Genomic DNA, 115,343 nt, shown 5'->3' with positions numbered 1-115,343 from the left:
CGAATTAAGCATTGAACCGATTCGTGCCGATTATGTCACGTTTCTACAGTTAAAGGGACGCATTCTCCACCTGGAATTTCAAACCAAACTAGAATCCACACCACCGCTACCCCTGCGGATGCTCGATTATTGGGTACGCTTGTACCGTTTGTATCGCCTACCCATAACGCAAGTTGTCGTATTATTACTTCCCCCTGCACCAGAAACAATAATTGAAACTGCCTTCAGCGTGGAAACCACCCGTCACGAATATCGTGTAATTTGCATGTGGGAGGAAAATCCCGAACTATTTCTTAATGACCCAGCGTTGTTACCCTTAGCACCACTAACAGCAACCACCCAACCCCAAACCTTGTTACAACAAGTTGTGGAACGAGTCAATCAACTTCAGCCAGAACAACAACCCGAAATTTCCGCTTACACCCAAATCTTAGCGGGATTAAAATACAAAAAGGACTTGATTCGACAATTATTTCGGGAGGGTATGATGCGCGAGTCAGTAATTTATCAAGAAATTCTCGAAGAAGGGGAACAACGAGGAGAACAACGGGGAGAACAGCGAGAGCGATCGCTCATTCTCCGTCAACTTACTCGGCGGGTGGGAGAATTACCTCAACAACTGCTAGAACGTATTGAAACTCTTTCCTTAGAACAATTAGAAAACCTTGGAGAAGCTTTGCTAGATTTTCAGGCTCAAGCAGATTTAGAAGCCTGGTTTAGTGCATTACACTAGCACAAAGATCATCATTAACACTCCATTGATATGAAAAGAATAGAAATTGAACAAAGAACTATTTTCATTGGTTTGGCAGGTAGCCACGGCTATGGTTTAAATCGTCCAGATTCCGACTTGGATTATCGCGGAGTGTTTATCGCACCGAAAAGGTACTATTTGGGATTCGATCGCATAGAACAAAAAGATGCTGGTTGGGACGAGCCAGGAATATTTTCATTTATAGATAACAACAAAGATACAGTTATATATGAATTAAAAAAAATCCTCCAGTTATTATCGGGAGCTAACCCCAATGTTTTAGAATTACTCTGGTTAAATAACTATCCTTTTCTAACCCCAGTAGGACAGCATTTAATTAGCCATAAACAATTATTTTTGAGCAAAAAGGTAAAGCATACTTACACTGGTTATGCCTTTGCTCAAATCAAAAAAATGGAAAGTCATCGCAAGTGGTTATTAAAGCCACCGCAAAAAAAGCCAATCCCATCTGACTTTGGCATAGAAGAGGAAGCAACACTAACCAAAGATGAACTAAATGCTTTTTTGGAATATCTTTATAACTTAATTAGAGGAAGAATTGAGTTTTTGGAAGAAGCTGAGCAGCTATACAAATTACTGACAGCAGATATTGATTTTAAAGGAGTGTTAAAACAATATACTTTACCCGATGAGACTTTAGAATATACTCAAAAGTTAACTAATAGCCGTAAAGATTTTATCCGCCTGCTTCAGAAAAGTCAAAGTTATCAAACAGCCCTAAGAGAATGGAAAGCTTACTTATCTTGGCAGGAAAATAGAAATCCGGCTAGAGCAGAAATGGAACTCAAGTCAGGTTTTGACCTCAAACATGGGATGCACTGCATTAGATTGTTACGCAGTGGACTAGAAATATTGCGTCAAGGAGAAGTGATTGTAGATAGGAGAATAGCGGGTGATGCTGATGATTTAAAAGCTATCCTCAAGGGTGATTATTCCTATGAACAGGTGATGAAAATGGCAGAAGATTTAGTTGCCGAAATGGAAATCGTTTACGAACAATCTGCCCTACCTCACAAACCCGATTTAGAGCAAATTAATGATTTGTGTATAGAATTAGTGGAAATGCAAAATTGGTAAGTCATTAGTCATTTGCAAAGGACAAAGGACAACTGACAAATGACTAATTAGAGAGTGTGCATTAAATCAGCAAAGCCATAAAGGCTAATAATTAGTAATAGTAATGCTGTGACTTGGGTAATTCGTGTTTGGGGTGAGGGGGCGATCGCTTCTCGCACTAAAATCGAAATAGATGCCCCAACTACTAAGCTCAAGCCTAAAATTAAATATGGTCTGTCGGGTAAAATAGTCGCTGTTGCTAGCATGGCGATCGCTAAAAACAGCATCAATAATTCTACAAACCGGGGCGGGTTGTATTGGCTAGATAAAATAAAGCTGTTGAACCAAAAATACCAAAATCTCATAGTCAGTATTGAGTGCTGAGTGCCCAGTGCTGAGTTAGGAGTAGACGCGATGAATCGCGTCTGTACAAGAGTTAAGAGTTAAGAGTTAAAAGTTATTCTCCCCATCTCCCCATCTCCCACTCCTAACTTCTAACTCCTAACTTTTGACCTGTGCCATTTTTTTGTGCAGTATCATCCTCTAGGAGTTCGACACCAAAGACGCGGCTAAAAGCTTTGGCGACTTTGTAGCCAGAATCAATTGATTCTAACGGGTCTTTCCGCAGTCTATGACGCAAACATAGCGTAATCACGCGGCGGATATCGTCAACTGTAACTTCAGTGCGTCCTTCAAATGCTGTTAAAGCTTTGGCGGCGCGGTTACTGACAATATCACCCCGTAAACCATCTACATCCAGTTCAGAGCAGACTTCAGAAATTTTCACCCGCAAATCATAGTCAATTTTTACTTCTGGTAACAGTTGCTGGGCATTGACAATTGTCTCTTGTAATGCTTCTTGCTCAGGTTTGTATTTATCGAGAAATACTGGAGGATTTTGGTCAAATTCCGCCCGTTGTTCGACGATTTGTACTCGTAAGGCTGGTTCTTTGACTGTATGAATTTCTGCGTGCATCCCAAAGCGATCGAGTAGTTGGGGGCGCAGTTCGCCTTCTTCTGGGTTTCCAGAACCCACAAGAACAAAACGTGCTGGGTGGCGAATTGAAATGCCTTCCCGTTCTACAGTGTTCCAACCACTGGCGGCGGAATCGAGTAGCACGTCTACAAGGTGGTCATCTAGTAAGTTGACTTCATCCACATAAAGAATGCCCCGGTTTGCCTTTGCCAGGAGTCCTGGTTCAAAAGCTTTGACACCCTCAGATAAAGCTTTTTCGATGTCGATGGTGCCGCAAACCCTGTCTTCTGTAGCTCCTAACGGCAGGTCTACCATTTGGACTTTTTTGTGAGCTACGGGAATTTCTGCCCCTTGTTCTAACAGTTGGCGGACTTCATCGCTCATCAAGTCAGGGTCGCTAGGATCGCTACTAAAAGGGTCATTGGCAACCACAGAGATTTCTGGCAGCAGATCCGCCAGCGCCCGGATAGTTGTGGATTTACCGGTACCGCGATCGCCCATAATCATGACACCACCAATTTTGGGGTCAATCACGTTCAACAGCAGCGCCAGTTTCATCTCTTCCTGGCCGACAATTGCCGTAAAAGGAAACACCACGCGACGCGCACTTGCCGTAGATTGAGCAGTTGGACTCACTAAATTACCTAACAATATTTTTCTGATTACAGTTCTTTATTGTGACACAGGTGGGGACTGGGGAATAGGGAGTGGGGACTGGGGATTGGGGACTGGGGCAATACAACATTTCAGATAAATCTAAAACCCTCATGTAGAGACGCGATTTATCGCGTCTTCTCCCAATACCCAATGCTCAATCCCCAATCCTCAGTACCCAGGCACTAATGACTACTAGCTACGTCAACTTTCTTAATGTGCGTAAGTTTGATTTAGTTTTTCTGGTGCAAAAGTTCCATACACAGGGAACAAACAACTACCAATCGGTCAATTTCTTAGTGAGTATAAATGCTTGTACACTATATGACTAGTAGATTGAATCACAAAAGCAAGCAATGGCGTGTGTGGGTAGCTAATGCATCATTCAAACCTATGAAATCAACTTTTTTTGTTCGAGGTTGGCGACGAAAACTTAAATATATTTTCCCGCTACTGATTTTAATATCCTTTATCACGGTATTGTTGGTAGATAGCTTCACCCCTGCTGTTGCCCAGCTACCCCGTCAGGAAATTCGCGGGGTTTGGATGACGAACAATGATTTTGACACCCTGAAGAATCGCGCCAAAGTGCAAGATGCCATGAATCATCTGCGACGGCTGAACTTCAATACAATCTATCCTGTGGTTTGGAATTCTGGCTATGTGATGTATCCTAGCACCACGGCACAACGCGCAGGCATTCAACCTTTTGTCCATAGAGGTTCAGATGGACATGATATTCTCGCTGACCTCATTAACCAAGCCCATCGCAAGGGACTCTTAGCAATTCCCTGGTTTGAGTTTGGATTTATGGCGCCCCCAACGTCGGAACTTGCACTGAATTATCCAGATTGGTTCACACAAAAGCGCGATGGTAGCCAAACTTCCATCAGCGCGGCTGGTGAGGTGATGTGGCTCAATCCCTTCCATCCACAAGTGCAACAATTCATCACCAATCTCGTGTTGGAAATTGTCACTCAATATGATGCCGATGGTATTCAGTTTGACGATCACATGAGTTTGCCCCGCGAATTTGGCTACGATCCATATACAGTTGCCTTGTACAGCAAAGAAACAAAGAACAATCCCCCGACGAATGCTGAAGATCCGGAATGGGTAAAGTGGCGGGCAGATAAAATTACCGCCTTCATGGTCAAACTTAACCAAGCAGTGAAGCAGAGAAAACCCCAGGCGATTTTCTCGGTTGCTCCTAATTACTATGACTTTGCTTACAAGTTCCACCTCCAAGATTGGCTTAGTTGGATGCGGCAAGATATTGTAGACGAGTTAATTGTGCAAATTTATCGTCCGGATTTGCAAAGCTTTATCGCAAATATTTCTCGTCCAGAAATTCAAGAAGCGCAACAAACCATTCCCACTGGAGTTGGGATTATGACAGGCTTACGAAATAATCCAGTCCCAATGCAACAAATTAAGTCTCAGGTGCGGGCTGCCCAAGAACGGGGTCTAGGTGTAACATTCTTTTATTATGAAAGTCTTTGGAACTATGCTCCAGAACCCTTAAATGAGCGTCAAGCAGCATTTGAAAACCTTTTTCCATCTCCTGCACTCCGCGCCAGAGTTGAATAACTTTTTTTGCTGAGGTGCTTAGTAAATCTCATCATTAATATTGCTTGGAAATACTAACTGTAGGTGAGTTTGATAGATTCTGAAAAATCCCTCTCCCCGAAGCAGGGAGAGGTTTAAAAACACTATTCTTTCGTACTAAAGCAGTTTTCAATTGAATGGAATAGTGAAAAAATCCGCGAAGCGAAAGAGAAAAAGCTTAAAAAATTAGATTTAAGTAATGATGACAAGGAAAAATTAACAAAGATTCCTGCTCAGGTGTTTGAACTAGAATGGTTGGAGGTTTTGAATTTAAGCGGCAATAAATTAACGAAGCTGCCAGAAGCGATCGCCTCCATGAGCTTATCAGTAATCTGACAAGAGAGGGTGTTATTTCTTTAACTTCCTATGACATTATTATTGAAGCTCTTTTCTATGCAGCTTGAATGTAAATTGATATTCGTGTCTGAACATTAAATTTTCTGAAAATTTATTGACTACTAAAAATAAATAGCTTTATAGTTATAAAATGAATTAATGCAGTGATTTAAAAGGTAAATATTGCAAAATGAGAAATTTTTACCAGCAATTTAATTGGTAAGTTTTTGCATATTTATTTTATCTCACATCAATTAGCAAATATTTATCCATAAATCTTTCTCGGTTGGGAATTTTGTAAAAGCAAAGCTGTTGCAAGCGGAATATTTTCAATTTTTGAGTCCTCTGGTAAGAATTAGGAGGTAGATTATGCGGATTTTGATGATTCAACCCAATTATCATTCTGGTGGTGCAGAAATCGCTGGAAATTGGCCACCAAGTTGGGTTCCCTATGTTGGCGGAGCACTGAAGACAGCTGGCTTTAGCGATATTTGCTTTATTGATGCCATGACCGATTATATTGCTGATGATGCTTTAGCAAAGATGATTGCCAAGCATCAGCCGGATGTGGTGTTGGCAACAGCAATCACGCCGATGATTTATCAATCTGAAAAAACCCTGAAGATAGTTAAAGAAGTTTGTCCCCAAGCCAAGACAATTATGGGTGGGGTTCATCCTACCTATATGTATAATGAAGTTCTTAATGAAGCTCCTTGGGTAGATTATATTATTCGGGGAGAAGGGGAAGAGATTACAGTTAATTTGATGAATGCGATCGCTAATGGTACTGTAGAGAGCGATCGCCGCAATATCTTAGGGATTGCTTTCCTAGAAGATGGGCAAGTCATCGCTACACCAGCCCATCCGCCCATTGCTGATTTAGATACCCTAACCCCAGATTGGGATCTATTAGATTGGAAAAAATATATTTATACCCCTCTCAACGTGCGGGTAGCGGTTCCCAACTATGCAAGAGGATGTCCATTCACCTGTCGTTTTTGTTCCCAGTGGAAATTCTGGCGCAAATATCGTTCTGGAAGCCCCAAGAAATTTGTCGATCAAATTGAAATCTTGGTGAAAAAACACAAAGTTGGTTTTTTCATTCTTGCTGATGAGGAACCAACCATCAACAAACCGAAATTTATCGACCTGTGCAATGAATTGATTGAACGCAATTTGGGTGTTTACTGGGGAATCAATACACGGGTGACAGATATATTGCGGGATGAAAAAGAATTACCGCTTTACCGCAAAGCCGGACTAGTTCATGTTTCCTTGGGTACAGAAGCAGCAGCACAGTTAAAGTTGAATTTGTTCCGTAAAGAAACGACTATCGAACAAAACAAGCGGGCGATTCAGCTGTTAAAGCAAAATGGCATGGTTGCTGAGGCACAATTTATTATGGGTTTGGAAAACGAAACTCCAGAAACAATTGAGCAAACTTATCAGATGGCTTTGGATTGGAAAACAGACATGGCTAACTGGAATATGTTTACACCTTGGCCATTTTCCGAGTTATTTGAAGATTTAGGCGATCGCGTAGAAGTTCGCGATTACTCTCAATATAACTTTGTGACGCCAATCATGAAACCAGACGCAATGGAACGGGAGGATGTTCTCAAAGGAGTACTGCGAAACTATGCTCGTTTTTACCTCCGCAAAACTATTGAGTACTGGTTTGTGAAAGATCCCTTTAAGCGCAAGTATCTTTTAGGTTGCTTGAAAGCTTTTGTGAAAACTACTCTTAACAAACGTTTTTACAACCTCAAGCGAGTTAAGTACAAAGGTTTACACACCGAAATCGAGCTTGGTTTTGATGAATCGAAGATTCTCACCCGCGAACAAATCACCCAGCGCCAGCAGGAACATCCAGAACTGATGGCGGATGTAAATTTTACAGGTAATATTTCTGCCTGTGGCGCACCCAATGAACTGCCAGAATTTGTTGAGGAAGAACAAGTTTCCAAAAAGTAGCCGCGTTGAATATGGCAGGGAATAGGCCAATACAGTTCAAATAAGACCAAAACACTTGTAGAGACGGCGATTTATCGCGTCTGGTAAAACCCACAATTTTGTACAGCCTTCAACCCAAGCGTATTGGGTTAAAGCGTTGACTGTTCACAGTTAACAGTTAACAGTCAACAGTCAACAATCTTCTATGGAATATTTTTTTACTTGGAAGTCCCTTACAGTTGCCGCACTACTGGCTGACCATCTTTGACTTCACCAATTAAAACTAAATCGACGCAGTTAACGAAGATCCCATTTTCCAAAACACCAGGAATATTATTCAATGTCTTTTCTAAATTGGCTGGATCTTCAATAGAGTCAAATCTGACATCTAAAACAAAATTTCCTTGGTCTGTGATTACTGGGCCGGCTTTTTTGACACCCATACGGAGTTCTGGTTTACCACCAAGTTTTTTAATGGCATTGGTTACAGGAGTAATTGCCATTGGAATCACTTCCACGGGTACAGCGAAACTAGAACCCAAGCGGTCTACTAACTTACCAGCATCCACGACGACGATAAACTGTTCTGCTAGGTAATCTACGACCTTTTCGCGGGTATGTGCTGCACCACCGCCTTTAATCAGATTCTTCTGGGGATCGACTTCATCTGCCCCATCAATGGCAATATCGATGTGGTCAATAGCGTCCAAGGTGGCAAGAGGAACACCATACTCCTTTGCCAGCACTTCTGACTGAAACGAGGTGGGTATGCCAATGATATCCTTAAGTTCGCCAGACTTGAGGCGATCGCCCAAATACTGAATTGTGTATGCTGTAGTTGACCCCGTACCCAACCCCACAATTGAACCTGATTTTACTAAAGCGGCGGCGGCTTTGCCAACTTCTTGCTTCATCAACTTTACGGGATCTGCTGCTGCGCTCATTCCCAAAACTCCTGAAAAACTGACTATAGTCCATAGTAGTGGTCAGATAACACCAAAAGATGAAAGCTAAAAAACAACTTTTTGCTGATTCCTACTTCCTGGATGACCCAAACAAGCTGCCACAGCTAGCAAACACCGCATGTAGCTACGCAACATTGATGAATCTAAATTCGTCACTAGGTGAGTTACTGGTTATTAGAAACACCAAAATTTGCCTCAATCTCAGTAACGTAGTTTTTTAAAGCTAAAAGTGGTTATTATGATGCGTCACCTTTCAATTACTTTATCTTTAGTAGCACTACTACAAAACTTGCCAGCAATTGCTCAGGCTCAAGTGCCAGAAGCAACTTCGGGAATACCATCTGATTCTATTCAACAGGTAGTTGCTGTTAAATGGATGACAAATTTTTCCGATGGTAATTTTTATCCAGAAAGGTTAGTTAGTAGAGCAGAATTAGCATCGATTATGGTGAAAGCATTTCGCTTAGATAAAAGACAAGATGTTAACAAAGAAAATTTAGCGATTCCAGATGTTCCTCGGTCTCATTGGGCATTTAATGATATACAAACGGTGTTAAAAACTGACATCATGAAAGGTTATCGAGGAAATCAATTTTTTCCTAACCAAAAGGTAACCAGGGCAGAAGCTCTGGCAATTTTCGCCCAGGCTTATGGTGTGTTTCAGTTTCCCGATGATGCTGTTGATGAAATTCTGGCTGCACATCCAGATGAAAAGTCTATCCCATCTTGGGCAAGAAAAGCGATCGCTACTGTAGTTACTGAGGGATTTCTAAATACAGACGCTCAAAACAATATTTCCCCATTACGACCCGTAACCCGTGGGGATATGGCTTATGTTTTGAGTAAATATTTGCAACGCCAAAAGCAACAACCTGAAACACCAGAGGTTCCGATTATTCCAAATAGCCAACCATCTCCTTAGCTGAATTCAGAAGTCAGAATTCAGAAGTAAAATACCCGTTAAGCTATTACGCTTTTAAATCATCCAGTCACTCATGAGGTTCATTGACTGCTAACAATCAACAGTCAACAATATCACCTTTGATTCTGACCTCTACGTTTTTCTAGAATATCTAGGAGATATGAGGCAGTAGAATTTGGTCGTGTCGTTGGCTGCTGCGAGCCATAATTGCCATAAGTAGATTGTGGTACTTGCGTTGGCTGCTGCAAGCCATAATTGCCATAAGTAGACTGTGGTACTTGCGTCGGTTGCTGCAAGCCATAATTGCCGTAAGTAGACTGTGGTACTTGCGTCGGTTGCTGCAAGCCATAATTCCCATATGCCGCAGGATTTGTGGGTGCAACAACACTTTGATTCGGACTCTGGCTAGAGTAAGGTGCAACAGAGTTGACTGAAGGCGCTACTAGTGGTTGACTACCATTTAAACTACTGTAGGGATTTGGCTGCAAGTTTGTACCCGTTGAGGTGTAGCCTGTCCCAGAATTTAACCCAGTAGTTGGTATTTGGCTGGATAAGCTGTTTAACGGTAGTATCGGCGTTGTTCCTTTATCAGAGACTCGCCCTAAGGCATCTGATTGAGTAGCATTAGTCTCATTCAAGCCAGACAACTTCTGGTTTGTCGATTCGTTGAGTGCTGCTTGCAAAGGGCTAATGGAAACAGAATTTTGATTCTTGTTAGTTTGATTAGTTAATCTAACCCCGAAACTAGAAGATGTTTGTTCGCCTTCTGTTTCAGACATTCCACTAAAGGACTTGAGACCGAGAAACTGGCTATTGCTATCAACAGTCCCAGTACGCAATAAATTTTCTGTTTGTGCAATAAAGGGATTTTTTATAGCTGGGGCCGGTTCGGAATTAACAGGTTTTAATTTGCTATCACTAAGAGACTTTTGTTTATTAATTAAATCGTCTAATAAGCCTTTGCTCTTTTTTTTATCAGTGTTTTCCTTGGGGGTATTTGTTGTTAGTGAAAGAGCTGCTTCATCAAAGTCATTAAACAAGGCTGGCAAGTTATCAATATCCGCTGCAATAGCTTTGTTTTCTTGTGACAGGGAGGAGTCATCAGGCTTTTGTGAAGCGACTTGTTTTTTTTGCTTATAAACGAAAATATCTGGGTTTGACCAGTATTCCCAGGTTACTAGTCCGACTACAGATAAAAAAATTGCAGTTACCCAAAAGCCAGGTCGCCCTAGATTCCATAACCTGGCTCTGAGATAGCGTAAGTAGGCGGGAGGATAATGACGCTTTGGCATGGGATTAGTAGTTGATATTTACTCGAAATGGTTAAAAATTGACGGAAGCACTGTTGCTGTTTGATGTTTTTGCTTTCTTGGTCAGCAAATATCTCAACTGAAGTTGGATGCTCTATTTCATCCTAACTTCTCAAGAACTTATTGGTCATTAGCAATTGACATCTAGTAGTCAAAAATTTACGTTTTAACTCTGTGTTCTCTGTGTCCACACAATTTTGTTCATTCTTGATGTTGGCGTAGCCATTAGCACGCGGTTTGTGCAGCGTATGGAAAAAGGGAGTAGGGATTGGAGGCTGGGTTTTCATTTGTAAAGGACTATTACAAAATTTGTCTAGCAGTATTTAGTGAAAAGCTTGTTCTGGTTGTATTTCTCAACATCTATCGTTTGCCAGAGGAAGCAAGAATTGTGATTTTCTATGCTTTTGGTGATTTAGTATTGCTGACCTGTTTCTTTTTTTCGCAACAGTTTTTATAGAAAAAATTGCTTTAAATCAAGAGGAATATATGCAAGGTTTTCGCTTAGGTTCTATTTTCGGGTTTGAAATCCGAGTAGATTTGTCCTGGCTGTTGATTGTCTTCCTGGTTCTATGGACATTAAGCTCAGGTTTATTTCCAAGCAACTATCCAGGACTTAGCAATGCAACTTATTTCGGTATGGGTCTAGTAGCAACGCTTCTGTTCTTTGCCTCGCTGCTGGCTCATGAGCTTTCTCACTCGTTTGTTGCTAGGGCTAAAGGAATTCCTGTCGAAGGTATCACTCTGTTTATCTTTGGTGGGGTGTCGCGCACTCGTATGGATGCTGAACGTCCTGATGATGAGTTCCAAATTGCCATTGTGGGGCCTCTTACCAGTTTGGTGCTGGCTGCTGTGTTTGGCTTAATTTGGTATATCGGTAATACTGCGGCATGGAGTGTTGTTGTTACAGGTGTTGCGTCTTACCTGGCCTCTATTAACCTCATCCTCGCCATCTTCAATATGCTGCCTGGATTCCCTCTAGATGGCGGTCGCGTTTTTCGCTCGATTATCTGGAAGTATACTGGCAACAAACAAAAAGCGACTCAAATCGCTTCGATGGGGGGTAAATTGTTAGCATATGTGTTGATTGCCCTTGGTTTCTGGGAGTTGTTTGGTTCAGCCCTGTTGAGTGGACTGTGGTTGATTTTGATTGGTTGGTTCTTATACAACGCCGCAGAAGCTGGCTATGAGGAGCTTTTGATCCGTAGAAGTCTTGAAGGAGTCAAGGCGCAGGAAATCATGACTCCCTATCCAGAAACTGTAAATACTGACCTGACCCTGCAAGATTTAGTGGATAAATATTTGCTTAGCCGCCGCTATCAGTCTTTCCCAGTAGTTGAAGATACCCATCCTGTTGGTATTATTACTTTAAATGAAGTCAAGGATGTGCCGCGCCAAGAATGGGGCGATCGCACTGTTAGAGATACGATGATTCCTATGCATACACGAGTTACTGTTCGTCCAGAAGAACAAATGTCTCAGGTCTTGGAAAAAATGCAAGAATCAGGAATTCGTCGCGTCCTAGTGACTCAAAATGGTTCACTCAAAGGCATTATCACTGCTAATGATGTAGCACATTGGCTACAGCGCCAGCGAGATTTAGGCACGCAGATACGGTGAAGACAGCAAGAGTTGGTAAATCAAATAGTTTGTTTTGATTGCCTGAAAAAATACCGTACAGCTTAGAGAATGTCTGAAAACTTTTTGGTGTTGTATTCGAGACTTATAGCTCCCCCTAAATCGCTCTTAAAAAGGGGGACTTTGATTCTAATTCCTCCCTTTTTAAGGGGGGCTAGGGGGGATCAAGCGAAATATTTAATACTTCTCAAACAACCTCTTAGATAAAATCTGATGTATCAGCTTTATAGGATTTGATTTGATGTTTAATTATGCTGGATTTTAGCATATGGAAAATGTCTGTTAAATTTCCAGTTATATTGTTAGTTTCTTTGCAGAATTATAGATTTATAAAAGTAAACAATATCTGAAATTTAACAGTTAATACTAGGATATTATTTTACTAAATTTCTTCATGTCATGGAAATTTATTTGAGCAAAATTTCTTGTTATTGGGTGAATATTCAGAGCAATTCATTGCTTCCTCAGTGAGAACAATAGAAGGTTTTACCGCACATTTGATATAATTATTGTTTGAATAAAATCGACAGTTTTTACAAGGAACTTTGTGTGAACTATTAATGGGAAAAATCATTTTATAATTTAAAAACGATCTGATTTTTTGCAACATTAGCAAAAAAACTACCCAACCTATGATAAATCCAAGAGGCGATAAAGATATAGCCATATCAGGGATAGTGAATTGATTCGTTGGTGTTTGCTCCTTGTTAACTTCACTCTGGATTACCCGATGTAAATTTCTATTGGATGCTACAGTTCTTTGCAGGATTTGATTATCATACATATTATTTACCTTTTGCTCTCGTCTTTAATGCCTTAATTTTTATAAATTCTGACTTATAAAGTCTTACTTCAAAAATACTCCATGTTCTCTATATTTAAAGATTTACATATTAAGACATTAGGTAAGTAAGTGTGTTAACTGTTAGGTTTTTCCCCTTGTGTTTTAATTAACTGAAAATGATGGCAGAGTTTTAAGTACATCAGATGAAAGCTACAACACAAGATTTACAAGCTTTTAATTATAGGTTTACCAAAATAAAATTTTACCTATATCTGCCAAGAGTTTTGCTTATGATTTAGAGCTATATATCTAAGGGCATAAATTATACAAGAGACAGAAAATGTAAATACTTTTATGCTAAAATTCGGGGAATGATTTTCTAAAACTTTGCTGGATATTACACCTAAGTTAATTTCGGGTAATAAATATTACTGAAGCTGATTTGAGAGTGAAGTTATGGACTCATATAAATAATTCGAGAAGTAATTATGTTTCACATTCTCTTAACTTGGTTAATTACCACTATCAGTTTTTTGATTATTTCTAAATTACCTTTGGGTATAGAAATTGATAGTTTTAAAAAAGCGGCGATCGCTGCGGTAGTTTTCGGAATTTTAAATGCAATTTTGCTACCAATACTCAGTTTATTTACCTTTCCACTGATTATCCTTACTGTTGGCTTATTCTTCTTTATTTTGAATGCAATTATTTTTGCCTTGGCAGCTTATCTAGTAGAAGGTTTTCGTTTGAGGTGGGGTTTTTGGAGCGCATTAAGTGGCTCAATTGCTTTGGCAATTATTAATTCTATTTTATTGAATATTGTAGCTAGAATTACCTAAAACAATTAAGTATTGTTGAATGACAAACAAAATATAGGAATCCGGTTTGATTTCTGAAAAAAATCCGTACACTTCTAATCCCCTTCTTCACTATTGCCTGTTCCCTGCCTCTACGAGTAATTTCAAAAATCAAATACTAGTCCTATATAATAATTTTAATTAATCAGTGCAAAATTGGACTAGTGAACGAAAATGCAAAGGATACAGAGCAAATGAATTTATTTATGGGAATCATTAATTTTGAATTTTGAATTCGGAGCAAAGCGACGTGACTACCTTGTGCAAATCCGAATTGTATATATCTGCTAGTTTTAACAGGACATCTGAATTCTCACCACTAATGCCTCGATCATTTATTGTTGAATCGGCAATCTGCTTTCAAGTTGCATAGTTACGATTGGGAGAAAGACCCAGCGGCGATAAGATGTCGAGATAAAAACAGGTTTTTTGCTCTGTAATTAGGCAGATTATGATATAAGACATATATCTAGATTGATTGGGTTGTAAAGCAACACTCAATCATTAGATTACAAATTACTAATATTTATTTTGAGGCAATAATTTATGATAAAATTTTGGCGAGAAACAATAATTTGTGTTCTCACAACAATTGTGCTGGCAATTCTGCTAAACTCTTACAATCCAGTACCCATAGCTGAAGCACAACCGGCAACAACACCAACAACAACTGATAGATCGCTTCTTTCTGTAGCTTATCCTAATAGGGCGCTGAGCGCTTCTCCGGCACAATTACCACCATTACCTTATGCTTTTGGGGCGCTAGCAAAAGCTATTGATGCTGAAACAATGAAATTGCATCATGACGCGCACCATGCTAGCTACGTCAACAACTTAAATGATGCATTGAAGCAGTATCCAGATTTGCAAAAAAGAAGTGTTGAAAGTTTACTACTAGATTTGAACAGCGTACCTGAAAATATTCGCACAAAGGTGCGTAATAATGCTGGTGGTCACCTGAATCACACGATTTTTTGGCAACTGATGAGTCCACAAGGTGGAGGAGAAGCAACAGGAGCAATCGCTCAAGAAATTAACAAAACTTTTGGCAGTTTCGATGCCTTTAAAAAACAGTTTAACGCTGCTGGTGCAGGTCGCTTCGGTAGTGGTTGGGTTTGGCTAGTACGTAACCCCCAAAATCAACTCCAGATTGTAACTACAGCCAATCAGGATAATCCGATTATGGAGGGTTTATATCCGATTATGGGCAATGATGTGTGGGAACATGCTTATTACTTAAAATATCGCAACCGTCGTGCTGATTATTTAAATAATTGGTGGAACGTGGTGAATTGGCCACAAATTAACAGGCGATCGCAACTCTCATCACAGTAGAAATATTAAAAGCGATCGCTATGCAGATTCACTAGGATAACTCCAAGAAATAAATTGCTACAAATAGTGAGTTAAGCTTTCTAGCCCGCCCAGTTCAGAGGACGGGCGAGAAGCCTATCCTACAAGAAATATTAGGATATTTTATTACTTGGAAATCCCTATAAAGCTTTATCCCACTCTAATTGATGAGCTAAACCATACTTGATAAAATCTTCAACTTCAGCTTTATCGCTTTTACCAAAAACACCCAAGCTGTAAGGATTGTCTTCCATACGTTGTGTAACTTGCTCTTTTTCAAATCGCATCACTTCCTCTCTAGGTTGATCCGGTTTAAAAAAGTCTATAACCAAAACAGTTCTATCATAATCAGTGTAATTATGCGGACAGTGTGGATAGCTGTGATCTAAAACCATAATTTTTCCTTCATGCCAATAAAGTTGTTCGTGGCATATTTTCATAGCCACATCTCCTTCTGGCACAATTAATCCTAAATAGCCACGATTCATGTGAGGGTTATAGTTCACATGTAGTTTGATATCTAAGCCTGGATGAAATGTACCAAAATAGACATTTCTGATGATTTCATCATGTTGAAAATTAACTGTTTCTATTACCTTAGCCAAATTTGGGAAATATTTTTCTCTTAATGCAAGTGCTTTTTCTGATGCCTCATCTGACTGGAAATCAGGATATTTTATTTGATAGATTTGGATATATTTATCAACAAAAAGTCCTTGGAATAAAATGCCAAAAGCACTGTATTTTGAATTTCCCTTTGTTTTAATCGTTTTATTTTTAGGGCCAAGAACATCGTAAGTAAATTTTAATTCTTCATGAGATGCATTTTTAATAAAGTATGTAAATTCGTCTCTAATTATTTGCCATTTATCTACAAAAACTTTTAGAAAAGGAAATTGCTCTGGGTCTAAATGATATTCATTAAAACTTTCCATTGTCTTTACTCCTGAAGATGATTTCATAAAAAACTGTTACATGGTGATGGTATTTAGTCTCTGTCCCAGTACGATGTGTAAATTCCTAACTAAACTCATTTTAGTGTGAGGCCTACTGTGTCTGAAACTCCCCTATTAGATCGAGTTATCAAAAATGTGCGGGTAGTTCGTCCCCATCATGATGCTATCGAACTACTTGATTTAGGAATTAAAGATGGGAAATTTGCTCAGATTGCTTCTCATATTAGCCCAGACACAGCTAAAGAGGTGTTTGATGCCAAAAACTTGCTGGGCTTTCCTGGCGTCGTGGATGCCCACATGCACATCGGTATTTATCAACCCCTTGACAAAGATGCTGTCACTGAAAGCAAAGCAGCAGCAATGGGAGGCGTGACTACTAGCCTAAATTACATCCGTACAGGCCAGTATTATCTCAATAAAGGTGGTTCTTATCAAAATTTTTTCCCAGAGGTGTTAGCTTTATCCGCAGATAATTTTTTTGTTGATTACAGCTATCACATTGCACCTATAGCCAGCCAGCACATTGACGAAATACCTTTATTGTTTGAGGAACACGGTGTATGTTCCTTTAAAATCTTCATGTTTTATGGTGGCTATGGGTTGCATGGCTTGTCAGACCAGCAAAACCTTTTTTTGATGATTAATAAAGAGGAAAGGTACGATTTCGCCCATTTTGAATTTATTATGCGCGGTCTAACTCGCTTGATGGAAAAACATCCACAAGCGCGAGATACTATCAGCTTAAGTTTGCATTGCGAAGTCGCAGAAATTCTTAATGCTTACACCAAATTAGTTGAAAATGATTCTAGTCTTAGCGGACTCCACGCTTACAGTGCGGCACGTCCTCCTCATTCCGAAGGTTTAGCAATTTGCATTGCTTCTTATTTGGCACACGAAACTAACTGTGCAAATATTAATTTGTTGCACCTAAGTTCACGTAAGGCAATGGAAGCAGCTTTGACTATGCAAACTGCTTTTCCTCACATCAATTTTCGCCGAGAAGTTACTGTGGGACATTTACTATTAGATGTTGATACTCCTAATACAATTTGGGCAAAAGTAAACCCACCGATTCGTCCCCGTGGTGATGTGGAATATTTATGGCAAGCAGTACTTAACAACCAAGTAGATTGGATAGTTAGCGACCATGCTTGTTGTTCTGCTGAACAAAAAAGGAGTGCTAAAGACCCGAATAATATTTGGTTAGCAAAATCTGGTTTTGGCGGTACAGAATATTTACTTTCTGGTGTATTTAGTGAAGGTAGTAAGCGGGGAATGTCTTACAACCACATGGCTAAGTTGCTATCTTGGAACCCATCGCGGCGCTTTGGTTTATTAGAAAAAGGTGACATTGCTATTGGCTATGACGCAGATTTAGTATTGCTAGACCCCAATGAAAGCTTTGTGATACATGCAGAAAATTCTGAATCACAACAAGGTTATACACCTTTTGAAGGGATGGAGTTAACTGGAAAAGTAAAAAGTACCTTTTTGCGGGGAAATTTAATTTATAACAATGGAGAGGTTTTAGGTTCACCTACTGGACGCTATTTAAAAAGAACATAGAATTTAAACACTTGTATTACTCAAAAACTCTATAACCACCTTTGATATTTCTTCAGGTATTTGGTTCATCATGCAGATGGTTCCACCTGGCAACTCCACAACCTTAGAGTGGGGAATTGCTTGTGATAGAAAATATCGGTCTTTTGCTGGTGCTAAACCTAATTTTTCAAATTCTTCTACATCATCAATTCCCCAGACTATAAGTGTAGGGCACTTGATTAAAGTAAACCTTTCTGCCGCTTCCATGCAGTAATTTCCTACTGCCCAAACTGCATACAAAGGATAACCAAAACATTTCAAATCATCTAAAACCCAACGATGATTCAAATCAGCAGAACCTACGTATCTGGAACGGGCTAACCATCTTTCCATCAAGTGAGAACCGTCTTCTTTAATGACGAACCCTTGCTGAAATCGTCTCATTAAATCTGCTTTTCCAGCCTCACCAAAACCAGCAATATTACACAGAATTAAATTGTTTATCCGTTCTGGGTAAGCCGCAGCTACCTCTCCAGAGACGAAAGCTCCTGTATGATTTCCCAGGATGTTTGTTTTTTCAATACCTAACTCATTTAACAGAGCAATAACCGTTTTAGCATAGTCTACCACTGAATACAATTTTGGTGGTTTGTCAGAATCACCAAAACCTATAAAATCCATCGCCATCACGCGATAATTTTTTAGTAAGATCGACATTAATTCACTATATTCATCACTACTGCGGGGGTTCATATGCAGTAGTAACAAAGGCTCTCCCTCACCACCAATTCGATAAAGAATTTGTCCATCTTCAGTGTCTAAAAAAGCTCGCTTGATTGGTTTATTCATAGCACCCTGATAAATTTAGGATTGATATCAGCCTTGATTTAACTTCTTTAGCGAATTACCTTTTTTGTGCTATGTTTTGTAGCCATTCAATCAGGGGTCTTAAAGTTCCTGGTAATGCTGCTTCGCTAACAGTCACCGTATGCTCCTTACCGTTATCTTCCACTGTTAATTTATATTGAAAGCGATCGCTCTGGGGATTAGGCGAGGTAATTCGTTCTGGTAGCCTAAATAAATCAGCAGCTTCCACTAGTTGCGGAAGGGTGTTAGCTTCGTTTGCTGGAAGTTCGGCTGTATCAACCGTTGTTTTCTTGCTAATTCCAGCAAAGCCGCCCGTGCGTTCAAACGATATCCGCATTTTTATGCTCTCCGTTGTGCTACTGAGTGGGAGAAATGCAAAGACTGGAAGATGAGAATTCTTATCTCCCAGTTTAGCAACAACAAATAGCACACAGACGCGATTAATCGCGTCTCTACTACATAACCCCTACCTTTTGCCAAGCGTTCTGCACGGCTTTCTGCTCATGACTGTCATTACCGTAGAGTTCGCCAGCAATTTGAATGGTGACGTTGGCAGCTTTTTTAAAATCTGCTTTGGCACGCAGGCGATCGCGTAAAGCTATGTACCAGATTTTACCAGCTTTTTCCCAAGCATAGCCGCCAATTTCAACAGCCGCTAGATAAAAGGCCCGATTAGGAATTCCTGAGTTGATATGTACTCCAGCGTTATCTTCAACGCCAGTATATTTATCTTTCATATGCCCTGGTTGGGGATCTTTACCTAGTACTGGGTCATCGTATGCCGTTCCTGGTGCTTTCATGGAACGGATACCAACACCTTTGACAGTGGGTGCTAAAAGACCTTCGCCAATAATCCAATCTGCTTCTTGTGCAGTTTGATTTTTGGTCTTTTGTTTGACTAAAGCACCAAAGACATCAGAAAACGATTCATTCAGTGCCCCTGGTTCGCCATAATACTGTAACCCGGCTTCGTACTGAGTTACGCCATGAGCTAACTCATGCCCAATCACATCGATTGAGATTGTAAAGCGTTGAAACAGTTCTCCGTCACCGTCACCATAAACCATTTGGTCGCCGTTCCAAAAGGCGTTATCGTATTTGACGCCATAATGCACCGTGGAATCTAAACGCAGACCTTTGTCATCAATGGAATTGCGATCGAATATCTCATAAAACAAGTCATAAGTAGCACCAGCAGCATCATAGGCTTCATTCACTGCAACATCGCTGCTGGGAGGATCGCCTTCACTACGCACCAGCGTACCAGGAAGTTGCTGCCCACTTTTAGCATCGTAGATGGTGCGCTGCTTCTCACCGGGAGAAGGCGCAAAGGAGATACTACCTATGATGTCTCTCCGTCCGCGAAGCTGTGCCGAAAGATTTAATGTACGGAAAGCCCAATTCCGTTGCTCAGGATTCCCATTCACTACAACATTTTCCAGCATGTGGGGCGGGACAATACAACAAATTGGGCATCTAGAGTAAAGTGGATGCTCATGCTTAAACCGGGCTGATTTCTTGTTATTTCGAGCCATCCAAGATATTCTCCTTTTGAAACTAAGTGATGGCAAACAGTGGCTTTAACTCCACTTTATAAAAAAGCAGAAAAACGAATCTAATCCTGTGCCCCTGGTGTCTTTTCGCAAGCAAATTTTCTACTCTGTATTTTCAGATAAGTCTGTGGAGTATGTACAGTACCCTCATGGGGTACTTTTGCTAAACAGACAAGTTCCTTGTTCAATCCCCTAACTAAAGTTAGGAGGTTCCACTCAGCACTCAGAACTCGAAATTCAGCACTACTTCTAGACTAATGCGTTTATATAATAGTTCTTCTTAACGCCAATAATATTATTTATTGCCATTTTGTTACTATCTTACTCCTATTTGATTTTTGCGAAGCTAGCTACAACTTGAAAAGCCTTCTTGTCTATCGCCTTTCGCGCACTATGCAAATAATTTTAAAAATCAAAGGTGACTTTTATATTATTACTTAATAATTTGTGAATAATAAAATTCCCGACTTATTTGAAAAGTAGGGAATCTGAACCTTTTATCGATCCCAAATCCTGGCATCCAAAATCTAAAATTTTTGCAGCCAGCCACCGAATACTGTCAACCCGTAATATTTCCAAGGTACCCCTACTGTCTGAAATCCAGCTGTGGTTAACATCTGTAAATGGACATCTAAACTAGCTAGCCGATCTTGACTAGAATAACCTTGAGTACTGCTAGTGCCACGTTTGGCACCAATTTCTGTGAAATTAATTCCTTGTTGAACTGCCCATTCTTCTCTTGCCATTTTGTAAACTTCTGCTAAGATTGGTGATTCTGGTAGAAGCGGGTCTGCATTCCAAAAACAACCCTCTGGAGTCAGGCTAGCAGCAATTTGCTCAAATAACTTCAGCTTCATTTCATCCTGAAGATGGTGGATTGCTAAAGATGAAACACAAGCATCAAATTCGCTACCAATATCAAACTTCTCTGGATTATTTGCCCAGTCGCCAAAGTCTAGTTCTATACCAGTCCACCGTTGTTCATATCCTGCTGTTGTGATTTTATCTTGGGCAAATTGTAGCATTCGAGGCGAGTAATCTAAGGCAATTACTTCGGCATCTGGACAAAGTTTGAGTATCTTTATACTAAGTTCGCCCGTACCACAACCTAATTCTAAAATACGCCGACTCCTGGAAGGTAGACAGCGGGTAATTACCTCCAACATCTCATCGTATCGCGGTAATAGTTGGCGAATACCAGTGTCAAAATCATCAGTGTTAGCGAATACTTCACCAGGAAATACATTTTGCATGGGGATTGTAACAAATAGACACACTAATCTATATTAATCATCCTGAATCGATATTTCTTTATGTGAACCGCCATATTGGATAATTTTTTATACTTCTGTGCGATATTGACTAACTAGAGGTTTGGACATACTCGATCGAAGTTTTAGAAGTTGTAGTTTTCCCTATTTAGCTGCTGTATCACATAGAGAAACTTAGAGTATTTAACAGATAACAATCCAAGTTTTTGTTGGTATGTTCGTAAAATAAAAACTCAAAAACGTGATTAATCGAGTCTTTGCACAAAATATCTATATAAATAGAATCACAATTTTAATAGTGTTAAGTTGTTGTATTATGTCTGCAACAACACAGTGTTTAAGGTGACTAAGCTCAACTGATTAGTTCAGCAAGAAGCTGTCTTTTCACTAACCTCTATCTTCCGTCAGTTGCGAACTTGACATTAAACGCACTAAGCTACCTCTAGCGCATGGGGCTTGGCGCTGACTGTCTTTGGTTGGGCAAAAAATGGATTTTAGTCAGACTCTAATTGACAAAAGTGATGCCATTATCGATCAATGGGTAGAAGCGGTTTACCAAGATGAACAAATTGAAGCTACTCAAGAACTGACTTTCAAGGCTGTAAAGGATAGCTTACCCCGCGTTTTGAAAGCATTAGCAACAGTACTTTCTGAATCTGCAATCAGCGATTTGCACACAGTAGTAGATGCAAGTTTGGAACACGGTACACTCCGCGCTGAACAAGGATTTGAGCCAGGGGAAATTGCGCGAGAGTATCGTTTACTCCGGTTTGTGATTTTTTCGTTTTTAGAAGAAGATTTATTGCAGGGATCTGCACAAGAAGTACTGAGAGCCGTTCGCGTAATTGATACAGTAATTGATGAAGCGATCGCCCGTTGCTTTAACAGTTATACTCAAGGACGATTACAAGAGCTGAAACAACTCCAAAGTCAGTTGCGGTTGACTAACCAAGAGCTAACTCGTTTGGTTCGTGCTAGTAAAGAAAGCCTCTCTCATTTGGCTCATGAACTGAAAACGCCTCTGACTTCAATCATCGGTTATGCAGACTTATTTTTGCGCCAGCAGCGTCAACAGCCAGAACTCAGAGACACCTATGCAAATCTTGAAAGTATCGAGCGAGTTCTCAAGAGTGGGAGACTTCTTGTCCAGTTAATTAACGATACTCTGGAAATTTCGCGTTATGATGCCGGACAGATGAAATTGCAGCCCACTCAAACCGATGTGCGTAGTTTAATCAACTCAGTTATGGAGATGATTGAACCACTAGGACGCGCTAAAGAATTATCCTTGGTTGTTAAATGCGATCGCGCCCCAAGTGAAGTTATTATAGATCCCCTCCGGTTTCAGCAAATTCTGACAAATCTGCTGAGTAACGCCATTCGCTACACAGAATCTGGTTCAATTCATTTGGAGTGCTGGACGATATCTCAACAGCAGTGGGCTATCTCAGTTACTGATAGTGGTATTGGTATTTCCCCAGATGCTCAAACACAAATCTTCAATCCCTATTTTCGTGAAGTAACTGCTCCAAAAGTGCAAAGTTCTGATGGTACGGGATTAGGCTTAGCTATAGTGTCTCGGTTGGTTCAGTTAATGTATGGTGAAATTAAAGTAGATTCACAGTTAGGAAAAGGATCTACATTTACGGTGATTTTGCCATTAGTGGTCTGTCCCATTAATTCTGAGGTCTGAGATCCCCAACTTCTTGAAGAAGTCGCGGATCTGATCGCCGCTAACCCATCAAAATTAATGCGATAGAAAATTACTCACCATTACACAATTGCGATAAAATCACTTTCTGTAATCAAGCTAGGTTGGATATTGCTCAAAAGAGCTAATGTCTCATTAGTGGAAGTAATCCGAATAGAAGTCTTAGTACCACTTGCAGAGATAGTTAAAGCCCCATAAGTTAAACCACCTAATAAACCAAGTTTGTCAATGCCATCCTTAAAATCAAATATGCTATCAGTGCCGTTTCCTGGAGCGAGAACAAAAACATCCGCACCTGTTTGTCCATAGAGTGCATCATTGCCAGCACCGCCAATCAAGGTATCGTTATCTGCACCACCATAAAGCTTGTCAATTCCGGCATTACCAATCAAGCGATCGCTACCATTCCCTCCGTATAAATAATCATTCTGACTACCACCTAAAACACTATCATGACCATTACCGCCATAAAGATAGACACTGGCAATTGTGAATGATGAAGCATTTAAAGTATTATCACTAATACCGCCCGTCAGCGTTACCTTTTCAATATTCCTGAAGCTATCATTACCTAAACCAAATAGTTGATTGTTAGTTAAGGTAAAGTTGACATCAGCAGATTCCCTAAGTGAGTCAGTGCCATCACCACCATCGAAAATATCATCACCTCCACCACCATAAAGGTAGTCGTTGCCAGCACCAGCAATCAGGCGATCGTTACCATCATAACCGTATAAATAGTCACTTCCTTCATAGCCGTAGATAGTATCATCAGTTGTACTGCCGTATAGCTTGTTGCTTAAAGACGTACCAAAGATGGTCTTTTCACCAACATCATTCAGATTGACAGCGATCGCTTGTATAGCACTAGTGTCAGTGCCATCACTGACAGTAACTTGTAATTGAAAGTTCGGCTGACTTTCAAAATCAAGATCGTCGCGATCGCCAACAACGATCTGTCCAGAAGTAGAATTGATGTTAAAAGCAGCTTTCCCATCTCCGTCGAGGTCAAGGTTACCACTAATAATTGTCCAATTGGAAAATGAGCTAGTTCCCTCGACATCGGTAGCAATTACAGTACCAACCACCGTATCATTACTGCTATTTTCCCTGATATTGAAGCTTTGATTTGCGGTAACGATAGGGGCATCGTTGACAGCAGTCAGATTAATCGTTTTAGAGACAGTGGCGCTAGCACCACCATCACCATCAGTTAACACAAAGCTGACAGTACGAGGAGTAGTAGCAGGATTATCGGAGATGTTGGCGTAACTAATACTGCGTAGCACAGCTTGGATAGCAGCAGGTGTAGCTTTAGAGGTAAAGTTGATAACTAAGTCTTGAGTACCAATACCACCAGTGAAAGTACCGATAAAGCTAGTATCGTACAAAATGCTTGTGTTGTTGTTGACTTGAATTTTATTTGTTGTATTGCTTTGGATGATCAGGCGATCATCAGCAGTTCCGCCATTACTGAAGCGAACAGTCAATTTACCGGAATCGAAGTCTTGGGAATCAGGGTCTAGGACAGTTGCATTCGGGTCAATGAAGATAGCAGGTGCATTTTCAGTGTAAGTGGGGTTAGTGCTGGGCAAAGTGACTGTAGGCGCTGTATTTGAGGGAGTGGTAGGTGTTTCGTTGGAAACACCGAGGTAGCGTGCCACTGCAAAGTACCCATTGTCATTCCCAACAACAACAATATTGCCATCCGATTGAGTTGCAACAACATTACTGCCTTCGTAGTTACTTTTAATCGGAGTAATAACCTGACCGCCTGTACCAAAGCTACTATCCAAAGTTCCATCGGGATTATAGGCTAATAGAACTGTGTCGCGATTATTTCCGTTTTGAATATAACCAGCGACAACAATTTTGCCATTAGATTGAATTGTCAAACTAGTGGCACGATCGTTATTACTTATACTTAGAGGCGCAATGATTTTACCTCCATTACCAAAGCTAGTGTCTAGACTACCGTCAGAATTGTAACGGGCAATAGCAAAGTCTTCTTGGTTAGAGCCATTCCATACACTCCACGCGTATCCAGCAACAACAATTTTACCGTCCGCCTGAATTGCAATGCTATTAGCCGTGTCAAGGGATGTACCTATAGGAGTTAAGATCCTACCATTATTGCCAAAGCTAGTATCTAAACTGCCATTGCTGTGATAACGTGCTAAGGCAAAATCAATAAGAGGCCCAGAGGCAGAATAACTATTAGGGTCACTAATTGCCGCTCCGGCAACAATAATTTTGCCATCTGAGAGAATTACAGCAGTGTTGCCATTTGTGCCGTTAACTTTGCCGCTGTTACCAAAACTCGTATCTATACTACCATCAGTGTTGTAGCGTACTAGAACACGATCTCCATTACCGATAGATCCCACTAGGATCGTCTTGCCATCTGGCTGGACTAAGACTTTATAACCCAAGTCTTGACCCAAATTGGTAATAACTTTGCCGCCGTTACCAAAACTGGTATCTAGACTACCGTTAGTGTTGTAGCGTGCTAGGGCAAAATCTGGTTGGTTAGATTGGCTATTGTCCCAAGTATATCCAGCAACAACTATCTTGCCGTCTGATTGTAGAGTCACACTATAACCAGCATCACTGGCACTACCAACATGAGTAGTAACTATACCACCATTGCCAAAGCTATTGTCTAGGCTGCCGTCTGGGTTGTAGCGTATTAGAGCAAAGTCAGGGGCATTTAAGCCATCGTGAATCATGTAACTATAGCCGACTGCCAAAATTTTCCCGTCTGACTGAATTGCAACACTATAAGCAGATCCGCCATAACCAAATTGAGTAGTAACTTTACCACCAATACCAAAGGTAGTATCGAGTTCACCAGAAGCAAGTATTCCCGTATAACTAGAAAGTGTTTCTTGTTGAAATGCTAAAGCTATGGGATTTGCGATTGAAAAATCTTTGCCAACTTGAACCTGTAAATTCCAATCTCCACCCAACGCTGCGTTACCTGTTGGTGTAGTGGAAGCCAAAATATTTGCTTTAGTCAATCGATGTAACTTCTGCAAAAATTCTTCTCCCGCGTCCCCAGCAGCGACGTTACAGCCGTAGAGTATTAGAGATGGGCACAACCAAGTTTGTAGCTGTTGAGTATAGCGTTCTAAAGTGCTAAGACTCAGTTGGGTATTACCCAGGTAAAGGCAACCAGGAGAACCATGAGAGACAATGTGGACAGTTTTAACTTTAGGGCGTTGTAACAGTATTTGAGTAATTTTTTCTACCCCATCTTGGTTGAAATCAATAACTATTGTTTCAACTTTTGATACAACACAATTAAGCAATATTTTGTAGTCTTCAACTGATGAATCAATAAAAATAATGCCTTGATGATGAATATTCATGTTATTTAAGCCTTTCACGAATTTTTGCAGTTTTAATAACAATTAAAACTGGTGGATAAGATATTAGGAGATTAGATAATTTCAACGCCAAAGCATTATTTACAGCGAATGAGGTACAAGTCAGCACGCGGCTAATTTAGGAATTGTCTGTACTGCACTCGATTGCAAACCCTAGATGAAATCATTTTTCAAAATTAAGCTTGATTCTTCAGCTTAATTACTTAAACAAATTTCAAAGATGAAAATTATTCTCCTCTCAACATTTTGCTGATTGCATGTATTAATTTCATCGATAGATTTCCTGAAATATTATTAATAATATGTAAAGTATTAAAAGTTACCTAATTTAAGAATTTACTCTAAATATCAAATTAAGTGTAAGAGAGCAGCTACTTGCTCTGTTACCCCTCTTCTTTGCTTGCTTTTTTAAGTAGATCGGCTTATTGACAAAATAAACATTATCTTAACTTGCCCTGAATGGCAGCATCCAATCCAGGAATTAAGGGACTGACAAATAAAAAAATATCCAGCTATTTATTGTAGGGTGGGCGTCTCGCCCGCCCGTAATCATGGGCGAGCAAGATGCCCACCCCATAAGATTGTATAGTTTATTTTTTGGAAATCCCTAATTGAACGATTTTTTGCTCAGAAGTTGTTCTACTTATTTAAAATGGTGCGTGATATTACATTAACGCACCCCAGTAACAAATATAGGGATACTGATATCCCTACTATTCATCAATTTGACCGACGCGGCGGATATTCAAAATGTCGCTCATTTTCTTAATTTGGATAAATACTTGCTCTAGCTGGGGGCGATCGCGTATATCTATTCCCAAGTCCATCAATGCAGGTTGACCAACGGCTGTTTTCACCTGAGCATGGCGCACATTGATTCCCTGGTCGCTCAGCCTTGATAAAATATCCTTTAACACTCCCACGCGGTCAAGTGCTTCAATTTGAATCTCCACTGGGTACGTTTGCGGGCGACCACTATTTTCGGCTGCTGGATTCCACCTAACTGGTACGAGGCGCTCATACTCGACATTTTCTAGATTATGGCAGCCTTGGCGATGAATTGAAATCCCCCTACCTCGCGTCACTACGCCAATGATTGGTTCCCCAGGAATTGGGGTACAACACCCAGCTAAATGATATACCAAACCTTCCACCCCAATAATCGGCGAATCTGTGGAGCGGGAGGTATTTGGAGGCGCATCTCGCAAAGCTTTTGCTGTAGATGTCGATTCTTTGGGAAGAAATGGCGCTGGAGTTATAACTGGTTGTTGTCCCTTGGCTACTTCTCGCCAACGATTTAGGACTAAATTTAACGTCACTTCACCGTAACCCAAACCAGCTAGTAAATCTTCCACGCTGTGGTAGTTACACTTTTCGCCGACAATCTGCATAGCATCGGATTTTAGCAGACTATCAAAACCAGTTTTACCAAGTTCCTTTTCTAACAATTCTCTTCCACGAGCGACATTTTCTTCGCGGCGCGATCGCTTGTACCATTGTTTAATTCGATACTTCGCTGCCGAAGTTCTGACAAAATTCAACCAATCCAAACTCGGATGACAGTTCTTTTGGGTAAGGATCTCCACAATATCGCCATTTTGCAGCCGTGTTGACAGAGGTACCATTCGCCCATTCACCCGCGCCCCTGAACAATGGTTCCCCACTTCTGTGTGGATGCGATAAGCAAAATCTATACTTGTAGATCCAGGACTTAAAGGCACAACATCCCCCTTAGGGGTGAAGACATAGACATCATCTTCAAATAGATTATCTTTGACGCTATCAAGATATTCTTGGGCGTCCTTGAGATCTGTTTGCCATTCCAGCAGTTGCCGCAGCCAAGTAAACTTTTCATCCGCCCCTGTCAAATGGCTAATGCTAGAGCCTCCTGTTTCTTTATACTTCCAATGAGCGGCAATCCCATACTCGGCGACATGATGCATTTCTATCGTGCGAATTTGTACTTCCAAAGGACGACCAGTCAAGCCAATGACTCCAGTATGCAAGGACTGGTAACGATTAGGTTTTGGCAGTCCAATGTAGTCTTTAAATCTCCCAGGAATTGGGCGAAAAGCATCATGAACCACCGCCAACGCCCGATAACATTCTTCATTGGTTTGGACAATAATTCGCAGGGCTGCCAAATCGTAAATTTCGTGAAATTCCTTTTGCTGCCGATGCATTTTTTGGTAAATGCTATAAAGATGTTTGGGGCGACCGCTGATATCTTGGCACTGAATTCCAGCTTGCTGCAAACGCTCCCGCAAAATTTCTGTAGCTTTGGCCAATTTCTCTTCTCGCGCCGTCCGTTTTTCGGAAACATGCTGTTGAATTTCCCGGAAAGCTTCTGGCTCCAAATATTTAAAAGCCAAATCCTCCAATTCCCATTTAATTCGCCAGATCCCCAAGCGATTGGCTAAAGGTGCAAAGATATCTCGCGTTTCCTGGGCACTGCGGCGGCGGCTGGCTTCGGACATGTACTGTAAGGTTCGCATATTATGCAAACGGTCTGCCAACTTCACCACAATCACTCGAATATCTTGCGCCATTGCCAAAAACATCCGGCGGAAATTTTCCGCTTGGCTTTCGGTTTTGCTGGTGAAATTGATTTTAGAAAGTTTGGTGACACCTTCCACCAATTGGCGGACTTCTGGTCCAAAGCGTTCTTCGATTTCTTCAATAGTGACTTCTGTATCTTCAACTACATCATGAAGAAACCCAGCTGCTATCATAGCAGGACTACCTCCCAAGTCCCGCAGCAATCCGGCTACAGCAATGGGATGAGCGATGTATGGCTCTCCCGATTTGCGGTATTGACCTTCATGCAGTTGGTAAGCAAATTCAAATGCTCGACCAATCAAGACTGCATCATTATGCCTTCGCTGATCTTCGGCTTGGCCGTTAGTTGTCGATGATTCCTTCAAACATTTCTTTAACCATTCCGGAATGGCAAGATCAACTGATGAATTGATAGCTATGCTGCTCATACAATTGGGTCTTTAGGGGATCGGTAGATAAGTGTGAGATAGACAAAACTGGCAGCATCACCGTGGGAAGATGCTGTTGCCACTAGACGGGTGGGATTCTCCAATTGGCAATCAATGGTAGTCATCCAGTGTGAATTTCAAGGATCGTAAACTTGAAAATCGATTGATTGCAAACAAAGCCTCAAATCCCGATTTGAGGCTTCTAGTACTGATAAGCGCTTAAGAGAGTTTATTGTATAAGAAAAATTACTTGACATTAATACTATCTTAACTAGCACTCCATGTCTTTAAACGATGAGAAATATCAGGCATTCGTAACCTTACTAGAGCAATTACGCTCCGATGCCACAACTACCCAAATTGTTGCACCCGAACTGCGGCGGCGTGTAGCCTCGTTGCAGCAAATTTTTGGGGAGGAAATTGTGCCTTTGGCTGATCAAGACTGGCGAGTGCAGTCTTATCAAACTGAGATGAGTAAGCAACTGCGGTTGTTGGAAATAGATGTGATGTTTTTCCAAGGAGCGCGGCAGGCATCCACTGTACAAACAAGACTGCAAGCGATTAGCGATCGCTTGACCACTCTCATACAATATTGTGACGCCATCTTGCAACCAGAAGCGGAGGGAGAAAAATAACAATTGTTCACCTTTTTCTCTAATTAATACATCATCTCATTTATGACGATTTGTGAAAAGTTATTTTGGTAACAAGTTGGGAATGGGCATTGGGCATCGGGTATGGGGAAAGGGCAAGGGGTAAAGGGGAAAGGGGAAAGATTAAATTTATTCCTTTTCACTTTTCCCTTTTCCCTTTACCCCTTGCCCCTTAACCTTTTCCCCTGCTCCCCATGCCCTATTCCCTTCACAAGAATATCTATGGTGCGGCGCATGTAGGCTTCTACTGGCTCGGTTGTGGGTTTGAAGATTAGTGCATAATACAGTGATCCACTCACAAGGTCGATAATTAGGTCTATGTCGGCGTTATCGTTGATTTCTGCTCTAGACTGGGCACGCTCAAGTACTTTAGCAAAGGCTTCACGGCGGAGTTTTATATATTTTGTCCAGTAAACTTCGGCAAACTGAGGATTGCTAGATGCTGTGCTGATAATCAAGGCAAGTGTCTGACGACCAAGGGGACTATCTATTTTTTTAGCTGCATTCTTGATGACGATATCCATGTCTCCCCAAAAGCTGCCGGTATCGGGGATCGCTAAATCATCTCTCAAACTTTCTATGGCGTCGGCAACTAGTTCTTCTTTGCAAGTGTAACGCCGATAAATGGTGGTTTTACCAACCCCAGCACGAGAAGCGATCGCTTCTATACTCATGCTTTGATATCCTACCTCTGCAAGCAAGTCTAAGGTCGCTTGCAAAATAGCTTGGTCGGCGTGGATGCTGCGTGGGCGTCCAGAGGCGCTGTTAATTTGGTTACTCATAAAAATATCATCCCCAAGCAATATCTTCTTGGCAATTTGTAGAACTTTCGGCATAGAACATAGCATCTGGGGAGCAAATAAGCCCCATAACTCAGTTTCGATTCACAAAAATAGCAGAAGTAACAATCCATCTTTAGCATAAGTATTTCTGCTGCTTTTTATGTAGGTCTACCTTGACCGTTTTAATATGATACGCTACCGTAGCGTATATATAGGATATCTAAATTTTTGCTTTGGGAATTGCTCTGACGATGGCTACCAATATTAAACGTTCTACTTTTGACGAATTTGGTTATGTCCAAGGGCCTTTGAAGTGGGCGATCGCTTTTACAGCTGCCCTTGGGGCCATCTTAGAAGTAATTGACACCAGTATTGTCAACGTTGCTTTAACCGATATTCAAGCCAGTCTTGGTGCAACTATTACTGAAGTGGGTTGGGTAGTAACTGGATATGCGATCGCTAACGTTGTTTTAATTCCCTTATCTGCATGGCTGGGAGATTACTTTGGGCGCAAAACGTACTTTATTTTCTCCTTGATTGGCTTTACCATTGCCTCGGTTTTATGCGGGTTAGCATTCAATTTACCGATGCTGGTGATTTCTCGAATTCTTCAAGGTTTATGCGGTGGTGGGTTGCTAGCTAAAGCACAAGCAATTTTGTTCGAGACTTTTCCACCTGCGGAACAGGGTTTGGCCCAAGCAGTTTTTGGAGTGGGTGTAATTGCTGGGCCAGCCATCGGCCCAACCTTAGGCGGATTCTTGGTAGATGGTTTGGGCTGGCGTTGGATTTTCTTTGTTAATATTCCCTTTGGGATCGTTGCAGTGGCAATGTCGTTAGCATTTTTGCCCAAAGACAAAGACAATAGCCAGACGCAAAGCCAAGCCGTGGATTGGTTCGGCATTGGGTTTTTGGTGATTGCGATCGGTAGTATCCAAACTTTGTTAGAGGAAGGTGAGAAAGAAGACTGGTTTTCCTCAGGTTTCATTACTACCTTGGCTGTTGCTAGCGTCATCGGATTGGGACTATTTATTTGGCAGGAATTGAGAATAGCTCATCCAGCCGTTGATTTGAGAGTTTTGCGTCACCGTTCTTTAGCTGCTGGGAGTTTTTTATCAGCAGTCGTGGGAATGGGGCTTTATGGTGCCTTGTTTGCCGTACCGATATTTGCTCAGAGTGTGCTGCACTTTACGGCAACTCAGACAGGACTATTGTTAGCGCCTGGTGCATTGGCATCTGCGATCGTCATGGTTTTGTTAGGTAAGTTGTCCACCAAAATTGATGCCAGAATTTTAATTGCAATGGGGGCTGTTGGCACATCTGGAGTCATGTTTCAATTGGCGGCAATTACCCCACAAAGTGGTACAGATGATTTATTTTGGCCATTGGTATGGCGTGGGGCTTTTACTGTATTGATGTTTCTCCCCTTGAGTTTGGCAACTTTAGGAGGGTTACCCAAACAAGATATTTCTGCCGGTTCTGGGTTCTACAACCTCACCCGACAACTAGGTGGTAGCATCGGCATTGCCCTACTTACGACTCTCCTTGACCGACGAGAAGCTTTTCATCGAGCCATCCTTTTGGCAAAACTCAGTCCTTATGACCCAGAAACCAATCAGCGCCTGGATGCACTCAACGGCGCACTCCAAGGTCAAGGTATGGATGCAATAACAGCTCAACAACAAGCACTAGCTTTATTAAGTCAAACAGTAGACACCCAAGCTGCTGTTTTGTCTTACGCAGATTGCTTTCGAGTCGTAGGTATCGCCTTCCTTTGCTCATTACCTTTATTACTATTCTTAGGCAAAGGTGGCGCAGCAGCAAAAGCGCCGATAGGTCACTAGTACCGCAAGGCGGAAGTCAAAAGTCAAAAGTCAAAAGTCAAAAGTGTTATAGAATAAGCCCTTTAGCGATTTTCAATGGTTGCTCTATTTACGCCGCCTTGTAGTAGTGCTAACAGACGCTTCTGTAAACAAAATGTAAAAACCCTGCTCAAAACTGAGTAGGGTTATGTAAATTTTTGTTGCTAAAATTAAAATTTTTTTATCTTAGAAAGCATTCATGATGGTGATGATACTAACACTGGTCAACGCGATTAAAGCGCCCATAACTATAGATTCACTTAATGGATTGGGGAGTTTTGACTTCTGCATTTAAGTAAAATCCTTGTTTGTTAATTGTTCCTTAACCATATCAAAATCAGTATATATATCTATAAAAAGCTCGTAAAACTTAAATAAGTGTAAAGTTTCTTAATAAAGACTTTAGTATTTACTTACACAATGATTTTGATGGGCATAGGGCATGGGGCATTGGGAGATGGGGGAGCAGGGGGAACAGGGGGAGACAAGGGGACAAGGAGATAACTTACAACAACTCTTTCCATTTGTCCCTCTATTCCCTTGGCTCCCAGTGTCCTCTTCCAATGCTCAATGCCCTATGCCCCATACGCACAATTAATAATTACCTGATCTCCTAGCGGGATATGAGCCTTTATGCAGTAAAATAAATCTTAATCAAGGTAGAAATTATTTGAATAGAAAATTACCATGACAGCTTCCACAGCATCTAAAAACGAAACCATCGCTTTTGACTTAGAGAAATTAAATCAAGAATTTGAAACTGCCACTCCCAAAGAAATCTTGGCATGGTCTGTAGAAAATATCCCAACGGGACTGGTGCAAACCAGCGCCTTTAATGTGGATGACATGGTAATTACCCATATTCTTTACAGTGAACTCAAGTTTCCAGTTCCTGTGATATTTCTCAATACCCTTTACCACTTCGACGAAACCCTAGAACTAGTTGCTAAAGCCAAACAAATATATAACCTGGATCTGCAAACTTACAAAACTCCAGACGTAGACAGCCCCGAAGCCTTTGAAGCTAAATATGGTGATGCACTCTGGGACAAAGATATTCTAAAATTCCACGAAATTACCAAAATTGAACCACTGCTACGGGGTTTAGACGAACTCAACAGCGTTGCTTGGATCACTGGACGCCGCCGCGACCAAGCAGTAACCCGTGCTAATATGCCCATATTTGAATTAGACGGCAAGGGTCGTTTGAAGGTAAATCCCATAGCCACCTGGACACGCAAAGACAGCTGGCTTTACGTAGCTGAACACGGAGTTATCTACAATCCTCTACACGACCAAGGTTATCCCAGCATCGGCGACAAACCCATCACTACCAAAGTCAAAGATGGTGAAGACGAACGCGCCGGACGCTGGCGGGGAAGCAATAAAACAGAATGTGGAATTCATATTTAGTCGTTAGTAGAGACGCGATTAATCGCGTCTCTACAATAGTGATTTGTCATTAGTATTAGACAAAGAGATAAGTCTCATATTAGAACTTCAAGGACAAATGACTAAGAACAAAGGACAAATATGATTAAAATCCTCCACCTTTCCGATATCCACATGGGAAGCGGCTTTTCCCACGGACGAATTAATCCGGCAACTGGATTAAATACACGATTGGAGGATTTTGTCAATACATTATCTCGATGTATTGACCGAGCACTGACAGAAGGCGTGGATCTAGTTATATTTGGTGGCGATGCTTTTCCGGATGCGACACCACCACCCTATGTACAACAAGCTTTTGCTAGCCAGTTTCGCCGTTTGGTGGACGCTAATATTCCCACAGTGCTGTTGGTGGGGAATCACGACCAACATTCCCAAGGACTAGGAGGCGCGAGTTTATGTATTTACCGCACCTTGGGGGTGCCTGGTTTTGTTGTTGGGGATACATTAACTACTCATCACATCCAAACGCGCAATGGCAAAGTGCAAGTAATTACCCTCCCTTGGCTGACTCGTTCCACGCTGATGACTCGCCAAGAAACTGAGGGTTTGTCTTTGGCCCAAGTCAATGAATTGTTAACGGAACGCCTGCAAGTTGTTTTGGAAGGGGAAGTTCGCCGTCTTGATCCCGATGTGCCAACTGTGCTTTTGGCTCACTTAATGGCTGACAATGCTACCTTGGGTGCAGAACGCTACTTAGCTGTGGGTAAAGGCTTTACTTTACCTTTATCTTTGTTGACGCGGCCTTGTTTTGATTATGTAGCATTGGGACATGTGCATCGTCATCAAAATTTGAATAAATCCAACAACCCGCCAGTGATTTATCCAGGGAGTATTGAGCGGGTAGATTTTAGTGAAGAAAAAGAAGACAAAGGCTATGTAATGATCGAACTGGAGCGGGGTAAGGCAGAGTGGGAATTTTGTCCGTTACCAGTTCGGGATTTTTGCACAATTGAGGTGGATGTCTCCAAAGCAGAAGATCCCCAAGCGGTATTAATGAAAGCGATCGCCAAGTATGATATTGAAGATGCTGTAGTGCGGCTGATTTACAAACTGCGCTCGGAACAGATGGATTTAATTGAAAGTTCCTCTCTACATACTGCTTTAAGTGCAGCTCACACCTACACCATCCAAGCAGAATTAGTAAGTCAATTGGCTCGACCGCGAATTCCCGAATTGACTGCGAGTAGTAGCATTGATCCAATGGAAGCTTTGAAAACTTACTTGAATAATCGCGAAGACCTTAAAGACATCGCAGCATCAATGCTAGAAGCTGCACAAAAGTTGTTAACAGATGATGTGGAAGTCTGGCTAGAACCTGCAACTAGTGAATAAGTAATATCAGTCAACTATGTCCAAGCACGGAAAAACGTACTATCTTCCCAAATACTAGCAGTTTGGCCTGCGATCGCTGTTAATTCTTGCTCTTTGAGGGGTACAAAAGCACGCGCTATATTGACATTATTCTCTAGTTGTGTAACTGTCTCCGCTGCAATTACACAACAATGAACCCCAGGCTGAGACATTGTATATCCCAAAGCTTGTTCCATACCCGTCAACCCGCCTGGTTTCAACAGCCGACCATAAGCCGGGACTTTCATGGCAATTACACCAACATTCTTTTTTTGAGCAACTGGTAGGACTACTGGGATAAATGGACGTGGGTGGTGTTTGTCAGCAGCATTCACAGGAATGAGTGTAGTGTGGAAAGGATAGCGACGCAACCCTTCGGCAATCACTTGAGGATCGTGATGTCCGGTAATACCTGCAAAGCGGACGAGTTTTTGTTCTATGGCTTCTTCCAAAGCTTGAATTGCGCCAGATGGACTAAAGATGGTGTCGAGTTCTTCAGCAAAAGAGACGTGATGTAACTGCCACAAATCGAGGTAATCTGTGTTGAGACGTTTAAGCGATCGCTCTAATTCTCGCCATGCACCATCGCGGTCTCTTTTATCTGTCTTGCTTGCTAGAAACAGCTTTGAACGATGGGGTGGTAGCACTTTGCCTAAATAATCTTCACTCGGCCCGTAACTTGCAGCAGTATCAAAGTAGCGAATACCAAGTTCTAGCGCTTTTTGAATAATTTGTGCAGCATCGCCTTCTTTCCCCTCCCAAGATAGCGGCGTTTGTCCTGCTCCTCCCAAACCGAAAATAGGCAGATTTACTTCTGTGCGTCCCAACACTCGTTCTGGCATCGTTGCTGGCGGTGTAGCCGTGTTGATAGTATTTTGTTGTGTGGCAGTGTTGGTAGTATTTTGCTGTAAAGCATTAGTGGCCATAATACCGCCGGTTACAGCAACACTGCTAATTAGGAAATTACGCCGCGTCTTTCCTTCTGTCATGATTCGCTTTGGGGACAAAATTACTTTTATTTTAAAATGTTAGCTAGGAAGAATTAATTTCAGACAAGAAATCTATCCTGGGATTAGTTTTGTGAATAGGTGGATTGGCTACGGCTCAATGCCTCCCTGACCGAGGGTGATGTGAGGACGTTCTATGGTGGTAGCGAACATGGCTACACAGACTATCTAACTCTGTCGCAACTCCATTGAACTGCATAATAACGCCCATCCAGGTTGTGTTGCAAAAACAATACTTCATTGCAGAGGTAGAAGCTCGTCAGCACTTGGCACACATCTATGAACTTGCGCCAGTTTCAGCTACAGTAGCATCCACTTCGCATTGAGCCGAGATGCACAACTTTCACGTCGCGCGTCTCGGCTCAATACCTTTTCCAATTTCTCACAGAGAATATCACAAATACCACACACAACCTGATAAGTTGAGTTTTAACTCAAATTATTGAGTGGTTTGACTGGAATCAGCGTTCAAGAATAAGAACACCTAATTGGAACCCAAGCAAACCCTCGAATGACCAATCAAACTATCATCAACCCATGAAAAAAGAATAATCTTATGAGCACGATTATTCAGGATTATGACTAAAGATGGCATCCAAATCTACCAGAAGGGCTATTTATGTTCATGACATTGATTTTTGCATTTTTCCTTGGGTTAGTTGCGGGACTGCGATCGTTGACAGCCCCTGCTGCTTTATTTCTGGCACGTGGCGGCATTATAGGGATCGTTCTGGCTGTACTGGCAGTAGGTGAGTTCATTGCCGATATGCTGCCGCAAATCCCGTCTCGCACTAGTCCCCCTGCGTTGATTGCTCGGATTCTCAGTGGTGGCATTGTGGGATGGCTAGTCACTGGAGCAAACAGCAGTTTTGCACCCGTTGGAGCGCTCTTTGGTGTTGTGGGTGCACTGGTGGGTGCGTATGGGGGTCGGGTGGTACGGATAGCCGCCATTGAACGGATTGGTTCAGTTCCTGCTGCCCTTGCTGAAGATGTTGTAGCCATCGCTCTGGCTGCCTTTATCGTTACCCGTTGATGTCACAAAGTTTGTCAGTCTTAAGTCTTAAGTTAACTGGTATCTTAAATTAAAGAACTTGAGTGGTCTAAGTTGAACCAAAGTTGAAGAATCAAGACAACTGATTGAAAGGTAGATAAGCCACCTTCGCAAGCAATCAGGTCATCAAAATAAGACTGCTGGAATCAGTTATGTAGCAATTTCTCGATCGGTTAGCGATCGCAGATGCAGTTATCTTTACAGTCCGAACCAGATACAGATTGGCAAACGCTCACAATTTACATAGGAGCCACATGAGCACAATCACGACTAAGGACGGTACGCAAATCTACTACAAGGACTGGGGTACAGGACAGCCCATTGTCTTCAGCCACGGCTGGCCACTGAGCGCAGATGCTTGGGAATCGCAGATGTTTTTTCTCGCCTCGCACGGCTACCGCTGCATCGCCCACGATCGTCGCGGTCATGGCCGGTCGAGCCAACCGTGGAACGGCAATGACATGGATACCTACGCCGACGATCTGGCGGAACTCTTCGAGGCGCTGGATCTTAAAGATGCAGTGACCATCGGACACTCTACTGGTGGCGGTGAAGTGGCGCGTTTCATTGGACGCCACGGCACCAAGCGCGTGTCCAAGGCAGTGCTGATGGGCGCGGTGCCGCCACTCATGCTCAAGACGGAGGCGAATCCGGGTGGGCTACCCATTGAGGTCTTTGACGGCTTTCGGGCGGCGTTTTTGGCTGACCGCTCGCAGTTCTTCCTGGATGTAGCCAGTAACACGTTTTTTGGATTCAATCGACCTGGTGCCAAAGTCTCCCAAGGGTTGATTTATTCATGGTGGATGCAGGGCATGATGGCTGGCTATAAAAACGCCTATGACTGTATTAAGGCGTTTTCAGAAACAGATTTCACCGAGGATTTGAAGAAGTTCGATGTGCCAACTTTGATTATTCATGGTGATGATGATCAGATCGTGCCGATTGGTGCTGCTGCCCTCTTGTCTGCAAAGCTCGTCAAGAATTCGACTTTAAAGGTATATCCCGGCGGATCGCATAGTCTGGGCGATACGAGCAAGGAACAGCTCAACGCCGACCTGCTGGAATTTATCAAATCCTGATGGGGATGCACGGATGTGAGACATCACTGTTAAAAATCTGAATGAGTGCATTCTCACCAAGTATTGTTGACTTGCCAGACTACTAGCTTTAGAAGTCATAACTCAATCCAAACCCTACCTCAATGGGCGGAGAGTTTTGAACTTTGATGTGAGAGTGTGATGAAAGCAAACTATCTCCAAGGAGTTTAGCGTTGATGGAAACAGCAGATGTGATTGTGATCGGCAGTGGTCAAGGAGGCATTCCACTGGCGGCTGATTTTGCCAATGAGGGACGTAAGGTTGTTTTGTTTGAGCGAGATGCTTTAGGCGGCAGTTGCATCAACTATGGTTGTACTCCTTCCAAAGCCTTCTTAGCAGCGGCTCATGCAGCAGGGCGATCGCGCCAAGCCAAAAAGTTAGGCATCCACACTGAGGTAGAAGTGGATTTTCCTGCTGTCATGGAGCGAGTTCGGGGAATCCGCAGCAGCTTTAATCAGGGGATTCGCCAGCGATTGGAGACTGCGGGTGTCAAAGTCATTTGTGCCGAAGCTGCTTTTGTGGGTGAACGCACTGTCAAAGGTGGGGATGTTACCCTTGAGGCTCCTCTAGTAATCATTAACACGGGCACGTCATCGCTAATTCCTGACATTCCCGGACTTGCAGGAACTCCCTACTTAACCAACCGCAATTTCTTTGACTTGAACACCTTACCAGCCCGTTTATTGGTGATTGGAGGCGGCTATATTGGCTTGGAATTGGGACAAGGACTAGCGCGTTTGGGCAGTCAGACCCACTTAATTGTGCGGGGCGATCGCGTCCTCCCACAGGAAGAGGCTGATGTCAGCGAGGTCTTAGCAGAAGCATTAAAGCAGGATGGGATTGGGCTGCACTTTGGCGTCAATGTAAATCACGTCGCCCACGAGAATAATGTGTTTCGGCTGACCCTGAGCAATGGCGAACAACTCCAGGGAGAAGCGTTGCTGGTTGCCATTGGACGGAAACCCAATACAAGTGCATTAAATACAGCCGCCAGCGGAATTGAGCTAGACGATCGCGGGTTTGTCAAAATTGATGACCAGTTCCATACCACCTGTTCTGGAGTCTATGCCATTGGGGATGTTGCCAAACAGCCTGCCTTTACACATGTGTCGTGGGAGGACTATCGCCGCTTAAAAGCAATTTTGTGTGGAGAAAACCGGACACGGAACGATCGCGTCCTTGGCTATGCGGTCTACACAGAACCCCAGGTGGGGCGAGTGGGTATGACGTTAGAACAGGCTCAGAAACAAGCCATTAACGTGCGTGCTGTCACATTACACATGAGCCAAATTGCGCGTGCCATTGAGTGGGGGCATGACCTCGGATTTTATCGCATGGCGATCGACAGCGACACAGACAAAATCCTGGGAGCAACCCTGGTGGGGTACGAAACTGCTGAGCTGGTGCATGTATTTTTATCCCTGATGGAAGCAGGAGCAACCTGGCAGTTGTTAGAGCGATCGGTTCACATCCATCCCACCTATGGTGAAGCTTTACCCAGTTTGGCACGGTTGCTGCTGGGAGATAACATGCCTGGGTGTCCGAATATGTGAATTAGTTGGCATTAATTAAGTGATCCCTAAGCCAGGAATTCATGGCATCACCGTGCTAAAACGGGAAAATTGTACAGCAAGTCAATGAGGAAAAAGAGCGATCGCTTTACTTATTGCTAACACTATTTTTCTGTGCGTAGTCGAGATTTTTCTGATATTCTATGATCTTTTGCTGGGCTATTGGATAATTTGGGCTAGAAGATGGCACATTTCTCATAAGTGCGATCGCTCCTTGCCATTCATTCACAACTGTCTCCCATTCATTTGAAGCGTTTGCTGATTGAGTAAGGTTAGCTGCCTTAATTGCTTTATTTACAGCCTCTCGAAAAGTATCAGTTTCAAGTAACACATTCGGCGATTCCAAAGTTAATGGTGAGGGTGTAACTAATGCGGTTTGTGATGGTATGTCTGTTTGATTATTAGAAAATATGGGAAATATTTCTAGTACTTCTGAAGATAGATATATTCCTATGGGAATTAATAATATTAAAAAGAAGGACAGCCAAAATTTGTTTATAGTACCAAGCTTTCGTCGATTCGTCATAGTTTTAATTTCTTCTTGATTTGACAGCACATCGATTTTTAATTGCGATATTTTAAGTTCTTCCTTTGTCTTAATATTTGTATTGCATTCATTGGTTTTTGTTGGTTTATTAAAAGTATATGTAGATATTATTCGCCGTCTGACTAAATATTAAATTTGATAAATTGATGCCCCAGCAACAATATAAAATAAACCAAATACTAGTATTATCCAATCTTCAAAATCTCTATAATATTCAAATAGTTTGGTATAGCTCAGATTAAAAAATGGCAAAAATATTGTACAACAAAAAATTGCTATAAGTGTAGAAATCACAATCACAAGCCAAGCGTATAATCCTTCCCACCAACTCATAATTCCTGGCAACAATCCTTGAGTTTTACCTATTTCTGGTGCTTGAATTTCTGGTAGAAACCGACTAAAAAACAAGTGTAAGCAGTGATGAGTAAAAGAAATTATTATAATTGGAGAGAGGATCGATAGTATTATAAACATAAAAAATAATTCTAAGCTGTTTGCAAAATAGGCAATACGGTAGCCTACCTTTCCAGTACTATCGACTACAAATATAATAACTCTCAAAAATAAAGCCACAATCAATGCTTTTACCCAAGAACTAGGATAAGGAAACCATAAAGGCCAGTGGAATTTTTGGAATTTTTGCTTACTATCTTCTATGAGATTAGGCTGTGTCATAAATAATAAATCCGAAAACATGATAAAACATCGCCTATTTTAGGGTTCCCGATTTACAGGCAAAAGCAACACACAAATTCTCCAATTATATGTTTAAAATTTATATACGTTTATGAGATTTATTGCAATTAGACTCTTTCTCTGTGCCTGGAGCATCTGGAGTATGAACCAGATAAAAAACTAGCGTTCTTTGGTAATTACACAATTATCATTACTAATACTTACTTTATTAATGAAAAAGTCTGTACAAGAGCATAAAATATCATTGATAATTTTATTTGCAATATTTTCAAAATCTTGGGTTTTTAATTCACGGACACTATCACCATTTAAGTTAATAGAAACAGTTAATATTTGAGGATTAGTAGAAAACTCTTCATCATTTTGTGTTTCTGCAAAGCCTAGCTCAAATTCTTGACTCCAACCTGGAAACTCCTTACCTATTTCCTGCCCACAAACCTTTACTCTCTCAACAGATGCAGACCCTAAATTCGTTAACCCTCTACGGATAAATGCAACCCAAGTTTCCTGATTTGGTACTTCCGCAGATTCTAGTATTACCTCTAAGCAAGCATCCTTGAAGGCGACTTTTGCAGCGATCCCCTTGGGTAGTAAATGGCGGTTCATTAGAGATGCGATCGCCTCTACATCTCCCTGTTTTGCAAGTTCCAGAATATTTAGCAGCGTCATAACCAGTAAAAGAGAAAATCAAAAGAAAATAACCTTATATTCTCAGGATTCCCTCTTGAGAGACTTAAGTAACATTATGATGCAACGTCTCAACAAGCCAAAGCTTTAATGTCTAATATAAAGATAGTCTTTCACAGACTTTTGCATGAAATATATTTTTCCAGCATCAACATCAAAAACAATTGTTTTCTGTGCTAAGCAAATTCACACGAATAATATTAATTAAATTCCAATTTTAAATATGAAGATTTATCAACATCATGCTTGGCCTGCAACTGTGGAGGAAGCCATAGTTATCCAAGAACAGTTGCGAAATCAAGTAATTACATCAGATCGACTGCAAGAACCTGTGCAGTACGTCGCCGGAGTAGATATGGGTTTTGAAGCCGATGGCACCATTAGCCGTGCAGCTGTGGCAGTACTGAGTTTTCCTGACTTGCAAGTAATTGAGACGAGCCTAGCACACCGTCCTACAACCTTTCCTTATATTCCTGGTTTCCTTTCATTTCGGGAAATTCCCGCTGTCCTGGATGCTTTGGAAAAGATTAAAACAATACCAAATATGATTTTGTGTGACGGCCAAGGAATTGCCCATCCGCGCAGATTCGGTATAGCTAGCCATTTAGGAGTACTTATAGATATACCGACAATTGGTGTAGCTAAGTCATTGTTGATAGGTAAGCATGAAGAATTACCAGAAACCAGAGGTAACTGGCGATCGCTCATACATAAAGGTGAAATAATTGGAGCAGTTTTGCGATCGCGCACAGGAGTTAAACCTCTGTACGTCTCCAGCGGTCATCGAATCAGTTTAGCGACAGCAATTGACTATGTATTACGCTGCACACCGAAATATCGCCTCCCAGAAACTACACGCATTGCTGATAAATTAGCGTCCGCAAGATAAAGGTTATTGAAGTTTTTTCTAAATACTTGCTTGCGCCCACTCAATCGTGTTAGGAATCGCACAGAAAGAAGTTGAAGTAGCTAAAATACGAGTTAAAAAGTTAGAACAATGAACGCACTAACTTTACAGTGGCACGATGCAGGTGCAGATAAAACTCAGAACATTTACGAACAACAGCCAAGTAAAAATCCTGGCACTGTTCGCATCGGTCGCGATCCCCTGCGGTGCGATATTGTTCTGAGTAATCCCACTGTATCTGGTCTGCATATTGAAATATTTTTTCATCCCCAGCAACAGCGCTTTTATGTTAGGAACTTGCGATCGCAAAATCCTTCGCTGATTGATGGACGCCAACTAGTCCAAGGTGAAATGCCTTTAGCTGAGGGCACTAATATCTCTTTGGGACAAATACAACTCAAAGTTACTGATATTTCCACAGGCAACATTCCCGCAACAATTTTGATGCCGCCGCAAGCGCCAGTGATAAATCCCCATTCACCAGTGAATATCGGACATCACCATCACCACCATCCAGCGACACCCCCCGCGCCACCACCAGGAGTTTATGGTTTAAAATGTTCCAAATGTTACAAAGTTTCCCCACCAGAGAATCTGCAAATTGGCTGTCCTTGGTGTGGTACATCTTTGGCTGCGGCAGTGAGTGTGTTGGTAGCGCCTGGGAGTTAGGGAGATGGCTTCGCCTTGGGGAAAGGGTAAGGGGCAAAGGGGAAAGGAAAGATCCGTGCTTTTCCCTTTTCCCTTTTCCCTACCCGAAGGGTTTTGACTAATGACTAATGACTAATGACCAATGACTAATCACCTACAAATCCAATTAAGTTGGGAAGATCCGGCAACAGGAGAACGGCGAGAACCAATGTTGAGTATACCGATCGCCTTTGGTCGGGAATTCGGGCGGTTACCTGCTGAACTTGGAGGGCAGCGGGTTTCCAGGATGTTGCTCAATAGTAATGAAGTTTCTCGCTACCATGCCCTAATTGACTGGGAACAAAATCATCTGGTAGCGATCGACCAAGGCAGCGTTAACGGTATCTATGTCAACGGTAAACAACAAAACCACAGTGTTCTGGCTAATGGCGATACGCTGCAAATCGGCCCCTATGTGATCACAATCAGGTTTGCTGCTAACGCCACCGAACCAGATACCAGCCCTCCTTCGACGATTCACTTCAACCCAAATACTAATATCCCAGACCCTAGTTTGCCTGTAGCCCAGCCTGGGATCACCGCAGGTACTAATTTTCCGCCACCAGCTTTTCAAGCACAAAAAGTCCCCGTGCTAGCGCTTTATGCTACTGGGCTACCAGTGGATGAAACTGATTATGTAGCGATCGGGGCAGGACTGGGTAGCTTTGTTTGGGTTGATTTGCTGCGACTTAGTGGTGTGCGTGCCCAGAAGATTGTAGCTGTGGGATTAGAGGCGGAACCTTATGCCCGTTATAAGCGCCTGTGTATGAATTCCCAAATTCCCCTACATGAAAGACTGCGGTCTAATTCCGATTCTTGCCCTGATAATATTTGGGGCTGGCCTAGTTATGCCTTGCGCGAAGCTTGGGCTGACTTTGCTAAGGGACACATGAAGTCAGCATTTAAATATTTGTGGCAGGTGTTTGCTGAACCAACATTTGCCGAAACTTATACACCTCGTTCCGGTAACGTCTTTAATTCCATAGACAGAGAGGCCAAGCGCATTGGCTGGAACCAAATTTATCGCTATGGGCGAGTTCGGGGAATTCGCAAAACCGATGATGGTAGGTATTGCGTAGCCTATTCTCGCGCCCCAGGAAATTATGCTTTTTTAGTTAGTCGTTATTTACATTTAGCTACTGGATATCCCGCAATTCAGTTTCTCCCAGATTTGCAGGCTTATAGAGAAAAATATCAAGACTTTAAAACTGTTGTGAATGCTTACGAAGCACACGATCATGTTTATCAGCAATTAGAGCAACACGGTGGGACAGTATTGATTCGGGGACGGGGAATTGTGGCTTCGCGGATTTTGCAGCGCATTTTTGAAGCCAGAAAGCGAAATCGGAATATTTCAGTTTTACATTTAATGCGATCGCCTAAACCCCAAGGCAACAAATTTCAAAATGCCCAACGCCTAGTCAAAAATCATTACGAATTTCAACCCTTTAACTGGCCTAAAGCTTGTTGGGGCGGCGAACTCCGGGTAATGTTAGAAAAAGCCAGCCCCGATGAACGCAAAAGCTTACTAGCAGATTGGGGTGGTACCACCACCGCCGACCGTCACGATTGGCAGCAAATTACTGCCCAAGGGATCAGCGAAGGCTGGTATCAAATTACTTTCGGTGAAGTGCTGGACGTAGAACGAGATCCTCAAAACCGAACTATTACCCACATCCGAGAAAAAAGCTTTGGGGAAATGAAGTTAATAGCTGACTTTATTGTTGATGCTACCGGACTGGATGCCAAAGTAAATGCTAGTCCCCTACTAGAAGATTTTGTCAAACATTACAACTTGCCACTGAATAACCTAGGGCGATTGGCTGTAGCGAACAATTTTGAACTGGTAGATATGCGTAGCGACAAAGGACAGATGTATGCAGCAGGGGCGATTACCCTTGGTGGCCCTTATGCCGCAGTTGATAGTTTTTTGGGCTTGCAATACGCCGCATTAGTCGCCGTTGATGGACTCGCCGCTGCCCGTGCGCCTGGAGTTAAAAGGCTGAATTTTGTCAGTTCCTTTAGTCAGTGGTTGAAGTGGGCCTTAAATCAATCACCATAATACGATTTTGGATTTTAGATTTTAGATTTTAGTCTGCAATAAATCCCAAAGACGCGATAAATCGCCGTCTGTACAATATCAGTCCTTGGTAGAGACGGCGATTTATCGCGTCTCTTACCTTAACCGAACAGTTATATCGGCGGTTGGAAACCGCGTCTACACTGGCAAAACCCACCTGCGTGGGTTTCAAACTTGGAATTTTCCCTTAGTCCGCGCAGGCGGACTTTGTTTGTGTAGCCGCGAATTCCATTCGCCCTGGCTCTAATTCGTTTTGGTTTATTGCCTGTTGCCTATTGCCTGTTCCCTGTTCCCTGCCTCTACGAGTAATTTCAAAAATCAAATACTAGTCCTATATCAGTTCAAACTTTAGCAGTGATCGCCCGTAACTTCAAATAGCGATGTCTACGACGGGCTAAGCCTACGCTCTATTTTTCACTGTACTTTAGATATGAAGGAGCGATCGCTTACTTATTTCGAGTTCCAAATGCCAACATTGACCTTCTGAGGCTCAACATTGACCTTCTGAGGCTCAACTTTGACCTTCTGAGGCTCAACTTTGACCTTCTGAGGCTCAACTTTGACCTTCCGAGGCTCAACTTTGACCTTCTGAGGCTCAACTTTGACCTTCTGAGGTTCAACATTGACCTTCTGAGGTTCAACATTGACCTTCTGAGGTTCAACATTGACCTTCTGAGGCTCAACTTTGACCTTCTGAGGCTCAACATTGACCTTCTGAGGCTTAACTGACAATGGCTAAAGCTAGCCACTGCTTTAAAATTTTTCTATGCAAATGTATCTTTACCTTAAAGAGAGGAGATTTGCAAATCGAGACAAAGTAGAATCAGAAATAAAGCTGACAAACTGTTTATGCAATGGGCTAATTTTCTAGCCAAAGAAGCTGCTACTACTCGCTTATCCTTTGAGCAAATGGCAGCTTTTGTAAACTATTTTAAGACTGAAAACTTAAGTAAAACTGAAGCTCAACTTGCCAGCGAATTAAACGTTGATATTCCTACTTTCAAAAAGTTGATAGGTGAGCTATATGACAAATTTGCCCAGAATTATCCTGAATTAGCTATTTCCAACAGTCAGGGCAAACTAGAAAAGTTACAAGCTTACCTGAGCGCAAAATATAATAGCGAATTAGATGTCCTCAAACCATTAGCGGCGATGAAATTATTAAAATCGCTAGTGGTTCGGGAACGACTGCAACAAGAAGCTTGGGTTGCGAGAAGAATTTGTAAATTTTTGGGATATTCACCTTTAGCCTTAGAGTTAGTGGGGCGATATCTTGATAAAATGCCCAATTTGTCTCTAGAAACACTGCTGAAGCTGCTAGAAAAAAAGCGAGAGGAACATGAAGCAGTAGTCAATGCTGACTCATTGATGGATTATGAATATGGTGTAGCTGAAGCTTTTGAATTAAGTTGGGAACAGTTGGATGAGAATGCAAAAAGCTTTGGCTGTTTGCTCAGTTTGTGTGCTTTAGCTGACATTCCTTTATCTGTGGAGACGGTAGAAGATGAAAAAAAACGAGAACTCAATGAAAAAGCGATCGCCGATTTACTGGAATTGCATTTACTACAACAGAAAAGTCAAGGACTTTATCATCTAAATTCCCTAATTCGGCAACTTTTCCGAATCAAGTTGGATAATTCAAATGAAGCGGATGAAGCAAAAACTAAATTTGCAGCCATGATGTTAGAAGTAGCAAAGCTAATTCCGCAACAGCTTAACCCTGAAGATATTCTCAATTTCACTCCACATATCCCACACATTACAGAAGTTGCAACCCACCTATTTCAGTATCTAGGCGATGAAAATATAATTACTCTGTTTACTAAATTAGCCTGGTTTTATCAAGGTCAAGGACTTTATCAGCAAGCAGAATTTTGCTTACAACAGTGTGTAAAACTAACTCAAAATCATCTTGGTTTAGAACATTCTTATGTCGCTGCTAGTCTGAACAATTTAGCAGGACTTTACGAATCTACAGGACGCTACAGTGAAGCCGAACCTTTGTATAGGCAAGCTTTGGAACTGAGAAAACGTCTGCTGGGAAACAACCATCTTGATGTTGCCACTAGCCTAAACAATTTAGCATTACTCTACGAATCTACAGGACGCTATAGCGAAGCCGGGCCCTTGTTTGAGCAAGCTTTAAAAGTGAGAAAACGCCTGCTAGGAGAAGAACATCCCGATGTCGCTACTAATGTGAGCTATTTAGCATTAGTCTATGAATCTACAGGACGCTATAGCAAAGCCGAATCTTTGTATCAGCAAGCTTTAGAACTTTGGAAACGCTTGGTGGGAGAAGAACATCCCCACGTCGCCACTAGCCTCAACAATTTAGGAGCATTGTACTGTTATATAGGACGCTACAGCGAAGCCGAACCCTTGCTGAAGCAAGCTTTAAAACTGAGAAAACGCCTGCTGGGAGAAGAACATCCCGATGTTGCTACTAGCCTGAACAACTTAGGGCAACTCTACGAATCCACAGGACGCTACAGCGAAGCCGAACCCTTCTATAAGCAAGCTTTGGAACTGACTAAACGTCTGCTGGGAGACAACCATCCTGATGTCGCCATTAGTCTGAACAACCTAGCAGCACTCTACCGTCATACAAGACGCTACAGGAAAGCCAAACCGTTGTTTGAGCAAGCTTTGAAAATTTGTGAACAAACTTTAGGTGTCAGTCATCCTACTACTATGACGGTTAGGGCGAATTATGCAAACTTCTTAAGAGAAACATATCACTAGCGATCGCAATTAAAAGGGAACGGGCAACAGGGAACAGTTCCATATCCCGTAATTAAAATCAGTGACACAACTGTTGAAGTTTCAACTTTCATAGGACTTACGCAAAAACTCTCTGAAACTTTTATTTCTTTGTGTTCTTTGTGTCCTTTGTGGTTCGTTTTTTCATAATTTTGCGTAAGTCCTGTTTCAGTTTAAAGGGGGTGATATTTCCCCCTGTTTTCAGTTATTGAGATGTTGCCTGCAAACTAGTATTTCAAACCTGTTGCCTATTGCCTATTGCCTGTTCCCTGCTATACTTACTGCCACACAAACACTTTAGCTTCGTATGGCCCGAAATCAGCGATAATGCCATCATCGCCAGCTTCGACATCATAATTCGCCGTCCATTCGTGCCATGTACCACTGTTAGGAAAGTTAGGAACATGATAGCCAGCTAGGAAATTTTCTGAGAAATTCGCCACCACAACTACACGAGAACCTTCCTCATTCCAACGGCTATAAGCTAACACTTTTGCTTCTGGATTTTCGTGGATGAAATCAATATTTTCTGTGTAGAGAGCATGATTACTTTTACGCAGATTGGTTAAGCCTTTGTAATATTCAAACAAACCACGATTTAAATCATTACCCAACAGCGTCCAATCGATTTTAGCTGATTCAGGTTGTTTAGGTTTATACTCGCCAAATTCCTCACCCATCCAAATCAAAGGCACACCCATAGCAGTCATTAGGATAGCCACTCCTAATTTAATCCGCCTAAAGGCTTCTTCATCAAAAATCTCACGGTTCCCCAATTCAACCATGAGATGATGATGGTCGTGGTTAGTGAGGTAATTTACCACATTAGTAGCACCCAAGAAACCTTGACGTTTGCAATCAATAACATCTTTAAGGCGCTCTAAATCAAATGTATCGCCGCAGATATGCTCTAAAATGCAGTGATAAAAACTGTCGTGCCAGCAACCATCCATTGGCCCATCGACATTGGTAATGCTGGTAGTTTCAGGAATGTGTTCGGCAACATTATAAAAAGGCTTCGGACCAGCAGCATTTTTGGCTTCTTGCACAACCCAGTGCATGAAATCATAGTTAGCAATTTGCCGTGCTGCATCATAGCGAATACCATCAAAATGATATTCCTGAACCCAATAACGGATTGTATCGCCAATAAATTTCCGTGCTGGATAAATATCTAAATTTTCGTCGTAATGTTCATAATTAAACTCAGGTCCCCAGTTATTATCAGGGTCACGGGGAGAGTGATGATACCAATAGTCATGATCAATTTGTGTTAACGGACTAGATGCTTCTGAGTGGTTATAAATACCATCAATAATTACACGAATACCTCTAGCATGACACTCATCAACCAAATTTTTTAATTCAGCAGTAGAACCATAACTAGATTCTGTTGCAAAGAAATAGCGGGGATTATAACCCCAGCTATGATCGCCAGGATATTCTTTTATTGGCATCAACTCAATAGCGTTGATTCCTAATTCACACAAATAATCTAACTTTTCAACAACATGTTTATATTTGCCTCGTGCATAAGGGTCATCTTCTCCACCAGAAAAATCACCAACATGCAGTTCATAAATAACTAGTTCGTGGTCAGCAGGTAAAGGTTTATCATCATGTTGCCAAACATAGGTATCAACAATTCTTTGCCCATCTTTGATGCGGACAATACCGTTATCTTTTCCACCCGCTTCATCTATATCAGTTGCATAAGGGTCTGTGACATCAACCCATTGTTCTGCTTCAAAAAACCATGAATTTGTTTGGACGCGGAATTTATATTGATAAACGCCATCTTCTAGTTCAACATTTGTGCGGAAATAACCATCCTCACCTTTCTCCATTGGAATTTCTTGCCAATCAGAAAAAGAACCAATTAATGCGGCTCCTTTGTTGTATGGTGCAAATAAATTAAATTCAATTGGCTCTGCCATAGAAGTGTTTGTAAGATCAAGGATTTATAGAAGCATTCTCTGATGATTAATTAAATTTGCAAATCGCTCTAGAGAATGAATTGGATAATGAGTGCTTCTATCTTCAGGAATAATTAACAAATATTTTTCGCGAATTTAGCTATTTTTTCGTAATTTAGACTTTTTTCTACTATTAATTTAGTTAAAATATCTTAGATAAATTAAAAATACAATCAATTGAAAAAGGCAAAAATTAAAATTTATAAGTTAAAGTAAATGAAAAATTATAACTGGGCAGCGTGTAATAGTCGGTAATAAAAAGTGTGTCAAAAATTAAATTCCCTGAAATAAATTCAGGGAATTTAATTTTTGAATTTTTAATCACTTGTGCTGCTATTTAGTTGCAGATAACTTAACAGCCAATTCGCTGCTGTCGCCCTGCGAGTTTGCCGAGGGCCAAATTCACCAATTTTGTAACCTTTGAAGCCCAATTTTTGTTTGAGTAATTGTTTATTTTCAGTAGGAATCGAACGAGTTAACTTGACTGTTGCAGGGCGAGAGTCAATAAAATCCGGTGGTTGTGGGTACTCATCTTGCCATTCTGGGGCAACTTGGCTATTATCCCATTGTTCAGTTGATGAATCATAGCGATAGCCTAAATAATGCCATAGCAACTGATTAACTGTGGCATCATCTAGCTTCTCGTTGAGAATTGCCCAAATTGTGTCTGTATTGAGTGGTGGCAGATTAGACATAAGTAAGAATTGAAAATTTAGAATCAAAAATCAGAATTTAAGAAAACCTTTATGATTAGCCTATTACACTTCCAAAGATAGGGGCAATTTTATTTTTATCTACACCTGGTGGAAGATTTATCTGCTATGGGCATTAGACAAACTACTAAAGTGATCCTAGATTAGGGGATTCGCCAACTCACGAGGAAAAAAATTATGGGAATAGGCGATTTATTTAGGAATATAGTCGGTGGCAGGCAGAAACGACGTGATGAAGAGTGGGATAATCGCGATCGCACCCTATACAGCGATCGTGGCGAAGACGACGATGAAGACCGCGAATATAGATATCGCAGCGAAGGCGACGATGAAGACCGTGAATATAGATATCGCAGCGAAGGCGACGATGAAAACCGTGAATATAGATATCGCAGCGAAGATGACGAAGACGAAGACTACGGGTACAGGTATCGCGGCAATGACGACGATGAAGACCGCGAGTACAGACATCGCCGCAATGATGAGGAAGAGGAAGACCGCGATTGATTTCGCAAGTTTGAGTTAAACAGGACTTACGCACAAAAGTTATCGTAAATAAAAGGGTTTAAGACCCCTACCTCTACAGGTAGCCCCAGTTTCAGTCGGGGTTTAAATCCCCCGGAGTTGCTCCTCTTGGGGAGACCCCAAGACCGCACTCCTCTTCGTCTGAAATTGTCTTTAATGCGTGAATTTTGTTAGCGCAGCTAAGCCGTGTCTGCGAGCGTCATTTTGAATTTTGAATTGTTAACTGTTGAGGCTGGGTGTAAGGGTTTGAGCCACCTACACCCTCACACCCCTATAGCCCTACCCGTGTGCTTCATTTGGCTGAAATACGCTGTAAACGCGTCATTTCAAACAATTGCTGAGCATTACTCCCTAAAAAACCATCAAAAAGTACCTGCTTTCCAGGTTCCACTTCCACTGGATAGCGCTGGGCAATTTCATAGTAGGCGTAAGTCCAAGGAATCTGAATTTCTGCACCAGTGTTATCATCTAACACTGTTACCATTTCGGTTACTGCTTGAGTTGCGGTTTGGCGCAAACCACAGGCAACATTTCCTTCTATCTCTGCTTTCATTGGTACGCCTAAATTAGCCAAACTACTGGCGGTAGTTTCTATATCTGGATATTTTGCGGTGTTCTGACCGTTAACGTAGCCTGTAAAGTGGTTGACAGCATAACCGTGCAGCAATACCCAAGCCCCATACTGAGTAACCTGATTCACCTCTTCAACAACAGAACGCCAGGGAAGTAGCCAAGGACGGGTAAATATTTGTTGGAGTTGTTTGGCGATGGTTTCAATGTTTTCTTCTTTTTCTAGAAGAGAATTAACAGGTGAGGTGAGTTTATATTCGATTGAAGATACTGTTTGAGAGATTATTTGAGCAATATTGCTAGGCAATTCATCAACAATCAACTCGCTGATAAATAGTTTGGGTAAGTTAAATTCCTCTTGCTGAGGATGATGATAATGACGGGCATACAGATGAGTTTGAGCAAAATTATACTCTCCAGCCGCAACATAACCTAAAGCTTGTACAATTTGTTCGAGGTAACCAATGCCCAGGTTAATTTTACCCTGTGGACTATCTACAAATAGACGCAAAGACCGAAAGGCGATGTGGTCGTTGGCGACACTCCCACCCGCAGCGGTAATCATTTGCTGGTAGGTACGGGCATGATTTACTCTGGTGCTGTATTCTTGCCAGAGTAATTTCCAGAGATGAAGGGCGATTTCGGGTTTCATAATGTTGATGGGATGATTTTTTCACGCAGAGTCGCACAGAGAAGTCGCAGCGGCGGCTTTTGCCAATCTGAACTTCGGTGGGCGCAAAGAGTTTTTGTGTGAGATTACAATATCTGTGAGAGAATCTGAAGGGCGGTTTGGATTTGGTCGCTGTCGATAATTAGAGGCGGACAAAAACGAATTGCTGCTTTGCCACAACCTAGCAATAATAAACCTCGTAAAAAAGATTCTTGGATTAGGCGATCGCGCAGTTTATAATCCAGATTACCTGCTTCATCCAATAAATCCACCGCAACCATTAAACCTTTACCGCGTGGGGGCGAGACTCTGGGAAATTTTTGATGTAATTCGGTAAGTCCAGTTTGTAATAATTCTCCCATCTCGGTAGCGTTGCTCATTAAACCGCTTTCTAGCAGTTCCAGGGTGGCAATACCAGCTGCACAAGCTACGGGATTGCCGCCGAATGTGGTAGCGTGTGAACCAGGAGGCCAAGTCATTAACTCTGGTCTAGCAAGTATCGCTCCTAAAGGCAGACCGCTAGCGATACCTTTGGCGGTAGTAATAATATCAGGCATGACTCCCCAATGCTCGATCGCAAATAGCCGACCTGTCCGCCCCATCCCGGCTTGCACTTCATCCACTACCATCAAAATACCGTGGCGATCGCATATCTCACGAATCCGTTTTAAAAAACCATCCTCTGGTACGATATACCCACCTTCGCCTTGAATTGCTTCGACTACAATTGCCGCTACTTCTTGCGGTGGTAAAACTGTAGTAAATAGCTGTTTTTCTAAGTAATCTAAGCTGGCATGAGTGCCGTAGGGAATATGAGTCACCCCAGGAACTAAAGGGCCGAAGTTGGCTCGTTGCACGGCTTTGGAACCAGTCAGAGACATTGCCCCATAGGTGCGTCCGTGAAATGCGCCTAAGAATGCAACGATTAGCGATCGCTTGGTGTAATATCTAGCTAATTTAATCGCCCCTTCGTTGGATTCTGCCCCAGAGTTGGTAAAAAATACTTTTGCTGGAAACCCAGCGTTATTCTCTGGCTGGGGAAAGGGGGCGCGAACAGCCAATTTTTCTGCCAATTCCACCATTGGTTCATAATAAAAATCCGTCCCCGACATGTGCAGCAAACGCGCCGACTGTTCTTGAATTGCCTTGACAACTTCCGGGTGTGCATGTCCGGTGGCGGTGACGGCGATACCTGCGGTCATATCCAGAAACACATTGCCGTCCACATCTTCCACCATACAACCTTCACCGCGAGCCACCACTAAGGGATAATCGCGGGTATAAGAAGGAGAAGTTACAGCGCGATCGCGTTGTACAATTGCTTGAGCGCGAGGCCCAGGCAAAGAAGTTATTAGGCGCGGTGTCCGAGGTAAATTTAGGTTTACAGGAATACTTAACATATAGTTTTTAGAATTACTGATGATTCAACTGCAAAATCGAATTAGGGAACTCCAAAAAATAAATTATTCAATCTTGTAGGGTGGGCATCTTGCCCGCCATCTTGACTGGGCGGGCAAGATGCCCACCCCACAAAAGTTAATTGGATATTTTTTTATTTGGAAGTGCTTTATCTACACTAATTTGTAATTCGTAATTGTCACTCCATCCATCAATAGGGTGGCTTAAAAAACAAAGTAATTGAATTCCTCTGTCCCCTTAATTACGAATTACAAATGACTAATGACTAATGACTAATGACTAATTCGGTTATCTATTTGGGCGCGTTGCAAACTTCCAGAAAAGTCAACATAAACGCTTTTCCATTCTGTGAACACATCTAAAGCAGTGGTTCCAGCTTCACGGTGTCCGTTACCGGTTTGTTTGACACCACCAAAAGGCAAGTGTACTTCTGCACCAATGGTAGGGCCATTAATATAAGTGATACCTGCTTCGATGTCGCGCATGGCAGTAAAAGCGCGGTTGATATCGCGGGTATAAACGGAAGAAGAAAGACCATAATTGGTATCATTGAGAATGGCGATCGCTTCTTCAAAAGAACTCACCTCAATCAATGCCACCACCGGGCCGAATATCTCTTCACGGGCAACTCGCATATTGGGAGTTACATCATCCAAAATAGTCGGTTGAAAAAAGTAACCATTTTTTAATTCGCCAGTAAATGCAATTTCCCCACCAATTAAAACTTTTGCTCCTTCCTCACGGGCAATATCTAAATACTTGCTTACCTGTTGGAGTTGCTTTTCATTGATTATCGGGCCGATATCTGTATCGGGGTCATTGCCAGCACCCAAGCGTAACTTACTGGCACGCTCATAAAGCATAGCAGTAAATTTTTCCTTGATATCCCGATGCAAAATTAGGCGACTCGTAGCCGTACAGCGTTGACCGGTTGTGCCAAAAGCACCCCAGACTGCACCATCTAAAGCTAGTTCCAAATCGGCATCTTCCATTACCACTTGGGCATTTTTGCCGCCCATTTCCAAACAGACACGCTTGTGAGTGCGTCCGCAAGTCGCGCCCACAAAAGCACCGGTTTGGGAAGAACCAGTAAAGGACACCAAATCAACACCGGGATGTTCAACTAAAGCTTTCCCCGCCTCTTCTCCCACACCATGCACCAAGTTAACTACTCCTGGCGGTAAACCTGCTTGTTGGAAAATTTCAATTAATTTAGTTGCACAGGCAGATGTATCTTCGGCAGGTTTGAGGATGACTGTATTCCCACACACCAATGCTGGCATAGCTTTCCAGCAAGGAATGGCCACAGGAAAATTCCAAGGGGTAATTAAGGCGCAGACACCTATAGGCATTCGCACCGTCATGGCGAATTTATTCGGCATTTCCGAGGGTGTGGTTTGCCCGAAAAGTCGCCGTCCTTCGCCAGCAGTATAAAAGGCGCAATCAATACCTTCTTGTACATCTCCCCTGGCTTCTGTAAGGGGTTTACCCATTTCTCGACTGATTAACTGGGCAAGTTCTTCTTTGTGTTGGAGTAATATTTCCCCGACGCGAAAAATGTATTCTGCCCTAGCTGGGGCTGGGACTTGGCGCCAAGTTTGGTAGGCTTGGCGGGCGGCGGCTACCGCTGTATCTACATCCTTGGCTTGGGAACGGGGAAATGTGGCAACAAGTTCGTTTTTGTCAGCGGGGTTGCGGCTTTCGAGAGTTGCTTCCCCTACAGCGGTCAACCATTGACCGTCTATGAAATTGCGGCAAGATAGCGGAGTTATCATCACAAAGACCTCCGACTGATAATTCAGTGGATTTTGTGTACTAAGTTTGCTTGCTTTCTACGTTATCGTCAAGTCAGAATTTAGGATTAAAAGGCAATAGGCAATAGCAAAAACAACCTGACTGAATAATCGGACTCCTTGCCCCTAATTTTAATTATGGTGAAAACTAAACATTTGAAATGAAGTCGCTTGCCATGATGTTTTAATGCGTCCTTCTTAAAATCCCCTAATTTTAATTATGGGAATTCCCCTATTGCCTTCTTTTCTTACCTCTTGCCCATTGCCTCTTGCCTATTGCCCTAAGGTACAAATGCCAAAACCCCTACAGGAGAACCGGAACCACCACGCAACCTCAGAATTCCGATCGCTAGCGTGCTACCCTTAGGTGGCAGCTGATCCAAATTGGTGAGATTTTCTAGCACAATGCGCGGTTGTTCTAACACCAAGCGGTTAGTAGCCAAGCTGTTATCCTGTCCTGGGTCTACACCGTGAGTATCAATTCCTACCCCAGCAATTTGCCGTTGCTGAAGTAAAAATTGGGTGGCATCAATGCCAAACCCTGGAAAGTGGCTGATTCCTTCAGCATCCTGATTGAAGAAGGCATTTTTATCAAACCACTTCTTTTGCCAACCAGTATTCAATATAACTATGCAGCCAGCAGGAATTTCACCGTATTGTTCTTCCCAAGCCAGAACATCAGCGATCGCCAGGGCATAATTAAAATTAGCTTTGACGATTTCACGGATATCTATGACTACCGCAGGCACGATCAAAGACTGGGCTGGGTATTGGTCAATTCCGATACTATGACTATAAAAACTATTAGGAGCATTGATATGAGTGGCGCTATGTTCCCCCAGGGAAAAACGCCGCAGGTAATAGCCATCGTTGTTCAATTCAGCCACAGTTTCAAGTTCTACTGGGGGGTCGCCAGGCCATTGGGGAATATCCAAGTCAATGACATGACTTAAGTGAATAACGCGTCTATAGGTGATACTATTTTGACTTCCGGGTTGTATCATCCCAGCCTTCTATATTGATTGCTAAAGGATTGATCTCAAAAGTTCGATGCTTAGCCTGGATTTTTCAAAAATTGAGACGGGATTGTTCTGCTAAATAAGTTAAGTAATAATACAATATCGCATTGCCGAGTGCGATCGCCGCAGTTATTTGGCGATCGGTCATTATGGGCATCAACGAAGCTCACCCTTGTAAAGAAAGACTTTGATTCCGGTTCCACCCTTTTTAAGAGAAGCCAGCGCGGTCTTGAGGTCTCCCCAAGTGAAGCGACTGGCGTGGGTTAGGGGGGATCTATAAGTGCGTAAAATCATAATCAACCACTTTTCAAATAACCTCTAAGAAAGATTTGAAAAATGAAAATTTCCGCTGATGCCATTTTCAATAAGTAGTATTCAGTGCTAGCCTTCGCTCACTACCATTGAATACTAGAAATTAAATAAAATGGTGCGTTAGCCAAAGGCTAACGCACCCTACTAAAAAACTCTTTTACAATGCCCAATGCCCTGTTTGGTCAATACCCGATACCCTATTTTCAAGACAAGTTTATTTGTTGGAAAATACTTGTCTCAGGTCAAAATTCTAAAACTGGCCAGTCTGGTTCACGATAATAGTGTGTCATGTCGTCAAACTTCCGCAATTCGACGCGATCGATCAAAAATTCTGGCAAATTCAACAACCATTGTTGATTCAACTCAGAAAGGAGCGTACTGAAGTTTGTACGGTCTAAATCAGATGGAATTTCCCCAAAATAGGCTAATGTAATATGCGCTGTCAGGTGATAGTGCTGCTCGATACCCAAAGCGATTAACTTCGGGTTTTGATAAATTGTTCGGCGAAATTGAATAATTTCCTCATAGCAGCGTTCATCCTGAGGCACTAAACAAACAGCTACAGCTCTTGGCATCAGTATCAGTCCCAGCATTTGCCATTTGATCGGATGATTCCTGTTTGTCATCGATTGTTGATATTGCTGGAAGATTTCCGCTACACAAGAGTGTAACTCTTGATCGAATTTGGGATTTTTTTCGCTGGCATCAAGAAAAGCATTGTCCCAAATTAAATCCGCTAAAGTCAGATGGAAGCTAGCAGGAGGTAAGGGCACAATCAAATCACGGTTTACAGGTAACTGCAAAAGTTCCTGTTGGTAAATCTGTAATTTGGCATAGAAAGCAGAGTTTTCTGATTCTTCTTCAGCAGGCGGTGTAATTAACGTATAGCCAGGAAAGGACGCTGCTTCTCTCACCCCAGAATTTGCCTGAAATTTAGAAGATTCCTGGATATGCTGGGCTTGGGATCTATAGGCTTCTGGCAACGTCAGCCGTGCTAACCGATTTAAGTAAGTTTGATAGTTGTCGTCCAATCTTCATAGCCTCACGCTCTCACTTGATAGATTTTAGGGAAAATTATCCAGATTAAGAGAATGATTTCAAAAGTATTTAGTTTTTGGGAATTGGGCATGGGGAGATGAGGGGACAAGGAGACAAGGAGAAAACTTGCAATCAGTCTTTCCCCTTGTCCCTAATTCACCTTGTCCCCTTGTCCTCTTCCCCATGCCCAATTTCCCCATTAGGAGATTAATCTATGCCAATCTACGTTTACTGGGGTGAGGATGATTTTGCTATGGAAAAAGCGATCGCTATGCTGCGCGATCGCGTCCTCGATCCCCAATGGGTTAGTTTTAACTACACTTCGTTTTTGCCGGATCAAGCTGATGCTGCAATCCAAGCGTTAAATCAGGCGATGACGCCAACTTTTGGTGCTGGTGGGCGCTTGGTTTGGCTGATTAACACCACTCTTTTCCAGCACTGTCCAGAAAATGTATTGGCAGAATTAGGGCGATCGCTACCAGTGATTCCCGAAAACTCTTTTTTATTGCTTACCAGCCGTAACAAACCGGATGAACGCCTCAAGTCTACGAAATTGTTAAAACAATTTGCTACCGAGTTCCGAGAATTTCCACATATTCCCCCTTGGAAAACAGAGTTGCTGGTGCAATCTGTTAATCAAGCAGCTCAAACTCTGGGCGTGAAACTGACTGCCAAAACTGCTGAGTTATTGGCTGAGTCTGTAGGAAATGATACACGCCTTCTCTACAATGAAATGGAAAAACTGCGTCTATATGCCCAAGGTATCAATAAACCTTTAGACGTAGATATCATTAGAAAGTTAGTAAGAAATACTACTCAGAATAGTTTACAATTAGCAGCAGCAATTAGAACAGGAGACACCGCAAAAGCTTTGATTACCTTAGCCGATCTCATAAATGCTTCTGAGCCGGGATTACGGATAGTGGCGACATTAATTGGACAATTTCGCACCTGGCTATGGGTAAAGATTATGATGGAAAGTGGTGAGCGAAATCAACAAGCGATCGCTCAAGCAGCTGATATCGGTAACCCCAAACGCATTTACTTCTTACAGCAAGAAATTAAACTACTTTCTGTAGAGCAGTTAATCTCTTGCTTACCCCTACTATTAGAGTTAGAAGTGAGCCTTAAACAAGGAGTATCAGAAATGTCAGCACTCCAAACTAAAGTAATTGAACTTTGTCAAAAATGTCGAGGAAGTTCACAATAAATGTAAAAGCTTGAGATATTGGTCAGTTACTGGAACTTCCTACTCCAAAAATAATTCAAAGTTCTTATAAAATCCCTGATGTAGTTCTGTAGCACACACAATATGAAGAAAATTTCCCATTTCTTTTACCAATCTAACCGAAAGCGAATCTTTTCCCAATCATTCTTTTTCGGTGTTATAGCCACTGTGGGTTTGATTTCCAACGGTTTTTCATCAAGTTCAAAAGCTTATGGTCAAACTCCACCAGTTAACAATACAGAAATCAAAAGCTATGCCCAAGCCGTGCTAGCAATGGAACCAGCGCGTCAAAACGCGTTTGAAGAAATTAAAAAACTTATTGGCAGTGGAGAAATTCCCAAGATTGTTTGTAATGATTCTAACAGCATCAATGGTCTTCCCAGGAAAGCTCAAGATATTGCAGTAAATTACTGTACTCGTTCTCAAAAAATTGTCGAAGATAATGGTCTAAGCATTGATCGCTTCAACAAAATTACTATAGAACTGCAAAATAACACTAACTTAAAAAAGGAGGTATATAATACTTTATTAATCCTGCAACAAACTCCTGAAATGAGGTAGTGACATTACTATGTTTATGTTCAAATAAAAATTAGAGATTACCATATTAAACCTGTAAAAAGTCAACAGTTATCAGAAAACATTGGTAACTGATAACTGGTAATTTTTAACTACTGGGTGGTAAAACAACCCAAAAAGTCAGATTGCTAACAAATAAATTTCTATATTTGCTTTATTTATTCAATACTTTTGATGTATGAATTAAAAGCTTTTATCATGCTCATTGTTTAATTTTTAATAAAGGTAGCACTTTCTGTTTTAACAACTCAATTAAAGCTGGTTCCATATACTCATATTCATCTGGTATATTTAAACATATAATTTTTTTATCTTTAAGGCAGTGCTGAAAATTTTTTGATAGCTTGTTTTTATGGAATTTTTCCATGACAAAGATAATATCAGCCCAGGCAATGGCTTCTGTTGAAACTGGTACTTCAGCGTAGCGATCTAAACCTGCGGAGTCCGTTTCAAACCCTTCATATTCAGAAAACACAGTTTCAGCGGTAGGACTTCGCAGTCTATTTTGGCTACAAATAAATAAAAGCTTTTTCATACAGATAGATTATTAACACATACCTGAGTTTCTCCCAAAGCGATCGCCATGAGCGCAGTACTAAAATTGTATAACGCGCTCAGAATTCATCGGTAAAATCTGCAATTTCTGATTTTTCAAGTCTGGTTCTCAGCCTAAAACTTCCATTGGCGTTACACCCAAAAGCACATGAAGGTATTTCTGTAATTTCCAAACAATCAAAGGTTCCTTGCCTTTCTGCAATCTTTAATTCAACACCTCCGAAAATTCGCCCTTGCTATACTCTAGCCGCAGTATTTACCTGAACTTCTCCACCTTGAACTAAACCTAATTGACTAATAACGCTAGCAGGTAAATATAGCAATGTTACACCTGTATCAACTAAAACATCATCCAGTGTACAAGAGCGCACTTCCTCCAAAGAAATGAAGCCTCGCTGAGCCAGAACTTGATCGATTCGATTTGTGCCAGTGAGGGTAACTATTACTTGCCCCATTTGCTTACCCTGAAGATTTGGCAGTACCAGCTTACCGATTTGAGCAACTCTTGGTGAGGATTTTAAATTTATTGTAGTTATTGGGCTATTTGAGGAGCATATGTAAAGAGCTAGTTTCAATCCTTGAGCGGCGAGGAGTGTACGAAAAAGTAGTAGAGTGAAAAATGCATCTAGTAGCGTTAGGATCTTGACTAAATTACCTGTGCGAAAAATAGTTATTGCCGGTAACTGGAAAATGTACAAAACCCAGGCAGAGTCCGAAGACTTTTTACGAGGATTTCTGCCCTACTTACAGGAAACGCCTGAAGAACGTGAAATACTATTGTGCCCTCCTTTCACCAACCTCAGCGTTTTGTCCAGGAATTTACACGGTAGTCGTATACAACTGGGGGCGCAAAATGTTCATTGGGAAGAATATGGAGCCTACACGGGTGAGATTTCTGCCCCGATGCTGACAGAAATTGGCGCGCGCTTTGTGATTGTCGGTCACAGCGAACGACGGCAATACTTTGGTGAAACGGACGCCACCGTTAATCTGCGCCTCCGAACAGCTCAAAGGTTTGGTTTGACCCCAATTCTCTGTGTTGGTGAAACTAAAGAACAACGAGACAAGGGAGAAACAGAATCACTGATTACTCTCCAACTCGACAAAGGCTTGGTAGATATCGATCAGAACAATTTGGTGATAGCCTATGAACCGATTTGGGCAATCGGCACTGGTGATACTTGTGAAGCTGTAGAAGCTAATCGAATAATTGGCTTAATTCGTAGCGAATTGAGTAATCCAAATGTATCAATTCAATATGGTGGCTCAGTCAAGCCGAATAATATTGATGAAATCATGGCTCAACCAGAAATTGATGGCGTTTTAGTAGGAGGAGCAAGTCTCGAAGCTGAGAGTTTCGCTCGGATTGTGAATTATAAGTCACTTTGATGTACCTTTTTCTCGTTCCCATGCTCTGCATGGGAATGACTAATATCAAAGCAAGCCTTAGCTCCGATTTTTAACTTTATGGGTGAAGTATTCTGAATTCTGAATTCTGACTTGTGACCGAAAACGCAAAGGATACAGAGCAACTAAATTTATTTATGGGGAGCAAAAATTTTTGAATTTTGAATTCGGAGCGTACCCCTTGCGGGGAAGCAAGCTACGCCCAGCGTCTCGTAGAGAAGCGACGTGACTTCTTTTTATGCCAAGTAACTTGATAATTCGGGGACGCTGTTTCGAGTGGGGACAGCGGACTTATTTGATGGGCATTTTGAATGTAACGCCTGATAGCTTTAGCGATGGAGGTGAGTTTAATACGACCTCTGCGGCTTTAGTCCAGGCGCAAGCATTGGTGGCTGCTGGTGCTGACATTATCGATGTGGGTGGTCAATCAACTCGACCAGGGGCAAAGCAAATAACTCTCCAAGAGGAACTTGAGCGGGTGCTGTCGGTGTTACAGGTACTCAGACCGGAAATTTCAGTACCCATTTCTGTAGATACTACCCGTGCTGCCGTAGCCAGGGCATCTGTAGAAGCTGGGGCAGATATGATTAATGATATTTCTGGCGGTACTTTTGATTCGGAAATGTTGCCAACAATCGCCAGTTTAGGTGTGCCGATTATCTTAATGCATATCCGGGGAACACCACAAACTATGCAACAAATGACTGATTATCAAGATTTGATGGCAGAGATTTTTAGCTTTTTGCAAAAGCAAATCGCGGCTGCAACTGCTGTGGGCGTTGACCGAGATCGAGTGATTATCGATCCTGGTATTGGCTTTGCGAAGAATTATGAGCAAAATTTAGAAATTTTTCAGCGATTGCGATCGCTCTTGGCACTCAACTGTCCTATCTTAGTAGGAGCATCTCGTAAAAGTTTTATTGGTCGGATTCTCAATCAACCAGATCCCAAGGCACGAGTTTGGGGAACCGCAGCAGCTTGTTGTGCTGCGATCGTGAATGGGGCTGATATCCTCCGAGTTCACGATGTTCAAGAAATACGCGATGTTTCCTGGGTAGCCGATGCAATATTCCGACAAACCACACAGCGTGATTCTTAAGAAACATGGGGAATGGGGAGTAGGGAGTGTCACAAGAAAGTGTTTATTTCATTGCTAGCGGATGGTGCGCCGCCAGTGCAGCTGCTCTTAAGTAGCCCCATTTTCCGACTTTTTGGGACGATCTTCGTTATTCACTGACTCAGCAATTAACTCTTGAAACATTTCAGTCGAGTTAGCTGGGTCTACAAAGACGATTTTGGCATTATTGCTCTCACCGAGTTGTTGGCTAGCCTTGACATAATCTTGAGCCACGAGATACCGGAGAATTTCCTTACTTTCTGGATTGGAACGTAAGGCTTTAGCAATGATTTCAACTGAAGTCATAGTTCCTTCTGCTTTGCGAATAGCAGCTTCCTTTTGTCCTTCCGCTTCGGTAATCAGTGCCCGTTTTTTGATTTCAGCAGCTTGCTCATCTTCCCTAGATTTACGTACACTCTCAGGTAGAGTTATTCTTTGAAGATCTAACCGCAGAATTTGTACTCCCCAATCTGCCGTGATTTCATTGAGCTGATCTAAGATAGCTTTGTCCATCTCCGCCCTAGAGACGTTGGTCTGCTCAAGGGTGTTTTGAGCAATGATTTCCCGCAAAGTCGTTGTGGCCAGCTGTGTCAATGCTCCTTGAAGATCTTCAATAGCGTAAAAGCTTTTTTCAATATCTATAATCCGCCAGTATACAATCGCGTCTACTTCTACGTAAATATTATCTTTGGTAATCACACTCTGGGGTTTGATGTCTACATACTGCTCTCGCGTAGTATCTTCCATGACAATTTGATCCACCAAGGGAACAATAAAGTTTAGTCCTGGCTTAAGTTTTCGATGATACCGTCCCAGGCGTTCCACTAAAGCTTCATTACCTTGATTAATCAGTTTTGCAGAACCTAAGGCATAACCTATAAGGGCTAAGACTATAGCAATAATTGGCTCCATATATACTCCTATTTAGCTGTTTGGGAGAATTTAGTGTCAAGGATATGCTACTAGCTTGTCATACCTTTGAGTTAAATGTTTTGAGTCTGTAATTTTATGAACACCGACAGCAATATCTGATATCGAGTGAGTGTCTTGTATGTAGGAAAGTTTTGTGGAATGCGATCGCTATTAAAGCACCTCGATCGCACCCTGGCAAGAAGTACTTTCTGTAATCAGCTTTACTTACACCAACACCCCCAGACAGCCCAGCTCATTTCCGTATATTTACTTGATTAAAGTTAAAATAATTTTACGTAAAATTTAGTAGGAGTTGAAAAACTTCAGTATAATCGGAATAAAATTAGGTTCAGCTACTAAAAATAATATACAAATACTATGGACAGGTTGTTCATCAAACTTATAGGTTTAATCCTGCTTTTTACAGGCTTATATTTTTTTACTCAAAACATCATATTTGTCAGCAGTTACTATTCTTTTTCCCGTAGCTTACCTGCTACAGCCTCAGTTTTAGCAATGATGGCAGGTGCTTTTACACTCGTGTTTTTTCACACAGAGGCCAGCAAGTTGGGATGGATTTTGTTAGGTATTGGTATAATACTAGTTTTCTTGAGTGGTGGAGTAATTTTTAGATCGACTAGTTTATGGAATTTATTGGTTGCTTTCACTGCATTAACAGTCGGATATAAATTATTCAATCAGGGCAGAATCAACTTTTAAAAATAGTAGAGTCAAGAAAATTTCACACGATCCTTTTACCCTGTTTTTAATTCAGATTGAGGTGCATTAGGGCACTGCATTAAACTTGCAGCTAAATGCCGATTTCAACAAGCTTGAAGCACACATAACCAATCTCAACCAAACCAATGGCCTCCCAATTATGGCTTTGTTCAGGGGGGTTTTACTAAGGTTGAGGCTACTATTACAATGGAAACTATTGATTATGAGGATAAGGCAAGAATGACTCAGGTTGTTCTAGGAGAGAACGAAGGAATAGATTCAGCTTTACGTCGGTTTAAACGCCAGGTTTCCAAAGCTGGCATATTGGCTGACGTAAAATATCATCGGCACTTTGAAACACCGTTGGAAAAACGCAAACGTAAGGCAGTGGCAGCTAGACGCAAAAGACGTTTTAAATAAACCTATTTGCTTTGGTAGTGACGTTGCTTGAGGTAATAACCTACAGTAGGCAACGACGCGTAGGCTTAGCTAGTCGTAGACATCGCCATTATTCTTACAAAAATTAAGCAAGATGAGCCGCACCCCTAATTAATGTGTCGATGAGTTAATCTACTTATGCACAGAGTGTATAGGGGCTTTATATTGGTTGGATGGAGCAAGCTAAAATCGCTGCCCATCAACCAAAATAAGCGCTTCGGGAATAGGGAGATGCAGAGATGGGGAAGGGGAATAACTTCTAACTTCATAACTCTTGTACAGACGCGATTGATCGCGTCTGTACTGATCGCTGAAGCTTCGGAGTCTCCGGCTTTGCTCAGCACTCTCATTAAATCTTAAGACTCAGAATTATTAATGGTGCGGCTATTACAAATATTCATCGCCTTTTCTACTCCCTGCTTCAGGCTTAGTTCTACACATTCAACTACGAACTGAAGTACAAGAGACATTAGCTGATTTTCGCTAGCGGAAAATCGCCCTAGCACATAGGAAATAGTATCTGAATCATCATTATTAACTGCATCTTTGGGTTTACCAATACCGATTCGCAAACGGGGAAAATTTTGAGTGTTAAGATGTGCGATCGCACTTTTCATTCCATTATGTCCCCCAGCCGAACCAGACAAGCGCAGACGAGTCTTTCCCAAAGGTAAATCCATATCGTCATAAATAATCAACACTGACTCAGGCGGTAATTTATACCAACTCGTCACCGCTTGTATGGCTTGTCCTGAGCGATTCATATAAGTCAACGGCTTGAGTAAGCGAATTTTACCTCCACCTGGTGCCATACCCTCGCCATACTCTCCCTGAAACTTGCGATTTTCCGCTAAGTTAATGCGCCAAGCACTAGAGAGAGCTTCCAGAGCAGCAAAGCCAATGTTATGGCGTGTTTGGTCGTACTTGCTTTCTGGATTCCCCAACCCTACAATTAGCTGGGGAATCACCAAAGCTGGTTGTGTAACAGCTTCTGTCATTTTGCTACAGTCAATCAATTTTAGATTTTAGATTTTGGATTGAAACAGACCGCAAGGGTACAAGGCTTAGTGATTTTAGATTGACGATAGTGCAGCTTTAGCAAGTCAGACGCTCTTTTCTATACAAAGTTCAGAATCGGAAACCTCCGATGTGACTTTGCGCTACGCCGCTAACGCTTTGTTATCGACGAGCGTCTTTTGGATTTGTTGTGTTCACAACAGACGTTGCTCTCAACTGCAAAACAATCTAAAATCCAAAATCCAAAATTGGTATGTTCTCCTAGCCAACCTGGGAAGAACCAGCAGCATCGTGCTGTGATTTAGCAGGCTCGATTTGCTTAGGTTCTAATTCAGCGGTAGTTTTCACAGCTTCTTCTAACTGTTCGGCTTCTTTTTGAAACTCGGTTTGAAACTCCTTAGAAGCTTCTTGAAAGCTGCGAATTGTTTTGCCGACACTCCGCCCAATCTCTGGTAGCTTCTTTGGCCCAAAGATTAACAGCGCCACTACCATAATTACAGCCATTTCGGGTAGACCTATACCAAATATATTCATTTTTTATCTCCGATAAATTCTAAAACCACTATATAGACTCACATCTTATTATGTAGTCTACTGAATAATCGCCTATTATAGAAAGCGATGCCTAACGGCAACGCCTAAAGGCGAACGCCCCACGAGCGAGTGATGCCTTATGTCGCTGACCATCAAAGACTTAGAACAATTACAGTCACAGAATCCCGATTTGCGGATGGAGCTAGTAGAGGGAAACATCATCGTTATGGGGCCATCCGATTATGAGTCAGACGAAATTGGTTCTCGCCTGCTAACGTTTTTGAATATATGGGTCATGCCTCGCAAGCTGGGACGTGTTACTGGTTCTAGTGCTGGCTTTATCTTACCCAGCCTGGAAACCGATGAAACTCTAGGCGACCCGGAAAAAAGAAACCTACGCGCTCCAGATGTTTTCTTTGTGCGCGCAGAACGACTTAAGAAAACTCAGGGTGACTTTGTGCAGTTAGTACCTGACCTGATGGTTGAGGTGAAATAGAAGAGCGAGAGTCCTTCGGACACGCTTCGCGATCGCATTAAACCACTCGAAGAAAAGATTAAACTATTTCTAGAACTTGGATCTACAGTGGGTATACTTATCGACCCTGACCAACTCTTAGTAACAGTTTATCGCTCTAACCTTGAACCAGTAGTTTTGAAAGATAATGACAAACTGACGATACCAGAATTACTGCCAGGTTGGGAATTAGCAATCAAAGAACTTTGACCGCCTGAATTTGAGTGATTCAACCACCTGAGCATACAATTTCACTTGTAGAGTTGAGCAACTTTTCAGTCTTAGCGTTTAATAGTTCTAACTGAGCCAACTTTTCTTGGGCGTATCGCGCTAATATCAAACCTTCCAGTAGGTCGTAAAGTCCTCCTATCATCCTGTCTCCTAAACCAAATTTATGTTTTCTAGGCAGACGATTTAAAATAGGCACATACCATTTGATGAGATCGTAAGTCTTTTAAATAATTGGTAAATCTTGCATTCAGTCAAAAACAATTTTCAGAACATTGGATATAAAAATTGTAATCATTTTAATCAAAGACTTCAGCCTGAATTCTCAATTCTGAATCACAAAAAAACCCGGACTAGCCGGGTGTGAGTTCATTCGTTATCCAAACTAGATAACTCTGTATCCATTAGCGTCCTAAACTTCGCCAATCGACAAGTACATCCTGAACCAAGATTGTTTTATTGTAAAGTTGCAGAATAATCAGCAGAAACACAAAAAACAGCAACATAAAAACAGCCATCACAGGGGTAGTACCCCAACCTGGTGCCACTTTCCCATACTCAGAGTTCAGTGGTCTCAGGATATCTCCCAACCTAGTCCTTTGTGCCATAGTTCACCTAAGATTACTTGCCAAAGCTTTTTTTAATCTTCTGTAATATTCTATAAGAATAGCACTCATAATCAATCTTAAAATTATGGAACCCGCAATAGTTCTTAGCATTTCTGTGGCCGCTGTTTTGGTTGCCATTACAGCGTTTGGAATTTATACCTCTTTTGGCCCTCCCAGCAAGCAGTTGAGCGATCCTTTTGAAGATCACGAAGACTAAAAGAGTCATTTGTCAATAGTCATTTGTCATTTGTCAGTGGTTATGGCAGAAGGCAGAAGGCAGAAGGCAGAAGGCAGGAGGCAGGAGGCAGGAGGTAAAAGTATTACTATTCCTAGCTTCCATGCTTCCAAAATGTCCTAACCTGTGTGACTACGGCTATATTTACACTTATGACAATGGATAAGCCTGAGAAAAATATCTCAGGATTTCTTCTTCTGGGGTAGGCGTCTCACACGCCCGTAACAAAGGGCAGACAAGATGTCCACCCCACAAGATTAGATAATTTGGCAATAGTTTAGTGGCTTACCCAAGCTTGGGATTAGTCGCTGGTGTCACCTTGAAGCTAGCGATTTTCCAAGGCTGTATCGTCAAGATTTGTTGCTCAGATGAGAATTGGGCAGTAGTAGCAGCAGAACGCTCTAACAAATCTACCGTATTTTTGAGGCTCAATCCTAGATCGCTTTGCAAAGATAACTCGGCTGTTTCTCCGTGACATTCATAACACCGCAGAATTAGTTGCTGTGGGTCATCTTCTGCTGGCTTCAAAGCCATCAAAATCAGATTTTCAGACGATAAATTCAGAAAACTTGCTGTCTCAGGGGTGGGGAGTGGGGAGTGGGTGGAGACGCGATTAATCGCGTCTGTACAAGAGTTGGGAGTGGGGAGTGGGTTTAGTATAACTTGTAAGGGTGTATTCAATTCATAGCCATGCTTGACTGTATGGGCTGATTCCCAGGTATTAGCATGAGGATACAAGGCATAAGTGAATTCATGCAAACCTCGGTCAGCCTCTGGGTCTGGCCAATTGGGGCTACGTAGAAGTGTGAGGCGTAATTGATTGGGTTGAGCATCGTAACCATATTTACAATCATTTAGCAAACTGGCACCGTATAAACTTTCATTAGTTTCGCCTGTTAAATCAGCCCAACGTAGGGCTGGGACTTCCCATTTTGCTTGTTCTGCGGGGGTTTGCGGTTTAGTTGGGCGGCGAATTGCGCTACAGGGAATTTCGTAGGTAGCGAAGTCTGCTTCAATGTTGAGAGGGAAAGCAGCTTTCACCAATACTTGATTTTCTTGCCAGTTAACCCTAGAGGAAATTTTCAGCAGAGGTGAACCAGCTTGCAGAATATAATCTTGGCAAAATTCTGATTCGCCCAACTGACGCACTACGCGCAGACGATTTTGTAACGCGCCTTGTTCTACCCATTCAATAGATTGAAGATTTGTTGGGGGTAAAGGATGCTGGGCGTAATTGGGGTCTATATTCCAAGCATCCCAATATTGACCGCTGTCTTTGAAAGCTTGCAGTTGATTCCCCGCACCATTCAAAACTTCCCGTTGATAAGTTTTATCAAAAACACTCAATAAATCTCCTGTGTCAGGGTTAACCAGAACTCGGAGGAATTCATTTTCTAAAACCCATTCTGCGGATGAGGGGGATGGCAAAGATGAAGAGGGTGAGGGGGAAAGCCAGAAGAGGCGGTAGCCTACGGGTGGGATGTCGGGGGCAAGAAATAGTAAGGTTGAAGGTTGAGATAATTGAGAGACAAGCAACTGTCCAGAAGCATCATAAATCTGCCATTCCTGGGTAGTTTCTACTGCTGTGGGTAAGGTGATAGAAACTACCTCAGAACGCTGCCAATTGAGAGAATTGAAAATGAAAATAGGTAAACTATTGGGTTTTGGTGGTTGTGGTAGGGTAATGTGAGATGCGATCGCCTGCAATGATTCTTGTAATATCTTCGTTCCCGTTTGTTCGACTTGTTGCCATTCGGGCAATGCATCAAGATAAACTTGGGTAATGGAAGAACCAGGCAAAATATCATGAAACTGTTCAAATAATACCTGCTTCCAAGCTGCTTCAATTTCGGCTTTCGGATATATCAAACCACAGGTTATATTTGCCCAAGTTGCAAATAGTTCCGCTTCATACAACAAAGTTTCACAACGACGATTCCAACGTTTTTGGTCTGCGTGGGTAGTGTAGCAGCCACGATGGAATTCGAGATATAGTTCGTCATTCCAGATAGGGAAAGAAGAGGACGCAGGGAGATTTTGATTCTCCGTGTCTTGTTCTTTGATTTGCTGTAAATACTTTTCAGCGGTGATAAATTCTAAATCTGGGAACAAAGGTGATTTTTGCCAGCGTTGGGCGGTTTCTAACATATCACGGGTGGGTCCGCCGCCGTGGTCGCCGACACCGGGAAGCCAGAGAGATTCTGGTAGATTAGTTTGGCTTTGCCACTCTAGGGCGTATGACGCCATTTTAACTGGGTCGATCGCTTCACCGATGAGTGCAGACATGAAACTAAAGACTTGGCTACCATCAGGCGATCGCCACCAAAAAGCACCATAATCAAATTTAGTAGTATCATTCCAGCGTAACTTTTGGGTGACAAAATACTCAATTCCGGCATTAGCAAAAAACTGCGGTAAAGTTGCACAAAAACCAAAAGAATCTGGAACCCACACCACAGGGGAAAGCTTGCCAAATTTTTCTTGTATGTATCGCTGACCATACAATAGCTGACGTACAATTGATTCACCAGCAATCAAGTTCAGTTCCGGTTCTACCCACATTCCGCCGAGAACTTCCCACTTTCCGGCTGCTACTTGTGCTTGAATTGCCTTAAATAAATCCGGGCGATGTTCTTCAATCCAAGCATAAAGCGCCGGAGTGGAATGACAGAAAATTAACTCCGGAAAATCTGCTTGCAACTTCAAAACTGATTCAAAAGTGTTTTGCGCTGCATTCCAAGTTTCACTCACAGGCCACAACCATGCTAAATCTAGATGAGCATGACCCAATAAATAGATTTTAGATTTTAGATCCCCCCAACCCCCCTTCACCAGGGGGGCTAAGATATCAGATTGAATTAGATTTTGCCTTAACAACCTAACCAACTCTCCCCTCTCTGCGTCCTCTGTCTTGGAAAGTTCTGATCGGAGGAAACCTCCGCTCAGACTTTCCGCTGCGCCTCTGCGGTTCGTAACCTCCCCCACCGCCTCCACCAAAACATCCAACCTCTCAGGTGCAAACTTTTGCAAATAAAGTTGTAAAACAGCCAACTCATCAGCCACAAAACCCGGATCGGGATTATTATCATCATTAGACTCATAAACAAGGAGCGATCGCACTAAAGCACCATCACAATGTCCCGGACTCACTAACCGCAATGCAACAATAAATTCCTCTTTTGGCGTCACGCCGCGACTCAAAAGCACTCTCGGCGAACAATCAAATAAATCACCCTCCAGCGCTAACTTCCCATTCACATAAATTTCAGCAGCATCAGCCCACCAAACTAACGCCAGTCGCAAAGACAACCCAGCTAAAGGATAACCCTGTAAATCTTGGGGAACTACCAATTTTTGCACTAGCCATAGAACTTTTTTCCCGCCTGTCCAAGCAATATGTTCTTTCGCATTCAATTCTACAGGTTGCCAATCAGATAAATTAGAAGCTGTAACATCAGTAATCGTCTGGTCAGATTCCCGGTATAACCAGGTAGACTGAAGATTAACTTGAGAAAAAGAGCGTAGTTGCTCAATTGCTTGTGAGATGAAATTGGTCTGGGATTGAGAAATAATTGGGGTCATATTTTCGCTAAAATGAGGACACACAATAATTAACAGTTTGTGGTTTTTATTGTTTGGCGGGAGTCTCACAACTAAACAAGACTCGAACTCAAAATTTACTATTATGTCTTCTGGTTCTTCTGGTCGTTATCAAAGCAGACTATTTAATTTTGTCCACCAGCAATCTCGGCGGTTGACAGAACAGTGGGAAGACACCTTCCGGCACTTGCAAGTTGCTACTAAGTGGGGTGTGGAATTACTTCTTTATCCAGTGTATCTACTGTTTCAGTCATCTGAATCAGATACTAAAACATTACACACCAAAGAACCACAATCCAGGCTGAATTTACCATCAAATGATACCGGTTTTCAGCCGGAAACTTCTTTAAATGTTGATACTCCCATTGAGCATGTATTAGAGACAGTTTATTCTCTGTCATCTGAAGAAGCGAACGCTACTCCACAAAAAACCTCTAAATCCTTCAATCCCTTCAGCATTTTCGGATTTTTTCGAGGGAAATCTCTGCCTAAGAACTCGACAAATAACACTAATATTATTCATTCCTCAACTATTACAGATAATTCAGCCGCAAGTATCCAATCCTCACAACCAAAAAATACTCTCAAGCAGCATCTTAGAGACATACGGGGAATTGCCACAAATTTGCTGAATCGTAATTTGGTACTTGTTACTGCTGAGAATGAAATTCTCGATGTTTTGACACCCCAGCAGCAAGCAAAATTAGAAGACCGGATTATTAGCGAAGTTGCTCATTACTGGCAATATTGGCGATTAGCTTCAGCTAAAAAAGAAAAAGAATTATTACCAAAAATTGACGGTTTATTAGCAAAATTGACTGGAGAAAATCCAGTTAAAATTCCAATTTTAACTGAGGGTGTATCAAACAATTTACTTGATTCAACTAAGTTATTAAAAATAATAGATATAGCTCTTGCCAAAGTAGAATCAAATGCTTTAATACCCGTTCAACAACGTAGCCAAGAAATTGTCAAAGCTGCACAAAGTCAGTTAAATATATTTCTTTATGGAAAAGAACAGTTAACTGCTAAGGGAGAAATTGCAGTTAACGCCGATGATTTAGAAGCTCATACACTGAATTTTCAGGCTTTAATTGAAGCAGCACTTAATTACTTTTTTGGCGTTAGTAATAGAAAAACACTTGAGTCAACAACTACTAACGACCAACCAGATAGACTATTATCTAGTTACCCAAAAAAAGCTTTATCTAAAAGCCGTCAGTTGCAAAACCAGAATTTAATAGAAGATCCTTGGTTAACGTGGAGTGATTTGTTTGGCGATCGCGAAAAAGTTGCAGACAAAGAAGTTACACTTTCTGAAAACACAACTCCTGCTTTAGCCTCAAGTTTATCAGCAGGGCTTTCTTGGCCAAAGAATTTGACTCCACAACAGCCTCAAGTCAAATCCGGCTTAGTACAAAGGAAAAAAACAACCCGTAATCTCGCCTCAATTCCCAAAACATCTGCAAAAGTCACCTCTTTTCAACAAACTGAAGGGACTATTTCCCAAGTTGATAACAAGAATCATAAAGGGGAAATTGTTGAACAGCAGTTTTCTCAAAGCACAGAAGTTGAAGCACAGCCAGACTGGATAGAAACCAAAGCAACTGCGATAGGTTATGAGAAACATCCCCTAGAGAAAGTTCTCGAATGGCTTGACTATATTATGCTTTGGTTAGAAGAGACATTTGCCAAAATTTTTCACTCGTTTCAACGAGTTTGGCAAGGTAAATAATACAGCATAATTCAGAATTTAAAAGTAATTTTTTACCACAACATATGATTCAGGAAATAACGTAACGGTTTTAAGCCTGTTGGTTCCTGATAATTAGTTGGTAACAAACCAAGCATTGCTTTCTCTAAAGTTTGCAAAGCTACGTCTACTTCTTGGCGTTTTGGTCTGGTTGTTGAGGCAAATTGTAACCGTTCACCCACCCTTACAATTAACTTTTTTCTCAAATAGAGGTCATGAGTTCCAATCAGTGCAACTGGAATAATCGGTACGCCAGCACGCAAGGCATAAATTATAGTCCCACGCTTCAACGGTAGATGCAACTGAGCCTCAGCAGTTCCCAATCGTCCTTCGGGAAACAGAATCATCCCATGGCCACGAGCCAAAATTGCAAGAATAATCCGGTCTATCTGTCGCAATGTCTGTATATCTTCCCCTGTGGGTACTGTCTGTTCAATTGCTGCGGCTAGGTCAACTAAATCTTCCCTTCCGGCTTTAGCCGCTTTCATCACAGCTACTTCTTCTTTCCACACCCGTTTCAAAGGAATTACACCTCCTGCAAAACCGAGAATGAAGCGCTTCCACCACTTGTTATAAAGAGTACGAGCATCGCCCAGAATATAGTAATAGGGTTGGGTGGGAAGTTCTGCTAATAGGAGTAATGGGTCAATATGGTGGAGATGGTTAACTGCTAAGATTGCTGGTTGCTGAGGTATCCTTTCGCTGTGTTCGACTTGTACTTGGAAAAGAGTATGAATGAGCGATCGCATTACAAACCGTCGCAACCAACCATTAACTCTAGGTTCAGAATCGTCTTGATTAGTGGCTTCAAGACCATTGAGAGTTTCCTCAACAATTTGGCGAACAGCGCGATCGCCAGCCGCAGCTACACCTTCTTTTACCCGGGCAATGCTAGCATCACTCAAGGGTGGAAATGTTTCTGATTGCGTATTATTTTCTTGCTGATGACTTGATGTCAAAAGATTTTCGATTTTAAATTTTGGATTTTGCATTGACCGCACCGATAAACGTATGGCGGCTTTATCTGCATTCATCCTAGCAGAATCTCCCAAAAATCAAGCTTATGTCGTCTTATTTCGTAAGTTCCGTTTAAAATAGTAATTCTTCCTAAAGACAGAAGCGATTTTCTTGACAATATACCTTGATAAGCTAGTAACTAATTGGGAACAAGCGTAACAAATTAATCTGATGAGCCAACATAAAGCAGATACATTTGAAGGTGTCGGGAAGCTAAAACTGTATTACCAAAGTTGGTATCCACAAGGAAAGGTGAAGGCGATATTAGCGATCGTACATGGATTGGGAGCACACAGCGATCGCTACAATAACCTAATTCAACATTTCATACCCAAGCAATACGCTGTCTACGGTTTTGATTTGCGCGGTCATGGACGTTCACCAGGTCAACGAGGCTACATTAATCGTTGGAGTGAGTTTCGTGAAGACCTCCGAGCCTTTTTAGAATTAATTAAAACCCAACACCCAGGAAGCCCAATTTTTCTTTTAGGTCATAGCTTAGGCTCAGTGATTGTCTTGGATTATGCTCTGCGTTATCCTCAGAAAGCATCTGCATTACAAGGTGTAATTACTTTAGCACCAGCTCTAGGAAAGGTTGGTGTGTCAAAAACCCGGTTAGTTATAGGAAAACTGCTCTCACGAGTTTGGCCGCGTTTTACTTTAAATACCGGACTCGATCTTTCTGCTGGTTCGCGGGATGAGAAAATTTTAGCCGCTTATGCCCAAGATTCTTTGCGCCATACTAGAGCCAGCGCCCGTCTAGCCACAGAATTCTTTGCAACCGTTGACTGGGTTAATGCCCATGCTGCTGACTGGCAATTACCATTGCTAATTCTTCACGGTGGAGCAGACCGAGTAACTCTACCTGAGGGAGGGAAAATTTTTTATCAGCGGGTGAGTTCCCCAGATAAACTGAGAATCGAGTATCCAGGTGCTTATCACGAGCTTCAAAGTGACCTGAATTATCAAGAAGTGCTGGCTGATTTAGAAAATTGGTTGGAGCGACACTTAGCAACCCAAACAGCGCAATTATCACAAGAAAGCCGTGAGTAATACTTTCCTGCTTTTTGGTAACCTACAATGTCTTGTCTCTGAAATTTGAAACTTGGTTATACCTAGAGAGTTCCGTTGAACTAATTTTATTGATTATGTTACCAAGGCGATATCTACTACGGGCTACGTCTACGCATTTACTTTTATGTAAACAGTAGAGTCAGTTATTTAGATTATCTGAAAAATATGTTGCTGAGGATTGAGAGTTTTTCACAACCAAGATAGGTTCTCCCTTGACTCCTCCACGGGTAAGAGTACAAATTTTATAAAGGTTTTCACACTCAAAGATTGCCAAAACTAGCTCTTTTCCTGTTTGGTAAGACGATGGTAAAGGTTTACCTACTTCGCATTTCATCTCAGTTTCATTGTCACACCACTGTAATTTCCATATACGCTTTTCAGTTATTGGTGCTTGGACAGACTGAGCCAGAGCATTATACACCTGTTCTGCTTTCACATCGTCCTTGGCTGCTGGAACAAAAAACTTCATATTGGTTACAAATAATGTAGGTTTTATTAGTTCCCTGTTGAGAGTTCCCTCTCTCTAGGAGTGATTCAGGAATCCGATTTGATTCCTATAGCTATACATATCATTCTCCGCGTCGCCTTGTCGCTACCTACATTAAAAGCCCGGTCATGAAGACCGAGCTTTTAATATGGGGTTATATACCCCGGAGGTTTAGTTATAGAGTTTCAGTATAAATTACTTATCTGATAGAGACTACCACCGCACTCTGACCAATTCCGGAAAGTTACAAAATTTTTCTAGGCATTTACCAATATCTTTATGGTAGAGCATTAATTTTATTGAATGCATTAAATTATGATGAAAAATACTCATCATGTTGAAATCAATGTATAATCAGCAAATACAAAGTTTGTTGACCTTCATACAACACGCGCAAATATTTGTATTAACTTCAAGGTAATTGTGAGATTTTAAAGAATTACCCCAATTATTTAGAATGCAGAAAATTGATGCATTGTGTATAGCACCTCCTACAATAATCAAAAGTCTTCTTCTCCAAATAATTTCCTGAGTCTTTGCAAGAGCAGCTCGATGAGTGACTAGATACTCAAGCCGCGGATTTTAAATTTTGGATACAGGCTTTAAAAATAGCCATGCCACAAAGAACGTCGCCGCTGTGAATAGTTGCGTCAAATCCAAAGCCGACAGATAGCCATCTGCAAATGAAGCAATACTGCGATCTGTAATACCAAATACCCAAGATGACAAGCCAAACAGCCAAATCCCATTCTTGAGATTTCCTACGAATTCCTTAGACTCTGATGGTTTTTGGTCTTTCACGATCTTCTGCTCCGTTGGTGAAGAATGTGGTGGTTAATGAGAAATAAGCTGCCTTTGCATTTAACGCAGCACATCTTTTTGTATTGACTGTTGACAGTTAACTGTCAGCGGTCAACAAACTTAGGAAGCGACTGTGCAATTTAAAAGCGTAATAGCTTAGTTGCCTTGAGGAATTTTTTGTGACTCCTAAGGCTGAATTTACAATCACCTATTAACAATATTAATAAATATTTCAGCTACTTGACTTCACTACCCACAGGTACATCTACTAATCGTGACATTCTTTCTTTGGTTCTGCCACCTCCGATAGACGGTAATGAATTGAGTTTCAAGCTTTACAGCATGGGGCTTGAATGCTGAGATTACACAATCTTTAAATAACTATATAAATATTTATTTATTATTTATGTCAAATACTACTTAAGATAGATGTGTTTTAAATGGAATTTAAAAACAAGAATGCGACAGATACATACCCTCAAACCCTTGTTTTATCTAGTTTTCTTAATTTTGAATTGATATTAGATTGTGGGGATGCATCGTAGGGACGCACAGCTGTGCGCCCCAAGGGTGCGCTAAGAGTTAGATTTCTGGGTCAGCCAAGCGGGTAGTGGGACGACTTTGGTACAAATCCTGAACCACTTGGAGAGCAGAAACTACTGCTACAAGGGCGATGACTGCGATCGGTAACAACCCTTTGCCAAAAAGAGCGATCGCTATCAACACAACTGCACCTGCAAGTCGATACTTAGAACGGATTTGGCAATAACGGATGACGCCAAATTTATGAAGAATACCGACAGCTAGCGAGCATAATGCCACTGAACCGCAGATCAGCCATCGGTGGGAATCCGGTAAGGCTAGACCTGGTTTGCTCAATAAGATTTCTTCAACTCCCACTCCAGCCGCAGCAATCCCAATCACTAGCGGTAAATGAGTGTAAAGCCACAGATTGACAACACCAACTTTTCCATGTGCCCGCGCTATTTCAATGGGTTTACCGCCGAGATTATCAAAATAGACCCACCACCAGCTAAAAGCAATAATTAAACCAAACACGCCGGAAATTACGGTTAAACTATCCCATTTCTGCTCAGAGACACCATTGACCACCGCGATAATTGCTTCACCCAAAACAATAATCGTAAACAGTCCGAAGCGTTCTGGTAAATGCGAAGCGTGAGGAAGTAGCCCTAGTTGAAACTTGCGTGCTGTTAAGGGTGTAGCAAAGTCAATAACGATCGCTAATATCCAAAGTGCAAATCGCCAAGGAACGGGTATAAATGCCGAAATTAACCAAAGCAAAGCAGCGATCGCAAAACCAATTGCGTAGCGAGTCGTTAAAGGACGTGCTGAAGGTATGTGTATTCCGGCACGAACGTATTCTATCACCAGCACAGCCCGACCGAGAGCATAGGAAAGCGCAAAACCAGGAGAACTTTCGCCTAAACCGTGATGTATATTCACAGCCATTGCTGCTGCTGTCAGCATTTGTACACCAATCAATAGCCGATGTCCAACATCATCACTATCAAAGCGGTTGGCGTAAAATGTAGTGCCAATCCATGACCACCAAACAGGTATAAATAAAACAATAAATCCAAATAATCCTGAAAGTGAGATATCCTCTTTGAGATTGTGAGCAAGTTGAGAAACTGCAACTACAAAAACCAAATCATAAAAAAGTTCTAGCCAAGTGGCGTGTCGTTCTTCTTGAGTCTCTTCACCAATGCGTAACCTTGGTGGTTGGATAAAATTTGCCATAGTGCTAATTGCGAATCGCTAATAGTTTTTTACCATTAGCTGTAAGCAATTAGCGAGTGTTACGAGTTTAGCTGATGTGTCGGTTTGGTTAGAAGCGGTTCGGAATTAAATTAGTTGCGATCGCCATCGTCTTAAAATAGATATCTTCAATGAGAATCCGATATCTGAACTTTCTGAGCAATATCCTCTGGTTTCTGAACCACGGAGTCAAACAGGAACCGCTAGTTATCTTTTTACCGTGTGATAACTAAACTTAGCCAGAAATGGAATATTAATGTAAATACTACAGGGATTTAAAAAGATACGCTCAGAGTATAATGAGCTTCCTTGAGCGATGGTGCGATCGCCTACTCAAACCACTACACGAGATAATAACAATGCTTCGTTTAATTGTGTCGGTGGTCAATGTCCTTTGATAACCTCTGTAAACTGCTGTCAGAAAAATATCCAGAACGTTTTGCCAGTTGGGTTTTGGGAACACAGCAAACTTCTGTCAAAGTCCTGAAAACGGAATTGAGTATTGAACCAATTCGCGCAGATTATGTGACATTCTTACAACTAGAAGGACGCATACTCCACCTGGAATTTCAAACCAAACTAGAATCTACGCCGCCACTACCCTTGCGGATGCTAGATTATTGGGTGCGCTTGTATCGTTTGTATCGCTTACCAATAACGCAAGTTATCGTTTTATTACTTCCGCCTGCACCAGAAACAGTAATTGAAACTGCCTTTAGAGTTGAAAGTACTGTTCATGAATATCGCGTGATTTGTATGTGGTCAGAAAATCCCGAACCATTCCTCAATGACCCGGCTTTGTTACCCTTAGCACCACTGACCGCAACCGCACAACCCCAAGCTTTGTTGCAACAAGTTGTAACCAAAGTGAATCAACTTGAACCCAGACAACGAACAGAAATTTCGGCTTACACCCAAATCTTAGCCGGACTAAAATACAATCAGGACTTGATTAGACAATTGTTTCGGGAGGATATGATGCGCGAGTCAGTAATTTATCAAGAAATTCTCGCTGAAGGCGAACAACGAGGAGAACAACGAGGAGAACAACGAGGACGAAAAGCAGAAGGGCAATTGCTCATTCTCCGTCAACTGACTCGACGGGTTGGAGAATTACCCCAAGAAATGCTAAAGCGGATTGAAACTCTCTCCTTAGAACAATTAGAAAATCTCGGTGAAGCTTTGTTAGATTTTCAGGCGATCGCCGATCTACAAGCCTGGTTTAATACATTAGAGTAGTAAAACTATTAGCACCAAACCAGGCAAAAGTCAAAGAATTTTGTATTGTTTTTACAACACGATAATTGCCCACATACTAACACCCAAAGCGATCGCTGCTAAATGTTGCCAAAGCAGCGAACTCAAAGATTGTTTCGCAATTTTTTGCGTTAATAATATCGTCAATAACACTGAAAATATTAAAGTTGCACCTTGCAAAAAACTAATCACAGCAGGATGAGCAACTAACATTGGCAGTTGTTCGCCATTCAAACCAAGGGTAGCAAAACTTACAGGTAAAATCCGTCCACCTTCACTCAAGCCCAAACGTAGATAATGAGCGAAGTTACCCCCCAAAACTAATGGTAGATAGCCATAGGCAAGCTCTACAAATGATTTGGGTTTACGGTTAAAGTTGAACAGTTTCAATAAGCCATAAGCCGCCAAGGCAAAAGCCACTGGGATAATTAACACTAGCAGCGATAATCCTAAGTGTTGCCAAAAATTAGTTAAATCAAGTTGTAACCCTAACCAAGATTGCAACTCTGGTAAACGATGCAGATATACTCCACCTAATAACAAAAACAACAATGCCACTTCATAGGCGCGGGGTACATGGGTTGTCCACAATTCAATACCAGGTGGACGCAAGTTGAATTCCACAGAACGATGCGGACAAGCTTTGAGACAAGTCATGCACAAAACGCAATCTCTATTATCTTCTAACTGGGCTGGGTGAGAATACAAGGGACATCCATTAGTTTCCATCCCTTCACCTTTTTGCGGGCCACCTTTATAGCATTGATAAGTGGTACAACTGGCAGAACAAATGCCTTGTTGTGCCCGAAGTTCTGTCATTGAAAGTTTAGCAAATAAACCATTCATGCCGCCGATGGGGCAAAGATATCGACACCAAAATCGCCGCTCAAAAATTGCAGAAAAAATCATCGCCCCAGCGGTAATTAATAATAATAAACAGGCGCTCAGGTAAGCTGTATTTTCTAAATGCCAGAGTTCTTCCCATAAAAATATCAGGGTGAACAAGCCAAACATAAACCATCCGCCCCATTTTTCAGCTTGCTGTCGAGGCCAGCGCTTGAGCTTTCGCGGCCATAACCATAAAGATAACTTTTGGGTAATTTCTCCATAAATCATGAAGGGACAAACAGAACACCATATACGTCCTAAAAAGGGAAACAGAAATAGGAAAAAAGGCCACCACCAAGCCCAAAATAGATTTAAAACGAAATTACGATCGCGGGTTTGCGGGCCAATAAATAATACCGCAACAATAATTGCAAAAGCAGTTGCAGTAAAACCATAATTAATCCGATCCGGCCACCAAGGACTCCGCAAAAATTTACGTAAATCGGGATAAATATTTAAAAGATTGACTCGAAATCGCTTTTTCTTTGTTTCGGCTGGCCAAAAGATTTCTTCTGTTAATTCACTAGCATTTTCAGCTTGGACGATCGCTCTTTCTACCAGATTTTTTAATTCTTTGAGATTCCCAGGGAAATCATAAGACTGTAAGCGGCGCAAAGCTTCTGGGGTGATGTGCGGTTTGGAAACGCCTCTAGCCCGAACGTAGAGACTGACATAATATTCTACTTGGGCTTGAATATCAGTTTTCCGCAACCGTAGTGGCGGTACTTTAATAATATGACCAACAGAGCGATCGATTGTTGGCAGAGTTTTTTCGGAAACAATGAGAATACGCGCTTTACTAGGACGAGGTTCGGCCTCTGCTTCTCCCGGACGAGTGACAGGAGTATACGTACTAGTTTTTAACAACTGCGTCACAGCAGGTAATAATTCTTCGGGTAATTCTTGGATATTGTTGAGAACTAGCGTACCTTCTCCCAGCCATTCTAACAGTCCTGGTTTACCGCCAACGCGACCAAATAAATCTGCACCGCTCGTTTGCAGAATACCACAATTCATTTTAATAATTGGTTCTCGTCTTTTGGGAGAACCAAAGTGAATTAAGGCTGCGATATTGTCTTTTTCTAATCCTGGTTCGCCAAAAATATCGACTGACTTGCGGTCATTGGCGGCTTCTCGAATTTGCTCTCGCAGACGTATAGCATAGCGGCTTGTACCGACAATTCCCCGTTGCGCTTTGGTAACTAAATATGGTCGCAAAGCGATGGAACGTTCTTGTTCGTAACCCAGTGCAGAGGTGACTTGAGCTAATTCTTGAGCCAATTGGCGGGAAAAAGCCTGAGCAATTTCCGGGTATTGGGCGACTAATTCCCGAAATTTAGTAGCAGGTATAACCCACAAGTGACATTCTGTAAGGGTAACAATTGTGAACGTGGCTAACTCATCCAATACCAACTCTTGGAGGTGAATGACTGCTCCAGAAAGGAATCCACGAACTAAAGCTGAGTTCTTATGATCGGTATTGTCGCATTCAAGTTGACCATCTTTGAGAATGTAAAGTGCTTCTGGAGTAGTACCTTCCTCTACAAGGTTGACTTGTGCTGGTACAACTTGTTCTTCAATAACTTGAGCGATCGCATTCAACACCTCAGGTGGGAGAATTCCTAAAGTCGTGCGTTCTTGTAGCCATGTAACCGTTTCTGGAGATGTCATATTGGGTTCTCCGTGCAGGTTGCCGTATCAAAGGAATTATCCCTTGAAAGCTGGTCAAAAGAACTGTATTTATTTATGTAGTTGTAGATTAATATCGTGCATCAAAATCCTAGTTAGTGAATTTTATCAGGGGAAATTATGGCATTATATCTAGACTCGGCCATCGCATCTGAAGCTGAAATCGTCAAGCATTGGGGTTGGGTAAAGGGTATTACAACTAATCCGACACTTTTAGCTCAAAGCGATACCCCACCAGAAACCACACTCAAAAAATTAGTTACCTTGACAAACGGCCCGTTATACTATCAACTTATGGCATCTGATAAAGCGGGTATGTTAGCTGAAGGTAGAAAAGCCTTCGAGATTATTGGTTCGCAAACAATTTTGAAGATTCCCGCAACACCGTTAGGCTTTGAAGTAGTTGCAAGTTTGTCTTCAGAAATTACCTGTTCAGTGACAGCAATTTATAGTGCAGCACAAGCAGCAGTAGCACGAGAAGCAGGAGCGAAAATTGCCATAGCTTATGTAAATCGCGCTACTCGGTTGTTAGGCGATGGTATTGCTTTAGTCACAGAAATGGCTAGCGTACTTAAAGGTAGCGACACGGAAATATTAGCAGCTAGTATTAAATCTCCCCAAGAAGCAGCAGCTTCATTGCAAGCCGGGGCGGATCATTTAACTTTACCTTTAGCAATGTTGCAAGCGATCGCTACTCATGAATTATCACAAAAAACTGTTGAAGAATTCGCCCAAGGAGGCATCGGCTTAGAATAATTGGTAATTGATAATTAATTCGTAATTAAATATGAGTTTGTCCGATGTCCCAAATCTCTGGGTTCCTTTAGCACTTTTAGGTTTGATTATTCTAGCGGCTGTATTTTTCAGTAGCAGAAGTTGAAATTTAGAGTGCAGGTGTCAGCTAAAACAGATTGACGTTCGGATAAATCTTATTATTCAAATCTCTCCGCGTCCCCGCGTCCCCGCGTCCGCCCCAGTGATAAGTTTTCAACCGAACATGACATTACTCCTAACTGCGTTGCCAAATTTTAATTGTTTTATCCAAACTCCCACTCACCAACATCTCACCGGAAGCTGTGAAGGCTAATGCTGTAACTATATTTCCATGACCTGTAAACGTACCGAGCAATTCCCCAGTTTGGACATGCCATAATTTGATGGTTTGATCGGCACTACCACTAGCGATAATTTCTTCATCGGGACTCAAAGCGATCGCATACACTCTATCTCTATGTCCTTTGAGGGTATGAAGTAATTTTCCACTCTCCAATTCCCAAATTTTAATCGTTTGATCCCAGCTACCACTGACGAGTAGTTTACCATCCCCACTGATTGCTAAGGAACAAACGATGTGAGAATGACCCATCAGAGTATGCAGTGGTTCTGTATCTTTTAAACTTTTGATCCCCGTCTGGCGTGAAATGCGCCAAACTTTAATTTTGCGATAGCTACCTGTGACCACAGTTTGCCCGTCTGGACTTAAAACCAAGGAATGAGCAGCTGTATCATCTAAAGAAAGAGCGATCGCTACCTGACGGTGAATCAAATCCCAAAACAGAATTTTTCTGTCATCTCCGCCAGTAGCTAACATCCTGCCATCTGGGGTGAAAGCAGCACAGCGCACTACTCCATGATGTTTGTGCAGGATATCTATTAAGTCTAGAGCGCCCACATGCCAAATTTTAATTGTCGAGTCTGCACCGCAGCTGACTAAAGTCTGTCCATCAGAACTAAAAGCTAGGGAATTCACTTCATCCACTAGCCCAGATATCACCCAAGGATACTCTGACAATGTATCTATTAATTCGCCTTTGCTTAAATCCCATAGCTTTGTCTCGCCACGACTACCACTTGCCAATATGGGTAAGGCGTTACCATTATTACACCCCGAACTAAAAGCCAAGCAATTAATTCCTCTGGTATGCCCTTGTAAAGTCTGCCAGCATTCCCAGTCACCTACTACCTTTTTTAGACAATGCTCTGGTGGTAGAGTTTGGATTGTTTCTATCGTCCTTTCATGAATTATTGATGATGTGTCTTTTTTGCCAATAAGTGATTCTAAATACCAACTCAATCCGCCAGCATATAACAAATTACTTGGAGTAATGTGTAATTTTGGTTCAGTAAATTCTAGTTGATTTGTAGGCAAAAAGCCTGTTATTATGCTCTGCTTTTCGTAGCCTAATTTCCCTGCCGATGGATAAAACAAACACAAAAAAATTAAGACTTGGTGATTTCTCAAATCTTCTTGAGTTACCGACCATCTAATTTTGTCTTTCTTAATACCATTAAAACTTTCACCATCAGCGACGTAAACTTGAACACTCAGTTGAGGATTATCTTTGAATACATAAGTAAATTTGCTTTGGCCAGATAAATTTCCCTCATCATCTAAAGTGATATTTTCTAAAGTGTCATGTGGAATTTTTTTGAGTAACTTGCCTAAACGTTCGGCAATTATGCGATCGACAATTTTTTCCCGTAAAAGATAATCTTGGGCTTGTTGCTCAAAATATTTGGGAAAAGGTATCGTCCAATCCGGCGGTTCAGGATATTCAGGGGGCATGGGGGGCGGATTTTTGGCGAGAACTTCTGCTTGTTCGCGGGAGAGTTCTTGGAGTTTCGCTAATGCTTCACCCCAAAATGCCATAATTTCTGTGTGGCAACCTTTGACTTGACTTTCGAGCAAAGACAAATCGTAAGTTTTGGGTTTTTTCACACGTTGAAGGAAGTCAGTTTGTTGAGCTTTGAGCAAGCTAATCCAATCCATCTGCATTAGAGGCGCACACTATTGCATACCTAAGGTAAGCTATACCAATGGAATTACTCAAGTTTATAATCTTTAATTAATTAAGAATTCAGTAATTTTAGTAGTCTAATAGAACACAAGCATAAGCATCTGGATAGCACTTAGACATTTCATAAACAGATGTAGCTGAGCTACATAGAATTTACATGATATCAATTAATTCTAACGGACAAGGAAAACAAGATACTGTCTCTAGGGAAACAGTTCTAGTAGTCTAGCAAGTCTGATGAACCCAGGTTAAAAAAGTTCGTAGTAAGCACTTTAGTCCTGAGATGGGGACTAATCCTCAAGCAATTATTAATCAGTGCCAATCTTCTGATAGAATCCTTTGGACATAAATAGTTAAGCTGACTATGACAAGTGCATCTTACATTTTTCTGGCTGGCGCGAGTCGCGGTGTTGGTCGAGAAATTGCCCAATGCTTGAGGAGACAACAGCTAAAGGTAAAAGCACTCCTGAGAACACTAACAGTTGCTAGTGAATTGGAAAAAATTGGCATTCAAGTAGTTCAGGGAGATGCCTTAAATGTTGGCGATGTAGAACGTGCAATACAAGCAGATGAACAGATTGACACTGTTATCAGTACAATTGGCGGTTTACCAGCAGATGGACAAAGACCGGATTATCTCGGTAATAAAAATCTGGTCGATGCAGCAGTGAAAGCTGGAGTCCAAAACTTTATTCTTGTGTCTTCCATTGGTGCTGGTGATAGTGTAAATGCTTTATCTCCCCAAGCTTTAGCAGCACTGGGGACAGTTTTAGCCGAAAAAGACAAAGCGGAACAACACTTAATTGCCAGTGGACTCACCTACACCATCATCCGTCCTGGTGGACTCAAGTCAGAACCAGCAACGGGTAATGGCGTTTTAACTGAAGATCCGCGGATTATTGGTAGCATAAATCGCCAAGATGTAGCTGAGTTAGTTTGTCGCTGTTTAAATAGCGATGCCTACGGCGGGCTGCACCAACGCGCTCATAATAAAATCTTGTCAGCGGTAGACCGAAATATGCTATTCGGGCAAACAGAATTTGCAGAATTTAGCTTGGATTAATCGCTAAGGCAACTCCAAAAAATAAATTATCCAAATTTTTGGACTCAATACGACTGTTCCTCTCCCTTGCTCCCTGCTACGCCACTTGCTCCACTTGGGGAGACCCCAAGACCGCAGTGGCTCCCCTGCTCCCCTGCCTCCAATAATCAGGCACGCCAACGAAGTATCTGATCTTTAACAGGGTTGACAAATTGCCGTCCTTCTGCGATTGAACGAGCATATTCTCGCTTCAACTGGTAATACCACTGCGCCTGCATATCTGAGTCTTTAATTAATCGCAGCACAGGATTATATTTAAGTCCAATTTGCTGTTTTTCCACCACACTTCGGTCTTGACCGAGGAAAGTCTCAGCCAAAACATGCAGCAGTGGTTTAAAAAATCCCACCCAAGGAAGTGTCCAGTAAAGAGCAAAAGTTACCTCGGTTTCTGTGTCTGAAATGGGTGTAACTGTGGTTAAATTAACGACTCGATGCTTACCAATTGTGGTTTCTTCGACTCTGACTCCAGGTAAACGAAAAGAAATCTCTGTTTCCGGTACACCACCACCAATCAGCCAATATAAACGACCCCCATTGGCTGGTAATCGGTGTCGCCGCATTGTGAAGCCGTGGGGCGAAGCATCAAATTGCTTGACTTCCTCATGTAATTGCTCATTTCGCCACCACCAAGCGCGATGAACATAAGGTGAATGGGCGGGGTCCATCAGACCTACCACTGCATGATCGACAAAACAAGGGAAGCGCATAACGTGTACAAACTGTGGCGTTGGCCCAGCCCCCCGTAGGGATCGCTCCTCAAATCCTGGAATCACCGGAATTTCCATCTCATAACCAGGAGGCTGAGGATTATCGCGATCGGGTATGTATATCCAAATATTTCCTTGGGTTTCCCGGACTGCATAAGACTGCACGTCGAAGCGGCTTAAATCCATCTGCTGTTCTTCCACAAGAGACGGTATCACAGTACACCGTCCACCAGAGTTAAAACGCCAACCGTGGTAGCAACATTCGACTTCTTGCCCGTCGAATCTGCCACAGCTCAAGGGCACACCACGATGGGGGCAAATGTCTTGCATCGCTGCCACTTTACCATCGCGATCGCGAATTAACAACACTGGTTCTCCCAAGAAAACGCGGCTGACCATCGTACCTGGCTTAATCTGATTACTAGGGAGAGCATAGTACCAAATGTTACGTAAGAAAAAATTATCGTTATTTTTCATAACTAATACAAAATTGAGATTGATAGTATGTTGGAGATTCAGAAAACAAACTTTTGCTAAAGACTTTTAATCCTAAATTGTTCGACTGAGTGTAGCCGTTCACGTAGCGTTCCGCAGGAAAGTCTAAAATCCAAAATTGCTAGAACTGGTTCAATTTTTAATACAATGAAACTCACAATTTTTATCAAAACATCTTAATCGGTAATCTTTCACACTAAGCTATTGAAGCAGTATTCTATAGCAATCCTCAGATTCCCGTCTTCATTGAGAAATCGGGGATTTTGTCTGTGATGATGGCTAAAGGTGTAAAGTTGCATTATTCACCAGAAATTTGCACAAATACTGTTCTTTTACGTGGCCCATCTAACTCAAAAAACAACACAGATTGCCAAGTTCCTAAAGCTAATTTACCATCAACAATAGGAATTATCTCACTAGTGGTGAGCATCATTGCCATTAAGTGAGAGTGAGCATTAATCGGTTCATCTTCTGGAACATCTCTCAAGTGCAAATCATTATGCAAATAGCTGTCTGTTTCGGGTGCTAATTTTCGCAAAAACACTTTTATATCTTCTAACAATCTGACTTCATTTTCGTTGATAGCTAAAGCTGTTGTAGTGTGTCGAGAGAATACTAAAGCTTGTCCATTCTTGATTGATGTTGAAGCAATTAATTCTTGAATTTGTGGCGTTATATTATAAATATTAATTTTTGGTTCAGTTTCAATTTGAATTAACTTATTAATAATCGTCACGTCGCTTCGCTCCGAATTCAAAATTCAAAATGACGCTCGCGGACACGGCTTAGCTGCGCTAACAAAATTCAAACATTTTTGATCCCCATAAATAAATTTAGGAGCCTAATTGAGGAATTCGTATTTCTCGACGGCAGTCGCCTCAAGTTGGGAAACCCGCCCACGGCGCTGCCTCCGCTATGCGTCTCGAAGTACATTTTTTTGCTTCTCCATAAATAAATTTATTTGCTCTGTATCCTTTGCGTTTTCGGTCATGTGTTCAATTTTAAATTTTTGATTTCATTAAGAGTATGCTAACAAAGTGTAATGCTTTTAAAAATTTAATCTCAACTCCAAACTCCTAAATCTTGTACAGACACGATTAATCGCGTCTCTACTCTTAACTAACTATATTTTCCAAACCTTTAACTAATCTTTCTATACCTTCTTTTGCTGTCTCTTGTTGCAGCGCACCATAAGCAACGCGTAAATAGCATTGATTATCTATGCCAAAGGTTGTACCTGGAATAACTGCTACTTTATATTCTTGGATGAGTCTTTTAACTAATTCAAAAGCATCCATTTGGGTATGAACTTTCAGGAAAAAATAAAAAGCGCCATTAGCGGGTGTGATGGTACATAAACCTTGGAGACGGTTCAAGGAATTTAGTACTAATTGTCGTACTTGAGAAATTGCTCCAATATTTTCCTGCAAATACTCTTCTTTTGCCTGCAATGCTCCTAAGGCTGCATATTGAGAAATTACTGGTGGACAAATTAAAATTGTGTCCTGGACTTTTTTGACAGCGACAAGTAAATGTTGAGGAATCACCATATAGCCAATACGCCAACTTGCAAAACCATAGGCTTTGGAAAGGCTATAGAGAGAAATGGTGTATTTGTTACTCCCACCAAATGCACCAGGTGAAACATGTTTTACCCCATCATAGGTAAAGTATTCATAGGCTTCATCGCTGATGTGATAAATGCCGCGAGTTCTACAGATTTCATTTACCTGACGCAAGGTGGCTTCACTATAGATAACCCCAGTGGGATTATTCGGTGAAATGGTTACCACAGCCCGTGTTTTCGGAGTAATTGCTTGAGTGATCGCTTCTGTTCGCAGTTGATAATTTTCATCCGTTTCTACTAATACCGGACGACAACCAGCCATTGCGATCGCCATTTCATGGTTGAAATAGTAGGGTGTATTTAGAATAATTTCATCGCCTGGATTTGTAATAGCAAGAATGGCATTCATAAATCCCATGTTGCTTCCTGCTGTCACGACGATGCAGTTTTCCCCATTGATTTCAATACCATTAAAGGCTTGCAATTTTCCTGCAAGTGCTGTCACCAATGGAGGAATTCCTACAACTGGTTTGTATAAATGATTATCAGGTTTGGCGAGGAATTTTGGCAAAAACTCTATTGCTTCCGGTGGAGGACTGTAATAAACAACACCTTGTCCTAAAGAGATTGTTCCAGGAGAATTTTTAATTAGTTCCCCAACCACAGGAATAATCGGCGATTGTATCGCCTGCATACGAGAGGTTAGGGATTCCATGTTTCCATCTAGATCGAGGTAGCTGTAGTATCTTTTGCTGGAGAAGAACCGACTAGTCGTGATATTTGTTTAACCAATCGCGACCGGTCGGGCATAGTTGTATGAAGTTGTTTCTTGCCTAATTGTTTCTAGTGAATTTCAGTCACTTAGTCTTGCAAGACCAAGAAATAATCTGCTATACTAGAAACTCATCGTTATTAAAAATCTTGTTTTTTCGACCAGCTGCCTCGTGGATTGTCCTCTCGTGGTTTAGCTTTGTTAACTCTCAGCTGACGGCCCATCCATTCTGCACCATCTAATTCTGTGATGGCTGCGTCCTCTTGAGCATCTTCATTCATATCAACAAAAGCAAAGCCCCGCAGTCGTCCTGTTTCGCGGTCAGTAGGCAAGACAACTCTTTTGACCTCGCCGTAGTCTGCAAACACTGCTCTTAAGTCTGCTTCAGTAGCGCGGTAGGAGAGATTTCCAACGTAAATAGTCATGTGAGATCAGGTAATTTTCAACAAAGAGCGATTAGTTCAGCTGAAAAACAGATTTAACAAAATTGCAACGCCAATATTGCATATTCCTCTCTGATTCAGCAGTGGTTTGATGAATGTTCGAGGGGAGCAGTAAATCAGGTAGCATTAGCTGAACTTACACATACGCTCATATAATAACTGATTGTGACGTTTTTCAAAGTACGAGATTTGACAAACTCTTATTAACGCAATTTGCTATTGACGCCGAAGTGCGATCGCTACCAAGGCAATTTGAGCAATCAAATTCCCTCCAATGGAAAAATTGGAGGGGCTATGCAAACGAAATAATTGCCATTTATGTTAAGTAAGCCAGCCAGAATAAATCAAACTATATTAAAAAACGTAAATATACTTGAAACCCTTACAAATAGGGAAGAACAAATGACAAATGGCGGTAATAGCTAGTTAGCTTTATTTGCGTCCCTTTACCGAAGGCTGATGACCTAATTAAAGGTGTATGGAAATGCGATCGCCATCAAAAAATCGCTGGGAATCTTATAGCAGGAGGCAGAAGGCAGAAGGCAGGAGGCAGGAGGTAAAAGTATTACTATTCCTAGCTTCCATGCTTTCAAAATGTCCTAACCTGTCTGACTACGGCTATATCTCCTCAATGATGCAGCTAGGAAATGGGGGTAAGACCCCTCATTTCAAAAATGGTTGTTAGAGACGTTGCAATGTAACGTCTCTACATTTGTTGGCATAGCGAACAAGCCAAAAATCTCAGGAAGGAATAATAATTATCTGGGATGGTGGGTTTGTTTTTGTCTTGACCTTGTAGGCGATCGCTAACGTACATAATTAAGATATTGCCTTTTTGCTACAGGTTTTTGGTTGGCTGAGTTTGAGTTGAGATAAAGATAAAATTTTAAATGTAGCCCATTAAAAAGGCGCAGGCTACACAAACCTACGCTTCTCAATTATTAATTAACTTAAACTAACTCTCTGCCTCGGGGCGCCTCTGCATGAAAATTTAAACCAACAGTGTTTGCAACAATGGCTTATCTTGCGATACCTTACCCGTCCGCAACCATTCTTGTACTTCCGTCGGCAATTTTGCTTGACTAATATATTCCCGCAATTGCAAACCTTCCAAAATTTCTTTTTGCAACAGTTCTTCTGCGGTTCGCTCTAATAACTCGCGGTTATATTGCAGAATAGTCAAGGCAATATGATGGGCATTATCCAAAGTTTGCTTAACTTCCCGGTCAATTTCTTCAGCCACCTTGGGACTAATAGCACGGCGTGGGTTGCTATAACCTTCGAGAAACTGCTGTTGAATTTTCTCAAACGCCACTGGTCCGAGTTCGTTGCTCATTCCGTAAAGAGTGATAGCACGTTCCGCTAACTCAGTCGCTTTTTGGATGTCGTCAGCTGCACCCGTGGAAACTTTGCCAAAAATAATTTCTTCAGCAGAACGTCCACCTAAAAGGCTAGCAATACGACCACGAATTTCGTCTTCCAGCATCAAGAAACGGTCTTCTTCCGGCATCTGGATTGTGTAACCCAAAGCACCGACACCACGAGGAACGACGGATATTTTTTCAACTTTACCCGCACCAGGCATCAATGCACCGATAATAGCGTGACCAACTTCGTGATAAGCTACGGTCTTTTTCTCAGTTTCATTCAAGACGCGGGAGCGTTTTTCTAAGCCAGCAATTAGACGTTCGATGCCTTCGTTGAAATCTACCATCGTCACCGCTTGGCTATTTCGCCGTGCGGCTAACAGTGCAGCTTCATTTACGAGATTGGCTAAATCTGCCCCAGCAAAGCCAGGAGTCCTGATGGCGATGGTACTCAAATCGACATCATCAGCCAATTTGACGTTTCTAGCGTGGACTTTAAGAATTGCTTCTCGACCAATTTTATCAGGGCGATCGACAACAACTTGACGGTCAAATCGACCAGGACGGCGTAAAGCCTGATCGAGAATTTCTGGACGGTTGGTGGCGGCGATAATAATTACGCCTGTGTTGGCATCAAAGCCATCCATCTCACTGAGTAACTGGTTGAGGGTTTGTTCGCGTTCATCATTACCCCCCATAATCGGCCCAGCACCACCGCGAGATTTACCTAGTGCGTCTAACTCGTCGATAAAGACAATACAGGGAGCTTGTTCTTTGGCTTGTTCAAACAAATCGCGGACGCGTGCAGCACCGACACCAACAAAAAGTTCGATAAATTCGGAACCAGAAATACTGAAGAAAGGAACAGCAGCTTCACCAGCGATCGCTTTTGCTAGTAATGTTTTACCAGTACCCGGAGGCCCTACCAACAGCACACCTTTAGGAATCTTCGCTCCCAGTGCAGTATATTTTCCAGCGTTTCTGAGAAAATCAATAATTTCTTCTAATTCTGTCTTGGCTTCATCTACACCAGCCACATCGCCAAATTTAACACCAGTGCTACCTTCCGAATAAATCCTAGCTTTACTTTTACCCACCGTGAGTGCAGCTGGGCCTCCTTGGCGACTCATTAAAAAGCCCCAAATCCCAAAGAAAATTAACGGTGGTGCAATCCAACTAAGTAAAGTAGCAATCCAGGCATTTTGGTTTGGCGGTGGTGCAGCAAACTCAACGTGATGCTGGCGGAGAATTTTCGGCAAATCTAGATCGATACCTACTGGTGTGGTGATGAAGACTTGTTCGCTGACTTTGCCATCCGGAGTTTGAGTTTTGATGGTATATTGAATGCGATCGCTACTGACAATCGCTCGATCTACCTTCCCCGCTTCAACCTCAGCCAGAAAAGTGCTATAGGGAACCTGTGGCGATCGTGACATAAAAAAACTCGGAACAATAAGGTTCAGCAGTAACAACAAGCTTAGTAAAACGAAGAAACTGCCACTAAACTGGCGGGCTTTGGGCGGTTTCATGGGTCTTTTATTATTAGTTTCAACAGGCATTTTGATGTACCTCAATTTAAATTTGTCATTTGTCCTTTGCAAATTACCAATGACTAAGGACAAATGATTAATGACTCTTTTTCAAGTTAGTAACAGAGCAAATAATCCACATAAAGCAATGCCATCAAATACACCAGCACCACCAATGCTGAGTACTCCTGCACTCATAGATTGGATATCTTTTAGATGTAGCAAATCAGCACCAATTAAGGTTCCAAGTACACCACCAGCAAAGGCCACAGCAGCAGTATGGGGTACAGCGATTAACATCGCAGATAAAGCAGCAGTCAAGGGAGCCAATAACGGATTCATTTGAATACCTATTCCTGGTACAACCCTTGCTGCATAATAGCTAACGACAGTGACGATCGCACTTACGAGCAAGATTGCTAGAGTATTGGCGTGAGCAAATTGGTACAGTGCCAACAACACAGGAATTAAGCCACCACCAACATTGAGTGCTACCACGGTAGAACGCTCAACTCTCCTTAAAGGAATACCCCAAAATTCTTTTAACCATACTGTCGCAAAATCATCTGCCAGATGAACTGGAGCTACTAGGCGGTATAGAGGTATATTGAGAGTGCTTGTGGCAATTACTAGCACCAGCAATAAAAAAGCGATGTTGGGAGAAAATCCCAGCTTGGCTACTGCGATTTCTACCACATCTACTGCCACAGCAAACCAAATGAATGGTAGTAGTAGTAACAACAAAAGAAATAGCAGTAATGAAACTGGTAAGTAAATCATCAGATGAGAAAATTTATGATTGTGTCATCTCACACAAAAACACATCTAAAGATGCTATATCGGTTAATTCAACAAATGCTTAAGTAGTGATTAAGCTGCTAGAAATATTGGCAGTTATAGGTGAAAAATGTAGGTAAGAAAGACTTTTATCTATCTACTATCTATTAGTCTCTATTCTAGAAACTAGATAGTGTGGTCGAAATTCGTGTATACCCAACAGAAAAATGTGTATTACCGTACTGTTATGCAGAATCAGCTAGGATTTGTTCTCAAATTACTTCTAATTTCGGCTTTGATATCGGTATTAATTAAGTACGTTGCTCCAAATTTCTCAATTTCGGCAACAACAACTAATGCCTTAATTATAGTTTTATTACCGATCGCCATCGTGGCGATCGCTCTACTGTGGCGATTCCAAGTATACAAACAAAGTTAACTTTAATTATCTAGGCACAAGTGATTAAAATCAGCTAACCTAGCTGAATTACAACAAAATTGCATCTCACCAAGTGTTGGGAGTCAGCCTGTGAACCTGGGTCAATGGATCGGTTTAATTGCGATCGTTCTTTCTTTATACATTTTGTGGCAAATTCGGGAAGTAATGTTACTGATGTTTGCCGCAGTTGTCTTAGCCACCACCTTAAATCGGCTAGCAAAACGTTTTCAACGCTCAGGTATGAAGCGTGGATTCGCCGTCCTATTGTCAGTCGCTATCTTTTTTGCACTAATTGGAGGTTTTTTCTGGTTAATTGTGCCACCTTTTGCACAGCAGTTTCAAGAATTAACCTATCGGGTTCCCCAAGGGTTTGGGCGCTTTAATAGTTGGCTGGACGCACTCAGAACCCGGATTCCTGGTGAGTTGGTTCCCTACATTCCCGATCTCAACAGCCTGATTCAACAAGCACAGCCTTTTGCCAATCGGCTATTAGGAAACTCCTTCGCTTTTGTCTCTGGTTCCTTGGAAGTTGTTGTCAAGGTTTTACTAGTGCTAGTTTTAACAGGAATGTTATTAGCTGACCCCGTAGCCTACCGCAAAGTTTTTGTCCGGCTTTTTCCCTCATTTTATCGGCGACGAGTGGAAGGGATTTTAAATAAGTGCGAAATTTCTTTGGGGGGGTGGGTAACAGGTGCTGTTATTGCTATGGGTGTAGTGGGATTAATGAGTGTAATTGGCTTATCTGTTTTGGGTATCAAAGCAGCACTGGCTTTAGCGGTTTTGGCAGGATTTTTGAACTTAATTCCCAACCTCGGCCCGACGTTGAGTGTAGTACCAGCAATGGCGATCGCTTTGTTAGATGAACCTTGGAAAGCGATCGCTGTTTTGATTCTCTACTCCATCATTCAACAGGTTGAGAGTAATTTCATCACACCCGTTGTGATGGCACATCAAGTCTCGTTGCTACCAGCTGTAACCTTAATTTCTCAATTATTTTTCGTTACTTTTTTTGGCTTTTTAGGATTATTCCTCGCACTACCCTTAACTGTTGTCGCTAAAATTTGGGTACAAGAAGTTTTGATTAAAGATGTTTTAGATCAATGGGGAAATCACCATCTGCAAGAAACTGAGTTTGTCATCAGTTCTAAATTTCCTCAAGTAGACGATCCTTGGACAACAGAAACCCCAGCTAGCGATCGAGATCAACCAGTTGATAATACTTTGCCCACAAACGATTAAGTAAGTCGGCACAATAAAACCAAGCTGTGTAAATCAAAGTAAACAAGGCTCAAACTTTTTCCCAACGGAGGCTTGTAAAGTTGTATACCTCTACAAATGATTAACCTTTTGTAAAGATTTTTGAAATACTAATTTGGTTTTCTGAACAGATGTGCCACACGCTTTTCATCCCCCCAACTCCACTTTTTAATGAGGGCAAAAATTTCTCAAAGTCCTCCTTTTTAAGGAGGATTTAGGAGGATCTACGACGATTTTGGTTTTCTAGAGAAGAGAGATATGTGTACACCGTAGCCTTTTCAAGGGGATTCGGGGATGTGAGTGCGTAAGTCGTAAATCCTACCAGTCCAGTTTTTGTAGTACAATATAATCATAAATGTGACAAAAAATATGAATATTTTTCTTCCAGACACAATAGACACAGCAAATTTGAAGGAAAACTCAATTTCTGGGTGGACGCTATTAAAAATAAAACCGACAATGGGCGGAAATAATTAATTCATTTATTGGAGGGTGAAAATTGAAACTTAATCAAGTAATAGCAGTATTACAAACCGTTAAAGCTAACAGCACGAAAGCAAAAACAAGTGTTTATCATCTGATTCAAAAAAGCACAATGTTTCAGGGGATTTCGCGGACATTTCAACCAGTAGCAGAAGATGGCTTCGTATATCCTCCAGAAAATCAGACACTGCAAATGAAGGCAGAAGATTTGCTGACTCAATTTGAGCAAGCTTGTACAGAATTATTTAACTTATGCGCTACCCAAGATTGGGCTAATGCCCAAGCCAAAGCAGATATAGTAGTTGATGGGACTACAATTTTACGAGAAGTGCCAGTTTCTTATCTGCTATTTTTAGAAAAGCAATTAGCTGATATCAAAACGTTTATCTCAACACTCCCAATCTTGGATACTAGCGAATCTTGGGTTTACGATCAACAACAAGAATGCTTTGGTACAGAAGCGAAATATACCACCAAGACCAAAAAAATCGTCAAACCGGTGGTACTTTATGAAGCCACAAAAGAGCATCCCGCCCAAGTGAAAGAATCTTCTGAAGATGTGCCAGAAGGGACTTGGCGAACAGTCAAATTTTCTGGGGCAATTTCCCAAGCTAGACAGAATGAATTATTAAGGCGAGTAGATAAGCTGATGCAAGAGGTAATTTTTGCTAGAGAACAAGCCAACAGTTTAGAAGTTACTCAACAAAATCAAGTTGCCCGCTCAATCTTTGGCTACTTATTTGCGCCCTCAACATTTAGATGAAGAGTGGTAAAATAGTCTTGGAGCGCAAGTTTAGTTTCAGTGTCTATAGGAAAATCTGTAGGTTCGAGTCCTACTCCCTCGACTTTATAAATCAAACCGAGGGATAGCCAAAAGGTAAAGGCACTCCTCGACACAATCAATCTCATATTTAGTCTTAAGCTATTGCTCCAGGCTCATTTTAAAAATTCACGTTCTGCATCAAACCCTGTGAATTGATGTCAGCGGGACACGAGTTCAAATCTCGTCCGGGTCTCCAAATATTTGACCTGGTAGTTTAGGGGTAAAACACCACGATTTAAAGATTAAATTTGCAGGAACCGGAAATTAACTCGGCAGAAATTGTGAAAAAAACTAAAAGTTGTAAGCTTTTGGTACCAACCCCCAGGCATGGATATTGCCTGGGGGATTTTAATATCATCTGGTTGCCGTCTGATTAGTTGCTTCTTTATTTGACTCGTTTGATGGAGCCGATTCGGTCTTCTCTGATTGCGTCTCGTTCGTTTGTTGCACTTGGTTGAGATGAATGTTATTCACTTGAACAATAAAGTATTCTAATGCTTGACTTGCTTTTTGTTGCTGTTGAATTTCGTCAGACACATCATAGCAACGATAGGGCGGAGTCACTCCCAATATAAATTTTTCTTGTTCAGCCTCTAACAATTCAACGGCTGTGTTAGCAGCAATGGAATTCTTTTGAAAAGGAAAAGAGGTAACTATACTGGCGAGTATAGAAGCAAGAGCTGGGCAAAGAACGGGGAGCCACTTCAGCCAAGGTTGCCCTGATTCTAATTTATCTACCAGAACTAAAATTGGTGTGACCCCTGATAAAATTACTGTTGCTATTTGTAAGATGTAGTAAAGGTTCCTTGCTACGTTCTTAATTCTTTTATAATCATCAATCAAGTCTTGGCAGTATTGTAAAGCCTTTTTTCTGGCTAAAGTCAGAGTATTTTGATTCCAAGAATTATTATTACCCAATAGGTAAGTATAGAGTTCAGCTTTTCTGCCTAGTTCCGATTTGTCAGCTAACTTTTTAGAATCCTGAAAGACTTGTCTATTGATTAATAACAAAAAAAACAAAATAGTTAGAGATATCGTTCCATAAATTACAACTGTTTTATCAGTTGAGTAAAAACTAATAAATAGAACAGAAGATACAAAAATTGCAAGTAATAAATACTCAATTACCTTTAAGGTAAATAATTTTTTTTCTTCTGGGGCAGAGGATAAACTTTCAAATGTATCAGAAACTTGAGTTTGGTTTTTATTCTCAAGATTAGTTAATTCAGAAGTAGTCATTGTCTTTTACTCAGTTTATTAACGGGTATAATGTAGTAAACTGTGGTCAATCATAACCATACATATATTTGATTGATAAAGCAAGACTTTTAGTGTAGTAATTTTACACGTATTGAGAAGAGCGCTAAGAAATGATACTTAGTTCTCTACGTGTATTTGAGTTAAAAATTTTACTTTTAGATATTATCTATCGTAATGATAGTTACGGTATTGTAGACCTCATCCATGCGATCGCCCCGAATGGCATTTATGATTCCAGGGAGAGACTATCGGCTTGTTGTATGGGTTAAGGCTTGCTTGCACCTTAAAAAAACTTGAATTTTACAACTATTTCCAGAGGAAATCATACCAGAGTCTGTCATTTATAAAGGAAGACAATAAAAGGCGCTAGCAGCAATAAGATGCGAACAATTGCAGAAATTAACGACAAAATTAGCCGCCAACGTGCGGTAGTGTTGACAACCGAAGAATTAAAAGCACGAGTTATAGAAATCGGTGTTACTAAAGTTGCAAAAGAAGTTGATGTCATTACCACCGGCACTTTTGAGCCAATGGAATCAAGTGGTGCAATTATCAATCTTGGACACACTGACCCACCGATAAAAATTCGCCGTTGTTGGTTAGATGGTGTTCCAGCTTACTCTGGTTTTGGCGCAGTGGATTTATACTTGGGTGCTAGCTGTGCAGTAGAAGCGATGGATGGCGAAGAAGCCAGAGAACGCGGCGGTGGTCATGTGATCGAAGATTTAATTGCTGGTAAACCGATACACGTAAAAGCGCAAGGACAAGTAACAGATTGTTACCCCAGAGCGACATTTGAAACTACAATTACCAGTGAAACAATAAATCAGTTTTATTTATTTAATCCGCGTAATCTCTATCAAAATTTTATCGTTGGTGTGAATGGCGGCGATCGCCCACTTTTCACTTACTTGGGGCCTTTACAACCGCGTTTGGGAAATGCCGTTTACTCTAATCCCGGCGCTATTTCCCCCTTACTCAACGACCCCGATTTACAACTTGTTGGTATAGGTACAAGAATTTTTTTAGGTGGTGGTGTTGGCTATGTCGCCTGGGAAGGGACTCAGCACTTTCCCTTACAAAAGCGTTTAGCTAATCGCACACCCATTGGCCCTGCCGCTACTCTAGCTTTAATTGGCGATGCCAAGCAAATGGATGCTCATTGGGTACGGGGTTGCTACTTCAAAAGTTATGGACCTTCATTGATGTTAGGCGTTGGAATACCACTTCCCGTCTTAAATGAACAAGTAGTTGAACACTGCGCCGTGCAGGATCAAGACTTAGTAGCCCCAATAGTAGACTTTTCTATTCCCCGACGTGTGCGCCCCACCTTTGGTTTAGTGAGTTACACCCAACTCAAATCTGGGCGGATTACCATCGAGGGCAAAGCAGTACGCTCTGCCCCCTTAGCGAGTTTGTTTTTTTCCAGGCAAGTTGCCTTAGAGTTAAAACAATGGATTGAAGCAGGTAAGTTTACCCTTACAGAACCAGTTTGTCCAATTCCGATGGAGCGTTCTTTCCTACCCCAAGATCGTTGGACTGATTTTTGATCTTGGAGACTGGGGAGTGCAGAGTTAGGAGTGCGGAGTTAACAGTTAACAGTTATTATTCTTCCCCTGCTCCGCCTGCTTCCCCTGCTTCCCCTGCTCCCCCTGCCTACTCTTGCGGTGGTTTCGGTCGCTTGATGGGCTTAGGAGTGGGTGTTTTGGGTATAGGTTTTGAAATTACAGGACTGTCGCCGCCTGCACTTGCTTTCTTGACGGGACGGGGAGTTTCGCTACCGCGTCTGGGAGGGAATGGTTTTCTACCACCACGAGGACCACCTGGTTTAACTCCTGGTCTGCGTTTTTTGGGCAAATCAGCGATCGCCTCAGCTTTTTCTACCACTAAAACATCAGCTTCCCGCTTGGCTTGGAAGTCCCAGAATTTTCCTACTGCTTTGGTGGTTAGCACACCCCTCAATTTCAACTTAAAATATTTGGGTTTGTCAGTTGGTTTGCGTGGAGCTTGCCTAATTTTGACTACCAAGCTCTTAGCATCAAAAGACTGGTATACCACCTCACCACGAACAGAAAAGCCACCATCGGTAATTTCTGATGAGGGTATCTGGGAAATTGTATTGAGTTCAGAGTTTTCGGATAAGCCATCATCGGGCGTTTCTACCTCTTGTGACTCCGAGTCTGGCTCGTCCTCTATCAAGTTTTTAGCCAGGTTTTCTGGCTCCCAAACTCCCACGATTTGGATGTGCAAAGTATCATTTTCTTGTCTTGTACGTGGATATACTACCCACAAATGTTCTTTATCTAAGTCTAGGTGATTCTTGACTAGGCTCATAATCCGCCCTAAAAGGACGGCGTTGAGTTCTACATCATCTGTGGTCAGCAGCGTACCTTGGGTAAATTGTTCGCTGCTAGCATGATAACGACCTCGGACTAAGCCGATCGCTCGATATTGCATCGGCTCACTGGGAGGCGGAATCGGTTGCTGTCGATTAACTAAGTTCCCATTTGAGTCGGTCTCGCTGGGGTTAACAGGGGAAATTTCAACTTTAGAGGACTGGGCTGCTGTATTAATAACATTAGCGGGTGCCTCTATGGTATTTTGTCCCTGGTTAGAGGCAGAAGAATTGGAAGATTCGGGCAACGGCATCAGGTCGGAATTCATAAAAACTCCTTGCGGCACAGACACATCCCATTATGGGATTTTACAAAGGCAGCTGGTAAGAACGTTTGTGCGGCTGATAAAAGTATATTTACTTCTCACAAAGTCACACTAGAGTACTCTACACAATCCTAAAGGCGCTAAATTTAGTGTGTAAACACTAAAAGTCTAATCTAGCGCTCTAGACACTAGTTTCGGAAGCATATCATAGCTACAATTCTGACGGCTCCTCCTAAAGTCATCACTTACTTTAGCAGTGTAGATAGTTAATTGTTATAAAATTCACAGACAATGAGCGGTATTCCGCAAAGTTTTGGAAATTTTTAACTTTACAATTACAACCGTCCTTCAGGTAAATGTCATTAGAATTCAGGAGAAAGACAAAACTGTGTCTCAAACACGCAATAATCGCTGGATAGTTCAAGTTATCTTGGTGCTGGCAGTTCTTGCTTTTGTAGGTGTTTCGGTGATTCCTCTATTTGGAACGTTGAATAATACGCCATTGTCCAGTGAGAATACTGCTAGTACCAAAGGCAGTTTGACTTCCTCTGAGCAAAAATCAAAACTGGAAGACCAAGTACGGGGATATGAGCTGGTTTTGCAAAAGGAACCAGAAAATCAGACTGCGCTTAAAGGCTTATTAGAGGCGCGGCTACAATTACTCAGCCAAAAAGAAAAAGCTGAGGTTAAACCATCTGATATTCAAGTCGTTATTGAACCTCTAGAAAAGCTAGCTAAACTCAATCCCGACCAGTCAGAATACGCAGTGCTGCTAGCTCAAGCTAAGCAGCAAATAGGCGATCGCGAAGGAGCTGCTCAAGCTTATCGTTCAATTTTAGAGACAAAACCTGGTGATTTGAAGGCTTTGCAAGGAATGGTGGCTCTGTTGGTCAATCAGCAACGCCCCGAAGCAGCCATTGGTTTATTGCAAGAAACTCTGACTAACGCTGCCCAAGCAAATACAAATCAACCTGGAAGCGTTGACACAGTAGCCGTGCAAGTGCTATTAGGTTCTGTTCACGCTTCCCAGAAACGCTACGCCCAAGCTGCCTCTGCATATGACCAGGCAATTAAGAAAGATCCTAAGGATTTTCGCCCCGTTGTGGCAAAAGCGATGCTCCTGAAACAACAAGGCAAAAACGCACAAGCAAAACCTCTATTTGATAGTGCCGCAGCTTTAGCACCCGCTCAATATAAAGATGAAATTAACAAAGCTGCAAATGCTCCTCCCACTCCAGCTGCATCTAGCGCACCTGCGCCGGAAAGCAAACCTAAGTGATGGGCATAGGAACAGGCAGGGAGACGGAGGGGACAAAGTGAATAATTCATAAGTCCTAACTCAGCACTGACCACTCCCAGTCCCCAGTCCCTCACACCCCTTCAATGGCAGCAACGATACCAAAGATGAAAAATAGGCCTCCACCAATCAGGGTGAGTTGACGCTCAGAAATGCGACCAGCAATCATTTTGCCGCCGATAACAGCGATCGCTGCACAAATAGCATGTCCCAGAATTGCACCTGTGGTTACTCCAATTGGGTTATTCCCGGCTGCTAAAGCAATGGTGGCAATTTGAGTGCGATCGCCCCACTCTGCCATAAATGTTAATGCAAAGGCTTCTATTAAAATTGATAAGGAACTTTTTCGCTTTGGTAGCTGCAAATCTGCCTGTTTCACCGCAGCTTCCGCCTCTTCTACAATTTCAGTGTCACAAGCAGAGGCAGGCATCTTACTCGCGTCGTACAACAATTTGATACCAAAGGCGATAAACAAAGTTATTTCAGCATAATGAATATAAACTTTTGGCAATAAAGATGCTGCTTGTCCAAATAGCACCGAAATAATTGTCATCGCAGCTAAAGCAGCTACCACACCTGTAAATACCAGCCGCCGCGAGTGATGCATTGCCAAAATCACAGCAATAAAAAATGTTTTATCGCCTAGTTCTGAAACTGTAATTAATAACAAACCTGCGGTAAAAGCTGTTAACACTCTCTCAAGCTCCTGAAGAATCGTTGACCGATGTGAAGCTTGATGAGAGCCAAAAAACCTCACCAAGCTTACACTTTTGCGTGTGAACTTAGTGAAGGTCTCGCTTTCAAATATTTGATTACTTGCCACCTGAACCAGGCTCATTGCCAGTATGTTGATTCAGATGTACTGGCTAATAAATTTTTTGCCAGCAGCTACTCCCCTTCTATTGGGAATTAATCATACATCTATTCCAAGTACAAGTCAATATCCAGTGATTATTGAGGTAAAAACTCATCATTTGTGACTTCTGATAGTTGATAGGAACAGTTCACTGGAAAGGATTCCACAGACAAACCAGTTTCAGCTCTTGCTTGCTTAACCGCTTGTGCGTAACACTCTGCAAAAATGCTCTCAAGATAGGGTTTAAGACTGGGGGAATCATTTAGAGCTTCTTTAACACGTCTACGATGTTCAACGATGCTTCCTTCCCAGCTACCACTTCTCTTTTCCGGTTGGAATTGCCATTTGAGCAAATGCACTAGAATTACAATCAGATTACTCTTGAGACTCCGGCGTTCACTTCTTCCCATGTCGGCAATTTCCTCAATGAGGTTCTCCCAGTCCACATTCGTATAGTCTTGACTTTGCAATTTTTTTACAGTTGTTTCTATCCATTGCAAGTAGTCGTTCTCATATAAGGTTTGGGAATGCGCTTTTAGGGAAGACATGGCAGTTTCCATCGGGAATGGTTAGATCGTCTTTGGCAAATATTACTGTGATTGTAATCTGGGAAAAGTTAGGCGATCGCAATAATATTTGCACTAGTCAGCATTGCCTGATTTGAGAACTGGGCGATTTGAACTTGTGCTGTACCACCAACTCCATCTCGATCAAAGAATAGGTTACCCGTAGTTTGATTGTAGATAAAGCGATCGCTAAGGGTTGTCGCACTAGTTCCAAGTCTGAACAAGCTTTCTTTGAGTATCGTATCCTGAGATTGGCTCAGTCCAAATTCTGCTTTGGAAATGAAGATCGTATCATTTACAACAGTAAAACCAGTCATAATTTCATCGACTGCACTGAGAGTCTCAGCCAGGTTAAACCTATGTTGACCAGTTACACCGATGAGTACATCGTGACCTACAGCACTAAACAAGGTACTATTGACCAAACCAGCAATGAGACTGTCACTTCCTGTACCACCATCTAATTCGGTTGTAGTGATGCTGTCGTTAACAGGGACGAGAGCATCGTTAGTATCAACCACTGTCAATGCAAAAATATCGCTAACAGTCGTCGTTCCATCACTAGCGATAACTTTGATGTTGAGGCTGCCAACGTTGTTATTTGTCGGAGTACCACTGAAAGTGATGCCGTTAAAGCTCAACCAACAGGGGATTGGGTCACCATTTTCCAGGGTGGCGCTATAGGTGAGGTTATCTCCTGCATCAACATCCACAAAGGTGTTTGCTGGTAAGGTGAAGTTGAAGATTGTGTCTTCTGTTGCTGTTTGGTCGGCAATACTATTTTCCAGTGTTGGGGCATCATTAATATTGTTGACTGCGATCGCGATCGCTTGCTCGTAGAATAAGTCACCCTGATCTGTGGTGCGTAAACGGATGTTGTAGCTATTCTTGGTTTCGTAATCGGGCGAGACGTTAATGTATAACTCGTTTCCGACAATTGTGAAGGCGCTGTTATCAGTGCTGCCTATATCTGAAACCAGAGTATAGGTGTAGGTGTTGTCTGTATCAGGGTCAGTAGTGCTAAAGTTGCCAATTACTGTGTTGGCAAGAACATTCTCGTTAACACTGGTAGCACTCAGGCTCAAGTCAGTTGGGGTACTGTTGAGGTTAAGCTGAAAAAGTTCTTGTCCAGTGTTCCCGTTGTCAGCAAAAAAGTAGAGTTTGTCATTGATGTAAGTTAGGTTGTTAGGGTTAGAGCTACCTATACCAGAGAAGATATCATTGACGCGGACAGTACCAGCTTCAGTGCCATCACTCTTCCACAGTTCATTGCCCCCACTGCTGTCGGTGGCACTGAAGTACAGCGTACCGTTGACATTAGTCAGATTTTGCACATTAGAGCTACCTATCCCAGCGAAGATATCCTTGACGCGGACAGTACCAGCCTCAGTGCCATCACTCTTCCACAGTTCATTGCCCCCAATATTGTCATAGGCAACGAAGTACAGGGTGCCATTGACATTTGTGAGATTTTGCGGGTTAGAGCTACCCATACCAGAAAAGATATCTTTAACGCGCACAGTACCAGCCTCGGTGCCATCACTCTTCCACAGTTCATTGTCTCCACTGCTGTCAGTTGCACTGAAGTAGAGGGTGCCGTTGACATTGGTGAGATTTTGCGGATAAGAGCTATCCGTGCCAGAAAAGATATCCTTGACGCGCACAGTACCAGCCTCGGTGCCATCACTCTTCCACAGTTCATTACCCCCAATGTTGTCATAGGCAACGAAGTACAGCGTGTCGTTGACATTGGTGAGATTTTGCGGATAAGAGCTACCCGTGCCAGAGACGATATCTTTGACGCGGACAGTACCAGCCTCAGTGCCATCACTCTTCCACAGTTCAGGACCCCCACTGCTGTCAGTGGCACTGAAGTACAGCGTGCCGTTGATATTGGTCAGATTTTGTGGGTTAGAACTACCCGTGCCAGAGAAGATATCCATGACGCGGACAGTACCAGCCTCAGTGCCATCACTCTTCCACAGTTCACGACCCCCACTGCTGTCGGTGGCAACGAAGTATAACGTGCCGTTGATATTGGTCAGAAAGTTCGGATCGGAACTACCCGTGCCAGAGAAGATATCCATGACGCGGACAGTACCAGCCTCAGTGCCATCACTCTTCCACAGTTCGCGACCCCCACTGCTGTCGGTGGCAACGAAGTATAGCGTGCCGTTGACATTGGTCAAATTTTGTGGGTTAGAGTTACCCGTGCCAGAGAAGATATCCTTAACGCGGACAGTACCAGCCTCAGTGCCATCACTCTTCCACAGTTCATTGCCTCCATTACTGTCGGTGGCTCTAAAGTAGAGCGTGCCATTGACATTGGTCAGAAAATACGGTTCAGACGATAGGGTAGTAGTATTAATATCCTTGACGCGGATAGTACCAGCCTCAGTACCATCACTGTTCCACAGTTCATAGCCACCACTGCTGTCAGTGGCTCTAAAGTACAGTGTGCCGTTGACATTGGTCAGAGAGTTCGGGTTAGAGCTACCTGTGCCAGAGAAGATATCCTTAACGCGGACAGTACCAGCCTCAGTGCCATCACTCTTCCACAGTTCATTGCCCCCAGTGCTGTCGGTGGCACTGAAGTACAGCGTGCCGTTGACATTTGTGAGATTTTGCGGGTTAGAGCTACCTGTGCCAGAAAAGATATCCTTGACGCGGACAGTACCAGCTTCAGTGCCATCACTCTTCCACAGTTCCCGGCCCCCACTGCTATCGGTGGCACTGAAGTACAGCGTGCCGTTGACATTGGTCAGATTTTGCGGATAAGAGCTACCTATGCCAGAGAAGATATTCTTGACGCGGACAGTACCAACTTCAGTGCCATCACTCTTCCACAGTTCATTAGCCCCACTGCTGTCAGTGGCACTGAAGTAGAGCGTGCCGTTGACATTGGTCAGATTTTGCACATTAGAGCTACCCGTGCCAGAAAAGATATCTTTGACGCGGATAGTACCAGCCTCGGTGCCATCACTTTTCCACAGTTCATTGCCCCCACTGCTGTCATAGGCAACGAAATATAGCGTGCCATTGACATTAGTCAGAGAATTCGGGTTAGAGCTACCCGTGCCAGAAAAGATATCTTTGACGCGGACAGTACCAACTTCAGTGCCATCACTCTTCCACAGTTCATTGCCCCCAGTGCTGTCGCTGGCACTGAAGTACAGGATGCCGTTGACATTTGTTAGATTTTGCGGGTTAGAGCTACCTATACCAGAGACGATATCTTTGACGCGGATAGTACCAGCCTCAGTGCCATCACTCTTCCACAGTTCGCGACCCCCAATGCTATCGGTGGTAACGAAGTACAGGGTGTCGTTGACATTTGTCAGATTTTGGGGGTTAGAGCTACCTGTCCCAGAAAAGATATCCTTGACGCGGATAGTACCAGCCTCAGTGCCATCACTCTTCCACAGTTCATTGCCGCCACTACTGTCGGTGGCACTGAAGTACAGTGTGCCGTTGACATTGGTCAGATTTTGCGGGTAAGAACTACTTGTGCCAGAGAAGATGTCCTTAACACTGACAGTACCAGCCTCAGTACCATCACTCTTCCACAGTTCATAGCCACCACTGTTGTCGATCGCAACGAAGTATACCGTACCGTTGACATCGATCAGATTTTGCGGGTTAGAGGAAACTCCACCGGTATTTATATCTTTGATGAGGTTAATCGATGCTTCTTCTGGTGTCATAACCGTTTTTCCTTAAACCTTTAGACAAGAATCACAAGCAAAATCAGACGTTGGTTGATGCTCGAAGTGCGATCCCTATTTTGCTTACTATCTAAAAATGCGATCGCGCAATTCCATAGTTTCGCTTTTTTTGAAATTAAATAGCCTCAGCAAATATGTTGAACTTTATACTCTCTTTATATAAAACAGATTTAGTTTAATCTACTTTGAAATAAACAATATATTTCTTCTTTATCTGTAAATATAATTAGTTGTTCTCAAACTCTTTTTCCGAAGGGAAAAATAGGCATATTGCCGGAAATAGATCGGGTTATTCTAAAAATTGCTGCATGTATTCGGTCATGCTATTGATGATTTCCCGGTCATCATTTTTTATGAAATTTTCTCTGCTTTGACTGAAGATTCTCTCAGAATTAAAGCTTACATCAGAACAGAAAAATAAATAAAAATATAAACAATAGTTGAGATGAATTAATAATCACCTCAACCATTGTTGACCTGTGCATGATGGCAATTCATTCAAAAAAGTGGATTGATGAATCGATTAATTATGCACAAGGTTAACGTAAAACCTTATTTGGCGATCCAAGTCCAACCAAGTTTGCGCTTAGTTCCCACATCCGCTCGCCTTTTTCATCATCGCGGGCTTGAGGAGAAACCTTTTGCACAAAGGACTTGCCATCTTTTTTCTGGCGATTTCCCCAACTCCAATAAACACCGGATTGACTATATTCCGGATCGGCAACAACCGCAGCAACCCGTTCTCCTGCTAACTCCTGAGACACATATCCCCCAGTGATGTACTTTTGGAATAATGGGAAAAGTTTCTGAAACAGGGGATAGTGGTTTCGGAATAGAGGCGTTTCTGCAACACATCCTGGATAGAGAGAACTGAAAACAATATTGGTTGAATTGTGATACCGCCGATGCAGTTCTCTCATAGTCAACACGTTACAAACCTTGCTGTCTTTGTAGGCTTTAACGGGTTCAAATTTCTTGCCATCAATCATCGAAATAGGGTCTTTAAATCCTGCTGCAAAGCCCTCGAAATCACCCAAGTCTGGACGCGGCGGAATCTTTCCACCCAGTTCGTCTGGATTGTGGGTGACAGTTCCCAAAATCACCAGCCTTGGCTGTGAAGATGATTTCTGCAAATCCTCCAGCAAAAGATTACACAAAAGGAAATGCCCAAGATGATTTGTAGTGACGGTTAACTCGTAACCTTCTGGGCTTCGTAATGGTTCTTTTATTAAGGGCATATAAATTGCCGCGTTGCAAACCAAAGCATCCAAGGTGTTGCCACTTGCGCGGAAGTTTTTCACAAACTGCCGAACGCTTTCCAAGGAGCCAAGATCAATATGTATGCTCGTATAACTGTTGTAAGGAATTCCCACAGCTTGGGCAGCTTGTTGTGCCTTTGCTAAATCCCGACATGCCAACACCACATACCACCCTCTTTGGGCAAGAGCTTTTGCAGCGTACAAACCGACCCCCGAAGAGGCACCTGTAATTACAACCGTTGACTTCCTATCCTGTGCCATTCTATTGAGACTCTATTAATCACCTTTTACTATCTCCAGGATTTTACATCACTGAGTTACCACCTCTGATGATTCTAGGTGTTATACTTGGCGATCGCTTCACATCGTGCGATTAGATGAACGAACACTCAATATATTTATATTAGCTGGGCAAAGTGAAGAAATAGAGCTAGAAGTTACACCAGATGGTAGTATAGAACCATGAATAAGGTAAACTATGCAGCAATGAATGACCAAGAGCTAAAAAGTTACCTTCTCAGCCACAAAGATGATAAGGAAGCCTTTTATGCTTACATGGATAGACGAAAAACTCGTCCTTATGATGCTGCAATAAAATTAAAAGATCCAGCTTGGAAAGAAAAGATAATAGCTGTGATTCAGAAGCAGTTAGCTTCTGATTAATAACTTAATCATTTATATTTCATATTTTTAATCGAGGTGGACAAAGTTTTGTAGCCCCCTCGATTTTCCATAATAAATTTACTTTTTACTAATACTTCCGCTCTTTTGGCTCAAACATAGTAATCGCCACAGGTCGATACTGTATATCAATTCCTGCTGGTGAATAATAAGCCATTGTGTGTTTGAGAAAGTTAGTATCATCCCGCTGGGAATAATCTTCACGGAAGTGTGCGCCGCGACTTTCTTGGCGATTTAGGGCTGATGCCAAAATAGTCTGTCCCACTACCATCAAGCTTCGCAGTTCTAAGGCTTCCACAAGTTCTGTGTTCCAGCAACTTCCTTTGTCATCTAAATAAATTTGTGGATATCTTTGTTGGATTTCTGCTAATTTCTGTAATCCTTCACTCATTAATGCTTCAGTGCGGAAAACACCGCAATATTCAGTCATACAATCTTGGAAGGCTTGACGGACTTGATTAATCCGATACTCTCCTGGTTGTTCTAGCAAAGCTTGGATTTGTTGCTGGGCTTCTTTGAGGTAGCGTTGCTCATCTACAGAGGGCAATTTACGTTTTTGCACAAATTGGGCGATCGCTGCCCCAGTACGTTTGCCATAAACTACACATTCTAACAGCGAATTACTACCTAAGCGATTCGCTCCATGCACAGAAACACAAGCTGTTTCCCCAGCAGCAAAGAACCCTTCAACTAAACCATCACCACTACTGCGGACTTGACCATCAATGTTCACGGGGATACCACCCATACAATAGTGAATTGTCGGGCGGACTGGCATCGGTTGAGTTACAGCGTCAACACCCACTAGTCGATGGGCTTCTTCCCAGCAGAAGGGAACGCGACTCATAATTTTTTCTTTACCCATGTGTCGCAGATCCAGATAGACAAAGGGGCCACCAGCGCTACCATCAGTATGGATACCACGACCAGCCCGAATTTCATAAGCGATCGCCCGTGAGGTAATATCACGAGGAGCTAGTTCCATGCGGCTAGGTGCGTAGTTGGCCATAAAGCGATCGCCTTCGCTATTAATTAGATACGCGCCTTCACCGCGTACCGCTTCGGAAATCAGCACCCCTACTGGATATAAACCTGTGGGATGAAATTGCACAAATTCCATATCTTCTAGGGGCAAACCGGCGATCGCAGTCATAGCCAAACCATCACCCGAAGAAGCGTAATCATTGGAGGTGGTGTTATAAACGCGACCATAGCCGCCCGTAGCAAACATCACTGCTTTGGCGCGTACAACCTCAACATGCCCATCCAACAAATGGAACATCACCACACCCTTGGCCTGCCCCTCTTCCAAAATGAGACGCATCACGTACCATTCTTCATAAACTTGCACCCCATAACGCCGTAGATTGTTAACCAATTCATGCAAAATTGCATGACCAGTTTTGTCTGCGGCGTAGCAAGTGCGGTTGTGGGAATGTCCGCCAAAAGCCCGTTGGGCAATACGACCATCGGGTAAGCGCGAGAACAAAACGCCCATGTGTTCCAGGTCAATCACCACATCTGGCGCTTCCTGGGCCAGAATTGCCACAGCATCTTGATCTGCTAAATAATCAGAACCCTTGACAGTATCAAAAGCGTGTGCTGTCCAACTATCTTCCGAATCGACATTTTTCAGTGACGCAGCCATACCACCTTGGGCTGCCACAGAGTGGGAACGAATTGGGTGGGTTTTGGCAACCACAGCGATATTTAAATTAGGATCGGTGCGGGCAATTTCCACAGCAGCGCGACATCCTGCCAATCCACCGCCAACAATAATCACATCGTGTTCCAGCATCATTATTTAGACCCCGACTGCAAACCACTGCTGTTCTATTGTAGAAATCTGATTCAAGCGTTTTTGAACTACACCATACTTCCTATGTTCACCATACATCTTTACAAAAAAATTCCCTGCCCACAGACAGGGATGTTATTACAAATTTTTAAGTTAGAAGTGAAAAGTTAAAAATTAAGAGTTAACAGGCAGATGTAGTTACTCCTAACTCTTAATTCTTAACTCTTAACTTATTAGCTAGTTAGTTGTACAGGTTTTTGCTGAGATACATTACCTGGGATAGGTTCAGTTTTGGTTCCAGGTTCTACAGGAACTACTTCAATATGATTTAACAATGTAGTTACAAACGCAAACAGCAAGAAAGGCAGCGATAGCAGAACGACGAGACCTACTGTTGCTAAAGCGTATACTGGTTTCTTAGCACCCATTAGTGCCAAGGCTGATGCCAAACTCAGGGTAATTGTAATTAACCAAACAATTATTTGACCGTAGATATCACCAAAAGTCAGGGTACAGACATAGCGATAGTTTTGAATATTATTTCCGCTCATCACATTTGCCTCAAGTCTCTCCTATAGGTTCTACCTTAGAACCATGTTTGGCTTGTAGACAAATTCTAAATATTTTTGCAAGGTTCGTAATATAAGTTCATATTTCTTGTTTTATTACATAAGGGGAATTTTGAGATTGAATCAGCGAACAGTAATCTCAAGTTTAAGTTACAGATTTAAAGCTTAACTCAAATGAGTTAAGCCATAGTTGTGGCAGACTGGAAGTCTATGTGATAACTGATAAGCGATCGTTGATAAGTAATTGTTGAGTGTTTACAGTTTTTCTGGTGAATCTCAACACTAGAAGAAACTGCATTACAAGGGCTGTTAGAGTTATAAGAACCAAGTTTGGAGTTACAGCATAGATGCAAACTTGCTCATCAAATGAAAAACTGAGAATCCTCGACGTTGGCTTAGACTAAGCTTTCACATAAATTACTGATTCCTTCCTCTATAAATAGACGCTTTGCTCTTAGGTACAAAAAATATAATAGTAGGTAAAGTCAGGATAATTTTGTCATCTGTTGAATTCCGGATATTTAGGATATAGTAATTATTTTTTTGCTACCTATTGTTAAGTAAATAAATCCATCAAAACCAGGATGTAAAAACCGATTTTTTGATGTTAAATTTTGAGTATTGTCCGAATTTGTTGAATAAAATCAACAAAACACTTAATTTTTCGTGACAATAATTGTTTTAGGAGTGAACGTGAATACTAGTTTTCTTCGTAAAGGTGTTTTTTGGTTACCAAGTATAGCTGCTCTTACAGTCCTGAGTAGCGGCTTATCTGCTGTTGCCCAGACAGTTGATGCGGTAAGCACTCAGTCATTAACCGAGCCTCCAGCAACTGTAGTGTCTGGCAATGAATTAAGTACTGAATTAGAGGCTACAGAAACAACTGAATCATCTACAGTCGCAAATGTAACTAAGATACAGCAGTTCTCTAATGGCGCGACAGGGGAAACGCTCACACCCATTCCAGGCACAGTGGCAACTTCATCTGCAAAACTGATTTCTGAGCCTGTGGAACCAAATTCTCAACCATCTGCCCCCAGAGTGGCGCAATCAGATATCGATCTAGGTACAGCTACCCGTGGCGGTAGCAGCTATGTTGGGGTTGCTGGCAATATTGGTTTGAGTGGTGGAGACTCATCTTTAGGCGATGGCAACTTTGCGGTAATCACCAAAGTCGGCTTAACAAATACTATATCAGTCCGGCCATCCGCTATCTTTGGTGACAATACCACAGTTTTACTTCCTGTCACCTATGATTTTTCCTTCAAGTCAGCAGATCCTTTTGGCGAACCGTTAGCCATTGCTCCTTACGTAGGAGTAGGTGCAGCTTGGAAAACTGGAGATGATTCGCAATTTGCCTTTTTAGTATCTGGTGGGATTGATCTGCCTCTGAGTTCTCAATTTACAGCAACAGCATCTGTAAATGCGGGCTTTTTTGATCAAACTGATATCGGCTTATTATTAGGTGTTGGTTACAACTTCAGTGGCTTCTAAAAGTTAAGAGTTAGGAGTTAATAATTCAGCACCCAGGAGTCATAAGTCAGAATTGATAACGAGTCCAGATACCATTGGTGTATTCATCGATCGTAAATTATCGTGATTCTTGAATTATTCTGACCGGAGGCGGAGCGTCTCCGGCTCCGCTTCTGAATTCTCAATTCTGACTTTAATTCATAACTCCTCAATTTCTACTTAATGTGAGTTCGACGAACCTCTCCCTGCCTTGAACTAAAGTTCAAGTCTGTCCCTTTCCGACTCGGAGAGGGACGGTTTTGCGTAATAAAACCAGGGAGAGGTTTTTTGATTGAGCAAATTGGCTAGATACTATATAAGCAATCGAATTCACGTTACTTAGGGTTAACTTTATCAATTACCTTGATTTTGCCATCGTCTCCTACTGTCCAGACATCGTAAACACCGACGACATCACCATTAGCGTCAACATCTACATTGCCGCTGGCTCCTTGATAGTTAATGTCTTGACCCTTTTGCAGCAACTTCAGTCCCTCGCAGACATCAGTAACTTCTGTACCAGGGCCACCAGCAACTTCACGGATGTGCTTGGCTATACCGGCGCCTGTATTTTCTTTAGCAGCTTGCGCCGCCAATACTAATAAAGCAGCAGCATCCCAAGATTGGGGAGCGAATTCCCCTGGTGAACCACCTTTTTTCTGTTGCCAAAGCTTTTTGAAAGCCTCTAATGCTTTACCATCAGAACCAGGGACTGTGCCGATGGTTCCAGATGCAATATATTTACCGTCACTACCTTTGCCGACTTGACCAGGAAATTCGTCTGATTTCATACCATCCGTGAGCATCACCTGTACGCCTTTACTCAGACCTTGCTGATATGCTGACTTGAGCAGTAAGCTACCTGTTTCTACGTAAAAAACTCCCAGGACTGCATCCGGTTTCCCACCAAAAGCAGCAGTAGCTTCAGTCTCAAAGGTAGTTGCTTTGGGGTCGTAGCGGACAGGATTGTTTTTATTAACTATAGTTCCACCCAATTTTTCAAAAGCTTGAACAAATGCTTTTTCAAAGCCGACACCATAGTCGTTATTAATGACGACGGTGGATACTCGCTTGAAACCTTTTTTAGTGGCAAATTGGGCTAGGGCTGGCCCCTGGTAGCTATCAGGCGGAACTGTACGTGCCCAAAAACCTTTGAAGTCGCCTTTTTGCGCCTTTTCTGTAAATACAGGGCTGGTACTACCGGGTGAAATCAGCATCACTTGATTTTGAGCAGCAATTGAAACTGCGGCTGTGGAAACACTGCTAGCAAAAGAGCCAACGACACCTGCAACTTTATCTACTGATGCCAGTTTAGTCATACCAGCAGCACCGGCTTTCGGGTCTGTTTGGTCGTCTACAGCAACAAGGGTAACAGGTTGACCGTTGACACCACCGCAAGCGTTGACGGTTTCCACTAGTAAGGGACTTCCAGAAAATAAAATATACAGATAGTAAAAATGATAATCATTGTTA

The 115,343-nt window shown here is 42.0% G+C and carries 96 protein-coding genes and 3 pseudogenes (1 of these 99 running past the window's edge); 45 read left to right on the top strand and 54 right to left on the bottom strand.

The window, feature by feature from the left end; genetic code table 11:
* On the top strand, window positions 1-733 hold the 3' portion of the coding sequence (locus ACM0OY_RS01680) for an Rpn family recombination-promoting nuclease/putative transposase (protein ID WP_414567162.1). Its footprint begins 104 nt before the window's first position; the window shows 733 of its 837 coding nt (coding positions 105-837); the start codon falls outside the window, past its left edge; it ends in the stop codon at window positions 731-733.
* Between the two features lie 30 nt (window positions 734-763).
* On the top strand, window positions 764-1,852 hold the full coding sequence (locus ACM0OY_RS01675; protein WP_414567161.1) for a DNA polymerase beta superfamily protein: 1,089 nt from the start codon (window positions 764-766) through the stop codon (window positions 1,850-1,852).
* Between the two features lie 47 nt (window positions 1,853-1,899).
* Here ACM0OY_RS01675 and ACM0OY_RS01670 read toward each other — a convergent pair whose 3' ends face one another.
* Both ACM0OY_RS01670 and bchI read right to left on the bottom strand, forming a co-directional pair.
* Window positions 1,900-2,196 (bottom strand): hypothetical protein, encoded by a 297-nt coding sequence (locus ACM0OY_RS01670; protein ID WP_414567160.1) that lies wholly within the window; start codon window positions 2,194-2,196, stop codon window positions 1,900-1,902.
* Window positions 2,197-2,318: 122 nt separating this feature from the next.
* On the bottom strand, window positions 2,319-3,443 hold the full coding sequence (bchI, locus tag ACM0OY_RS01665) for a magnesium chelatase ATPase subunit I (protein ID WP_414567159.1): 1,125 nt from the start codon (window positions 3,441-3,443) through the stop codon (window positions 2,319-2,321).
* Between the two features lie 411 nt (window positions 3,444-3,854).
* Between bchI and ACM0OY_RS01660 the strand changes: the two genes are divergently transcribed.
* The 3 genes from ACM0OY_RS01660 to bchE all read left to right on the top strand — a co-directional run bounded on the left by ACM0OY_RS01660 (window position 3,855) and on the right by bchE (window position 7,379).
* Complete coding sequence (locus ACM0OY_RS01660) at window positions 3,855-5,051, top strand: glycoside hydrolase family 10 protein (protein ID WP_414567158.1); 1,197 nt, start codon at window positions 3,855-3,857, stop codon at window positions 5,049-5,051.
* A 150-nt stretch (window positions 5,052-5,201) separates the two neighbouring features.
* Window positions 5,202-5,405: a hypothetical protein gene (locus ACM0OY_RS01655; RefSeq protein ID WP_414567265.1), complete on the top strand. Its 204-nt coding sequence runs from the start codon at window positions 5,202-5,204 to the stop codon at window positions 5,403-5,405.
* 369 nt (window positions 5,406-5,774) lie between these two features.
* Window positions 5,775-7,379, top strand: coding sequence for a magnesium-protoporphyrin IX monomethyl ester anaerobic oxidative cyclase (gene bchE, locus ACM0OY_RS01650; RefSeq protein ID WP_414567157.1), 1,605 nt, complete (start codon window positions 5,775-5,777; stop codon window positions 7,377-7,379).
* Window positions 7,380-7,591: 212 nt separating this feature from the next.
* On the opposite strand, the gene rpiA is transcribed toward bchE, so the two are convergent.
* Entirely contained in the window at window positions 7,592-8,302 is a 711-nt protein-coding gene (gene rpiA / locus ACM0OY_RS01645) for a ribose-5-phosphate isomerase RpiA (protein ID WP_414567156.1), read from the bottom strand.
* Window positions 8,303-8,564: 262 nt separating this feature from the next.
* On the opposite strand from rpiA, the gene ACM0OY_RS01640 reads away from it, so the two are divergent.
* Entirely contained in the window at window positions 8,565-9,245 is a 681-nt protein-coding gene (locus ACM0OY_RS01640) for an S-layer homology domain-containing protein (protein ID WP_414567264.1), read from the top strand.
* Between the two features lie 113 nt (window positions 9,246-9,358).
* Here ACM0OY_RS01640 and ACM0OY_RS01635 read toward each other — a convergent pair whose 3' ends face one another.
* Complete coding sequence (locus ACM0OY_RS01635; protein WP_414567155.1) at window positions 9,359-10,537, bottom strand: hypothetical protein; 1,179 nt, start codon at window positions 10,535-10,537, stop codon at window positions 9,359-9,361.
* A gap of 504 nt (window positions 10,538-11,041) precedes the next feature.
* Here ACM0OY_RS01635 and ACM0OY_RS01630 point away from each other — a divergent pair.
* The 3 genes from ACM0OY_RS01630 to ACM0OY_RS01620 all read left to right on the top strand — a co-directional run bounded on the left by ACM0OY_RS01630 (window position 11,042) and on the right by ACM0OY_RS01620 (window position 15,166).
* Window positions 11,042-12,172, top strand: a complete 1,131-nt coding sequence (locus tag ACM0OY_RS01630) for a site-2 protease family protein (protein ID WP_414567154.1) — start codon at window positions 11,042-11,044, stop codon at window positions 12,170-12,172.
* 1,290 nt (window positions 12,173-13,462) lie between these two features.
* Window positions 13,463-13,813 carry a phage holin family protein gene (locus ACM0OY_RS01625; protein ID WP_414567153.1) on the top strand — a complete coding sequence of 117 codons (351 nt, stop codon included), beginning with the start codon at window positions 13,463-13,465 and terminating at the stop codon, window positions 13,811-13,813.
* A 564-nt stretch (window positions 13,814-14,377) separates the two neighbouring features.
* On the top strand, window positions 14,378-15,166 hold the full coding sequence (locus tag ACM0OY_RS01620) for a superoxide dismutase (protein WP_414567152.1): 789 nt from the start codon (window positions 14,378-14,380) through the stop codon (window positions 15,164-15,166).
* 158 nt (window positions 15,167-15,324) lie between these two features.
* Here ACM0OY_RS01620 and ACM0OY_RS01615 read toward each other — a convergent pair whose 3' ends face one another.
* A complete protein-coding gene (locus tag ACM0OY_RS01615; protein WP_414567151.1) occupies window positions 15,325-16,119 on the bottom strand; it encodes an aspartyl/asparaginyl beta-hydroxylase domain-containing protein in 795 nt (264 codons plus the stop codon).
* 117 nt (window positions 16,120-16,236) lie between these two features.
* Between ACM0OY_RS01615 and ACM0OY_RS01610 the strand changes: the two genes are divergently transcribed.
* Complete coding sequence (locus ACM0OY_RS01610) at window positions 16,237-17,706, top strand: amidohydrolase family protein (RefSeq protein WP_414567150.1); 1,470 nt, start codon at window positions 16,237-16,239, stop codon at window positions 17,704-17,706.
* A gap of 3 nt (window positions 17,707-17,709) precedes the next feature.
* Here the strand turns inward: ACM0OY_RS01610 and ACM0OY_RS01605 are convergent, their stop codons facing one another.
* The 4 genes from ACM0OY_RS01605 to ACM0OY_RS01590 all read right to left on the bottom strand — a co-directional run bounded on the left by ACM0OY_RS01605 (window position 17,710) and on the right by ACM0OY_RS01590 (window position 21,358).
* Complete coding sequence (locus tag ACM0OY_RS01605) at window positions 17,710-18,534, bottom strand: alpha/beta fold hydrolase (RefSeq protein WP_414567149.1); 825 nt, start codon at window positions 18,532-18,534, stop codon at window positions 17,710-17,712.
* Between the two features lie 55 nt (window positions 18,535-18,589).
* Window positions 18,590-18,889 (bottom strand): protealysin inhibitor emfourin, encoded by a 300-nt coding sequence (locus ACM0OY_RS01600; RefSeq protein ID WP_414567148.1) that lies wholly within the window; start codon window positions 18,887-18,889, stop codon window positions 18,590-18,592.
* A 118-nt stretch (window positions 18,890-19,007) separates the two neighbouring features.
* Complete coding sequence (locus ACM0OY_RS01595; RefSeq protein WP_414567147.1) at window positions 19,008-20,087, bottom strand: M4 family metallopeptidase; 1,080 nt, start codon at window positions 20,085-20,087, stop codon at window positions 19,008-19,010.
* A 545-nt stretch (window positions 20,088-20,632) separates the two neighbouring features.
* Window positions 20,633-21,358, bottom strand: coding sequence for a class I SAM-dependent methyltransferase (locus ACM0OY_RS01590; RefSeq protein ID WP_414567146.1), 726 nt, complete (start codon window positions 21,356-21,358; stop codon window positions 20,633-20,635).
* Between the two features lie 505 nt (window positions 21,359-21,863).
* Here ACM0OY_RS01590 and ACM0OY_RS01585 point away from each other — a divergent pair.
* Complete coding sequence (locus ACM0OY_RS01585) at window positions 21,864-23,069, top strand: ATP-binding protein (RefSeq protein ID WP_414567145.1); 1,206 nt, start codon at window positions 21,864-21,866, stop codon at window positions 23,067-23,069.
* A gap of 80 nt (window positions 23,070-23,149) precedes the next feature.
* On the opposite strand, the gene ACM0OY_RS01580 is transcribed toward ACM0OY_RS01585, so the two are convergent.
* Both ACM0OY_RS01580 and ACM0OY_RS01575 read right to left on the bottom strand, forming a co-directional pair.
* Complete coding sequence (locus ACM0OY_RS01580) at window positions 23,150-26,476, bottom strand: DUF4347 domain-containing protein (RefSeq protein WP_414567144.1); 3,327 nt, start codon at window positions 26,474-26,476, stop codon at window positions 23,150-23,152.
* A gap of 713 nt (window positions 26,477-27,189) precedes the next feature.
* A complete protein-coding gene (locus tag ACM0OY_RS01575) occupies window positions 27,190-29,463 on the bottom strand; it encodes a RelA/SpoT family protein (protein ID WP_414567143.1) in 2,274 nt (757 codons plus the stop codon).
* Between the two features lie 281 nt (window positions 29,464-29,744).
* Between ACM0OY_RS01575 and patD the strand changes: the two genes are divergently transcribed.
* Window positions 29,745-30,098 carry a heterocyst frequency control protein PatD gene (gene patD, locus ACM0OY_RS01570; RefSeq protein WP_414567142.1) on the top strand — a complete coding sequence of 118 codons (354 nt, stop codon included), beginning with the start codon at window positions 29,745-29,747 and terminating at the stop codon, window positions 30,096-30,098.
* Window positions 30,099-30,274: 176 nt separating this feature from the next.
* Here patD and ACM0OY_RS01565 read toward each other — a convergent pair whose 3' ends face one another.
* The gene (locus ACM0OY_RS01565; RefSeq protein WP_414567141.1) at window positions 30,275-30,952 is read right to left on the bottom strand and encodes a TetR/AcrR family transcriptional regulator; all 678 of its coding nucleotides are present in this window, start codon (window positions 30,950-30,952) and stop codon (window positions 30,275-30,277) included.
* Window positions 30,953-31,149: 197 nt separating this feature from the next.
* On the opposite strand from ACM0OY_RS01565, the gene ACM0OY_RS01560 reads away from it, so the two are divergent.
* The 3 genes from ACM0OY_RS01560 (at window position 31,150) to sbcD (ending at window position 35,544) form a co-directional block, all read left to right on the top strand.
* A complete protein-coding gene (locus ACM0OY_RS01560; RefSeq protein WP_414567140.1) occupies window positions 31,150-32,739 on the top strand; it encodes a DHA2 family efflux MFS transporter permease subunit in 1,590 nt (529 codons plus the stop codon).
* 705 nt (window positions 32,740-33,444) lie between these two features.
* Window positions 33,445-34,170: a phosphoadenosine phosphosulfate reductase gene (gene cysH, locus ACM0OY_RS01555; RefSeq protein ID WP_414567139.1), complete on the top strand. Its 726-nt coding sequence runs from the start codon at window positions 33,445-33,447 to the stop codon at window positions 34,168-34,170.
* Between the two features lie 120 nt (window positions 34,171-34,290).
* Entirely contained in the window at window positions 34,291-35,544 is a 1,254-nt protein-coding gene (gene sbcD, locus ACM0OY_RS01550; RefSeq protein ID WP_414567138.1) for an exonuclease subunit SbcD, read from the top strand.
* Window positions 35,545-35,558: 14 nt separating this feature from the next.
* On the opposite strand, the gene ACM0OY_RS01545 is transcribed toward sbcD, so the two are convergent.
* A complete protein-coding gene (locus ACM0OY_RS01545) occupies window positions 35,559-36,551 on the bottom strand; it encodes an aldo/keto reductase (RefSeq protein WP_414567137.1) in 993 nt (330 codons plus the stop codon).
* Between the two features lie 643 nt (window positions 36,552-37,194).
* Between ACM0OY_RS01545 and ACM0OY_RS01540 the strand changes: the two genes are divergently transcribed.
* The 3 genes from ACM0OY_RS01540 to ACM0OY_RS01530 all read left to right on the top strand — a co-directional run bounded on the left by ACM0OY_RS01540 (window position 37,195) and on the right by ACM0OY_RS01530 (window position 40,270).
* Window positions 37,195-37,602, top strand: coding sequence for a hypothetical protein (locus ACM0OY_RS01540; protein ID WP_414567136.1), 408 nt, complete (start codon window positions 37,195-37,197; stop codon window positions 37,600-37,602).
* Between the two features lie 272 nt (window positions 37,603-37,874).
* Complete coding sequence (locus ACM0OY_RS01535; RefSeq protein WP_414567135.1) at window positions 37,875-38,699, top strand: alpha/beta fold hydrolase; 825 nt, start codon at window positions 37,875-37,877, stop codon at window positions 38,697-38,699.
* A 194-nt stretch (window positions 38,700-38,893) separates the two neighbouring features.
* Window positions 38,894-40,270, top strand: a complete 1,377-nt coding sequence (locus ACM0OY_RS01530; RefSeq protein ID WP_414567134.1) for a dihydrolipoyl dehydrogenase family protein — start codon at window positions 38,894-38,896, stop codon at window positions 40,268-40,270.
* Window positions 40,271-40,376: 106 nt separating this feature from the next.
* On the opposite strand, the gene ACM0OY_RS01525 is transcribed toward ACM0OY_RS01530, so the two are convergent.
* From ACM0OY_RS01525 to ACM0OY_RS01515, 3 genes are all read right to left on the bottom strand, one after another.
* The gene (locus ACM0OY_RS01525; RefSeq protein WP_414567133.1) at window positions 40,377-40,814 is read right to left on the bottom strand and encodes a hypothetical protein; all 438 of its coding nucleotides are present in this window, start codon (window positions 40,812-40,814) and stop codon (window positions 40,377-40,379) included.
* A gap of 150 nt (window positions 40,815-40,964) precedes the next feature.
* Window positions 40,965-41,510, bottom strand: coding sequence for a hypothetical protein (locus ACM0OY_RS01520; protein WP_414567132.1), 546 nt, complete (start codon window positions 41,508-41,510; stop codon window positions 40,965-40,967).
* 180 nt (window positions 41,511-41,690) lie between these two features.
* Complete coding sequence (locus ACM0OY_RS01515) at window positions 41,691-42,200, bottom strand: hypothetical protein (protein WP_414567131.1); 510 nt, start codon at window positions 42,198-42,200, stop codon at window positions 41,691-41,693.
* A gap of 241 nt (window positions 42,201-42,441) precedes the next feature.
* Between ACM0OY_RS01515 and nfi the strand changes: the two genes are divergently transcribed.
* The 3 genes from nfi to ACM0OY_RS01500 all read left to right on the top strand — a co-directional run bounded on the left by nfi (window position 42,442) and on the right by ACM0OY_RS01500 (window position 45,874).
* Window positions 42,442-43,107, top strand: coding sequence for a deoxyribonuclease V (gene nfi / locus ACM0OY_RS01510; protein ID WP_414567130.1), 666 nt, complete (start codon window positions 42,442-42,444; stop codon window positions 43,105-43,107).
* A gap of 108 nt (window positions 43,108-43,215) precedes the next feature.
* Window positions 43,216-43,794, top strand: a complete 579-nt coding sequence (locus tag ACM0OY_RS01505) for an FHA domain-containing protein (RefSeq protein ID WP_414567129.1) — start codon at window positions 43,216-43,218, stop codon at window positions 43,792-43,794.
* Window positions 43,795-43,915: 121 nt separating this feature from the next.
* A complete protein-coding gene (locus ACM0OY_RS01500; protein WP_414567128.1) occupies window positions 43,916-45,874 on the top strand; it encodes an FHA domain-containing protein in 1,959 nt (652 codons plus the stop codon).
* Window positions 45,875-45,902: 28 nt separating this feature from the next.
* Here the strand turns inward: ACM0OY_RS01500 and ACM0OY_RS01495 are convergent, their stop codons facing one another.
* Window positions 45,903-46,064: a hypothetical protein gene (locus ACM0OY_RS01495; protein WP_414567127.1), complete on the bottom strand. Its 162-nt coding sequence runs from the start codon at window positions 46,062-46,064 to the stop codon at window positions 45,903-45,905.
* A 278-nt stretch (window positions 46,065-46,342) separates the two neighbouring features.
* Window positions 46,343-46,624, bottom strand: a complete 282-nt coding sequence (locus tag ACM0OY_RS01490) for a hypothetical protein (RefSeq protein WP_414567126.1) — start codon at window positions 46,622-46,624, stop codon at window positions 46,343-46,345.
* A 117-nt stretch (window positions 46,625-46,741) separates the two neighbouring features.
* Between ACM0OY_RS01490 and ACM0OY_RS01485 the strand changes: the two genes are divergently transcribed.
* Window positions 46,742-48,634: a tetratricopeptide repeat protein gene (locus ACM0OY_RS01485; protein WP_414567125.1), complete on the top strand. Its 1,893-nt coding sequence runs from the start codon at window positions 46,742-46,744 to the stop codon at window positions 48,632-48,634.
* A 296-nt stretch (window positions 48,635-48,930) separates the two neighbouring features.
* On the opposite strand, the gene ACM0OY_RS01480 is transcribed toward ACM0OY_RS01485, so the two are convergent.
* Both ACM0OY_RS01480 and ACM0OY_RS01475 read right to left on the bottom strand, forming a co-directional pair.
* Entirely contained in the window at window positions 48,931-50,589 is a 1,659-nt protein-coding gene (locus tag ACM0OY_RS01480) for an alpha-amylase family glycosyl hydrolase (RefSeq protein WP_414567124.1), read from the bottom strand.
* Window positions 50,590-50,945: 356 nt separating this feature from the next.
* A complete protein-coding gene (locus tag ACM0OY_RS01475; RefSeq protein ID WP_414567123.1) occupies window positions 50,946-51,323 on the bottom strand; it encodes a DUF1823 family protein in 378 nt (125 codons plus the stop codon).
* Between the two features lie 195 nt (window positions 51,324-51,518).
* Here ACM0OY_RS01475 and ACM0OY_RS01470 point away from each other — a divergent pair, with 195 nt between their 5' ends.
* Window positions 51,519-51,848, top strand: a complete 330-nt coding sequence (locus ACM0OY_RS01470; protein ID WP_414567122.1) for a polyribonucleotide nucleotidyltransferase — start codon at window positions 51,519-51,521, stop codon at window positions 51,846-51,848.
* Between the two features lie 310 nt (window positions 51,849-52,158).
* Here the strand turns inward: ACM0OY_RS01470 and ACM0OY_RS01465 are convergent, their stop codons facing one another.
* The 5 genes from ACM0OY_RS01465 to ACM0OY_RS01445 form a co-directional block, all read right to left on the bottom strand.
* On the bottom strand, window positions 52,159-53,088 hold the full coding sequence (locus ACM0OY_RS01465; RefSeq protein WP_414567121.1) for a DUF1338 domain-containing protein: 930 nt from the start codon (window positions 53,086-53,088) through the stop codon (window positions 52,159-52,161).
* A gap of 104 nt (window positions 53,089-53,192) precedes the next feature.
* Complete coding sequence (locus ACM0OY_RS01460) at window positions 53,193-54,506, bottom strand: acetyl ornithine aminotransferase family protein (RefSeq protein WP_414567120.1); 1,314 nt, start codon at window positions 54,504-54,506, stop codon at window positions 53,193-53,195.
* Window positions 54,507-54,797: 291 nt separating this feature from the next.
* Window positions 54,798-56,300, bottom strand: coding sequence for an aldehyde dehydrogenase family protein (locus ACM0OY_RS01455; protein WP_414567119.1), 1,503 nt, complete (start codon window positions 56,298-56,300; stop codon window positions 54,798-54,800).
* A 299-nt stretch (window positions 56,301-56,599) separates the two neighbouring features.
* Window positions 56,600-57,322 carry a cyclase family protein gene (locus tag ACM0OY_RS01450; RefSeq protein WP_414567118.1) on the bottom strand — a complete coding sequence of 241 codons (723 nt, stop codon included), beginning with the start codon at window positions 57,320-57,322 and terminating at the stop codon, window positions 56,600-56,602.
* Between the two features lie 569 nt (window positions 57,323-57,891).
* A complete protein-coding gene (locus ACM0OY_RS01445) occupies window positions 57,892-58,680 on the bottom strand; it encodes a DUF1868 domain-containing protein (protein WP_414567117.1) in 789 nt (262 codons plus the stop codon).
* Window positions 58,681-58,901: 221 nt separating this feature from the next.
* Between ACM0OY_RS01445 and holA the strand changes: the two genes are divergently transcribed.
* Both holA and ACM0OY_RS01435 read left to right on the top strand, forming a co-directional pair.
* Window positions 58,902-59,897 (top strand): DNA polymerase III subunit delta, encoded by a 996-nt coding sequence (holA, locus tag ACM0OY_RS01440; protein WP_414567116.1) that lies wholly within the window; start codon window positions 58,902-58,904, stop codon window positions 59,895-59,897.
* A 102-nt stretch (window positions 59,898-59,999) separates the two neighbouring features.
* Window positions 60,000-60,476 carry a DUF4168 domain-containing protein gene (locus tag ACM0OY_RS01435; RefSeq protein WP_414567115.1) on the top strand — a complete coding sequence of 159 codons (477 nt, stop codon included), beginning with the start codon at window positions 60,000-60,002 and terminating at the stop codon, window positions 60,474-60,476.
* Window positions 60,477-60,696: 220 nt separating this feature from the next.
* On the opposite strand, the gene ACM0OY_RS01430 is transcribed toward ACM0OY_RS01435, so the two are convergent.
* A complete protein-coding gene (locus tag ACM0OY_RS01430) occupies window positions 60,697-61,029 on the bottom strand; it encodes a low molecular weight protein tyrosine phosphatase family protein (RefSeq protein ID WP_414567114.1) in 333 nt (110 codons plus the stop codon).
* Between the two features lie 256 nt (window positions 61,030-61,285).
* Window positions 61,286-61,504 (bottom strand): hypothetical protein, encoded by a 219-nt coding sequence (locus tag ACM0OY_RS01425; protein WP_414567113.1) that lies wholly within the window; start codon window positions 61,502-61,504, stop codon window positions 61,286-61,288.
* A 202-nt stretch (window positions 61,505-61,706) separates the two neighbouring features.
* Here ACM0OY_RS01425 and tpiA point away from each other — a divergent pair, with 202 nt between their 5' ends.
* Together tpiA and folP are read left to right on the top strand one after the other, a co-directional pair.
* On the top strand, window positions 61,707-62,438 hold the full coding sequence (gene tpiA / locus ACM0OY_RS01420) for a triose-phosphate isomerase (RefSeq protein WP_414567263.1): 732 nt from the start codon (window positions 61,707-61,709) through the stop codon (window positions 62,436-62,438).
* Between the two features lie 256 nt (window positions 62,439-62,694).
* Window positions 62,695-63,555 carry a dihydropteroate synthase gene (folP, locus tag ACM0OY_RS01415; RefSeq protein ID WP_414567112.1) on the top strand — a complete coding sequence of 287 codons (861 nt, stop codon included), beginning with the start codon at window positions 62,695-62,697 and terminating at the stop codon, window positions 63,553-63,555.
* 87 nt (window positions 63,556-63,642) lie between these two features.
* Here folP and ACM0OY_RS01410 read toward each other — a convergent pair whose 3' ends face one another.
* Window positions 63,643-64,485, bottom strand: a complete 843-nt coding sequence (locus ACM0OY_RS01410; RefSeq protein WP_414567111.1) for an SPFH domain-containing protein — start codon at window positions 64,483-64,485, stop codon at window positions 63,643-63,645.
* 378 nt (window positions 64,486-64,863) lie between these two features.
* Here ACM0OY_RS01410 and ACM0OY_RS01405 point away from each other — a divergent pair, with 378 nt between their 5' ends.
* The gene (locus tag ACM0OY_RS01405) at window positions 64,864-65,205 is read left to right on the top strand and encodes a hypothetical protein (RefSeq protein ID WP_414567110.1); all 342 of its coding nucleotides are present in this window, start codon (window positions 64,864-64,866) and stop codon (window positions 65,203-65,205) included.
* Window positions 65,206-65,445: 240 nt separating this feature from the next.
* Window positions 65,446-65,625, top strand: coding sequence for a 30S ribosomal protein S21 (gene rpsU, locus ACM0OY_RS01400; RefSeq protein WP_008226419.1), 180 nt, complete (start codon window positions 65,446-65,448; stop codon window positions 65,623-65,625).
* Window positions 65,626-65,999: 374 nt separating this feature from the next.
* Here the strand turns inward: rpsU and pth are convergent, their stop codons facing one another.
* Together pth and ACM0OY_RS01390 are read right to left on the bottom strand one after the other, a co-directional pair.
* Window positions 66,000-66,641 carry an aminoacyl-tRNA hydrolase gene (gene pth / locus ACM0OY_RS01395; RefSeq protein ID WP_414567109.1) on the bottom strand — a complete coding sequence of 214 codons (642 nt, stop codon included), beginning with the start codon at window positions 66,639-66,641 and terminating at the stop codon, window positions 66,000-66,002.
* Window positions 66,642-66,921: 280 nt separating this feature from the next.
* On the bottom strand, window positions 66,922-67,194 hold the full coding sequence (locus ACM0OY_RS01390; RefSeq protein ID WP_414567108.1) for a TatA/E family twin arginine-targeting protein translocase: 273 nt from the start codon (window positions 67,192-67,194) through the stop codon (window positions 66,922-66,924).
* A 139-nt stretch (window positions 67,195-67,333) separates the two neighbouring features.
* On the opposite strand from ACM0OY_RS01390, the pseudogene ACM0OY_RS01385 reads away from it, so the two are divergent.
* A pseudogene (locus ACM0OY_RS01385) lies at window positions 67,334-67,918 on the top strand (Uma2 family endonuclease).
* Window positions 67,919-67,964: 46 nt separating this feature from the next.
* On the opposite strand, the pseudogene ACM0OY_RS01380 reads toward ACM0OY_RS01385, so the two are convergent.
* Together ACM0OY_RS01380 and psbH are read right to left on the bottom strand one after the other, a co-directional pair.
* Window positions 67,965-68,147: pseudogene (locus ACM0OY_RS01380) on the bottom strand (four helix bundle protein); the annotation flags it as partial.
* 193 nt (window positions 68,148-68,340) lie between these two features.
* Window positions 68,341-68,544: a photosystem II reaction center phosphoprotein PsbH gene (psbH, locus tag ACM0OY_RS01375; RefSeq protein ID WP_073640200.1), complete on the bottom strand. Its 204-nt coding sequence runs from the start codon at window positions 68,542-68,544 to the stop codon at window positions 68,341-68,343.
* Window positions 68,545-68,629: 85 nt separating this feature from the next.
* On the opposite strand from psbH, the gene psbN reads away from it, so the two are divergent.
* Window positions 68,630-68,761 carry a photosystem II reaction center protein PsbN gene (gene psbN, locus ACM0OY_RS01370; protein WP_414567107.1) on the top strand — a complete coding sequence of 44 codons (132 nt, stop codon included), beginning with the start codon at window positions 68,630-68,632 and terminating at the stop codon, window positions 68,759-68,761.
* 303 nt (window positions 68,762-69,064) lie between these two features.
* Here psbN and ACM0OY_RS01365 read toward each other — a convergent pair whose 3' ends face one another.
* Entirely contained in the window at window positions 69,065-72,361 is a 3,297-nt protein-coding gene (locus tag ACM0OY_RS01365) for an alpha-mannosidase (protein ID WP_414567106.1), read from the bottom strand.
* Window positions 72,362-72,464: 103 nt separating this feature from the next.
* Between ACM0OY_RS01365 and ACM0OY_RS01360 the strand changes: the two genes are divergently transcribed.
* Window positions 72,465-74,114 (top strand): hypothetical protein, encoded by a 1,650-nt coding sequence (locus ACM0OY_RS01360; RefSeq protein WP_414567105.1) that lies wholly within the window; start codon window positions 72,465-72,467, stop codon window positions 74,112-74,114.
* A 32-nt stretch (window positions 74,115-74,146) separates the two neighbouring features.
* On the opposite strand, the gene ACM0OY_RS01355 is transcribed toward ACM0OY_RS01360, so the two are convergent.
* Window positions 74,147-75,124 (bottom strand): lysophospholipid acyltransferase family protein, encoded by a 978-nt coding sequence (locus tag ACM0OY_RS01355; protein ID WP_414567262.1) that lies wholly within the window; start codon window positions 75,122-75,124, stop codon window positions 74,147-74,149.
* A gap of 196 nt (window positions 75,125-75,320) precedes the next feature.
* On the opposite strand from ACM0OY_RS01355, the gene ACM0OY_RS01350 reads away from it, so the two are divergent.
* Complete coding sequence (locus tag ACM0OY_RS01350) at window positions 75,321-76,202, top strand: lysophospholipase (protein WP_414567104.1); 882 nt, start codon at window positions 75,321-75,323, stop codon at window positions 76,200-76,202.
* A gap of 160 nt (window positions 76,203-76,362) precedes the next feature.
* Here ACM0OY_RS01350 and ACM0OY_RS01345 read toward each other — a convergent pair whose 3' ends face one another.
* The 3 genes from ACM0OY_RS01345 to ACM0OY_RS01335 all read right to left on the bottom strand — a co-directional run bounded on the left by ACM0OY_RS01345 (window position 76,363) and on the right by ACM0OY_RS01335 (window position 79,275).
* The gene (locus ACM0OY_RS01345) at window positions 76,363-76,692 is read right to left on the bottom strand and encodes a hypothetical protein (protein ID WP_414567103.1); all 330 of its coding nucleotides are present in this window, start codon (window positions 76,690-76,692) and stop codon (window positions 76,363-76,365) included.
* Window positions 76,693-77,292: 600 nt separating this feature from the next.
* Entirely contained in the window at window positions 77,293-77,511 is a 219-nt protein-coding gene (locus tag ACM0OY_RS01340; protein ID WP_414567102.1) for a hypothetical protein, read from the bottom strand.
* Window positions 77,512-78,093: 582 nt separating this feature from the next.
* Window positions 78,094-79,275: a low temperature requirement protein A gene (locus tag ACM0OY_RS01335; protein WP_414567101.1), complete on the bottom strand. Its 1,182-nt coding sequence runs from the start codon at window positions 79,273-79,275 to the stop codon at window positions 78,094-78,096.
* Between the two features lie 405 nt (window positions 79,276-79,680).
* Here ACM0OY_RS01335 and ACM0OY_RS01330 point away from each other — a divergent pair, with 405 nt between their 5' ends.
* The gene (locus ACM0OY_RS01330) at window positions 79,681-80,532 is read left to right on the top strand and encodes an Rpn family recombination-promoting nuclease/putative transposase (RefSeq protein WP_414567100.1); all 852 of its coding nucleotides are present in this window, start codon (window positions 79,681-79,683) and stop codon (window positions 80,530-80,532) included.
* 51 nt (window positions 80,533-80,583) lie between these two features.
* On the opposite strand, the gene ACM0OY_RS01325 is transcribed toward ACM0OY_RS01330, so the two are convergent.
* Complete coding sequence (locus ACM0OY_RS01325; RefSeq protein WP_414567099.1) at window positions 80,584-83,109, bottom strand: cyclic nucleotide-binding domain-containing protein; 2,526 nt, start codon at window positions 83,107-83,109, stop codon at window positions 80,584-80,586.
* 138 nt (window positions 83,110-83,247) lie between these two features.
* On the opposite strand from ACM0OY_RS01325, the gene ACM0OY_RS01320 reads away from it, so the two are divergent.
* Window positions 83,248-83,883: a transaldolase family protein gene (locus tag ACM0OY_RS01320; RefSeq protein WP_414567098.1), complete on the top strand. Its 636-nt coding sequence runs from the start codon at window positions 83,248-83,250 to the stop codon at window positions 83,881-83,883.
* Between the two features lie 253 nt (window positions 83,884-84,136).
* Here the strand turns inward: ACM0OY_RS01320 and ACM0OY_RS01315 are convergent, their stop codons facing one another.
* Entirely contained in the window at window positions 84,137-85,903 is a 1,767-nt protein-coding gene (locus tag ACM0OY_RS01315) for a WD40 repeat domain-containing protein (protein WP_414567097.1), read from the bottom strand.
* A 386-nt stretch (window positions 85,904-86,289) separates the two neighbouring features.
* Here ACM0OY_RS01315 and ACM0OY_RS01310 point away from each other — a divergent pair, with 386 nt between their 5' ends.
* Window positions 86,290-86,988 carry an SDR family oxidoreductase gene (locus ACM0OY_RS01310; RefSeq protein WP_414567096.1) on the top strand — a complete coding sequence of 233 codons (699 nt, stop codon included), beginning with the start codon at window positions 86,290-86,292 and terminating at the stop codon, window positions 86,986-86,988.
* A 146-nt stretch (window positions 86,989-87,134) separates the two neighbouring features.
* Here ACM0OY_RS01310 and ACM0OY_RS01305 read toward each other — a convergent pair whose 3' ends face one another.
* The 6 genes from ACM0OY_RS01305 to ACM0OY_RS01280 form a co-directional block, all read right to left on the bottom strand.
* The gene (locus ACM0OY_RS01305) at window positions 87,135-88,211 is read right to left on the bottom strand and encodes a Rieske 2Fe-2S domain-containing protein (protein ID WP_414567095.1); all 1,077 of its coding nucleotides are present in this window, start codon (window positions 88,209-88,211) and stop codon (window positions 87,135-87,137) included.
* A gap of 316 nt (window positions 88,212-88,527) precedes the next feature.
* Window positions 88,528-88,965 (bottom strand): secondary thiamine-phosphate synthase enzyme YjbQ, encoded by a 438-nt coding sequence (locus tag ACM0OY_RS01300; RefSeq protein WP_414567094.1) that lies wholly within the window; start codon window positions 88,963-88,965, stop codon window positions 88,528-88,530.
* A gap of 379 nt (window positions 88,966-89,344) precedes the next feature.
* Entirely contained in the window at window positions 89,345-90,511 is a 1,167-nt protein-coding gene (locus ACM0OY_RS01295) for a pyridoxal phosphate-dependent aminotransferase (protein WP_414567093.1), read from the bottom strand.
* A 197-nt stretch (window positions 90,512-90,708) separates the two neighbouring features.
* Window positions 90,709-90,993, bottom strand: a complete 285-nt coding sequence (locus ACM0OY_RS01290) for an RNA recognition motif domain-containing protein (RefSeq protein ID WP_073642669.1) — start codon at window positions 90,991-90,993, stop codon at window positions 90,709-90,711.
* Between the two features lie 1,009 nt (window positions 90,994-92,002).
* Window positions 92,003-93,937 (bottom strand): ATP-dependent zinc metalloprotease FtsH, encoded by a 1,935-nt coding sequence (gene ftsH, locus ACM0OY_RS01285; RefSeq protein WP_414567092.1) that lies wholly within the window; start codon window positions 93,935-93,937, stop codon window positions 92,003-92,005.
* 81 nt (window positions 93,938-94,018) lie between these two features.
* Window positions 94,019-94,687: a DUF1614 domain-containing protein gene (locus ACM0OY_RS01280; protein WP_414567091.1), complete on the bottom strand. Its 669-nt coding sequence runs from the start codon at window positions 94,685-94,687 to the stop codon at window positions 94,019-94,021.
* Between the two features lie 244 nt (window positions 94,688-94,931).
* On the opposite strand from ACM0OY_RS01280, the gene ACM0OY_RS01275 reads away from it, so the two are divergent.
* The 3 genes from ACM0OY_RS01275 to ACM0OY_RS01265 all read left to right on the top strand — a co-directional run bounded on the left by ACM0OY_RS01275 (window position 94,932) and on the right by ACM0OY_RS01265 (window position 97,626).
* Complete coding sequence (locus tag ACM0OY_RS01275; RefSeq protein ID WP_414567090.1) at window positions 94,932-95,123, top strand: hypothetical protein; 192 nt, start codon at window positions 94,932-94,934, stop codon at window positions 95,121-95,123.
* 90 nt (window positions 95,124-95,213) lie between these two features.
* A complete protein-coding gene (locus tag ACM0OY_RS01270) occupies window positions 95,214-96,362 on the top strand; it encodes an AI-2E family transporter (RefSeq protein ID WP_414567089.1) in 1,149 nt (382 codons plus the stop codon).
* A 517-nt stretch (window positions 96,363-96,879) separates the two neighbouring features.
* Window positions 96,880-97,626, top strand: a complete 747-nt coding sequence (locus tag ACM0OY_RS01265; protein ID WP_414567088.1) for a hypothetical protein — start codon at window positions 96,880-96,882, stop codon at window positions 97,624-97,626.
* A 414-nt stretch (window positions 97,627-98,040) separates the two neighbouring features.
* Here ACM0OY_RS01265 and ACM0OY_RS01260 read toward each other — a convergent pair whose 3' ends face one another.
* Window positions 98,041-98,925 (bottom strand): DUF4231 domain-containing protein, encoded by an 885-nt coding sequence (locus ACM0OY_RS01260; RefSeq protein WP_414567087.1) that lies wholly within the window; start codon window positions 98,923-98,925, stop codon window positions 98,041-98,043.
* A 131-nt stretch (window positions 98,926-99,056) separates the two neighbouring features.
* Between ACM0OY_RS01260 and ACM0OY_RS01255 the strand changes: the two genes are divergently transcribed.
* Entirely contained in the window at window positions 99,057-99,215 is a 159-nt protein-coding gene (locus ACM0OY_RS01255; RefSeq protein ID WP_414567086.1) for a hypothetical protein, read from the top strand.
* Between the two features lie 111 nt (window positions 99,216-99,326).
* A complete protein-coding gene (locus tag ACM0OY_RS01250; protein WP_414567085.1) occupies window positions 99,327-100,496 on the top strand; it encodes a homocysteine biosynthesis protein in 1,170 nt (389 codons plus the stop codon).
* A gap of 106 nt (window positions 100,497-100,602) precedes the next feature.
* On the opposite strand, the gene ACM0OY_RS01245 is transcribed toward ACM0OY_RS01250, so the two are convergent.
* Window positions 100,603-101,610 carry a hypothetical protein gene (locus tag ACM0OY_RS01245; protein WP_414567084.1) on the bottom strand — a complete coding sequence of 336 codons (1,008 nt, stop codon included), beginning with the start codon at window positions 101,608-101,610 and terminating at the stop codon, window positions 100,603-100,605.
* A 385-nt stretch (window positions 101,611-101,995) separates the two neighbouring features.
* Here ACM0OY_RS01245 and ACM0OY_RS01240 point away from each other — a divergent pair, with 385 nt between their 5' ends.
* Window positions 101,996-102,886 (top strand): tetratricopeptide repeat protein, encoded by an 891-nt coding sequence (locus ACM0OY_RS01240; RefSeq protein ID WP_414567083.1) that lies wholly within the window; start codon window positions 101,996-101,998, stop codon window positions 102,884-102,886.
* A 91-nt stretch (window positions 102,887-102,977) separates the two neighbouring features.
* On the opposite strand, the gene ACM0OY_RS01235 is transcribed toward ACM0OY_RS01240, so the two are convergent.
* From ACM0OY_RS01235 to ACM0OY_RS01220, 4 genes are all read right to left on the bottom strand, one after another.
* On the bottom strand, window positions 102,978-103,598 hold the full coding sequence (locus ACM0OY_RS01235) for a TMEM165/GDT1 family protein (RefSeq protein ID WP_414567261.1): 621 nt from the start codon (window positions 103,596-103,598) through the stop codon (window positions 102,978-102,980).
* Between the two features lie 257 nt (window positions 103,599-103,855).
* Entirely contained in the window at window positions 103,856-104,308 is a 453-nt protein-coding gene (locus ACM0OY_RS01230; protein ID WP_414567082.1) for a DUF29 domain-containing protein, read from the bottom strand.
* 68 nt (window positions 104,309-104,376) lie between these two features.
* On the bottom strand, window positions 104,377-108,030 hold the full coding sequence (locus tag ACM0OY_RS01225) for an ELWxxDGT repeat protein (RefSeq protein WP_414567081.1): 3,654 nt from the start codon (window positions 108,028-108,030) through the stop codon (window positions 104,377-104,379).
* 560 nt (window positions 108,031-108,590) lie between these two features.
* On the bottom strand, window positions 108,591-109,571 hold the full coding sequence (locus tag ACM0OY_RS01220) for a protochlorophyllide reductase (protein ID WP_414567080.1): 981 nt from the start codon (window positions 109,569-109,571) through the stop codon (window positions 108,591-108,593).
* A gap of 100 nt (window positions 109,572-109,671) precedes the next feature.
* Here ACM0OY_RS01220 and ACM0OY_RS01215 point away from each other — a divergent pair.
* Window positions 109,672-109,776: pseudogene (locus tag ACM0OY_RS01215) on the top strand (DUF6888 family protein); the annotation flags it as partial.
* Window positions 109,773-109,973 carry a DUF6887 family protein gene (locus ACM0OY_RS01210; protein ID WP_414567079.1) on the top strand — a complete coding sequence of 67 codons (201 nt, stop codon included), beginning with the start codon at window positions 109,773-109,775 and terminating at the stop codon, window positions 109,971-109,973. The pseudogene ACM0OY_RS01215 and the gene ACM0OY_RS01210, both read left to right, overlap by 4 nt.
* Before the next feature lie 88 nt (window positions 109,974-110,061).
* Here ACM0OY_RS01210 and ACM0OY_RS01205 read toward each other — a convergent pair whose 3' ends face one another.
* A complete protein-coding gene (locus ACM0OY_RS01205) occupies window positions 110,062-111,789 on the bottom strand; it encodes a succinate dehydrogenase/fumarate reductase flavoprotein subunit (protein ID WP_414567260.1) in 1,728 nt (575 codons plus the stop codon).
* 233 nt (window positions 111,790-112,022) lie between these two features.
* The gene (locus ACM0OY_RS01200) at window positions 112,023-112,340 is read right to left on the bottom strand and encodes a hypothetical protein (protein WP_190955368.1); all 318 of its coding nucleotides are present in this window, start codon (window positions 112,338-112,340) and stop codon (window positions 112,023-112,025) included.
* 711 nt (window positions 112,341-113,051) lie between these two features.
* Here ACM0OY_RS01200 and ACM0OY_RS01195 point away from each other — a divergent pair.
* Window positions 113,052-113,852 carry a hypothetical protein gene (locus ACM0OY_RS01195; RefSeq protein WP_414567078.1) on the top strand — a complete coding sequence of 267 codons (801 nt, stop codon included), beginning with the start codon at window positions 113,052-113,054 and terminating at the stop codon, window positions 113,850-113,852.
* Between the two features lie 353 nt (window positions 113,853-114,205).
* On the opposite strand, the gene ACM0OY_RS01190 is transcribed toward ACM0OY_RS01195, so the two are convergent.
* Window positions 114,206-115,343, bottom strand: a 1,138-nt coding sequence (locus ACM0OY_RS01190; protein WP_414567077.1) for an ABC transporter substrate-binding protein, incomplete at its 5' end; no start/stop codon positions are given.

The organism is Nostoc sp. CCY 9925, assembly GCF_963920935.1.
Lineage (GTDB): Bacteria > Cyanobacteriota > Cyanobacteriia > Cyanobacteriales > Nostocaceae > Nostoc.
The sequence above is the reverse complement of the archived record's forward strand: the minus strand, read 5'-3'. Positions and strand labels throughout refer to the sequence as shown.

Bases quoted from the DNA above. Each gene is read 5' to 3' on its own strand.
- ACM0OY_RS01675 (WP_414567161.1), top strand. From the start codon at position 764: ATGAAAAGAATAGAAATTGAACAAAGAACTATTTTCATTGGTTTGGCA.
- ACM0OY_RS01670 (WP_414567160.1), bottom strand. From the start codon at position 2,196: ATGAGATTTTGGTATTTTTGGTTCAACAGCTTTATTTTATCTAGCCAA.
- ACM0OY_RS01660 (WP_414567158.1), top strand. From the start codon at position 3,855: ATGAAATCAACTTTTTTTGTTCGAGGTTGGCGACGAAAACTTAAATAT.
- bchE (WP_414567157.1), top strand. From the start codon at position 5,775: ATGCGGATTTTGATGATTCAACCCAATTATCATTCTGGTGGTGCAGAA.
- rpiA (WP_414567156.1), bottom strand. From the start codon at position 8,302: ATGAGCGCAGCAGCAGATCCCGTAAAGTTGATGAAGCAAGAAGTTGGC.
- ACM0OY_RS01640 (WP_414567264.1), top strand. From the start codon at position 8,565: ATGCGTCACCTTTCAATTACTTTATCTTTAGTAGCACTACTACAAAAC.
- ACM0OY_RS01635 (WP_414567155.1), bottom strand. From the start codon at position 10,537: ATGCCAAAGCGTCATTATCCTCCCGCCTACTTACGCTATCTCAGAGCC.
- ACM0OY_RS01630 (WP_414567154.1), top strand. From the start codon at position 11,042: ATGCAAGGTTTTCGCTTAGGTTCTATTTTCGGGTTTGAAATCCGAGTA.
- ACM0OY_RS01625 (WP_414567153.1), top strand. From the start codon at position 13,463: ATGTTTCACATTCTCTTAACTTGGTTAATTACCACTATCAGTTTTTTG.
- ACM0OY_RS01620 (WP_414567152.1), top strand. From the start codon at position 14,378: ATGATAAAATTTTGGCGAGAAACAATAATTTGTGTTCTCACAACAATT.
- ACM0OY_RS01615 (WP_414567151.1), bottom strand. From the start codon at position 16,119: ATGGAAAGTTTTAATGAATATCATTTAGACCCAGAGCAATTTCCTTTT.
- ACM0OY_RS01605 (WP_414567149.1), bottom strand. From the start codon at position 18,534: ATGAATAAACCAATCAAGCGAGCTTTTTTAGACACTGAAGATGGACAA.
- ACM0OY_RS01600 (WP_414567148.1), bottom strand. From the start codon at position 18,889: ATGCGGATATCGTTTGAACGCACGGGCGGCTTTGCTGGAATTAGCAAG.
- ACM0OY_RS01595 (WP_414567147.1), bottom strand. From the start codon at position 20,087: ATGGCTCGAAATAACAAGAAATCAGCCCGGTTTAAGCATGAGCATCCA.
- ACM0OY_RS01590 (WP_414567146.1), bottom strand. From the start codon at position 21,358: ATGCAAAATGTATTTCCTGGTGAAGTATTCGCTAACACTGATGATTTT.
- ACM0OY_RS01585 (WP_414567145.1), top strand. From the start codon at position 21,864: ATGGATTTTAGTCAGACTCTAATTGACAAAAGTGATGCCATTATCGAT.
- ACM0OY_RS01575 (WP_414567143.1), bottom strand. From the start codon at position 29,463: ATGAGCAGCATAGCTATCAATTCATCAGTTGATCTTGCCATTCCGGAA.
- patD (WP_414567142.1), top strand. From the start codon at position 29,745: ATGTCTTTAAACGATGAGAAATATCAGGCATTCGTAACCTTACTAGAG.
- ACM0OY_RS01565 (WP_414567141.1), bottom strand. From the start codon at position 30,952: ATGCCGAAAGTTCTACAAATTGCCAAGAAGATATTGCTTGGGGATGAT.
- ACM0OY_RS01560 (WP_414567140.1), top strand. From the start codon at position 31,150: ATGGCTACCAATATTAAACGTTCTACTTTTGACGAATTTGGTTATGTC.
- cysH (WP_414567139.1), top strand. From the start codon at position 33,445: ATGACAGCTTCCACAGCATCTAAAAACGAAACCATCGCTTTTGACTTA.
- sbcD (WP_414567138.1), top strand. From the start codon at position 34,291: ATGATTAAAATCCTCCACCTTTCCGATATCCACATGGGAAGCGGCTTT.
- ACM0OY_RS01545 (WP_414567137.1), bottom strand. From the start codon at position 36,551: ATGACAGAAGGAAAGACGCGGCGTAATTTCCTAATTAGCAGTGTTGCT.
- ACM0OY_RS01540 (WP_414567136.1), top strand. From the start codon at position 37,195: ATGACATTGATTTTTGCATTTTTCCTTGGGTTAGTTGCGGGACTGCGA.
- ACM0OY_RS01535 (WP_414567135.1), top strand. From the start codon at position 37,875: ATGAGCACAATCACGACTAAGGACGGTACGCAAATCTACTACAAGGAC.
- ACM0OY_RS01530 (WP_414567134.1), top strand. From the start codon at position 38,894: ATGGAAACAGCAGATGTGATTGTGATCGGCAGTGGTCAAGGAGGCATT.
- ACM0OY_RS01525 (WP_414567133.1), bottom strand. From the start codon at position 40,814: ATGACGAATCGACGAAAGCTTGGTACTATAAACAAATTTTGGCTGTCC.
- ACM0OY_RS01520 (WP_414567132.1), bottom strand. From the start codon at position 41,510: ATGACACAGCCTAATCTCATAGAAGATAGTAAGCAAAAATTCCAAAAA.
- ACM0OY_RS01515 (WP_414567131.1), bottom strand. From the start codon at position 42,200: ATGACGCTGCTAAATATTCTGGAACTTGCAAAACAGGGAGATGTAGAG.
- nfi (WP_414567130.1), top strand. From the start codon at position 42,442: ATGAAGATTTATCAACATCATGCTTGGCCTGCAACTGTGGAGGAAGCC.
- ACM0OY_RS01505 (WP_414567129.1), top strand. From the start codon at position 43,216: ATGAACGCACTAACTTTACAGTGGCACGATGCAGGTGCAGATAAAACT.
- ACM0OY_RS01500 (WP_414567128.1), top strand. From the start codon at position 43,916: ATGACTAATCACCTACAAATCCAATTAAGTTGGGAAGATCCGGCAACA.
- ACM0OY_RS01485 (WP_414567125.1), top strand. From the start codon at position 46,742: ATGCAATGGGCTAATTTTCTAGCCAAAGAAGCTGCTACTACTCGCTTA.
- ACM0OY_RS01480 (WP_414567124.1), bottom strand. From the start codon at position 50,589: ATGGCAGAGCCAATTGAATTTAATTTATTTGCACCATACAACAAAGGA.
- ACM0OY_RS01475 (WP_414567123.1), bottom strand. From the start codon at position 51,323: ATGTCTAATCTGCCACCACTCAATACAGACACAATTTGGGCAATTCTC.
- ACM0OY_RS01470 (WP_414567122.1), top strand. From the start codon at position 51,519: ATGGGAATAGGCGATTTATTTAGGAATATAGTCGGTGGCAGGCAGAAA.
- ACM0OY_RS01465 (WP_414567121.1), bottom strand. From the start codon at position 53,088: ATGAAACCCGAAATCGCCCTTCATCTCTGGAAATTACTCTGGCAAGAA.
- ACM0OY_RS01460 (WP_414567120.1), bottom strand. From the start codon at position 54,506: ATGTTAAGTATTCCTGTAAACCTAAATTTACCTCGGACACCGCGCCTA.
- ACM0OY_RS01455 (WP_414567119.1), bottom strand. From the start codon at position 56,300: ATGATAACTCCGCTATCTTGCCGCAATTTCATAGACGGTCAATGGTTG.
- ACM0OY_RS01450 (WP_414567118.1), bottom strand. From the start codon at position 57,322: ATGATACAACCCGGAAGTCAAAATAGTATCACCTATAGACGCGTTATT.
- holA (WP_414567116.1), top strand. From the start codon at position 58,902: ATGCCAATCTACGTTTACTGGGGTGAGGATGATTTTGCTATGGAAAAA.
- ACM0OY_RS01435 (WP_414567115.1), top strand. From the start codon at position 60,000: ATGAAGAAAATTTCCCATTTCTTTTACCAATCTAACCGAAAGCGAATC.
- ACM0OY_RS01430 (WP_414567114.1), bottom strand. From the start codon at position 61,029: ATGAAAAAGCTTTTATTTATTTGTAGCCAAAATAGACTGCGAAGTCCT.
- ACM0OY_RS01425 (WP_414567113.1), bottom strand. From the start codon at position 61,504: ATGGGGCAAGTAATAGTTACCCTCACTGGCACAAATCGAATCGATCAA.
- folP (WP_414567112.1), top strand. From the start codon at position 62,695: ATGCCAAGTAACTTGATAATTCGGGGACGCTGTTTCGAGTGGGGACAG.
- ACM0OY_RS01410 (WP_414567111.1), bottom strand. From the start codon at position 64,485: ATGGAGCCAATTATTGCTATAGTCTTAGCCCTTATAGGTTATGCCTTA.
- ACM0OY_RS01405 (WP_414567110.1), top strand. From the start codon at position 64,864: ATGGACAGGTTGTTCATCAAACTTATAGGTTTAATCCTGCTTTTTACA.
- rpsU (WP_008226419.1), top strand. From the start codon at position 65,446: ATGACTCAGGTTGTTCTAGGAGAGAACGAAGGAATAGATTCAGCTTTA.
- pth (WP_414567109.1), bottom strand. From the start codon at position 66,641: ATGACAGAAGCTGTTACACAACCAGCTTTGGTGATTCCCCAGCTAATT.
- ACM0OY_RS01390 (WP_414567108.1), bottom strand. From the start codon at position 67,194: ATGAATATATTTGGTATAGGTCTACCCGAAATGGCTGTAATTATGGTA.
- psbH (WP_073640200.1), bottom strand. From the start codon at position 68,544: ATGGCACAAAGGACTAGGTTGGGAGATATCCTGAGACCACTGAACTCT.
- psbN (WP_414567107.1), top strand. From the start codon at position 68,630: ATGGAACCCGCAATAGTTCTTAGCATTTCTGTGGCCGCTGTTTTGGTT.
- ACM0OY_RS01365 (WP_414567106.1), bottom strand. From the start codon at position 72,361: ATGACCCCAATTATTTCTCAATCCCAGACCAATTTCATCTCACAAGCA.
- ACM0OY_RS01360 (WP_414567105.1), top strand. From the start codon at position 72,465: ATGTCTTCTGGTTCTTCTGGTCGTTATCAAAGCAGACTATTTAATTTT.
- ACM0OY_RS01355 (WP_414567262.1), bottom strand. From the start codon at position 75,124: ATGCAAAATCCAAAATTTAAAATCGAAAATCTTTTGACATCAAGTCAT.
- ACM0OY_RS01350 (WP_414567104.1), top strand. From the start codon at position 75,321: ATGAGCCAACATAAAGCAGATACATTTGAAGGTGTCGGGAAGCTAAAA.
- ACM0OY_RS01345 (WP_414567103.1), bottom strand. From the start codon at position 76,692: ATGAAGTTTTTTGTTCCAGCAGCCAAGGACGATGTGAAAGCAGAACAG.
- ACM0OY_RS01335 (WP_414567101.1), bottom strand. From the start codon at position 79,275: ATGGCAAATTTTATCCAACCACCAAGGTTACGCATTGGTGAAGAGACT.
- ACM0OY_RS01330 (WP_414567100.1), top strand. From the start codon at position 79,681: ATGTCCTTTGATAACCTCTGTAAACTGCTGTCAGAAAAATATCCAGAA.
- ACM0OY_RS01325 (WP_414567099.1), bottom strand. From the start codon at position 83,109: ATGACATCTCCAGAAACGGTTACATGGCTACAAGAACGCACGACTTTA.
- ACM0OY_RS01320 (WP_414567098.1), top strand. From the start codon at position 83,248: ATGGCATTATATCTAGACTCGGCCATCGCATCTGAAGCTGAAATCGTC.
- ACM0OY_RS01315 (WP_414567097.1), bottom strand. From the start codon at position 85,903: ATGCAGATGGATTGGATTAGCTTGCTCAAAGCTCAACAAACTGACTTC.
- ACM0OY_RS01310 (WP_414567096.1), top strand. From the start codon at position 86,290: ATGACAAGTGCATCTTACATTTTTCTGGCTGGCGCGAGTCGCGGTGTT.
- ACM0OY_RS01305 (WP_414567095.1), bottom strand. From the start codon at position 88,211: ATGAAAAATAACGATAATTTTTTCTTACGTAACATTTGGTACTATGCT.
- ACM0OY_RS01295 (WP_414567093.1), bottom strand. From the start codon at position 90,511: ATGGAATCCCTAACCTCTCGTATGCAGGCGATACAATCGCCGATTATT.
- ACM0OY_RS01290 (WP_073642669.1), bottom strand. From the start codon at position 90,993: ATGACTATTTACGTTGGAAATCTCTCCTACCGCGCTACTGAAGCAGAC.
- ftsH (WP_414567092.1), bottom strand. From the start codon at position 93,937: ATGCCTGTTGAAACTAATAATAAAAGACCCATGAAACCGCCCAAAGCC.
- ACM0OY_RS01280 (WP_414567091.1), bottom strand. From the start codon at position 94,687: ATGATTTACTTACCAGTTTCATTACTGCTATTTCTTTTGTTGTTACTA.
- ACM0OY_RS01275 (WP_414567090.1), top strand. From the start codon at position 94,932: ATGCAGAATCAGCTAGGATTTGTTCTCAAATTACTTCTAATTTCGGCT.
- ACM0OY_RS01260 (WP_414567087.1), bottom strand. From the start codon at position 98,925: ATGACTACTTCTGAATTAACTAATCTTGAGAATAAAAACCAAACTCAA.
- ACM0OY_RS01255 (WP_414567086.1), top strand. From the start codon at position 99,057: ATGATACTTAGTTCTCTACGTGTATTTGAGTTAAAAATTTTACTTTTA.
- ACM0OY_RS01250 (WP_414567085.1), top strand. From the start codon at position 99,327: ATGCGAACAATTGCAGAAATTAACGACAAAATTAGCCGCCAACGTGCG.
- ACM0OY_RS01245 (WP_414567084.1), bottom strand. From the start codon at position 101,610: ATGAATTCCGACCTGATGCCGTTGCCCGAATCTTCCAATTCTTCTGCC.
- ACM0OY_RS01230 (WP_414567082.1), bottom strand. From the start codon at position 104,308: ATGTCTTCCCTAAAAGCGCATTCCCAAACCTTATATGAGAACGACTAC.
- ACM0OY_RS01225 (WP_414567081.1), bottom strand. From the start codon at position 108,030: ATGACACCAGAAGAAGCATCGATTAACCTCATCAAAGATATAAATACC.
- ACM0OY_RS01220 (WP_414567080.1), bottom strand. From the start codon at position 109,571: ATGGCACAGGATAGGAAGTCAACGGTTGTAATTACAGGTGCCTCTTCG.
- ACM0OY_RS01210 (WP_414567079.1), top strand. From the start codon at position 109,773: ATGAATAAGGTAAACTATGCAGCAATGAATGACCAAGAGCTAAAAAGT.
- ACM0OY_RS01205 (WP_414567260.1), bottom strand. From the start codon at position 111,789: ATGCTGGAACACGATGTGATTATTGTTGGCGGTGGATTGGCAGGATGT.
- ACM0OY_RS01200 (WP_190955368.1), bottom strand. From the start codon at position 112,340: ATGAGCGGAAATAATATTCAAAACTATCGCTATGTCTGTACCCTGACT.